96 protein-coding genes, 1 tRNA gene, 1 riboswitch and 1 other annotated feature (2 of these 99 running past the window's edge) are annotated in these 115343 nt (G+C 44.1%); of the genes, 39 read left to right on the top strand and 58 right to left on the bottom strand.

Features of this window, described 5'->3' with window-relative positions; genetic code table 11:
• Positions 1–25, top strand: the end of a protein-coding gene (locus L3V33_RS08225) for an HI1450 family dsDNA-mimic protein (protein ID WP_004729782.1). It extends 305 nt beyond the left edge of the window; only the last 25 of its 330 coding nucleotides appear in the window; the start codon falls outside the window, past its left edge; the stop codon is at positions 23–25.
• An 89-nt stretch (positions 26–114) separates the two neighbouring features.
• Positions 115–606, top strand: coding sequence for an RNA methyltransferase (locus L3V33_RS08230; RefSeq protein WP_004729783.1), 492 nt, complete (start codon positions 115–117; stop codon positions 604–606).
• Between the two features lie 204 nt (positions 607–810).
• Here the strand turns inward: L3V33_RS08230 and rluB are convergent, their stop codons facing one another.
• The 3 genes from rluB to L3V33_RS08245 form a co-directional block, all read right to left on the bottom strand.
• A complete protein-coding gene (gene rluB, locus L3V33_RS08235; RefSeq protein ID WP_004729784.1) occupies positions 811–1839 on the bottom strand; it encodes a 23S rRNA pseudouridine(2605) synthase RluB in 1029 nt (342 codons plus the stop codon).
• A gap of 159 nt (positions 1840–1998) precedes the next feature.
• Positions 1999–2619 (bottom strand): L-threonylcarbamoyladenylate synthase, encoded by a 621-nt coding sequence (locus tag L3V33_RS08240; protein WP_017076369.1) that lies wholly within the window; start codon positions 2617–2619, stop codon positions 1999–2001.
• Positions 2620–2674: 55 nt separating this feature from the next.
• The gene (locus L3V33_RS08245) at positions 2675–3544 is read right to left on the bottom strand and encodes a PHP domain-containing protein (protein WP_237290220.1); all 870 of its coding nucleotides are present in this window, start codon (positions 3542–3544) and stop codon (positions 2675–2677) included.
• 120 nt (positions 3545–3664) lie between these two features.
• On the opposite strand from L3V33_RS08245, the gene L3V33_RS08250 reads away from it, so the two are divergent.
• From L3V33_RS08250 to trpA, 7 genes are all read left to right on the top strand, one after another.
• Entirely contained in the window at positions 3665–3790 is a 126-nt protein-coding gene (locus L3V33_RS08250; RefSeq protein WP_009848753.1) for a trp operon leader peptide, read from the top strand.
• Positions 3737–3851 (top strand) — a sequence feature (Trp leader region). Its footprint overlaps the gene before it by 54 nt.
• 125 nt (positions 3852–3976) lie before the next feature.
• The gene (locus L3V33_RS08255; RefSeq protein ID WP_237290221.1) at positions 3977–5566 is read left to right on the top strand and encodes an anthranilate synthase component 1; all 1590 of its coding nucleotides are present in this window, start codon (positions 3977–3979) and stop codon (positions 5564–5566) included.
• A 2-nt stretch (positions 5567–5568) separates the two neighbouring features.
• On the top strand, positions 5569–6195 hold the full coding sequence (locus L3V33_RS08260) for an aminodeoxychorismate/anthranilate synthase component II (RefSeq protein ID WP_017076372.1): 627 nt from the start codon (positions 5569–5571) through the stop codon (positions 6193–6195).
• A gap of 9 nt (positions 6196–6204) precedes the next feature.
• Positions 6205–7200 (top strand): anthranilate phosphoribosyltransferase, encoded by a 996-nt coding sequence (gene trpD / locus L3V33_RS08265; protein ID WP_237290222.1) that lies wholly within the window; start codon positions 6205–6207, stop codon positions 7198–7200.
• Positions 7201–7220: 20 nt separating this feature from the next.
• Positions 7221–8672 (top strand): bifunctional indole-3-glycerol-phosphate synthase TrpC/phosphoribosylanthranilate isomerase TrpF, encoded by a 1452-nt coding sequence (gene trpCF / locus L3V33_RS08270; protein ID WP_237290223.1) that lies wholly within the window; start codon positions 7221–7223, stop codon positions 8670–8672.
• Positions 8673–8860: 188 nt separating this feature from the next.
• The gene (gene trpB, locus L3V33_RS08275) at positions 8861–10051 is read left to right on the top strand and encodes a tryptophan synthase subunit beta (protein ID WP_004729801.1); all 1191 of its coding nucleotides are present in this window, start codon (positions 8861–8863) and stop codon (positions 10049–10051) included.
• Positions 10051–10857, top strand: a complete 807-nt coding sequence (gene trpA / locus L3V33_RS08280; protein WP_004729802.1) for a tryptophan synthase subunit alpha — start codon at positions 10051–10053, stop codon at positions 10855–10857. Before trpB ends, trpA begins: the two co-directional genes overlap by 1 nt.
• A 116-nt stretch (positions 10858–10973) precedes the next feature.
• On the opposite strand, the gene L3V33_RS08285 is transcribed toward trpA, so the two are convergent.
• Positions 10974–11771: a slipin family protein gene (locus tag L3V33_RS08285; protein WP_065204854.1), complete on the bottom strand. Its 798-nt coding sequence runs from the start codon at positions 11769–11771 to the stop codon at positions 10974–10976.
• Between the two features lie 69 nt (positions 11772–11840).
• Positions 11841–13247 carry a nodulation protein NfeD gene (locus L3V33_RS08290; protein ID WP_171309104.1) on the bottom strand — a complete coding sequence of 469 codons (1407 nt, stop codon included), beginning with the start codon at positions 13245–13247 and terminating at the stop codon, positions 11841–11843.
• Between the two features lie 470 nt (positions 13248–13717).
• On the opposite strand from L3V33_RS08290, the gene L3V33_RS08295 reads away from it, so the two are divergent.
• A complete protein-coding gene (locus tag L3V33_RS08295; RefSeq protein WP_237290224.1) occupies positions 13718–14977 on the top strand; it encodes a dicarboxylate/amino acid:cation symporter in 1260 nt (419 codons plus the stop codon).
• 101 nt (positions 14978–15078) lie between these two features.
• Here the strand turns inward: L3V33_RS08295 and L3V33_RS08300 are convergent, their stop codons facing one another.
• The 5 genes from L3V33_RS08300 to hisC form a co-directional block, all read right to left on the bottom strand.
• Positions 15079–16386: a TRAP transporter large permease gene (locus L3V33_RS08300; protein ID WP_114633739.1), complete on the bottom strand. Its 1308-nt coding sequence runs from the start codon at positions 16384–16386 to the stop codon at positions 15079–15081.
• Between the two features lie 21 nt (positions 16387–16407).
• On the bottom strand, positions 16408–16887 hold the full coding sequence (locus L3V33_RS08305; RefSeq protein WP_237290225.1) for a TRAP transporter small permease: 480 nt from the start codon (positions 16885–16887) through the stop codon (positions 16408–16410).
• Positions 16888–16954: 67 nt separating this feature from the next.
• The gene (locus L3V33_RS08310; RefSeq protein ID WP_017076380.1) at positions 16955–17914 is read right to left on the bottom strand and encodes a TRAP transporter substrate-binding protein; all 960 of its coding nucleotides are present in this window, start codon (positions 17912–17914) and stop codon (positions 16955–16957) included.
• 586 nt (positions 17915–18500) lie between these two features.
• On the bottom strand, positions 18501–19274 hold the full coding sequence (locus L3V33_RS08315; protein WP_171330535.1) for an ABC transporter substrate-binding protein: 774 nt from the start codon (positions 19272–19274) through the stop codon (positions 18501–18503).
• 10 nt (positions 19275–19284) lie between these two features.
• Complete coding sequence (gene hisC, locus L3V33_RS08320; protein ID WP_237290226.1) at positions 19285–20427, bottom strand: histidinol-phosphate transaminase; 1143 nt, start codon at positions 20425–20427, stop codon at positions 19285–19287.
• A gap of 181 nt (positions 20428–20608) precedes the next feature.
• Between hisC and L3V33_RS08325 the strand changes: the two genes are divergently transcribed.
• The 6 genes from L3V33_RS08325 (at position 20609) to gspS2 (ending at position 24247) form a co-directional block, all read left to right on the top strand.
• Positions 20609–21496, top strand: a complete 888-nt coding sequence (locus L3V33_RS08325; protein WP_237290227.1) for a LysR substrate-binding domain-containing protein — start codon at positions 20609–20611, stop codon at positions 21494–21496.
• 286 nt (positions 21497–21782) lie between these two features.
• Positions 21783–22031 carry a hypothetical protein gene (locus L3V33_RS08330; RefSeq protein WP_004736516.1) on the top strand — a complete coding sequence of 83 codons (249 nt, stop codon included), beginning with the start codon at positions 21783–21785 and terminating at the stop codon, positions 22029–22031.
• Positions 22032–22177: 146 nt separating this feature from the next.
• Positions 22178–22762 carry a septation protein A gene (locus tag L3V33_RS08335; protein WP_065605468.1) on the top strand — a complete coding sequence of 195 codons (585 nt, stop codon included), beginning with the start codon at positions 22178–22180 and terminating at the stop codon, positions 22760–22762.
• 195 nt (positions 22763–22957) lie between these two features.
• Positions 22958–23356, top strand: a complete 399-nt coding sequence (gene yciA, locus L3V33_RS08340) for an acyl-CoA thioester hydrolase YciA (protein WP_017061510.1) — start codon at positions 22958–22960, stop codon at positions 23354–23356.
• A gap of 194 nt (positions 23357–23550) precedes the next feature.
• Complete coding sequence (locus L3V33_RS08345) at positions 23551–23847, top strand: YciI family protein (protein WP_004741234.1); 297 nt, start codon at positions 23551–23553, stop codon at positions 23845–23847.
• 1 nt (position 23848) lies between these two features.
• Positions 23849–24247: a GspS/AspS pilotin family protein gene (gene gspS2 / locus L3V33_RS08350; protein ID WP_029225239.1), complete on the top strand. Its 399-nt coding sequence runs from the start codon at positions 23849–23851 to the stop codon at positions 24245–24247.
• 112 nt (positions 24248–24359) lie between these two features.
• Here the strand turns inward: gspS2 and metE are convergent, their stop codons facing one another.
• Positions 24360–26708: a 5-methyltetrahydropteroyltriglutamate--homocysteine S-methyltransferase gene (metE, locus tag L3V33_RS08355; protein WP_237290228.1), complete on the bottom strand. Its 2349-nt coding sequence runs from the start codon at positions 26706–26708 to the stop codon at positions 24360–24362.
• Positions 26709–26987: 279 nt separating this feature from the next.
• Between metE and L3V33_RS08360 the strand changes: the two genes are divergently transcribed.
• Complete coding sequence (locus L3V33_RS08360) at positions 26988–27899, top strand: LysR substrate-binding domain-containing protein (protein WP_017094462.1); 912 nt, start codon at positions 26988–26990, stop codon at positions 27897–27899.
• Positions 27900–28111: 212 nt separating this feature from the next.
• Here L3V33_RS08360 and L3V33_RS08365 read toward each other — a convergent pair whose 3' ends face one another.
• Positions 28112–28312 carry a DUF4250 domain-containing protein gene (locus L3V33_RS08365; protein WP_004736508.1) on the bottom strand — a complete coding sequence of 67 codons (201 nt, stop codon included), beginning with the start codon at positions 28310–28312 and terminating at the stop codon, positions 28112–28114.
• Positions 28313–28433: 121 nt separating this feature from the next.
• Entirely contained in the window at positions 28434–29114 is a 681-nt protein-coding gene (locus L3V33_RS08370) for a hypothetical protein (RefSeq protein WP_146455839.1), read from the bottom strand.
• A gap of 237 nt (positions 29115–29351) precedes the next feature.
• Here L3V33_RS08370 and L3V33_RS08375 point away from each other — a divergent pair, with 237 nt between their 5' ends.
• Positions 29352–31751, top strand: a complete 2400-nt coding sequence (locus tag L3V33_RS08375; protein WP_267136847.1) for a YgiQ family radical SAM protein — start codon at positions 29352–29354, stop codon at positions 31749–31751.
• Between the two features lie 125 nt (positions 31752–31876).
• On the opposite strand, the gene L3V33_RS08380 is transcribed toward L3V33_RS08375, so the two are convergent.
• The 3 genes from L3V33_RS08380 to L3V33_RS08390 are packed head-to-tail and all read right to left on the bottom strand — an operon-like array spanning position 31877 to position 34831.
• Complete coding sequence (locus L3V33_RS08380) at positions 31877–32341, bottom strand: GtrA family protein (RefSeq protein WP_237290229.1); 465 nt, start codon at positions 32339–32341, stop codon at positions 31877–31879.
• Complete coding sequence (locus tag L3V33_RS08385) at positions 32334–33815, bottom strand: glycosyltransferase family 39 protein (protein ID WP_237290230.1); 1482 nt, start codon at positions 33813–33815, stop codon at positions 32334–32336. The genes L3V33_RS08380 and L3V33_RS08385 overlap by 8 nt, the downstream gene beginning before the upstream one ends.
• Positions 33812–34831: a glycosyltransferase family 2 protein gene (locus tag L3V33_RS08390; protein ID WP_237290231.1), complete on the bottom strand. Its 1020-nt coding sequence runs from the start codon at positions 34829–34831 to the stop codon at positions 33812–33814. The genes L3V33_RS08385 and L3V33_RS08390 overlap by 4 nt, the downstream gene beginning before the upstream one ends.
• Before the next feature lie 125 nt (positions 34832–34956).
• On the opposite strand from L3V33_RS08390, the gene L3V33_RS08395 reads away from it, so the two are divergent.
• From L3V33_RS08395 to L3V33_RS08415, 5 genes are all read left to right on the top strand, one after another.
• Positions 34957–35634 (top strand): response regulator transcription factor, encoded by a 678-nt coding sequence (locus tag L3V33_RS08395; RefSeq protein ID WP_237290232.1) that lies wholly within the window; start codon positions 34957–34959, stop codon positions 35632–35634.
• Positions 35631–36929, top strand: coding sequence for a HAMP domain-containing sensor histidine kinase (locus L3V33_RS08400; protein WP_237290233.1), 1299 nt, complete (start codon positions 35631–35633; stop codon positions 36927–36929). The genes L3V33_RS08395 and L3V33_RS08400 overlap by 4 nt, the downstream gene beginning before the upstream one ends.
• 127 nt (positions 36930–37056) lie before the next feature.
• Positions 37057–37986: a pyridoxal-phosphate dependent enzyme gene (locus L3V33_RS08405; RefSeq protein ID WP_171330512.1), complete on the top strand. Its 930-nt coding sequence runs from the start codon at positions 37057–37059 to the stop codon at positions 37984–37986.
• Positions 37987–38200: 214 nt separating this feature from the next.
• Positions 38201–38938, top strand: a complete 738-nt coding sequence (locus L3V33_RS08410; RefSeq protein ID WP_146455849.1) for a dienelactone hydrolase family protein — start codon at positions 38201–38203, stop codon at positions 38936–38938.
• Positions 38939–39114: 176 nt separating this feature from the next.
• Positions 39115–40020, top strand: coding sequence for a MalM family protein (locus tag L3V33_RS08415; protein ID WP_146455851.1), 906 nt, complete (start codon positions 39115–39117; stop codon positions 40018–40020).
• Between the two features lie 89 nt (positions 40021–40109).
• On the opposite strand, the gene L3V33_RS08420 is transcribed toward L3V33_RS08415, so the two are convergent.
• The gene (locus tag L3V33_RS08420; protein WP_237290234.1) at positions 40110–42923 is read right to left on the bottom strand and encodes a glycoside hydrolase family 3 protein; all 2814 of its coding nucleotides are present in this window, start codon (positions 42921–42923) and stop codon (positions 40110–40112) included.
• Positions 42924–43065: 142 nt separating this feature from the next.
• On the opposite strand from L3V33_RS08420, the gene L3V33_RS08425 reads away from it, so the two are divergent.
• Positions 43066–43944: a helix-turn-helix domain-containing protein gene (locus L3V33_RS08425; RefSeq protein WP_237290235.1), complete on the top strand. Its 879-nt coding sequence runs from the start codon at positions 43066–43068 to the stop codon at positions 43942–43944.
• A 288-nt stretch (positions 43945–44232) separates the two neighbouring features.
• Here L3V33_RS08425 and L3V33_RS08430 read toward each other — a convergent pair whose 3' ends face one another.
• Positions 44233–45564 carry a carbohydrate porin gene (locus L3V33_RS08430; RefSeq protein ID WP_054547316.1) on the bottom strand — a complete coding sequence of 444 codons (1332 nt, stop codon included), beginning with the start codon at positions 45562–45564 and terminating at the stop codon, positions 44233–44235.
• A gap of 454 nt (positions 45565–46018) precedes the next feature.
• Entirely contained in the window at positions 46019–47617 is a 1599-nt protein-coding gene (locus L3V33_RS08435; protein WP_237290236.1) for a glycoside hydrolase family 16 protein, read from the bottom strand.
• 548 nt (positions 47618–48165) lie between these two features.
• Here L3V33_RS08435 and L3V33_RS08440 point away from each other — a divergent pair.
• Positions 48166–49161, top strand: coding sequence for a LacI family DNA-binding transcriptional regulator (locus L3V33_RS08440; protein WP_146455857.1), 996 nt, complete (start codon positions 48166–48168; stop codon positions 49159–49161).
• Between the two features lie 89 nt (positions 49162–49250).
• Here the strand turns inward: L3V33_RS08440 and L3V33_RS08445 are convergent, their stop codons facing one another.
• The 6 genes from L3V33_RS08445 to L3V33_RS08470 form a co-directional block, all read right to left on the bottom strand.
• A complete protein-coding gene (locus tag L3V33_RS08445) occupies positions 49251–52694 on the bottom strand; it encodes a hypothetical protein (RefSeq protein ID WP_237290237.1) in 3444 nt (1147 codons plus the stop codon).
• Between the two features lie 77 nt (positions 52695–52771).
• Positions 52772–53761, bottom strand: a complete 990-nt coding sequence (locus L3V33_RS08450; RefSeq protein WP_054547312.1) for an ABC transporter ATP-binding protein — start codon at positions 53759–53761, stop codon at positions 52772–52774.
• 10 nt (positions 53762–53771) lie between these two features.
• Positions 53772–54725 (bottom strand): ABC transporter ATP-binding protein, encoded by a 954-nt coding sequence (locus L3V33_RS08455; protein ID WP_054547311.1) that lies wholly within the window; start codon positions 54723–54725, stop codon positions 53772–53774.
• Positions 54725–55714, bottom strand: coding sequence for an ABC transporter permease (locus L3V33_RS08460; protein WP_054547310.1), 990 nt, complete (start codon positions 55712–55714; stop codon positions 54725–54727). The genes L3V33_RS08455 and L3V33_RS08460 overlap by 1 nt, the downstream gene beginning before the upstream one ends.
• An 8-nt stretch (positions 55715–55722) precedes the next feature.
• The gene (locus L3V33_RS08465; RefSeq protein WP_048659636.1) at positions 55723–56697 is read right to left on the bottom strand and encodes an ABC transporter permease; all 975 of its coding nucleotides are present in this window, start codon (positions 56695–56697) and stop codon (positions 55723–55725) included.
• A gap of 55 nt (positions 56698–56752) precedes the next feature.
• Entirely contained in the window at positions 56753–58387 is a 1635-nt protein-coding gene (locus L3V33_RS08470; RefSeq protein ID WP_054547309.1) for an ABC transporter substrate-binding protein, read from the bottom strand.
• A 499-nt stretch (positions 58388–58886) separates the two neighbouring features.
• Between L3V33_RS08470 and L3V33_RS08475 the strand changes: the two genes are divergently transcribed.
• The gene (locus tag L3V33_RS08475) at positions 58887–59666 is read left to right on the top strand and encodes a transporter substrate-binding domain-containing protein (protein WP_171309088.1); all 780 of its coding nucleotides are present in this window, start codon (positions 58887–58889) and stop codon (positions 59664–59666) included.
• Positions 59667–59806: 140 nt separating this feature from the next.
• On the opposite strand, the gene L3V33_RS08480 is transcribed toward L3V33_RS08475, so the two are convergent.
• From L3V33_RS08480 to L3V33_RS08505, 6 genes are all read right to left on the bottom strand, one after another.
• Positions 59807–61060, bottom strand: coding sequence for a D-amino acid dehydrogenase (locus L3V33_RS08480; RefSeq protein WP_237290238.1), 1254 nt, complete (start codon positions 61058–61060; stop codon positions 59807–59809).
• Positions 61061–61309: 249 nt separating this feature from the next.
• Complete coding sequence (locus L3V33_RS08485) at positions 61310–62236, bottom strand: LysR family transcriptional regulator (protein WP_065204878.1); 927 nt, start codon at positions 62234–62236, stop codon at positions 61310–61312.
• Positions 62237–62488: 252 nt separating this feature from the next.
• Positions 62489–63703: a sodium/glutamate symporter gene (gene gltS, locus L3V33_RS08490; protein WP_237290239.1), complete on the bottom strand. Its 1215-nt coding sequence runs from the start codon at positions 63701–63703 to the stop codon at positions 62489–62491.
• A gap of 254 nt (positions 63704–63957) precedes the next feature.
• Positions 63958–64048 (bottom strand) — tRNA-Ser (locus L3V33_RS08495).
• A 162-nt stretch (positions 64049–64210) separates the two neighbouring features.
• Entirely contained in the window at positions 64211–64660 is a 450-nt protein-coding gene (locus L3V33_RS08500) for an L-alanine exporter AlaE (RefSeq protein ID WP_017105736.1), read from the bottom strand.
• A 247-nt stretch (positions 64661–64907) separates the two neighbouring features.
• Positions 64908–67361 carry a hybrid sensor histidine kinase/response regulator gene (locus tag L3V33_RS08505; RefSeq protein WP_237290240.1) on the bottom strand — a complete coding sequence of 818 codons (2454 nt, stop codon included), beginning with the start codon at positions 67359–67361 and terminating at the stop codon, positions 64908–64910.
• Between the two features lie 171 nt (positions 67362–67532).
• Between L3V33_RS08505 and L3V33_RS08510 the strand changes: the two genes are divergently transcribed.
• Positions 67533–68102 carry a UPF0149 family protein gene (locus tag L3V33_RS08510; RefSeq protein WP_102541105.1) on the top strand — a complete coding sequence of 190 codons (570 nt, stop codon included), beginning with the start codon at positions 67533–67535 and terminating at the stop codon, positions 68100–68102.
• A 77-nt stretch (positions 68103–68179) separates the two neighbouring features.
• Here L3V33_RS08510 and L3V33_RS08515 read toward each other — a convergent pair whose 3' ends face one another.
• From L3V33_RS08515 to aspS, 18 genes are all read right to left on the bottom strand, one after another.
• A complete protein-coding gene (locus tag L3V33_RS08515) occupies positions 68180–69211 on the bottom strand; it encodes a potassium channel family protein (protein WP_054547305.1) in 1032 nt (343 codons plus the stop codon).
• A 211-nt stretch (positions 69212–69422) separates the two neighbouring features.
• Positions 69423–70484 carry a quinolinate synthase NadA gene (gene nadA, locus L3V33_RS08520; protein WP_146455881.1) on the bottom strand — a complete coding sequence of 354 codons (1062 nt, stop codon included), beginning with the start codon at positions 70482–70484 and terminating at the stop codon, positions 69423–69425.
• Between the two features lie 210 nt (positions 70485–70694).
• Positions 70695–71483, bottom strand: coding sequence for a tol-pal system protein YbgF (ybgF, locus tag L3V33_RS08525; protein WP_061021792.1), 789 nt, complete (start codon positions 71481–71483; stop codon positions 70695–70697).
• Positions 71484–71516: 33 nt separating this feature from the next.
• Entirely contained in the window at positions 71517–72059 is a 543-nt protein-coding gene (pal, locus tag L3V33_RS08530) for a peptidoglycan-associated lipoprotein Pal (protein ID WP_004736484.1), read from the bottom strand.
• A 111-nt stretch (positions 72060–72170) separates the two neighbouring features.
• Complete coding sequence (gene tolB / locus L3V33_RS08535) at positions 72171–73523, bottom strand: Tol-Pal system beta propeller repeat protein TolB (protein ID WP_237290241.1); 1353 nt, start codon at positions 73521–73523, stop codon at positions 72171–72173.
• 12 nt (positions 73524–73535) lie between these two features.
• Entirely contained in the window at positions 73536–74603 is a 1068-nt protein-coding gene (tolA, locus tag L3V33_RS08540) for a cell envelope integrity protein TolA (RefSeq protein WP_237290242.1), read from the bottom strand.
• A gap of 13 nt (positions 74604–74616) precedes the next feature.
• The gene (gene tolR / locus L3V33_RS08545) at positions 74617–75060 is read right to left on the bottom strand and encodes a protein TolR (RefSeq protein WP_004736481.1); all 444 of its coding nucleotides are present in this window, start codon (positions 75058–75060) and stop codon (positions 74617–74619) included.
• 3 nt (positions 75061–75063) lie between these two features.
• On the bottom strand, positions 75064–75747 hold the full coding sequence (gene tolQ / locus L3V33_RS08550) for a protein TolQ (RefSeq protein WP_171310808.1): 684 nt from the start codon (positions 75745–75747) through the stop codon (positions 75064–75066).
• Positions 75737–76174 carry a tol-pal system-associated acyl-CoA thioesterase gene (ybgC, locus tag L3V33_RS08555; RefSeq protein ID WP_017078182.1) on the bottom strand — a complete coding sequence of 146 codons (438 nt, stop codon included), beginning with the start codon at positions 76172–76174 and terminating at the stop codon, positions 75737–75739. Before ybgC ends, tolQ begins: the two co-directional genes overlap by 11 nt.
• 172 nt (positions 76175–76346) lie before the next feature.
• Complete coding sequence (gene ybgE, locus L3V33_RS08560) at positions 76347–76649, bottom strand: cyd operon protein YbgE (protein ID WP_017055065.1); 303 nt, start codon at positions 76647–76649, stop codon at positions 76347–76349.
• Positions 76642–76749 (bottom strand): cytochrome bd-I oxidase subunit CydX, encoded by a 108-nt coding sequence (gene cydX / locus L3V33_RS08565; RefSeq protein WP_000270284.1) that lies wholly within the window; start codon positions 76747–76749, stop codon positions 76642–76644. The genes ybgE and cydX overlap by 8 nt, the downstream gene beginning before the upstream one ends.
• 31 nt (positions 76750–76780) lie before the next feature.
• A complete protein-coding gene (gene cydB / locus L3V33_RS08570; RefSeq protein ID WP_054547301.1) occupies positions 76781–77917 on the bottom strand; it encodes a cytochrome d ubiquinol oxidase subunit II in 1137 nt (378 codons plus the stop codon).
• Positions 77918–77930: 13 nt separating this feature from the next.
• Positions 77931–79517, bottom strand: a complete 1587-nt coding sequence (cydA, locus tag L3V33_RS08575) for a cytochrome ubiquinol oxidase subunit I (protein WP_004736475.1) — start codon at positions 79515–79517, stop codon at positions 77931–77933.
• A gap of 552 nt (positions 79518–80069) precedes the next feature.
• Positions 80070–81086, bottom strand: coding sequence for a Holliday junction branch migration DNA helicase RuvB (gene ruvB, locus L3V33_RS08580; RefSeq protein ID WP_017083931.1), 1017 nt, complete (start codon positions 81084–81086; stop codon positions 80070–80072).
• 73 nt (positions 81087–81159) lie between these two features.
• A complete protein-coding gene (ruvA, locus tag L3V33_RS08585) occupies positions 81160–81771 on the bottom strand; it encodes a Holliday junction branch migration protein RuvA (protein WP_017111036.1) in 612 nt (203 codons plus the stop codon).
• 92 nt (positions 81772–81863) lie between these two features.
• Positions 81864–83324, bottom strand: a complete 1461-nt coding sequence (locus tag L3V33_RS08590) for a methyl-accepting chemotaxis protein (RefSeq protein WP_237290243.1) — start codon at positions 83322–83324, stop codon at positions 81864–81866.
• Between the two features lie 215 nt (positions 83325–83539).
• A complete protein-coding gene (gene ruvC / locus L3V33_RS08595; protein ID WP_237290244.1) occupies positions 83540–84061 on the bottom strand; it encodes a crossover junction endodeoxyribonuclease RuvC in 522 nt (173 codons plus the stop codon).
• A gap of 169 nt (positions 84062–84230) precedes the next feature.
• Positions 84231–86009 carry an aspartate--tRNA ligase gene (gene aspS / locus L3V33_RS08600; RefSeq protein WP_237290245.1) on the bottom strand — a complete coding sequence of 593 codons (1779 nt, stop codon included), beginning with the start codon at positions 86007–86009 and terminating at the stop codon, positions 84231–84233.
• Between the two features lie 580 nt (positions 86010–86589).
• Between aspS and L3V33_RS08605 the strand changes: the two genes are divergently transcribed.
• From L3V33_RS08605 to L3V33_RS08630, 6 genes are all read left to right on the top strand, one after another.
• Positions 86590–87492 (top strand): DUF72 domain-containing protein, encoded by a 903-nt coding sequence (locus tag L3V33_RS08605; RefSeq protein ID WP_237290246.1) that lies wholly within the window; start codon positions 86590–86592, stop codon positions 87490–87492.
• 139 nt (positions 87493–87631) lie between these two features.
• Entirely contained in the window at positions 87632–88360 is a 729-nt protein-coding gene (gene cmoA, locus L3V33_RS08610) for a carboxy-S-adenosyl-L-methionine synthase CmoA (protein WP_237290247.1), read from the top strand.
• A 113-nt stretch (positions 88361–88473) separates the two neighbouring features.
• Positions 88474–89445 (top strand): tRNA 5-methoxyuridine(34)/uridine 5-oxyacetic acid(34) synthase CmoB, encoded by a 972-nt coding sequence (cmoB, locus tag L3V33_RS08615; protein ID WP_237290248.1) that lies wholly within the window; start codon positions 88474–88476, stop codon positions 89443–89445.
• 267 nt (positions 89446–89712) lie between these two features.
• Positions 89713–90453: an ATP-dependent zinc protease gene (locus tag L3V33_RS08620; protein WP_102455586.1), complete on the top strand. Its 741-nt coding sequence runs from the start codon at positions 89713–89715 to the stop codon at positions 90451–90453.
• Between the two features lie 17 nt (positions 90454–90470).
• A complete protein-coding gene (locus L3V33_RS08625) occupies positions 90471–91976 on the top strand; it encodes an inactive transglutaminase family protein (RefSeq protein WP_004736464.1) in 1506 nt (501 codons plus the stop codon).
• A gap of 3 nt (positions 91977–91979) precedes the next feature.
• On the top strand, positions 91980–92960 hold the full coding sequence (locus L3V33_RS08630; RefSeq protein ID WP_004736463.1) for an alpha-L-glutamate ligase-like protein: 981 nt from the start codon (positions 91980–91982) through the stop codon (positions 92958–92960).
• Positions 92961–93071: 111 nt separating this feature from the next.
• On the opposite strand, the gene fdhF is transcribed toward L3V33_RS08630, so the two are convergent.
• The 5 genes from fdhF to cmoM all read right to left on the bottom strand — a co-directional run bounded on the left by fdhF (position 93072) and on the right by cmoM (position 105162).
• A complete protein-coding gene (gene fdhF / locus L3V33_RS08635; RefSeq protein WP_237290249.1) occupies positions 93072–97301 on the bottom strand; it encodes a formate dehydrogenase subunit alpha in 4230 nt (1409 codons plus the stop codon).
• A 368-nt stretch (positions 97302–97669) separates the two neighbouring features.
• Positions 97670–102130, bottom strand: coding sequence for a chromosome partition protein MukB (gene mukB / locus L3V33_RS08640; RefSeq protein WP_237290250.1), 4461 nt, complete (start codon positions 102128–102130; stop codon positions 97670–97672).
• Positions 102127–102933, bottom strand: coding sequence for a chromosome partition protein MukE (gene mukE / locus L3V33_RS08645; RefSeq protein ID WP_065204897.1), 807 nt, complete (start codon positions 102931–102933; stop codon positions 102127–102129). The genes mukB and mukE overlap by 4 nt, the downstream gene beginning before the upstream one ends.
• Positions 102914–104251, bottom strand: coding sequence for a chromosome partition protein MukF (gene mukF / locus L3V33_RS08650; protein ID WP_017083938.1), 1338 nt, complete (start codon positions 104249–104251; stop codon positions 102914–102916). Before mukF ends, mukE begins: the two co-directional genes overlap by 20 nt.
• A gap of 125 nt (positions 104252–104376) precedes the next feature.
• Positions 104377–105162, bottom strand: a complete 786-nt coding sequence (cmoM, locus tag L3V33_RS08655; protein ID WP_017083939.1) for a tRNA uridine 5-oxyacetic acid(34) methyltransferase CmoM — start codon at positions 105160–105162, stop codon at positions 104377–104379.
• 115 nt (positions 105163–105277) lie between these two features.
• Here cmoM and elyC point away from each other — a divergent pair, with 115 nt between their 5' ends.
• Entirely contained in the window at positions 105278–106132 is an 855-nt protein-coding gene (elyC, locus tag L3V33_RS08660) for an envelope biogenesis factor ElyC (RefSeq protein ID WP_171310799.1), read from the top strand.
• 226 nt (positions 106133–106358) lie between these two features.
• Here the strand turns inward: elyC and torR are convergent, their stop codons facing one another.
• On the bottom strand, positions 106359–107072 hold the full coding sequence (torR, locus tag L3V33_RS08665) for a two-component system response regulator TorR (protein WP_054547289.1): 714 nt from the start codon (positions 107070–107072) through the stop codon (positions 106359–106361).
• Between the two features lie 284 nt (positions 107073–107356).
• On the opposite strand from torR, the gene torD reads away from it, so the two are divergent.
• From torD to L3V33_RS08690, 5 genes are all read left to right on the top strand, one after another.
• A complete protein-coding gene (torD, locus tag L3V33_RS08670; RefSeq protein ID WP_108149821.1) occupies positions 107357–108004 on the top strand; it encodes a molecular chaperone TorD in 648 nt (215 codons plus the stop codon).
• A gap of 316 nt (positions 108005–108320) precedes the next feature.
• A complete protein-coding gene (gene purR / locus L3V33_RS08675; protein WP_065204902.1) occupies positions 108321–109325 on the top strand; it encodes an HTH-type transcriptional repressor PurR in 1005 nt (334 codons plus the stop codon).
• A 170-nt stretch (positions 109326–109495) separates the two neighbouring features.
• Positions 109496–109581: riboswitch (cyclic di-GMP riboswitch) on the top strand.
• A gap of 127 nt (positions 109582–109708) precedes the next feature.
• The gene (locus L3V33_RS08680) at positions 109709–110299 is read left to right on the top strand and encodes a TfoX/Sxy family DNA transformation protein (RefSeq protein ID WP_004736448.1); all 591 of its coding nucleotides are present in this window, start codon (positions 109709–109711) and stop codon (positions 110297–110299) included.
• Between the two features lie 134 nt (positions 110300–110433).
• The gene (locus L3V33_RS08685; protein WP_237290251.1) at positions 110434–111114 is read left to right on the top strand and encodes a TVP38/TMEM64 family protein; all 681 of its coding nucleotides are present in this window, start codon (positions 110434–110436) and stop codon (positions 111112–111114) included.
• A 70-nt stretch (positions 111115–111184) separates the two neighbouring features.
• Positions 111185–111502, top strand: a complete 318-nt coding sequence (locus L3V33_RS08690) for a DUF2007 domain-containing protein (protein ID WP_237290252.1) — start codon at positions 111185–111187, stop codon at positions 111500–111502.
• 148 nt (positions 111503–111650) lie between these two features.
• On the opposite strand, the gene L3V33_RS08695 is transcribed toward L3V33_RS08690, so the two are convergent.
• From L3V33_RS08695 to glgC, 3 genes are all read right to left on the bottom strand, one after another.
• Complete coding sequence (locus tag L3V33_RS08695) at positions 111651–112448, bottom strand: alpha/beta hydrolase (protein ID WP_237290253.1); 798 nt, start codon at positions 112446–112448, stop codon at positions 111651–111653.
• A 285-nt stretch (positions 112449–112733) separates the two neighbouring features.
• Complete coding sequence (gene glgA / locus L3V33_RS08700) at positions 112734–114188, bottom strand: glycogen synthase GlgA (protein ID WP_017078164.1); 1455 nt, start codon at positions 114186–114188, stop codon at positions 112734–112736.
• Positions 114178–115343 carry the 3' portion of a glucose-1-phosphate adenylyltransferase gene (glgC, locus tag L3V33_RS08705; RefSeq protein ID WP_076648142.1) on the bottom strand. Its footprint extends 64 nt past the window's final position, so only the last 1166 of its 1230 coding nucleotides appear in the window; the start codon falls outside the window, past its right edge; the stop codon is at positions 114178–114180. Before glgC ends, glgA begins: the two co-directional genes overlap by 11 nt.

Below are 115343 nucleotides of genomic sequence, written 5' to 3' on the forward strand. Positions count from 1 at the left end.
TCACATCTTGTGGAAACGCGACTAGGCTCTTCTTAAATCAGCTCAGAGTACTGAGCTGATTTTCTTATGATTTCATAGCCTCATCACTTTACCAAACTGCAACTCTACAAAATTATGACCAAAGCAAAGACAGATACCCTATCCAAAGGCTACGCCTGTGTTGGATTAGTAAATCCCAAAACCCCTGAAAATGTTGGCTCAGTAATGCGAGCAGCTGGTTGCTACGGAGCAAACTCTGTATTTTATACTGGCACCCGTTATGACCATGCTCGACAGTTTCATACCGACACCAAAGAAAAGCACCTTGAGTTGCCATTGATTGGTGTTGAAGACCTGAAAGACATTATTCCCGTTGGCTGCGTGCCCATCGCGGTTGATTTGATAGAAGGCGCTAAGCCTCTGCCTGATTATAAGCACCCACCTCGTGCTTTTTATATCTTCGGCCCTGAAGATGGGACTCTGAAAAAAGAGATCACGGATTTCTGTCGTGAAACCATCTACGTTCCGACCAATGGCTGCATGAACCTTGCTGCCGCGGTCAATGTTATTTTGTATGACCGCATGGCGAAGGGTGATAATTTTTCTAATCATTTGAAAGTGACCTAATACCAATCGTAGTCCATAGCTAGTCACCCTAGCTAGTGAAGCACTTCTACCTGGTTAATCGTTTCTACTTGGTAAGCACTTCCACATGATTTGAACTGCGCCATATTCAAGACGAAAAAAAACCTGCTAAGTTAGCAGGTTTTTTAGTATTCGAAACATTGGATTAAGCTTTAAGCTTAAGAACTGTAGCAACTACTGGTGTAATTACTTACGTGATCTTGGCTTAGCCGGTTTAGCCGGGCGTCCGTTGTTCAATTTAGGCTTTTTGGTAGCCTGAGGTTTGCCATTGGTCGCTGGAGCACTACGACCTGAATCAGGTGTTGTAGTACCGCGAGTAGCAGGCTTCTTACGCTTAGTCTGGTTACTACGGCCTTTAGGAGCATTTGCACGCTCTTCGTGACGCTTAACAGCACGACGAATTTTCTGGCTACGAGAACGCTCACGCTTACGAGAAGTGTTTGCAGGATCAAGATCCAACAGTGTCTCTTTTTCTGGCTGAAGTTCAACAAGCTCACGCAAGTAGTTTACTTCTTGAAGATCTAGCTCTTTCCAACCGCCACGAGGCAGTTTCTTATCAAGGTAGATATCACCGTAACGTACACGTTTTAGACGGCTTACTGTTGTTTCTTGTGATTCCCAAAGACGACGAACCTCACGGTTACGACCTTCGTTAATCGCTACGTAGAAAGTATGGTTCATACCTTCACCGCCAGCGTAAACCACGTCTTCGAAACGAGCCATACCATCTTCAAGTTGAACGCCACGAGTCACGTTCTTAACTTTTTGCTCAGTCACTTCACCAAACACACGTACTAGGTACTCACGCTCAACCTGGCGGCTTGGGTGCATTAGGCGGTTTGCAAGTTCACCATCAGTAGTGAAAAGCAAAAGACCCGATGTGTTTGCATCAAGACGGCCAACTGAAATCCAACGAGAACCACGGATCTTAGGTAGACGATCGAAAACAGTACGGCGACCTTCAGGATCGTGACGAGTACAAAGCTCACCTTCAGGTTTGTAGTAAGCAAGTACACGACAAACCACTTCTTCAGAGGCTTTGCCTGTAATTGTGTGGCCATCGATACGAATCACTGAGTTCTCGTCTTCAAGACGCTCACCCAATTTCGCAACTTGACCGTTAACACTTACACGACCAGATTTGATTAAACCTTCTAGTTCACGACGAGAACCGTGACCAGCTCGTGCTAAAACCTTCTGTAATTTTTCGCTCATTTACTCTTTTCTACCTAATTGTCGTCTTCACAGACGTCGAATGAATTTTTCGCGACCAAATCGCGGTCGCGTATTATCGCAAATAACCTGCCAAAAAGCACTTGTTATTTACTCTGGCAGGTTTGCTGTTTCGTTACAGACTGTTAATCAGTAACGCTACTATTCAAACGGCGCTGGATCGCCGGCACCACGACGTAAAACAACGGCATCATCGTCACTGAAGTCAATAACCGTAGTCGGTTGCTCACCTAAGTAGCCGCCATTCAAAATGACATCAACCGCATGCTCTAGGCTGTCGCGAATTTCTTCTGGATCCGATTCAGTTGTCTCGTTACCCGGAAGAATCAGAGACGTCGACATCAATGGCTCACCCATTGCTTCCAACAGGTCAAGTGCAATCTTGTTGTCTGGGACACGAATACCAATCGTTTTACGTTTCGCGTTCATCAAACGCTTCGGCACTTCTTTGGTTGCTTTGAAGATAAACGTGTAAGCACCGGGCGTGTGCGCCTTAAGTAAACGGAAAGCAACGTTATCAACTCGTGCATACAGTGACAACTCAGAAAGATCACGGCATAACAAGGTGAAATTGTGCTTATCATCGATTCGACGAATTTTACAGATGCGTTCAAGTGCTTGTTTATTTTCAAGCTGACAGCCCAGCGCATAACCGGAATCTGTTGGATAAACCACCACACCACCACTACGAATAATCGCAACAGCTTGAGTAATTAAGCGCGCTTGTGGGTTATCTGGGTGTACATAAAAAAACTGGCTCATTGTTGATCCTCGTTATCGAATCTCTCGACTCTATCATCAGAAGGAGCTGGTTCACCTAAATACTGTCATCAGTATCAGTTGGTGAAACCGTTTGAAACTCCCAATCTTTCCATACTTCTTCGACCCCAGAAGGTAGCCAGAGATTACGTCCAAGTTCCATCCACGGAGATGGATAATGGAAGTCACTGCCTTGGGAGGCTAATAGTTTGTATTGTATAGCATAATCCGCAAGTGTGCGTCTTTCTTGTTGTGCTTGCTGAGGTTGAGCCACTTCCATAGCGTCACCATTTGCTTCAACAAATGCAGCGAGAAGACGTTTAATCCACTTAGCGGTGAAGCCATATCGCGCAGGGTGTGCAAGCACCGCTTGGCCACCAGCCGCATGAATAACCGTTACAGCATCACTCATTGAGCACCACGTTGGCGGTACGTAACCTGGGTTATTACGAGTAAGAAACTTTTTGAACACCTGTTGCATGGTTTTTGCGTAACCATTATCGACTAGCCACTTAGCAAAGTGAGCACGAGTGATAGGCGCATCACCAGCAATCAATTTAACTTCTTCTAACAACCCTTCACGCGTCGCTTTCTCAAGACGTTGAGCAATCATCTCTGCACGCCCAATACGGTGAAGCTTTTGTTGTTCAATTAACGCTTTCAATTCTGGTGATTCAGGATCGACGTTTAACCCAACAATATGGATATCTTTGTTTTGCCAAACGGTTGAGATCTCGATGCCGTTAATCAACTGAATCGGAAGGTTGTTATCAACAATATAGTTGCGTGCTTCAGCAAGCCCATCAGTCGTATCATGATCTGTAATCGCTAACGCTTCGATGTTAAAGCCTAACGCTCGGTCAATCAGTTCAGGTGGAGTAAGTCGGCCATCTGAGGCTGTTGTATGACTATGTAGATCAATTCTCATATATTCTTTTTCATTGTTTTTAATTTTTATCGTTATATTTGTGCCAACGCACTTGACCTGCAAGCGCAAAACTAGTTAACTAGTACACAAATACGAAGTATCACATTTGATAGGTTTACCATGTTACAAGAATTTAACCAAAACCATAAAGATAAAGTTTTAGAACTTTCTTCAGTAGAAGCAAGCTCTGAACTTAATTGGTGGCGCACTTGGACAAGTTCTTGGTGGGCTAACGTGTACTTCTAGTTAAACAGTTTGTTTATAAAAAAGTTATCACTAAGCCCGCTTTAATAGCGGGCTTTTTAATTTGTCGAACATCTCACATTCAACTGACTAACAAATCAACGAATTGACCATATTCTAGATTGGGTGAACGGTATCTTTATGCGACTATGTACGGCAGGAAATTTAAAGAATCATAAAGGAGGTCTTGTGAACAAGGCCATTGAAATCAAAAAGCTGGGAACCATTGAGGTCATCAATTCTTCGGTTCCTTACTCACAAGATCCAACCAGTGTTTTTCATACTTTGTGTGAAAACAAAACAGACAGTCTATTGCTGGAATCTGCTGAGATTGAATCTAAACAAAACCTGACAAGCTTACTCCTTATCGACTCTGCTGTTCGCATCGTATGTCGCGGACATGAAGTAACCTTTCAAGCATTGACCCAAAACGGTCAAGCGCTTATCGAACACCTAGCTCAAAACGTTAAAACAGATATCAAATCTGACCTTACCGATAACGTATTGACGCTCACTTTTGTCGAGCCTAGTAACGAATTAGACGAAGACTCACGTTTAAGAGAAGCGTCTTCTTTTGATGCATTGCGTTTAGTTCAGCACAGCTTTGAACAAGACCCAAGCAACAAACATGCATTATTTATGGCTGGCCTATTCGCTTACGACATCGTGGCGAACTTTGAACCGCTAGGTGATGCTGAAGCGACTAACAACTGCCCTGACTTTGTTTTCTACGTTGCTGAAACACTATTGCGTTTCGACCACCAAGAAAACGAAGGCCTACTTCACGCGAGCTTATTCACTCAAGATGAAAGTATTAAAGCGCAATTAACTGAACGCCTAGCCGACATTCAGACTCAATGTCAGTCATTGAAAGCCATCACAGAAGTAACGCCGCTCGACAATGTTGACGCTGTACCAAGCGTTTCAGATGAAGACTTCTGCCAAACGGTTCGTGATTTAAAAGAGTACGTAGTTAAAGGCGATGTATTCCAAGTGGTACCTTCACGCCGCTTCACGCTGCCTTGCCCTGCTCCGCTGGCGGCTTATAAAGAACTCAAGCAAAGTAATCCAAGCCCTTACATGTTCTACATGCAAGACGAGCTGTTTACTCTGTTTGGTGCTTCTCCAGAAAGCGCACTGAAGTACGAAACTGAAACCAACCAAATTGAGATCTACCCAATTGCTGGTACTCGTCGTCGCGGTAAACGCCCAGACGGTCAAATCGATTTCGACCTAGATAGCCGTATCGAACTTGAACTGCGTACCGACAAGAAAGAAAACGCTGAACACATGATGCTTGTCGATCTAGCGCGTAACGACGTGGCACGTATTGCGGAAGCCGGCACTCGCCACGTAGCAGACTTATTGAAAGTTGATCGCTACAGCCATGTGATGCACTTGGTTTCTCGCGTTGTTGGTCAGCTACGTGAAGACTTAGATGCCCTGCACGCTTACCAAGCTTGTATGAACATGGGTACGCTAACGGGCGCGCCAAAAATCCGCGCAATGCAACTTATCCGTGACGTAGAAAAAACGCGTCGTGGTAGCTACGGTGGCGCAGTGGGTTACTTAACGGGTGAAGGCACATTAGATACTTGTATCGTAATTCGCTCTGCTTACGTTGAAGATGGCGTAGCACAGGTTCAAGCGGGTGCAGGTGTGGTGTTCGATTCAGATCCACAAGCAGAAGCAGATGAAACTCGCGGTAAAGCACAAGCGGTTATCTCAGCGATTCAAGCAGCTCATACTAAAAACCTAACAAATAAGAAGGAGTCGTAATCATGGCTGATATTGTATTCATCGATAACTTCGACTCGTTCACTTATAACCTTGTAGACCAGTTTCGTTCATTGGGACACAGCGTAAAGATTTACCGTAACAACATCTCGGCAAAAGTAGTGGAAGCGGCTATCAACGAGCTAGACAACCCTGTTGCGCTACTTTCACCAGGCCCTGGCGCTCCTGCTGATGCGGGCTGCATGCCAGAGCTAATTCAGCTTTTAAAAGGCAAAGTGCCAATGATTGGTATTTGCTTGGGCCACCAAGCGATTGTTGAAGCCTACGGCGGCACCGTTGCAGGCGCTGGCGAAATCATTCATGGTAAAGTGTCTATGATGGAACACCAAAACCATGCGACTTACCAAGGCTTACCTTCGCCGCTGGCTATCGCTCGCTACCACTCTTTAGTGGCAACGCATGTATCCGATAGCCTAACGGTGACCGCTGAAGTCGATGATTTGGTGATGTCTGTAGTTCAAGAACAAGACAAGGTTTGTGGATTCCAATTCCACCCTGAATCGATTATGACGACCTACGGTGCAACGCTTCTAGCGAACGCTATCGAATGGGCTCTTGAGAAACCTCTTCATCTAGAGAAAAGCTCTACTCTTGATAAAAAGACTAACTAGGAAACGATCATGGAACAGATTAATAAACTTTACGAACAACAGTCTCTTACTCAAGAAGAAAGCCAACAACTGTTTGATGTGATCATCAAGGGCGAACTAGACCCAATTTTGATGGCTTCTGCGCTTACTGCACTGAAAATCAAAGGCGAAACGCCGGATGAAATCGCTGGCGCAGCGAAAGCACTGCTTGCCAATGCAAACCCGTTCCCACGTCCTGATTACGATTTTGCAGACATCGTAGGTACAGGTGGCGACGGTCATGACACCATCAACATTTCTACAACTTCTGCATTTGTAGCAGCCGCGTGTGGTTTAAAAATAGCTAAGCACGGCAACCGCAGCGTATCAAGTAAGTCAGGCTCTTCTGATCTGCTAGATTCGTTTGGTATCAACTTAGCGATGACCGCTGAAGATACACGTAAAGCCGTTGACGAACTTGGCGTAGCATTCTTATTTGCTCCGCAATATCACGTTGGTGTACGTCACGCGATGCCCGTTCGTCAAACAATGAAAACACGCACGATCTTCAATATCCTTGGTCCACTGATTAACCCTGCTCGCCCTAACATCGAGTTAATGGGTGTTTACAGCAAAGAGCTAGTACGCCCTATAGCGGAAACCATGCTGCAAATGGGCATGAAGCGTGCTGCTGTTGTTCACGGTAGCGGCCTTGATGAAGTGGCTATTCACGGCGAGACCATCGTTGCTGAAATCAAAGATGGCAAAATTCACGAATACACAGTGGCACCGGCTGACTTTGGTTTGAACACTCACCCTCTTGAAGCAATCAAGGGCGGCGAGCCAGAAGAGAACAAAGCCATCACAACCGATATCCTGACAGGTAAAGGCACTGATGCTCAAGTTGGCGCTGTGGCAGTCAACGTTGCTCTGCTGATGCGTCTATTTGGTCACGAAGATCTAAAAGCCAACACACAGCAAGCGATTGACGCGATGAAATCTGGCAAAGCGTACGAGCTTGTACAAAAGCTTGCTGCACACGCCTAACGAACGACGAGACAAAGAACATGACACAGACTACCGATAAACTGTCGACCCACGTTTCAGTCAAAGAAGCTGAAATGGCGGAAGTATTAGCAAAAATCGTTCGTGACAAATACCAATGGGTTGAAGCGCGTAAGCAGACTCAACCATTGGACGAGTTTAAAGCAGCGTTAACCGCAACAGACCGCAGCTTTTATGATGCACTGAGCGGCGAACAAACGGTTTTCATCACTGAATGTAAGAAAGCATCTCCGTCAAAAGGTTTAATTCGTGACGAGTTTGATTTGGACTACATCGCATCGGTGTACAACAACCACGCCAACGCAATTTCAGTACTGACAGACGAGAAATACTTTCAAGGTGACTTTGAGTTTTTACCAAAGGTTCGCAGCATTGCTAAGCAACCTATTCTTTGTAAAGACTTCATGGTTGATACCTACCAAGTTTACCTAGCCCGTCACTACTCAGCTGACGCAATCTTGCTGATGCTATCGGTATTGGATGACGAAGAGTACAAAGCGCTTGCTGAAGTCGCTCACTCACTCAACATGGGTGTACTTACCGAAGTCAGCAACGAAGAAGAGCTTCACCGCGCAGTCGCTCTAGAAGCAAAAGTAATCGGCATTAATAACCGTAACCTGCGTGACCTTTCGACTGATTTGAACCGTACCAAGGAGTTGGCTCCGCTGATTCGCGAACTGGCTCCAAACGCAGTCGTGATTTCAGAGTCAGGCATTTATAACCACCAACAAGTTCGTGACCTTTCAACATTTGCAGACGGCTTCCTAATCGGCAGCTCTCTGATGGCTGAAAAGAACCTAGAGCTTGCGGTACGTAAAGTGACGCTCGGTGAAAACAAGGTGTGTGGTTTAACTCACTCTGACGATGCAGCAAAGGCTTATCAAGCCGGTGCGGTATTCGGTGGTCTGATTTTCGTTGAAGCATCTAAGCGTCATGTTGATATCGAAGCAGCTCGTTTAACCATGAGCGGCGCACCTTTGAACTACGTGGGTGTGTTCCAAAATCATAGCGTTACTGACGTTGCGAAAACGGTTTCTGAGCTAGGTTTATTTGCGGTGCAACTGCACGGTGATGAGTCTCAAGCATTTGTCGATGAACTAAAACAATCTCTACCTGAAAACGTTGAGATTTGGAAAGCTTACGGTGTTGCTTGTAGTACTGAAGACGGCGCTGAAAGTGCGTTGCCAGAATTACTGACAAGCAACGTGACTCGTCACCTGCTAGATACTAAAGTGGGTTCTCAAACTGGCGGTACAGGCCAAGCGTTTGATTGGAGCCTAATCAACAACCAAAGCGCAATCATGTTGGCGGGTGGCCTAAACCCAGACAATGCTAACCAAGCAGCGAAACTAGGCTGTTTAGGGCTCGACCTAAACTCAGGTGTGGAATCAGCTCCAGGTAAAAAAGACGCAGACAAACTGCAACGCGCTTTTGCAGCGATTCGTAATTACTAGTTCGGTTTCTAGAATTTAAAACCTAGAACTTGAAATCTAGAGCCCAGAGCTTAGAAACTAGAAAGCAGAAAGCAGAAAGCAGAAAGCAGAATCTCAAAACTAATTAGTAAGCTTTGCCTTTGCGAAGCTTAAACAAGATTAAATGACTTGGTGTGAATACACATCGATAGAATTGAAGGAATAACACAATGGCTAAACTCGATGCCTACTTTGGTGAATACGGTGGTCAATACGTACCGCAGATCCTAGTGCCAGCACTAGACCAACTGGAACAAGCATTTATCGATGCACAAGCAGATCCTGAGTTCCGCAGTGAATTCATGACACTTCTACAAGAGTATGCTGGTCGTCCAACGGCACTAACGCTAACGCGTAACCTGACTAAAGGTACAAAAACCAAACTGTACCTAAAGCGTGAAGATCTACTGCACGGCGGTGCTCACAAGACAAACCAAGTTCTTGGCCAAGCATTGCTAGCAAAACGTATGGGTAAACAGGAAATAATCGCTGAAACTGGCGCAGGCCAACATGGTGTTGCAACGGCTCTAGCTTGTGCTCTATTGGGCCTTAAGTGTCGTGTTTACATGGGTGCAAAAGACGTTGAGCGTCAAAGCCCGAACGTATTCCGCATGAAGCTAATGGGCGCAGAGGTTATCCCTGTTCATTCTGGCTCTTCAACGCTAAAAGATGCATGTAACGAAGCACTACGTGACTGGTCTGCAACTTATGAAGACGCGCACTACCTATTGGGTACTGCGGCTGGCCCTCACCCATTCCCAACGATTGTTCGTGATTTCCAACGCATGATTGGTGAAGAAACGAAGCACCAAATTCTAGCGCGTGAAGGTCGCCTTCCTGATGCGGTTATTGCTTGTGTTGGCGGTGGTTCAAACGCTATCGGCATGTTCGCTGATTTCATTGAAGAAGAGTCTGTTCGCCTAATCGGTGTAGAGCCTGCTGGTAAAGGTATTGATACCGACCAACACGGCGCGCCGCTTAAGCACGGTAAAACCGGTATTTTCTTCGGCATGAAAGCGCCACTGATGCAAGATGAGAATGGCCAAGTAGAAGAGTCTTACTCTGTTTCTGCGGGTCTAGATTTCCCATCAGTTGGTCCTCAACACGCGCACCTAAATGCTATTGGCCGTGCTGAATACGACAACGTAACCGATGATGAAGCGCTTGAAGCGTTCCAATTGATTGCACGTAAAGAAGGTATTATCGCAGCACTAGAGTCATCTCATGCTGTGGCTCACGCTGTAAAAATGGCTCACGACGACCCAGAGAAAGAACAGCTATTAGTGGTTAACTTATCTGGTCGTGGTGACAAAGACATTTTCTCTGTACACGACATTCTTAAAGAGAAAGGAGCATTATAATGGATCGCTATCAATCACTCTTCACTCGCTTAGCTGAAAAGAATCAGGGCGCATTTGTACCATTTGTAACGGTTGGCGATCCTAACCCAGAGCAATCATTGAAGATCATGGAAACACTAGTGGAAGCCGGTGCTGACGCACTTGAACTTGGTATTCCATTCTCTGACCCACTGGCTGATGGTCCAACTATCCAAGGCGCAAACATTCGTGCTTTAGATTCTAAAGTAACGCCAGATGTGTGCTTCGATCTTATTGGTCAAATCCGTGCTAAATACCCAGAGCTACCAATCGGCCTACTGATGTACGCAAACCTGGTTTACGCACGTGGTATAGAAAATTTTTACGAACGCTGCGCAAAAGCAGGTATCGATTCAGTATTGATTGCTGATGTACCAACCAATGAAAGCGGTGAATTTGTTGCTGCAGCTGAAAAGTTTGGCGTTCACCCAATCTTTATTGCTCCACCAACTGCAAGCGATGAAACGCTTCAATCAGTTTCTGAGCTAGGTGGTGGCTACACTTACCTACTTTCTCGCTCAGGCGTAACAGGTGCTGAAACAAAAGCAAACATGCCAGTAACGGCACTGCTTGACCGCTTGAACAAGTTCGACGCGCCACCAGCACTGCTTGGTTTCGGCATCTCGGCTCCTGAACAAGTGAAAGAAGCGATTGTAGCTGGCGCTGCCGGTGCGATTTCTGGCTCAGCCGTTGTGAAAATCATTGAAAACAACGTTGAACAACCAGAAGCAATGCTTAAAGCACTTGCGGAGTTTGTTACGCCAATGAAAGCGGCTACGCAGAAATAATCACTGGTCATTAAATAGAAGCCAGTAATCATTGGTCATTAAATAGAACCTATGATTCAAAATATAAAAAGGCTCCACAACTGTGGAGCCTTTTTATTGCTCTTCATTTAAGCGAATTAGTCATCGGCTTTCATCGCTTTCTTAATTGCAGCCTCATTGAGCGTCGCTTTGATCGGATCGGTTATCTTCTCGACCAGATCGATGGGCATTGGGAATATGATTGTAGAAGTTCGCTCATTCGCTACTTCTGTTAGTGTTTGCATGTAACGCAGCTGAATCGCATTTGGCGCTTGATTAAGAACCTCTGCAGCCTCTTTCAGCTTGGTTGATGCTTCTAGTTCCCCTGTTGCATGGATCACCTTAGCTCGACGTGAACGTTCGGCTTCCGCTTGTTTAGCAAGGGCTCGCACCATACTGTCATCCAGATCAACATGCTTGATCTCGACATTGGCAATCTTGATCCCCCAGTTATCCGTGTGTTGATCCAGTATCGCTTGTAAGTCTCTATTTAACTCTTCTCGTTCAGACAGCAATTCATCCAACTCATGCTGTCCTAATACTGAACGCAGCGTTGTTTGTGACAGTTGACTGGTCGCTTCGAGGTAATTCTCTACGTTATTGATCGCCATCTTCGGATCGAGCACTCGAAAATAGACCACGGCATTCACCTTCACCGACACATTGTCCCGAGTGATCAAATCTTGTGTTGGAACATCCAACACGATAGTTCGTAGATCCACTCGCACAATTTGTTGGATGAAAGGAATGATGATAATTAACCCCGGCCCTTTAACACCGTAAAAGCGCCCAAGGAAAAACACGACTGCACGTTCATATTCGCGCAGTACTCTGAACATGCTGGCTATCAACAAGATAACGAGCACAATAACAATACCGATAGTGTGTATAAACATAACCGCCCCCTAATGGTAACGATGGATAAGCAATTAATAATTCAATAACGTTTGTACTAGCATGTCGCGCTAGCTAGGTTTCGATGATGTATCATCGGTCAGCGCCTCAACATCCAAAGATAGCCCCGTCAGCTTAGTCACTCTGATGATCTGCCCCACTTGCAATTCACTCGCACATTTAGCTTGCCAGATCTCACCTTCGACTAGCACACGCCCCGCACCGGGGAAGCCGCTTACAACTTTGCCCGTGTCACCGACTACCGCTTCCATCCCCGTAGTCACTGGTTTGTTTCTCACTCGGACTAGCATTGATATTGTTACGACGATAAAGGCAACAGAGAACAAACTGATCCCGATAATTAGCGGCAATGCGATTTGATAACCAGGCACTTCGGTGTCCATCAGCATGATTGAACCCAACGTAAACGCAGCGACGCCGCCCAAACCGAAGATGCCAAAACTGGGGCTAAAGGCCTCTGCGACCATCAAAGCAATTCCCAATAGAATTAAAGCAAGGCCTGCGTAACTCACAGGCAGCATTTGTAAGGAGTACATCGCTAGTAACAGACAGATTCCGCCCAAAACACCCGGTAGCCCGACGCCAGGATTATAAAACTCCAGCAACAAACCGTAGATACCAATCAGCATCAAAATATATGCAACGTTTGGGTTCGTGATCACCGAAAGCAAACTAAAGCGCCAGTCTTGTTCTCGCTCGACAAAAGCAACATCACTAAGTTGGACTTCCTGACTGACACCGTTGATGGTGATGATGCGCCCGTTACTCAGTTCAACCAATTGCTGAAGGTCGCTGGCAATAAAATCAATCACGTTAAGAGTCAGTGCATTCTCAGAATCCAAACTCGCCGCTTCTCTTACCGCTTTTTCTGCCCATTCTTCATTGCGATTGTGTAGCTTAGCCAAACTGACAATGTAGGCTGCAGCATCATTGATGACTTTCTTCTCCATCGCAGTGGTGGCTTTTACTTGATCTGAATTCTCCTGTTTCGTTTCGTCTTGCTCACTCGCTGACGTGTTGTCATCTTTATTAGCATCGTCTTGAGGAGATAACGGATTAGCAGGCGCTTTGCCACCACCGAGCGACACAGGAGTTGCTGCACCTAGATTAGTTCCGGGCGCCATGGAAGCAACGTGGCTGGCAAGTAAAATATAGGTTCCGGCGCTCGCTGCTCGTGAACCCGCAGGCCCAACCCAAGTTGCTATCGGAATCGGTGATGTGGTGATGGATCGAATAATGTCACGCATCGACGAATCTAACCCGCCAGGCGTGTTCATTTTCAAAATGATGAGCTTTGCTTGCTCATCGTGAGCTTGTTCTATTTCTCTAGTGAGGTAATCACTGGTCGCCGGACCTATCCCCCCGTTCACCTCAACCACCCAGACATCATCGGCCTGAGCGAACACAGAGCTGAACAACAGAAGAAACGCAAACAAGTACTTTAATATAAAAGTCATAGCCCCTCTCCTTACAACTGAGATGCTAGATAGACGTTTTATTTAAAGCGCAGAGGTAACATCTTGGTAATAAATAGATACCTTAAGCATAGTTCAGGCTAAATTTCACACAACACGTACCTGTGGATTCACCCCAACATAAGCGTTCAAAAAACACTCGCAAATGAAATCAAAATGTTAACAAGACGTTTTCAATACCACCGCTTGTAAATCATTCACAAAATCTCCAGCGAAAAGGCTTTTATAAATTCAACAAATAACATCGCAATAAAAAACCAAGGCAAACGATTGCATTGTTGTGCAAAATCAACAAATGACATTAGACCACCAGTTTTTCAGAGACTTTCACCTCTGCTCATATTGATAAATGTAAAGGATACGTGTAAAACTCGTCGCGAAATATTAATCCAATGGTACATCGTACATTGGTGAGTAGTTCTGGGATTTTTATATTTAGTAGCACAGAGGTTATGGAAGTGTTAAAAGAAAAGAGTTTACTAAGCAACATCGGCGTTCAAGTCGTTCTTGCAATGATCATAGGTACCGCTGTCGGTGCAATGATGGGTGACAGCGCAACAATGTTCGCTCCACTGGGCGCAATCTTCATCAATTTAATCAAGATGCTGGTTATTCCTCTAGTCGCAGTTGCCCTAATTTCAGGAGCTGCAGGTCTAGGTAATAGCTCATCGGCAGGTAAAGTTGGTGTGGTTACACTGGGTTACTTTGCACTAACGTCTGCACTTGCTGTAGCACTAGCGCTTGTAATGGGTGAAGTATTCGAACCGGGTCGTGGTATCGATGTTTCTGGCGTTGAAGGTATGTTCTCTTCTGAATACGCTGCGAAAGGCGAACTTCCAACGTTCTGGGCAACCATCACGGGCATGATCCCTACCAACGTTTTCCAATCACTTAACGAAGCTAACATTCTGCAAATTCTCGTTTTCTGCTTATTCTTCGGTATTGCGATTTCTAAACAAGCGAAAGAAAAACGTGACCCAATCATCAATGGCGTAAACGCGATTGTTGACGCTATGGTTTGGATGATCAACAAGGTTATGATCATTGCACCACTTGGCGTATTCGGCCTAATGGCAGAAGCAGTCGGTACATTCGGTTTTGGCGCACTTATGGTCGTGTTCAAGCTGTTCATTGTCTACATTGCTGCGATTCTTATCTTCGGCTTTGTGGCATACCCACTGATGATTCAAATTTTCACTAAGACTTCAGCTAAGAAGTTCCTAGTGGCAATGAAGAAACCTCAAGCGGTTGCACTATCAACAGCCTCTTCAATGGCGACACTGCCAGTAACAATGGAAACGGTAGAGAAAGAACTTGGTGTTCGCAACTCTACGGCTTCATTCGTTCTGCCACTTGGTGCGACGATCAACATGTCTGGTAATGCAATTTACTATGGCCTAGTTGCTATCTTCTTCGCACAGCTGTTCAACATCGACCTGTCTATGGGCGCTTACGTTGCTATCATCGTAACGTCGACTCTAGGCGCAGTTGGTCAAGCAGGTGTTCCAGGTCCTTCTTTCCTAGTGGTTGCGGTTCTTCTAGCAGCAGGTATCCCTATCGAAGGTCTACCTCTGTTGTTCGCTCTAGACCGTATCTTCGACATGATCCGCACTGCTCTGAACATCACTGGTGATGCAGCATGTGCAGTAATCGTTGATTCTCTAATTGAAGACGAAGCGAAAGAAACTGAGCTACAAAAACAGCAAGCGTAATATTAAGCTTCAGTTTGATTGATAAATAAAACCGCCTTCATGAGGCGGTTTTTTATTAGGTAATGATCGATATTGATTCGGTAAATCTTACCCTTGTAAGGCTAATTGATTAGTCCAAACGCACGAGGCAGAGCCAAACTAATTTCAGGAATAAAAGTAATGGCCAACAGTGTTACGATCAATACGGCACAAAACGGCATGATACTTCTTATAACATTCTCAATCTTGGAGCCACTGACACTACAACCGACAAATAGCGCCGTACCAACGGGTGGCGTTGCAATGCCAATACATAAGTTGAAAATAATCATCATCGCAAAGTGAATTGGATGCATGCCCAAATGCTCAGCAATCGGCATAAAGATAGGGGTAAAAATTAATACGGCAGGCGTAAGATCCATAAACATACCCACAATCAGTAGGATCAGATTCATCAGAATAAAGATGATAATCGGATTATCTGAAATAGAGAGCATCCAATCGCTGATCATGGTTGGCAGACCGGTAAACGCCATTGCCCATGACATGATGGTTGAAGCACCAATCAAGAACAGCATAATGCCAGTAACCTGAACCGTTTCTCTACAAATTATCGAAAAGTGTGCCCATTTGAGGGTTCGGTAACAGAGTGACAGTATAAAAGAGTAAAGAACCGCTATACATGCTCCTTCTGTTGCAGTGAATATACCACCAATAATACCGCCAATAACAACAACAATAAGCCCTAAGCTTGGCGTTGCTTGCCAAACAATATTCAGCACATCTTTTGCTGTGAAGCCGTCATTCGCACTTGTTTTGTAGCCCTTCTTTTTAGCGATAAAATAGGCGACGACCATACAACTTAAACCCATTAAAATACCTGGGACATAACCTGCGATAAACAGCGCCGCTACGGATGTTCCACCCGATACCACTGAAAATACGATCAATGAATTACTCGGCGGTATTAGTAAGCCTGCCGGGCAAGATGCAACGTTTACTGCTGTTGCTAAGTTTTTATCATAACCATCTTTTTCTAATTCAGGGCCTAAGGTTTTACCAACCGCAGCTGCTGCTGCAACGGCTGATCCTGAAACGGCGCCAAACATCATATTGGCGAAGATGTTGACGTGAAAAAGTGAGCCCGGGATCCAACCAACCAAGAGCTTTGCAAGGTTGATAAGCCGACTCGCGATGCCACCCACATTCATTATATTCCCAGCAAGGATAAAGAAAGGGATGGCTAATAAACTGAAACTATCAATACCGGTAATGATTTTTTGACCCGCAGTAATACTGGCGACTTCAAACGGTAAGATGAAATACATGATCGTTAAAGATGACATGGCAATTGCAATCGCAATGGGCATACTAATCGCGATCATGAATAAGAATAGGCCTAGCAGCCAAACACCAATGGACAAATCCATAATATAGAGTCCTTTTAAAACTTACTTTTTGTTGGGTTCACAAAAAAGATCAAACGTATTAATGACCAAATAGATGAGGATAATAACGGCTGAAATCGGCAATATTGAATAAACCGTCGACATCGGCAATTGCAGTGCTGGAGAGAGTTGTTGTGTGGTTCTTCCCATTAGGGCGATGCCACCTTGAAGCATTGCTAGAAATACAAATGCGCCAGAAATGATATTGATGAGTACATGTAATGCGATATGTGCTTTACCCTTAAGATAACCATCCAATAACGTTATTGCTAAGTGTCCTTTGATACCGAATAAGTAGCTTGCTCCTAATAAGCCAAGCCATACCATCGCATAACGAGCAAGTTCATCAGTCCAGTTACTTGGATCATTCAAAACATAACGACTAAAGACCTGCCAAGTGACAGTAACGACAAGTAACATTAGTGCAAAAGAAGAGACAAAAAGAATCAGCCTATCAAGTAGGTTTCTGAAAGTTGCTAACATGGTGTGATACCTCAAAAAATTTTGCCTTAGCAAAGCCAAGGCAAAATTATATTTTCACTAAGACTGATTAAAGAGCTTCAATTTTTTCAATGAATGGAGCTAGTTTTGGATCTTTTTTCGCCTCATCAATCATAGGTTTAACAGCTGCACGGAAAGGGGCTTTATCAACTTCAACAAACGTTACGCCTTCTTTCATTCCTTTCTCTTTGTTCATGTCATCTGTTGCGTCCCAGATTTTGATCTGCTCTTCAAGAGACTCAGCAGCAGCTTCTTTTAAGATTTTTTGCTCTTCTGCCGTTAATGAGCCCCATTTGTATTCTGAAATGATAATCACGTCAGGTGTCATCATGTGCTGATCCATAGAGTAAAATTTGGCAACTTCACTGTGTTTCATTTCAACTAAGCTAGAAATATTATTTTCAGCACCGTCAATTACGCCTTGTTGCAGTGCCGTGTATACCTCATTGAAAGGTACAGGTGTTGCTTTACCACCTAATAGGTTAACCATTTCCATCATGGTTGGAGAACCAGGAACTCGAACTTTCATACCTGCTAGATCAGCCGGTGAGTTAATGGCTTTTTTAGCGTAGAAGCTACGTGTGCCTGAATCATAGAATGTAAGACCAATGAAGCCTTTACCTTCACTTGAAAGCAACATCTCTTGTGCGGCTTCACTTCGCATGAACGTTCTCATGTGTGGAACATCACGGAATAAGAAAGGCAGTGCATTAACCTTAAACGTTGGTTCAAAAGATTCGGCTAGCCCACCGTTGATTTTAGCCATATCAATCGCGCCGGTAACAACTTGCTCAGCTTGATCACGTTCAGAGCCTAATTGACCGTTTGGAAAGATCTTAATCGTAAGGTCACCATTCGATTTTTCTTTCACTTTATCAGCCATGATCACCATGCCTTGGTGAGCTGCGCTTTCTAATGACATTGCATGCCCTAAGGTCAAAGTTTTTGCTTGAGCGCCAAATGCCATAAGAATTGAAGCCGCTGCAATCGTCAGTAGGTGTTTTTTCATGTTCTTCTCCAGAATCCATTTTGTAAGAGGTACAGTTTTTATATGCAACGCTACAGCTAAGTTTGAAATCTAACGTTCAATTGCATACCGCTCATAGCAGTAACGTTTCATTACAATATTCTCACCTTATGAATTTTGTATTACAATAATATGCGTGTATTTTGTGAGCTAAGGTTTATCTATTGGCTTGTGAACCGAATTGATTGTGATACCAATCATATTTGGCATCAATTGGACCATTAAGTAGTCTAACTTCGGGTTTTTGGGAATTTCGATCACTTCCAACTGCTTTTAGAACAATCTGTTGGCAAAAAATATACTTGCATATTTGTGTTATTTTAAAACCTTGGAGCCATTTATAGAGCACGAGCAAAGAAGGTCTTATCGATTAAAAAGCGAGTCGTGAACTGCGATTTCTGAGGTGGTAGAGGTGAGGTTTTAGGCTGAGCGTATGGAACAAGAGTGGATAAGCAGGGATAAAGACAACGGTGGGAATCTTACTAGGACGCATTGTTTGTAACAAAAATCCGAGAGCCTCACAGCCCTCGGATATTTTTGGTGGTCTAGTTTTTAGGCTTTAGACGAATTACAAATCAGCGCCATAAATATCAAACGTGAAGTACTTAGCGGCTATCTTGTCGTAAGTACCGTTCGCTCTGATCTCTTCAATCGCGGCATTGAATTGTTTCGCCAGTTTTGAATCCTGCTTTCTTAACGCTAGTGCCGTGCCTTCGCCAATGTAGGCTTTGTCGGTCACTGCTTTGCCTTTGAACTCAAAGCCCTCGCCTTCTTTCTTATCTAAGAAAGCTAATGACAGTTGATCTGAGTTGCCGAAGGTTAGATCTAGACGGCCGTTTTGCAGATCCAGATAAACTTCATCTTGGCCGGTATAACGCTTAATGTTTGCTACATCGCCAAACTTGTCGGTTACGTAGCGATCGTGAATCGTACCTTGCTGAACACCGATAGTTTTGCCCGCTAAGCCAGCCTCATCGACGCTGAGCTCCGCGCTTTTAGCAGCAACAAATACGGCTGGTGTTTGGTAATACTTATCGGTGAACAAAATCTTGCGCTTACGCTCTTCGGTAATACGCATCGACGCCATGATCACATCTGACTTTCTTGCCAATAAGCTTGGAATTAACGAATCCCAACTCTGTGAAACCCAAGTACAATCGAGTTTGGCTTGCTCACACAAGGCATCAGCTATCTCAATATCAAACCCGACAGGCACACCATCACTGTTTTTGTAGTTGAATGGCGGATAGGTAAAGTCTGACGCCAAACGGATTTCTTTCGCCTGTACCGTTGTACCAAGTAAAGCGGCCGCACAAGCGAGTCCTAGTATTATCTTTTTCATCATTGCCATCCTAGATATGATTTTTATCGAGTTGAGATTGAGTTTCTTTATGTTGAGATTGTTTAACTTGTTTGCTTTGTTGATTCTTTTCTAATTCGGTTTGGTAACGTGTAAGTGACGTTATCACTTCTAGCATGCTCTCTTGGCTACCAATACTGATTCGTACACAGTTACGCAAAGCAGGTTCGTGGTTTTGATTCCTTGTCACAATGCCATCCTTCGCCAACACACTGAACACTTGATGCCCAGGTTTTTGACGCAGCAAAATAAAGTTCGTCGATGAAGGGTAAACAGACTCGATGAAATCAAACTGCGTTAACTCACAAGCAAACCAGTTACGTAGTTCGACCAGCTTTTGTGTGGCGTCTTGCATCACTGAGACTCGTTCATCAGACAAAGCGTCTAACACGATTTGCGATGAGCAATCCGGCATCGGATAAGGTGGAATCAGCTTCGCAACATACTGCATCACATTTTGACTCGCTAAGATAAAACCACAACGAACCGCAGCCAGTCCAAACGCCTTAGACAAGGTGCGAATCACTACCAAATGCGGATAACGCTCAATAAGGCTCACCGCTGACGTTTGTGGTTCAAACTCGATATACGCTTCATCGACTACCACTAGAGATTTTCCAATCGTGCCCTCCAGTACCTGAATCAAATCCGATTTAGGAATCACATTACCCGTTGGGTTGTTTGGCGAGCAAAGAAACACGATATTAGTCAACTTCGCTTTGTTCACGATATCAGCGACGTTAAGGCTGAAGTCTTGCTGCAATGGAGAATCCAAGGTATTAATCGCCAATGCATCGGCGCAAAACTCATACATTGCATACGTGGGTGAACAAATAAGTATATTGTCACTCGCTGGCTTACAGAATGTTCTGATCAGCAAATCAATCGCTTCATCGGCGCCACGAACGGCAACAGTCGCGGCATCAGTGCTGCAGTAATCTTGGTAAGCCTTAGCAATATCTTGCGGTAAAAAATCCGGGTATCGATTGTGGCTTGCTTCTCCTGGAAACAGCGAGCTTTCCAATTCATTGGCGTTTAGCCAGACACGTCCATCACCACCAATTCTTCTTGCTGATTGATAAGGTATTAATTTTTTTACAGCCTGAGGTACTAAACTATCGATAAAAAATGTCAAGAAGCTATCCCTTTCACAAAATCACAATGTCTTCACCACTGCCTTCATATTCAAAAAATGTAACTTATACACATATTGAAGCACAAATGATGATTAAGTATTTACATTCAAACAGAACACTATTGATAAATGAATCGAAATAATCACATAATAGCCATGATAAAAAGTCATAGGTAAAGATATGAATCGCACACTTCCTTCAACTAAAACCTTGCTCGCGTTCTTGTCGACGGCAAGGCATCTCAACTTTACGCGAGCGGCACATGAGCTCAATGTTACGCAAGGTGCAGTAAGTCGTCAGATATTGTCGTTTGAAGAAAGCCTTGGCTGTGATCTCTTCTATCGTCATGCTCGAGGATTGTCTTTAACGCCGAAAGGAGAAGAACTGGTTCCCCTGATACAAGGAACGATTCATCAACTGCAATCAGCTCTCAATCAAGTCGCAAGTTCTCCCTCTAAGATCAAACTCAACGCCCCCAGCTGTATTACCTCTTGGCTGCTACCCAAGTTGATGTCTTTTCAGCAAGCCTACCCTGAAATTGATGTCGAGCTCACGTCGACCATCAAGCACGTTTTTGAACCAAGCTTTGACCCGTTTGACGCCGTAATCACCTATGGAAAGAAGCCAAACCAACAATCGATTGTGAGCCAGTTATTATTCAACGAACAGCTGGCTCCGGTCTGCCAGGCGCAAAGCATTACTCAGAGCCATCTTGTAAGTAGCTCTTCTACTATCATCAAGCCACACAAGCTCGCTCAATACACTTGGTTACACGCCAACAATGAGCAAAGTGATTGGCGACTATGGCTAGAACACATAGGAAGCCACGACCTTTCAAGTAAGAACAACCAACAATTCGCGACACTTGATCAAGCAATGAATGCAGCCATTCAAGGGTTTGGTATTGCCATAGGCGATATCACGCTGGCCAAGCAAGATATCGATTTGGGCAGGTTGGTGAAAGTGAGTGAAGGCAGTGTCTTTTCTGGAAATGGTTACTTCTTGCTGCAGCCTAAGAATCGACAAAATACATCTTTATCTACGCTTGTTGATTGGCTTGTCGATTAGCGGCGATCACCGTAGATAGAACCACACTATAAACGGCAGTAGAGCGTCATAATGAGAATTTCATCGTTCTCAAAATGAAACTATTTTATGTCTGTTACGTATTGGTTGTCAGAGAATAGAACGTACCTCGTCTTAACTATTTGAAAAGAAGTTCAATTCTATCTAGTAGGGAAAATGTTCCGTTCAATTAGAGAAAATGGCATTCGAATTGCTTTGTCATAGATAACCCAACCAATATACAGCAGGTTGCAACAGTTTCACTGCAGCTTGTCACGGAGGATAGGCTATGACCTTACAAAGACATACGTATTACGGCTTGATTCACCATGGAATTAAAACCTTATTAATGGACAGAATTGGCCACTTCACAGAGCGTGAATATCACGAATATCTCGACCTAACGACAGGCAAATCGACGTGTTTTGCCATGAGTGAGCAAGAGCTCGAAAACACCTTAGACAGCTTAAAAAGTGAAGGTTACCTTGAAGACATCAAGAAGCTGATACCTCGCTACCAAACCACATCAATGCGATAACGTTATCCAACTCGATGATGAAAAGATCCGACTAGATAAACCAACTAGATGGAATTAATTAGCACCCAATTGTCTCGGGCTATTTAGCATCGAGACAGTTTTCGTTAGACTGTCTGCAACTCAACTAACTGGACAGTCAGTGCCACATGAAGCAAATCCTTGATTTCATTCCTCTCATTATTTTCTTTGCGCTGTATAAGATGTATGACATCTACACGGCTACAGGTGCATTGATTGTTGCTTCCGCAGTACAAATCGTTTTGACATACGTCATCTACAAGAAAGTAGAGAAAATGCAGATCATCACATTTCTGATGGTTGCCGTATTTGGTGGCATGACCATTTTCTTGCACGACGATAATTTCATAAAATGGAAAGTAACCATCGTTTACGCCCTGTTTGCTATTGGCTTAACGGTAAGTCACATCATGGGTAAGTCTGCAATTAAAGGCATGCTGGGTAAAGAGATCACACTTCCTGAAGCGGTATGGAGCAAGATCAACTGGGCTTGGACTTTATTCTTTACTCTATGTGCCATTCTCAACGTTTACGTTGCTTTCAGCCTACCCTTGGATGTTTGGGTAAACTTCAAAGTGTTTGGCTTACTGATCGCTACTTTTGCATTTACCTTGCTAACGGGTGTCTACATCTACAAGCATCTACCAAAAGATCAGCATCTACAAAAAGACCAGCAGAAAGAGTTAACGGATAAAAATACCGACGAGAAGTAACCCTAAGGGATGAGTCCTCATCCCCTTTTTGATACAATTATTATCAATATGCTATTTAACAGTGGCCAATGATACTCGTGATCATTGGCCACTGATTGTTTGTGTTCTGTGAATACGTTAAAAATACGACCACCGCGAGCGCCGCAAACACATCTATTTAAATTTAAAACAATCAATACCATTAAGAGTACAACAATGACTATTCAATCAACTTTGAACCCGATTGGTTCTTTACTTCTTCGCACTTTGGCGATGCCTTCTGATACCAATGCAGCAGGCCAGATTTTCGGTGGTTGGATAATGTCTCAGCTCGACCTTGCTGGCGGGATACTGGCGAAAGAGATCTCTAACGGCAAGATAGTCACGGTTTCAGTATCGAGTATCGAGTTCAAACAACCAGTTTCAGTGGGTGATGTGGTATGTGTTTATGGTGACTGCACCAAGATTGGTCGTAGCTCGATGAATATCGACCTAGAAGTATGGGTTAAGCCGGTACTTGATCACGGTATAGGCGATCGCTACAAGGTATGTGGTGCGACATTCAACTACGTTGCTGTAGATGAAAGCGGTAAACCTCGCCCAATCAACAAATAACCCTTCGACGACCCTATCGCACTTTAAGGTCTTTAGTCGTTTCGATTAAAAATGCTAAAGACCTTCTCACTCTGCCGCACCATTTCACAATTTCTTATCATTAGCTCTTCCAATACCAATTAGTTCGCGTAAATTAGCAAGATAGCGAATTTAAACGCCCTCAATTTAGTGAAGTAAAATAAGGATATCTCAATATGTGGTACGTGATTTTTTCTCAAGACGTCGAAAATTCATTAGAAAAACGCCTAAGTGTTCGCCCACAACATCTAGAACGCCTACAAACACTTCACGATGAAGGCCGCCTTTTGACAGCAGGTCCAATGCCAGCGATTGATTCAGATAACCCTGGTGAAGCGGGTTTCACAGGTTCTACTGTAATTGCTGAGTTCAACTCTTTAGAAGACGCGCAGGCATGGGCAGACGCAGACCCGTACATTGATGCTGGTGTGTACCAAAATGTGATTGTTAAACCATTCAAGAAAGTATTTTAACGTGAAAAAATGGATTATCGGTTCACTGGCCGCTGTTCTGCTTGCAGGCTGTAGCTCATCAAGTGAACAAGACAAACAAAGACAGCTAGAAATGATGGCGCAACATCGCGCTGGCGTTTTATCCGCAGGCTTGCCGATTGAGTATGGCCCGCTGTCGGTCATGCGCGTGCTAGCAAAAAACACGGTTATCGAAATCATGATGATCTACAACCAAGATGCAAAAGGTGCTAAACCTTTAAACCAAGTTGTAGACATGAGTGTGAATAGCTACTGCACCAACTCTGAAGTAAGAGCAAACCTCGACATGGGCTTGGCTTACAACATCAAGATTCGCAACACTCGCGGACAATTGATCGTTGAGAAGCTGATCAGTAAAGAGACCTGTCAAAGTAGCAGCTAGTTTCTAGCTCGAGATTCGAACACGCACAGAACCAAAAGGCCTCGCACTTGCGAGGCCTTTTTTGTGGTTCATCGTGGATTAGCGGGTAATCAAACTCTAGTGTTCGTTATGCTTAAACTTCTGCCTCTTCCCACTCTTTACGCAGTGTCTTAGTCGCCGACACAAGGTTTGTCAGTGCCGCTTCTGTTTCTGCCCAGTTACGCGTCTTCAGACCACAATCAGGGTTTGCCCACAAACGTTCTGCTGGGATTTTTTCTGCCGCTTTCTTAAGTAAATCAACAATCCACTCTTCTGAAGGAATGTTTGGTGAGTGAATGTCATAAACACCCGGTCCAATCGCATTCGGATAGTTAAACTCTTCAAACGCTTTCAGTAGCTCCATGTTCGAACGAGAAGTCTCTATGGTAATCACATCGGCGTCTAGCGCAGCGACTGAATCAATGATCTCATTGAACTCGCTATAACACATATGGGTATGGATCTGAGTTTCTGGTTTGGCACTCGCCGCTGAGATCTTAAAGGCATCAACCGCCCACTCTAGATATTCTGCGTGGTCGCGCTTTTTCAGTGGCAAACCTTCACGAATGGCAGGTTCATCAATTTGAATGATGTTGATGCCAGCGTCTTGTAAATCCGACACCTCATCACGCAGTGCAAACGCCAGTTGGTTAGTGATCTCTTTGCGTGAGATGTCTTCACGTGGGAATGTCCAACACAAGATAGTAACAGGCCCTGTAAGCATGCCTTTCATCTGCTTTGAAGTCAGAGATTGGGCATAGGTCGACCATTCTACCGTCATTGGTTTTTCACGTTCGATATCCGCAACCACAATCGCAGGTTTTACGCAGCGAGAACCATAGCTTTGTACCCAACCAAATTTGGTGGTTTGGAAGCCGGCTAGGTTTTCTGCAAAGTATTCCACCATGTCGTTGCGCTCGGCTTCACCGTGCACAAGTACATCCAAATCGAGTGCTTCTTGACGTTTGACTGCATCCGCGATGTGACCTTTTAGTGCGGTGGTGTATTCCGCTTCACTCAATTGACCGGTTCGGTAGGCGCTACGTTGAACACGAATTTCACCGGTCTGTGGGAATGAACCAATGGTTGTGGTTGGTAACAGCGGTAAGCCGAGAACTTCAGACTGATGCGCCGCACGTTCTGCGTAAGGCGCACTTCGCTCAGCTAACGCTTTAGTGATGGTATTGATGCGAGCTTGAACTTGCGGCTTGTTGACATGAGTTGCGCTCTTACGAGCAACAATTGGTTGGCTGTAAGTCTCACACGCTAAAATGGCATTTTGATCGCCATCTAACGCAGCCCCCAATAAACTCACCTCGGTGACTTTCTGTTTCGCGAAAGCAAACCAACTCTTCACTTCTTCGCTGAGCGAATCTTCTAACTCCAAATCTACTGGGCTATGCAGCAGCGAACATGAACTTGCGACCCATAGTTTATCGCCTAGCTTTTCTTTCGCAGGTTGCAGTAACTCAAGCTGAGAAGCTAAGTCTGCTCGCCAAACATTGCGTCCATTGATTGCACCCGCAGAAAGCACCCAATTTTGTGGCAATTTGTTCACCACCTCATTAAGTTGCTGCGGTGCGGCAGCTAAGTCGATGTGTAAACCGTTGACGGGTAATTCCACGATCTTGTCTAACGTGTCAGTCACCGAATCAAAGTACGTAGTGAGCAGTAGCTTTACGTCGCCTTGAATCACTTGATAAGCCAGTTTGAATGAATCAGCCCACTGCTTTTCAAGTTCCAGAGAAAGGATAGGTTCATCGATTTGAACCCACTCAACACCCAGCTTGGCAAGTTTAGCCAAAATCGCTTGATAGGCAGTAAGAAGGCGAGGCAACAGAGTTAAGCGATCAAAGCCCTCTTCCACTTCTTTGCCTAAGTACAAGTATGACAGTGGACCGAGAAGTACAGGCTTAACTTTGTGTCCTGCTTTTATCGCTTCGTTCACTTCGTCAAACAGCTGCGGCCAGCTCACTTCGAATGAGTCGTCTTTACTGAATTCAGGAACAATATAGTGGTAGTTGGTGTTGAACCACTTAGTCATGTCAGAAGCCGCCGAACTGTCTTTAGTGCCATCATTAGACGTATGCGTACCACCGCAACAGGTAGGCTGAACTTGAGACTGCCCACGACCAACGCGGAACAAGGTATCCAAATCTGGAAAGGCTTTTTCATCTTCAGAACCACCATCATGACGCTGCGGAACGTGGCCTAGAAGTAGAGTCGTTGTTAGAACATGGTCGTACCATGCGAAGTCACCCGCAGTTGCAAAGCTTAGATTCGCGTCGGCTTGTACATTCCAGTTACGATTTCTCAATTCACTGCCAAGCTGCTTGAGCTCAGATTGATCAATCTCACCGCGCCAATACTTCTCTAGTGTGAATTTGAGTTCGCGTTTTTCGCCGATACGTGGATAGCCTAAAATATGCGTTGTTGTCGTCATGAGTCTGTTCCTTATTCGATAATTTTAATTTCCGGTCAGACTGCCTTTGATGATTTCACTTTTCCAAAAAGGCGTCTGGATGGCTAAACTATCGCCTTAATCCGATCTATGGACAACGTCCAAATATTCATCTTGTTTATTAATAATATTCATCTTGAATCATCCAAAGATGAACAGTTTAAATCCATCTGGACATCTAGACGTTTACAAAAGATCAAAAACACCGTAGGGTGATTATTAAGAAATATTGAATTGGCTTAGGGAATATGAGGAATACTCATGATAGAGCTTAAACACCTTCGAACATTGACCACCTTGAGAGACAGCGGATCGTTAACAGCAACTGCGACCTCTCTTCACCTGACTCAGTCGGCGCTTTCGCATCAATTGAAAGACCTTGAAGCGCGTATTGGCGGTCAGCTTTTCCTACGAAAAACTAGGCCAGTGAAATTTACCTCTGAGGGTGAAATCTTGCTTAAGCTCGCGGATGAGATACAGCCAAGAATCGCTAAAGCAGAGAATGAGTTAGCGAGCCTAAAAGAGGATGTGAATGGTCGTTTGCACATGGCGATCGAGTGTCACTCATGCTTCCAATGGCTAATGCCCGCTTTGAAAGAGTACCAAGTTGCTTGGCCAAGCGTGACGCTCGATTTCTCGTCGGGGTTCGGGTTCGAGCCTCTACCGGCATTGATGGCTGGAGAACTCGATTTGGTGATCACCTCTGATATACAGCCTCGTTCTGAAGTTCACTACGAACCGCTTTTCGATTTTGAGATGCGCTTGATCACTGCCATCAACTCTCCTTTAGCCGAAAAGCCGAGTATTGAACCGCAAGATCTTAGTGATATTACGATGCTCTCTTATCCGGTTCAAAAGCAGCGTCTCGATGTAGTGAAGCACTTTTTACAACCTGCAGGCGTTGAACCAAAGAAATGGAAACAAGCAGACAACACATTGATGCTGGTACAAATGGTGTCGGCAGGACTCGGGGTTGCTGCGTTACCAAACTGGGCGATCAGTGAATTTTCAAGACAAGGACTCATTGCCAGCAAACCATTAGGCAAAGGGCTTTCAAGAAGGTTGTTCGCAGCGGTAAGAAACTCAGAAAAAGACAAACGTTACCTGCAAGCTTTCTTTAGCACGGCAAGACAGCAAAGTAAGAGTCACCTAGATGGCATTGAGGTCGTTTAAGAGACTCGTTGTTGGGTTAGTTTATGCCTGCGTTGAACCTGATAGGCATGCGCCAGAAACAAAAAAGTCACAGATTATCTGTGACTTTTTTCTTTTAGCTTTAGTACCGACGATGGCGGTACTTGTTCATTCACGATACTAGCTCACTCTCGATAACTGGCTCACAATCGATAACTAACTCGCTATCAATAGAACATGCGCCAGTTTGCTGCTTATCTTGGATAAGACTTAAACTGGTTAGTTAATGGATCGTATTGATAGCCAAGCATATCAAGCTTACCTACAACACTTTCTATATCCATTTCATACATACTGATCAGCTCTTCAAAGCTATCGCATTCTAAGCGAAGTTTTTCATTCACGATTCCCAGCAAAATAATGCTATCGAAACCTTTGACGTTGCTTAAATCCATCCCGTACTCCTAACGAACACACCGACTAGATTTAAGTTTAGAACGCTTACCAACACCACGCTAAAAAACAGATCACACTTTTTCGATTCAACACCGAAAGGCTTGTGAGATCAGTAACCTTCTACATAGCCCAAACTGGCGTTAAACCAACAGCCGCCGCCAATAACATCAACAATGAAAGAGTCAGCTGAAGCTTTTCAGGGGTTTTGACAAACAGCAAATGCCAACACCAAACCACGATAGAAGAGATAAGCAAAGCAAAGCTAAACAACAAAGTTGAAATAACAGGTTCTAGTTGCGCTTCAGACAGTGAATAAACGTTAATCACGGTCGCCAACACCACCAACATGCCACTTAATACGCCCACAACAGGCAGAACACGGTGAAATGCTTGTAAGCGCGTTCTTGCGATAGTCAGGAGTAAATGTCCGAAAGAAGCACCCAGTAAAGCCACCAGCAACACAGTCGCAATAATACCGACTGGATTTACCTGTTCGCTTGCTTGGATAGCAACGTATGACAGCGCCAAACCACACGCAAGATACATCACCCAGATAGGGCCTGAGTCACGTGTCTTCTTAGTTTGAACTTGAGAATAGAAATAGAAGATAGCGAATACAATCAGAAACGCTTCAATTCTTAATGAAGCAACAGCAAGCCAAAGCACGCCAATCGCAGGTAACATCTTGTGAATACGGCCACGTTGACCAGGGCAAATGTCACCCTTCACTAAGATTAAAGTTAAGATCAGTTGGGCTCCTAATAGCATGGGAGCAAATTGTACTAATAATGATTCGACCATTGTGGATCTACTTATTCAGACTTATTTTCGCGAATAATATCAAAAACTGCTCCGAACACTAATCAAAATCACAAATTAACGACGTTATTCAAGGCTTCAACTATGCTGTTGTATGGTTATTTTGTCAGCATTATCTGCAAAATGGCGAAAGACATCAGAACTAACAGGGGCATGTTCTACTGGCTAGTCTAGGCTCATGCCGCTATAATTCCCGCCTCAAAAATCAGAGGTTGAAATATGTACAGCGATATCACTCCTATTCACGAACACAAAAAATACTGGGCCGAGTGCTACGGAACAGCACCCTTTTTGCCTACCAGTAGAAAGGAGATGGATGCTCTTGGATGGGATAGCTGTGACATTATTATTGTAACTGGTGACGCTTATGTCGATCACCCGAGCTTTGGTATGGCTATCATTGGCCGTTTGCTTGAAGCTCAAGGCTTCCGCGTGGGCATCATTGCCCAACCAAAGTGGGACAGTAAAGATGCCTTCATGGAACTGGGTCGACCTAACCTATTCTTCGGCATCACTGCGGGTAACATGGATTCCATGATCAACCGCTACACCTCTGATCGCAAACTTCGTCATGACGATGCCTACACACCAAACAATGAAGGTGGTAAGCGTCCTGACCGTGCAACTCTGATTTATTCTCAACGTTGTCGTGAAGCCTACAAAGGCACGCCAATCGTTCTTGGTGGTATTGAAGCGAGCTTACGTCGCGTTGCGCACTACGACTACTGGTCTGATAAAGTTCGTCGCTCTGTATTGTTTGATGCAAAAGCAGACATCCTTCTTTTCGGTAACGCCGAGCGTGCACTGGTTGAAGTGGCACACCGCATTGCTGACGGCGAAGACATGTCAACGCTGACAAACATTCGTGGTACAGCAATCAACCTGCCTGCAGCACCTGAAGGTTACAAAATTATCGATTCTTCTCGTATCGAAAAACCGAACAAAGCCTATGTTCCGGTTAACCCGTACGAAGTAGAAACGCAGTGTGATACCAAGAAAGACGAAAAAGAAGAAGTAAAAGCACAGCCGATTACGATTCGTCCTTCTCGTCACGATGCAAAAACAACTGCGGTTCGTATCCCTGGTTTCGAAAAACTGAATAACGACCGTATTCTTTACGCTCACGCTAGCCGAATTCTGCACCTAGAGACCAACCCGTATTCAGGTCGTGCTCTTATTCAACGTCACGGTGACCGCGAACTATGGGTAAACCAAGCGCCAATCCCTCTTGCAACTGAAGAGATGGATTACGTGTTTGGCCTTGCGTACAAGCGTGTTCCTCACCCTATGTATGGCAAAGCAAAGATTCCTGCATACGACATGATCAAAACTTCGGTTAACATCATGCGTGGTTGTTTTGGTGGTTGTTCTTTCTGTTCAATCACAGAGCACGAAGGTCGTATCATTCAGAACCGTTCGAAAGAATCGATCTTGGATGAAATCGAAGACATTAAAGATAAAGTACCTGGCTTTACCGGTACCATTTCTGACTTGGGTGGCCCAACGGCGAACATGTATCGCCTAGGTTGTTCTGATCCTAAAGCTGAAATTAACTGTCGTCGCCCATCATGTGTGTTCCCTAAAATCTGTGAAAAACTGAACACAGACCACCAGCACACCATTGACCTTTACCGCTCAGCGAGAAAGGTTCCGGGCATCAAGAAAGTAATGATCGCATCAGGCGTTCGTTATGACCTTGCGATTGAGTCTCCAGAATACGTACGTGAGCTTGTGACTCACCACGTTGGTGGTTACTTGAAGATTGCTCCAGAGCACACTGAAAAAGGCCCTCTGGATCTGATGATGAAACCGGGTATGGGTACTTACGATCGTTTCAAAGAGATGTTCGAGAAGTACAGCGCTGAAGCCGGTAAGAAACAGTACCTAATTCCTTACTTCATCTCAGCTCATCCGGGCACGGAAGATGAAGACATGCTTAACCTTGCGTTGTGGCTGAAAAAGCATAACTACGAGTGTGACCAAGTACAGAACTTCTACCCATCGCCAATGTGTAATGCAACGTCGATGTACTACTCAGAGACCAACCCTCTGAAACGCGTGAAATACAAAAAACGTGAAGATGTTCCAGTACCTAAAGGTGATCGTCAACGTCGTCTGCATAAAGCATTGCTTCGTTATCACGATCCAGAAAACTGGAAGATCATCCGTGAAGCACTGATCAGCATGGGCAAAAAGCACCTGATTGGTGACAAAGCGAACTGCTTAGTACCAGAAGAAGACTTTGAAGCTCAAACACCGGCACAGCGTCGTAAGTCTGGTCGTCATGGTTCACAACGTTTTGCAACTAAGCACAGTAAAGCTCAACCGGGTCTTGGCGGCGAAAGCCCACGTAACCATTCTAAGCCTAGTGGCAATAAGCCTAAACCGGGTGGTAAGAAGCCAACAGGTAGCCAAGGTAACGGCAATCAGGGCAACGGGAAGCAGAACGGTAATGGTAATAAACCAGCGACTGGCTTCATCAAAAAAGCCCCTGCTAGCCAACAATCGCAAGGCAATGGCGGCGGAAATGGCAAGCCAAACCGCAACAAAGCGGGCAATGGTCAAGGTGGTAAACCTGCAAGTAACGGAAAGAATCGCCAGCGCGCAACACAGCGTTAATATAGCGACCCCATTTACTTGGTTATCATAAAAATACAAAGCGCAGCTATTTAGCTGCGCTTTTTTGTGTCTGTTACTAATGAACGACCCGAAGGTTTCACTTGGTTATGTGATTACAAGGGATTCTAACGGGTGAAGACCCAATACTGGCTAAACAAATAGTTAGTGACCATGCCCACCAAGATACCTACGGCCATTGCGATAAATACAGCCCCAGTAAATGCAGGCAGTAATTCCGTCATCAGCTTAAAACACAGCAAATTAGGTATCGCCGATATCGATGCGGAAAACATGAATTTTTGCCACTGAATCAACTTCTCTGACCAACTACCCTGCCCTTTGAAGTCAAAAGTTAGCACTCGATTACCAAACCACGTTGCCGTGGCTGCTGCAATGAAAGATCCTATCCTTGCACTCATCAAAGGCAGCCCAACGGCATAATGCAGTAATGCAAAAACTAAGCAATCAACAACAAATCCGCTAACACCAACCACAGCAAATCGAACCACCTTGTGGTGAGACTGTAACCTCTGACTGTGCGTTTGAAGCTTGTTGTTGAACATTCGTAACCCCGAGTTAACGCTAAACATCGCTGCCACTTTGAATATGACTCAACGATAGATTTGGCTTGATGCTTGAGCTATGACAGCTGAATAAAGCACGCTTTATTTTCACCGTTGGCTCTAGAATACACGTTAATGCGTTCTCTTTAATCTTGGTTTCCACTTCAGATCTTTTGCCAATCAGATAGAACTTATCAATGCCATCTAGCGGCTCGATATCGAGAAGTTCTTTCGCTTGACCATGACTGTAAAATTGCCCAGAGAATGGTCGTTTACCCACGTAAAAGCTTGGCGCAGAATCCGTAATCTGTTCGAAAATAATACGGTCACTTTTCTCGTTCGCCTTGCCGAGATTCAGGTAGACCATCGCAATCATTAGCAACACAGGTAGAACCAAAGCCACGCTCGAGAACCACTTCTTATCTTTTTCCACTACGAGTATAGCAATCAACAAGCCAAGGGCCGGAATACCTGGTAGGACGTAAGCTGGGAGAATATTGCCCGCCATAGTGAAAAGAATCAGAGGTGAAATCAACCAACAAACAAGAAATGAAAACAAGCCGCGATTTTCAGTATTAATTTCTGCAATTTTCTTACGTCGAGCAAATGCCAATATAGGTAATACAATCGACCACGGCGCAGCCGCTTGAAGCCAAAACAGCCAGATCATACCTCTTGCTTGGTCATGGGCAGAACCATATAAATCGCCCTCCCAGCCACTCACAACAAAACGCTTAAAGTGCTCGCCAACAATAAAATAATCAATAAAGCCCGGTGTTGCCATTTCAGCCATGATGTACCAAGGCAAAGCAATCGCTAGCATCACACCCAAGCCAGACAACAATGGAAAGCGTTGCCAAAGCACTTTGAAAGCGCCAAAGAAGCCATGTTGTAATACTAACCAAGGGAAAACTGCGATACCCATAATGACAATCGCTACTGGCCCTTTTGCAAGCAAGCCTAACGCTAAACCAATGAAACCGACATAACCCCAAGATCGATTAGTCTTCGCACTACCTTCGCCTTTCCAACCCTCTCCTCCTAACCAACACAAGTAGAAGCCTAACATGGCAATGGTCATCGCTAAGGTTAACGCGATGTCTGTCATCACAGCGCCCGCGGCAATAGAGAAAATACCGCATGTCGCCAACACTACCGCGGCAACCAACGCACTTTGCCCAGTTCGCTTCGCCATGTAAGCGGTTAACAAAATCGTCGCTACTCCCGCTAACCAGTGAGGTGCACGAACAGCAAACTCACTCAAACCAAACAGCTCAATACCAGCAGCACTCATCCATGTGAACAACGGTGGCTTGCCCCAAAAAGGAATGCCGTAATCAAACTGAGGTGTTAACCAATTACCGGTTTCTACCATCAAGCGAGCCATTTCTCCGTAGCGCGCCTCCGTAGTATCCATTAACGGATAAGTCGCCAAAGATAGGAGTCTTAAAACCAGTGCAAAAGCCAACAAATACCATAGGTGCGTTCTGTTCAGGCTCATGCTGACTCCTCTAATTTGAAATGTGTTTTTAATGCAGGTGTATCGACCACCGATTGGATCAGATACAAAGGACGATTCTTGGTTTCAATGAAAATACGACCTATGTACTCTCCCATTAAACCAATACTCAGGAGTTGAATACCGCCAAGGGCAAGTTGCACGACCATCATTGACGGATAGCCCGTGATCGGCTCGCCAAACATAATGGTTTTGAAAACGATGACCATCCCATACACAAAAGCCGTTAGCGCGACTAGGCCACCTAATGCGGTAGCAATGCGCAGTGGTCTGATAGAGAACGAGGTAATCCCATCCATCGCCAAACCGATTAACTTGAGGTAGTTCCACTTGGTCTCACCACAGAAGCGAGCATCACGCTTAAATTGGAGCGTCGCTTGTCGGAAACCCGGCCATGAAAAAATGCCTTTCATGTAGCGGTTACGTTCTGGAAGCTGATTGATATGGTCGACAACCTCTCGGCTTAACAGTCGAAAGTCACCCACGTTCTCAGGCACATCAATCTTCGCAGCCACGTTCATTACTTTGTAAAAGCTCGCTGCTGAAAACTTCTTAAACCATGTTTCACCGTCGCGCTGGCTACGCTGCATATTGACGACGTCATAACCTTCGCGCCACTTGGCAATCATTTGCGGGATAAGCTCAGGTGGATCTTGTAAGTCAGCGTCTAGCAAAATCACCGCTTGTCCACGACAGTGCTCAAGGCCTGCGCTCATCGCTGACTCTTTGCCGAAATTACGGCTTAAACCGATAACAGAAATTGAGCTATTGATTGAAGTGAATGAACTCACCAACTCCAAGCTGCTGTCTTTGCTACCGTCATCGACATAAACGATTTCACTCTTGATGGGCAAGCTATCAAGCACCTTGGTAAGGCGAGAGTGGAACTCTTCCAATACCTCTTGTTCATCGTAAAAAGGCACAATGATAGACAGAGAAACCGCAGGGTTGATCTGCGATGTAGATATCTTAGGGCGGCTTATATGAAGTTCAGACATAATACGTTCTTCTATTTTTTAATCTGAATCCAATCTACCCTCCCATAAGTGAAAGTTATGTTATTGACATATTTTTCACGCTCACTCAGGATAATGTTACCGTCTATTTCTGTATGAGAATCAAAATGAAACGAGTTCTATTAGTCGAAGATAACCGTGAAATCGCAGGTGTCTTGTTTGATTATTTTGAGTGTATTGGCATGGAACTCGATTATGCGGACAACGGCGAACTCGGCTTGCAACTCGCGTTGGAAAACTCATTTGATATCATCATATTGGATCTGATGTTGCCAAGAATGGACGGCCTCACGGTTTGTAATAAACTGCGAGACCAAGGCAACGCAACACCTATTTTGATGTTGACCGCGCTAGATAGCCGCGATGATATGTTGAAAGGGTTTGAGCATGGTGCCGATGACTATCTAACCAAACCTTTTGATTTGGATATTTTGGAAGCCAGAATGAAAGCGCTTGTTCGTCGTTACCGAGGAAAAGTGGCTTCTTCTAAGCTTCAATTTGATGAACTCACCATTGATCAAAAAACCCGAAAAGCCTACCGTAAAGACAAACTGCTCGCGCTTAACCCAACCACTTACACCATCCTTGAGATGCTGTGCCAAAAAGCACCTGAAGTAGTGACTCGTGAAGATATTTCCTACAAGCTATGGCAGGAAGACGAACCCAACAACGATGTGTTACGTAGCCATATTTATCAGCTGCGTAATCAACTCGACAAGCCTTTTGACACCCCAATGTTGATTACTATTCCTAAAGTTGGATTCCGTCTGGAGCCATCGAATTGATTTCAAATGTTCTGACAAGCACCAAAACCCTCACAGGCCGCCTAGCAGTTTTCTTTGGGTTGATGGCCGTGATTGTGTCTGCATTCGTCTATGTCGTTTTTGTTGCCGGGTTGTATATGTCAGAAGACCGGGTTGGCGAAAGACGCATCCTGATTGACCGAAACTATGCTGTCGAACTATTTCAAGCTGGCGAGAACGGCGCAATACGTATTGACGGTCTCACCATGGCGTACAATGACCTGTCATTTGTACCCAAAGAGTACATACCTTATATAGAAGGTAAGGATAACTTCCTTGGTGAAGTCGGCGACGAGCCGGAATCACGAATGATCTATGTGGGAGAGTACTCTCATGAAGGTAAAACTTACCCGATCATCCTTATGTCTGAGATAGATCGCGTCGAATTTGATACCTATGAATTGGTATACGCCATCTCGTTCGTATTGGTGCTACTATCCATTTTGATATTTAGCTTTGGTACCTTACTCTCTCGTCTTTCCAAACGACTTATTGAGCCTTTCAATTCCCTATCTGAGCAACTCAATTCGAACAAACTCGACCTAGGGGAGGAGTTTGATGTCAGTGAAGGTGCAGCTGTTGAGTTTCGTCAGTTAACAGACCAACTCAATCAATACCGTAGAGAAATCAATTCCTTGATCAAACGTGAACAGGCGTTTGCTCGTTATTCAAGTCATGAGTTAAGAACCCCACTAACGGTCGCTCGTGGTGCGAATAAATTGCTATTAAGAAGCGAAACAACGGAATTTCAATCTCGTCAGGTTGAGCGCATTGATGAAGCCATTATCCAAATGTCAGAAATGGTCGATGCCCTACTCGGTTTAGTTCGTTATGAAAGAAACAGTGACGATGTACCACTGCGCTTGTTTAGTCAGCAAGAGTTAGAAGCTATCGTTTCCAAGAATTCATTACAGGCGGATGAAAAGCAAGTCGAGATATCCCTACACATTCAATCAGAGCCGACTATTCAAGCCACCAGCGCGATCATGAATATGTTGGTCGGCAACTTATTGAGGAATGCCATTGCAGCGACCAATAGTGGCACTGTCACTGTTACCCTGTCCGAGCAGAGTATTGTGATTGAAGACCAAGGTGAAGGCCTTCAGGAACAATACAATCCGAATGGTCATGGATTAGGTTTATTGATTGTCGACGACTTGTGCCAACGCTTCCATTGGGACTTTGATTTGGTCAATCGTAACTCTGGAGGGTGCACTGCCAGAATCGCCTTTCAGACAGATTCACCCTCGCCCATACCAGAGCAAATAAACTCGTAGTACTAAGTTCAATATCCAACGAAAACTTGATTTAGTTGGTTTACAGCGCTGACTAGCTACTAGATACTCGTTAGTCCAATTTGATTTTAAAATGCTGGCTTTTTAGTCAGCATTTTTACTAAGTGCGATGAAACTAAATAATAGCCCTGTAACTCAACATCAATTTAACGATCACACCTTTTTCTTAAAGCGTGACGATCAGCTGCACTCCCACTTTTGCGGCAATAAAGCCCGCAAATTCATGAAGCTGCTGGAAGACGATCACCCAGAAACTACAACATTGATCAGCTATGGTTCTGCGCAGGCTAACTCTCTGTTCTCACTCGCGGCACTGGCAAAGATCAAAGGTTGGACGCTTGAGTTCTACGTCGACCACCTTCCCCAGTGGCTACTAGAACGCCCAATAGGTAATTACCGTGGTGCAGTAGACCTTGGCGCGAAGGTAATTTCAGTCAAAGAGACAGGCTCTGAGCTTCATCCACAGGAGTATATTGAGCAAATAAGGCAGGCAGATTCTCAGTGCATTGTATTGCCTGAAGGTGGACGATCTCAGCTTTCTGAATACGGCGTGAAGCAACTGGCGATGGAAATACTTAGCTGGACGCGTTTCGAAAACAAACACGATTTTGTAGTTGCACTGCCCGCAGGTACAGGTAGCACATCGCTGTATCTGCATAAGCACTTAAAGTTACACAACATCCCAGTAATCACCTGCGCTTGTGTTGGCGGCAGTGACTACCTTACACAACAATTTAATGAGCTTGGTGAGTCCGATCATCCACAAATACTACCGCTCAAAACCAAGCACCACTTTGGTAAGCTGTATCAACAGGACTATCAAACCTGGTTGGATCTACAAGAACAAACGGATATTGAATTCGACCTGCTCTACGACCCATTGATGTGGCAATGTTTAGAACAATGGCAAGATAACAACCCAACCAAAACCATTATCTATATCCATCAAGGTGGCATCTTGGGCAATGAGTCGATGTTGCCGCGCTATCAGCGAAAATACCCGGAGATGAGCATTAGCAAAACCAACGCATCTTGGTAGTTTTTTCTTTATTCCCCTGTTTAGCTATTCAAGTTTTGGTAAGCTGAGAACATCACAAAGCAGCCATCGCACTCCCTCTCGATGGCTATTCATCAGCAATAGCCACCTGCTCTCCCTGCCATACATTTCAAGTTAGAAACAGAAATCTGGCGAGAATCATCGCGTTATCTATACTTTCGATTGGAACATCAATTGTCATCGAAAGGAATCACGCATGCGAACAATCACTACGCTCGGCCTGTTTTCAGTTTTACTGCCCTTCTCTGCGATTTCAGGAGAAAACATCACTTACCAAGTCGATGGTATGGATTACGAAGGTTATTGGAGTGAGGCCAGTGACCAAGCGCCTTTGGTGCTGCTAATTCACGATTGGGATGGCTTAACTGATTACGAAAAGAAACGTTCTGAGATGCTCAACGAACTCGGTTACAACGTGTTCGCCATCGACCTATTTGGTAAAGGTATTCGCCCGACCGAAGTGAAAGACAAAAAACAACACACAGGCGAGTTGTATAAAGACAGAGAAAAAATGCGTGCACTACTTAATGCGGGAGCGATGGAAGCGAAAAGGCTTGGTGGTAACTTAGATAACAACGTGATGATGGGTTACTGTTTTGGTGGCGCAGCCGTTTTAGAAGCCGCTCGTGCGGGCATCCCATCGAAAGCTTATGTCACCTTCCATGGTGGTTTATCGACACCAAAAGGACAAGACTACTCTCAGACTAAAGCTCCGGTTGTCGTATTCCATGGCACAGCAGATTCTATGATTACAATGGAAGATTTTGGCAGCCTTGCCGCTCAACTGGAAACAACCAAGGTTCCGCATGAGATGATCACTTATAGTGGAGCGCCACATGCCTTTACCGTGTTCGGCTCAAACAACTACCAACAAGAAGCTGACCAAAAATCGTGGGAACGCTTTACTCAGTTGTTAAGTTCAGTATCTCGTTAACTTTCAATCTAAATAACAGATCAACGGCAGCCTGTTACCTAATTCGTACTAATTATTAGCGACTATTTCTTTAAATTTGGCTTTCGTCACTCAAAAAGAAAGCGCTTTCTTGTAGTGTATCTCTATTATCAATTAGGCACTCTGAATCAGATATGCTTTTTTAACTGTGAGAAATTATGAAATATTTAGCAATACTACCAGCGGTATTCGCACTCAGCGCCTGTTCAACAGTGACAGAGTCACCGGTTAGCTACCACAAAACTTCTCCGGGGCTAGAGTCACTACAAAATAACGAAAACTGCTGCGAAAACCTGAATACCATTCAATATCAAAGCATTACGAACCCAGAAGAGACATCTGTTTCGATCACCACAGCAAGCCCTAAAATCGAGTTCAAATCTGGCCGGTCCTTTGCTGGAGGGCTAAAGCTTCCTACAACACTAGATGCTATTCGTTTTTCATTGACTTCAAATGCTAATTATTCTGCATTTGTTCCGTCACTTTTGGTCTTAGACAAAAATTACCAGCCGCTAGATGTCATTGGCAATGAAAGCATTAAGTACCAGCCACTTAGCCTGCTTGATGGTGCTCGATATGGCGCACAAATAGAACTGCAAGAACGTTACTTAAACGGCGAGGCTCCTGCTTACTTGGTCGTATTCACAACCAGCGAAGCACTCGCGGAAACAACTCCTGTCGAAAAACCAAGTGATATGGCGATACGTTCTGGCGATATCCAGGCAAACATCGCCCATAACACGGACTACGCCATCCCCCACTCTGCAATCGGGAAAGTCTCCTTTGATTTTAAATTCACAGCGGTAACCACCGTTGTTGAAGAACAGAACCGTCAAAAGCGAGTTCAACAAATTATTCCAGAATCAACCGTAGCCCAATCAGATTTATTAACGGGAAATACACTGAATAAGAAAGAGGTTTATCAAACTCTTATAGAAAACTCGGTTTCATCTGGAGATTTTAGTGCAGCACTGACTTACGTTGAAGAATCTGAGCGATTAGGAATCGAAGGGATGCGAAACTCCTTTGTTGACGCGATGAAGCAATATCAAAAAGCACAATAACTCAGCCTCAAAGTAGTCGTTTATTTTCTCTCACTTTACCTCTTTTTTGAGCAAACGAGAGTTAAATAAACGACTGTTATCCCTCAGCCCTATTCAGGCATAAACGAGAATTCTAATTGCTCTAATTCTAAGCCTAATTTGATGAATTCAATATCCAACGAATAAAAGCCTTTATCCAGCTTAACAGGAAGCCCCTCAACTGAAACTGTCTCGCCATTAGTACCATTCACTGATAGAGACATCGCATACACGTTATTGAGACTCAAACTACACGCAGATTGAGCCAAGGTACCGCTATCGTAATGAACAATACCCGTACATCGAAACACGCCTGCATGCTTAACGTACAAGACAATGCTCCGGTTTTCTTGGGTATTAAGTGGTAGTACTGTTACACGTTGCTCGGTAGTAAGCTGACAAAAATCACCATCAGTCTTGTCCTGATAACTGTCTGAGTTTTTCGTCGCCTCAAAGCCCTTAACTGGATCAAAAGCGACCAATGGGCGACCCATCGCAGGGGATTCCATAATAAAACGACAGATATTTATCGCGCTTCGTTGCAACTCTCCCAAACTCAACATCCCATTTTCAAGCGCCTGTAATGTATCGTCGTTTGATGCGTTACTTTCAGCGCCATCGTGCTCAACGACCATATACAGATCATTTTGAGAGCGAAGCATAAAGGATGTGTAACTTCGGCTTTCAGAACCTCCTTTGATTGGGTCATTCATTTTTGCCCACCAATCCGTCATCACTATCCCTTTATAGCCCCACTCCTTTCGAAGAATAGTAGTATTGAGGTCGTAATTAGATGCAGCCCAGTGACCATTGATGGGGTTGTAAGCGGTCATAATGCTTGAAGCTCGCCCTTGCCTTACCGCTATTTCAAAAGGCCTTAGATGAATCTCACGGAGCGCTCGCTGAGAAACCACACTATCAACATCAAATCGTCCAGTTTCTTGGTCGTTCGCAACCAAATGTTTGATAGTACCGGACACGCCTGCAGATCTAAGCCCAGCAACCTGAGACGCCGCCATAGCTCCGGTCAAAAGAGGATCCTCAGAAAAATACTCGAAGTTTCGCCCGTTCAAAGGATGACGATGAATGTTAATCCCAGGCCCAAGCAATGTATCAATATGATTGGCTTGCATCTCTTTCCCTACTAAATAAAACAGTTGTTCATTCAGTTCTGTATTCCATGTGCAGCCCAATAGCGTGCCAATCGGGACTTGTGATGCTTTGTGTCCACTATCCATTCGGATACCCGATGGGCCATCAGCAGCCGCAACAATAGGGATACCTAAATCAAACAAGCTTGGTGATACACCACCAAAAGCCGCAGCCGTGCCAGGGGTTACCTTGGGGCTGCACATGCCTTCACCACGAACAATTGTCGCCAGCTGTTGTACCGTCATTTGCGATACAAACGCCTCAATATTCGCCTGTCCCTGCTTCACATCAAGCAACTTGATTCCCTTATCTTCACTAAAAGGAATCGAAGTTGGGAGTTCAGTTAGGATACGTTTGCTCAAATCTACACTTCGTAGTGGCACAGATTCATAGTCGCAACTGTAAACCCCATTTTGCCCTATCTCTTTTGGAACGAGCCTTTTAAAAGCGGTGACGGGTGCCAGAGCTTCCGTTAGTTGCTCAACAACTATTAGTTCATCAACTTTTATGCTTTCGTCAACCAGCCTTGCTTGTCGAACGCTGCCTCCCAAATAGAACTGATATTCCCCTGCTTCAAGTACATAGCTATTAGGGTGGCCCGTCTTACCACTATCATCAAATGACGCTAACGAAGATAGAAGAAATGAAACCTTCACACGTGCTGTTTCGTTTGGATCCAAAGTGGGTGTTTTTGCAAATCCTGTAAGTGCTCTAGATGGCTTCCCCAGCTGGCCTTGAGGCGATTCAACATACAGTTGAACAACATCCTTACCACTGTATTTCTCGCCTATGTTTTTAACTTCAATATCGAAGACCAACTCTTGTTCAGAGCCGGATCCAAGAATCGTTAATGCATTTAATTTATTTGAAAATTTGGTGTAGGAAAGCCCGAAACCAAATTCAAATTGAACGGATTTTGGGTTAAAGGTTTCAAAGTATCGGTACCCAACATAGATATCTTCTTGGTACAGATTACGCTCTTTATTTCCGAAGCTAGCGCTGGAAGGGTAATCAGATAAAGAGTGCGCAATAGTGTCGGTCAAACGTCCACTCGGGCTAACATCACCTGATAAAACATCAGCTAATGCATGCCCACCTTCCATCCCTGCAGCCCAGCTATACAAAATCGCCTTGAGCGACCTTGCATCTTTGAGTGAGCTTACCCATGACATATCAATAATGTTGGTCACGTTCAGTATCACAATGACATCATCAAAATGTCCCGTCACTTTCTCCAACATTTGCATTTCGAGCGCGGTTAAATTGTAACTGCCTTGCTGCTGTGCATTGTCTTGATCCTCACCCGCCGTTCGACCGATAAAGATAATGGCTTTGTTAGATTTGGCGGCAGCATCCATCACAGCTGAAGTTGAAAGAGGCATTTCATCTTGAAACCAAGGTTCTACTGCCCAACCACCACCGCCGTCATTGAACGGGTTGTCCTTGACCCAACGTTGGTATACCTCCACCAAACTGAGATTAAGATTGATGTTTGGATTTTCATGCAAGCCATGTAATGCATTTACGGAATAAGGCACATTCACCGCTCCACCAGATCCAGTGCCACTTCGGTAGGTATCAATCTGACATCGACCAAAAAGAGACACCGTATCACTAGTCTGCAATGGCAATATTGAATCACTATTTTTTAGTAGCACAATGCCCTCAGTAGCCGCTTGTCGACTTATTGGTGCAAGCTGCTTCTGTGCTTCGAGAATTTCCACAGTATTCATTTTGAGTCCTACCATTTTTTTACTTAGAGCAAAAATTTGACCTCTCGCTCTAAAAGTTAATATTGTCTTTGTTCAAAAAATAGTAATCTTAACTACGGCGTGTAACTACCAAATAAGCGACAGTTATGGGTAAAATAGCGACATGAAAACCAAATTTAGACTCCAAAGTCATCAGAGATATCCCCAGATAAAATTTGCCTATGTCGATGGTCATCACGATTTCGACTTTGACGTACATAGCCATGACTTTTCTGAACTTTTCTTAGTTGTGAGTGGTAGCGGGAAGCATACGGTAGCTAGCCACACTTACCCTTTAAGTACAGGAGATGTATTTGTTATTAATGGGGATATTGAGCATGGATTTTGTGAAGTAAATAAACTGAAGATTGTAAACTTGATGTTTGATACGGCATTGCCTTTTTTTGAGGTTCCTTCAATGCGTCAAATGCCGGGCTATCAAGCACTTTTCAAGGTAGAACCGATTGCTCGACAAGCGTCGGAATATCAAGCAAAGCTTACGTTATCAGTTTCTCAGTTGAAACGAATCAATGAACTTCTACAACAAATCAAATCGGAATACGACAATGCAGAACAGGGGTTTGAAATCATATTGACGAGCACAATGCAGCAACTTGCGATAGAACTTGCTCGGCGATATCAAGAACAGACCCATAGCTTACCAAAAACAACCCTAGCATTGAGCCGTGCTCTCGCACATATTGACCGTCATTACAAAGAAGTAGGATTAGATACAGAAGCCATTGCACAAGCGGCGTATATCAGCAAAAGGCAACTAGAAAGGTTATTCAGGCAGTTTTTAAATACATCCCCGAACCAATACATCAAAGGCCTTCAAATTAGACACTCGGCAACCTTATTGTTAAACGACAACAAAAGCATCCAACACATTGCTGAGTCTTGCGGCTTTTCTGACAGCAATTATTTCTCCAAGTGTTTTAAGACCCAAAATGGATACAGCCCTCGAGAATTTAGAAAGCAACATTCTTCCCATAACTCATAATCCTTTGCCCCTTAAACCTTAAAAGATTAAAAGATTAGATATGTCACACATAAAAAAACCGCTTCTTTCGAAGCGGTCAATGAGTATCTTTGGCAAGAACACATTTGAAAAGAAATTCAAATATGGAAGACTCATAGCAATAAAAATGAAACTCTTTGTGCTGCTAGGAAAGAGATCAACTATTGCAATAAATAGGGATATCGAGAACCTTACCCGCCCTAAAGGCAAGGCCGTCATACCACTCCCCCGGTATGCTCGATATCACTTAAGACCCGAAGGTAAAAAATTCTACCACCACATGTCAGCTTGAATACCTACAACAAAGTCGCCCTCTTTACCCGTGCCGTCTTGCATTTCACCATCAAGGTAAGATGCCATAAAGCGAATTTCTGGAGATGGACCGAAGCCAGAGTGCACAACTAGAGTCGGTGCTACTGTTAGCTTGTAATCATAAGAATTCTTTGACTCACCATTACGGTCTTCGTAGTTGTACATGTAACCAGCTTCGGTAGCGATAAAGAAGTTTTCTGAAATTGGGAACGTTGGTCGCACCATTGCTGATACCCAGCCGTCTGTGTCGCCATTGTCAAAATCGTTGTACTGGGTTTGAAGAGAGTGGAAAATATTCACACCATTGTCAAAAAAGTACCCACCCCATGCTAAAGCACGTAGTGATACATCGTTTTCATCAACAGCCTTCAAACAAGACGTCCCACAGCCCGTGCCTGTCGTTAACCAACTTTGATAGTCGCTACCAGGCTTGTACGTGTTGTAAGTTGTAAGAGTACCACCTAAAAGGTTACCCGAACCTAAGCCTTTACCAGCCTGCGCGATGTATTTTGTAAAGCCTTTATCTGACAACCCAAAGACAGACTCAGTGTGAACAATTGCCGTCATTTCATAGCCATTCTCAGCGAATGCTTCTGGGCCATTACCAAAACCTAAATCGACCATATTGTCTGGCATATACTTAGCCATAGCGTGAAGTTCAACACTGCCAAAGTTCACGCCAGCATGAAGTGCATGCATGATATTGTTGCTGTCACCCCAGAAACTTGTATCGCCAGAATCATCGCTGGCAATGTAAGCAAAGTCCCACTTATTACCACCTAGCTCAACACCTTCAATACCAACACCAGTACCCGACATATCCGTGTAGAAAAAGTCGGTCATAAAGATGTAATTATCTTTACCATAAAAGCGCTTCCCCCCCCATACAACACCGGTTTCAGATACACCTTCAAACTCGACAAAAGTTTCTGCCATACCAATTTCGCTGTTGGTTGCATCGGCATTGGCACCAAGCTGGTTGGTTGCATATTCCGCATTGTTGGCTGCAGCTCGTGTTTTGATTCGAATTTTCTGACCACCGTCATTCTCAAAATTTTTCTGCAGTGCAACTTCAAAGTGACTATCCGACTCAACACCCAATCGACCTAAACGCTCTTTAGATGCAGGGAACTTTGCACGTTTAAAATCATCATTTTCACTGAATAGAACACCAGCACGGAAATAACCGTGAAATTCAAATCCATCCGATTTTTCGGCATGTACAGCAGGTGCAGTAGACAAGCCAGCTGTAGCGACTAAACAAGCAAGGGTAAGCTTAGAAAGTTTCATAATAACTCCATGTTCTAAATTATACTTTCACAAAGAAAGCGCTTTCTTTATTTTTCTTAAAAAAACCAATCGAACAGATTTAAAGAAGATCAAATCTAAGCCCACATTTACTATGCACTCTTAATCTTATTGGCTTTAACCGCTCAGTTGGTATGGAAAGAGTATAAATCGATCCTGTGAATATAAACCGTGATCAAACCCAACAAAGAAAGCGCTTTCTTATGCGTGAGTCACAAAAACCCAAGATGTTAAGTATTTTGTTTGAACAATTATGGAACTAAGTAAAATATCACTGACCACATAATAAGAACGTATCGATCCGTTCAATCACGCAGAATTTGCCTCGAGCACATAAACGATTTCCTCCCGCAAAAATCATCGCAAAAAAAAGGGAACATACATAGTATGCTCCCTTTCTATTCAAGCTTTGATTAAAAGTAACTAGTTAAAAGGCTTACTTTTCAAATCGAATATTGTCTAATTTAAAACTCATTTCTCCTTGAGGCTCAAACACTAAAAGATTAGTGATCACTGTAGGATCAGCTTGATTCCCACCAGCAAAACGGTTGTCTCTCTTTAAAATGTCAGCTATTGGAATACGTACCGTCTTCCATTCATTCATTACTGATAGCGGCACGGTATAGTCACTTGTTTTCGGCCAGCCACTGTCCATCTTAACCAGTAGTTCAACCCCATCAGCCATACTCTCAACTTTCAAATCAAAGACCAGTTCACCCGTTTCTTGCCAATGTGTCACATCCGTTACAGGAGAACGAAAATAGATATTTCCTGCTCCTTGACTCTTATTCACTTGTAGTACTGTTCCACGATTTGGTTCGGTCAGTTCTTGATAGTCAACAATATCCAATGGGTCATAACTTGCATAAGCCAAGCTTGCGTTAAGAGTTTCGGTAAAAATCTCCAACGTTGGTCCATCGGCATAACTATCATCGGTTGCTAAGATCTCTGGAGCTTCGTGCCCGATTACTTGTATTGCGTGTTCAGAACGACTTGCACACCCTTTTCCTTTCCAACGATCAACCTTACAACGGTAAACCTTTACTGAATCAACTAGCATTGTTTTCGGAAACAAACCTTCGTCGATTCCTTTATCATTTGCGTTTGCTGACCACGCCCCACCGACAGCCAAGTTCAATAACAAATGAAACTTTTCATCAAACGGAGCTGCTCCACTCGCATTAATGAGTTTCCCTTCTTCCGCTTCATATTGGCTGTACCAACCCTCTTGAGTTTGAGTCGCGTAATGAATATTGTCTACATACCAACGAATTTCACCTTCTTCCCACTCAATCGCGTATGTATGGAAGCCATCAGTAGGGTTCACACCATTTGGCAATATCGCGGCCTGCCCTTTATAAACATTGTCTGGCCAATTTCGTCCGTAATGTAACGTCCCATAGACTCGGCTCTCTAGATCATCATTTTTCGCTCCCGCCGCATCTGAAAGTGTGTTTAGGTTAACCGCTTCCATAATATCGATTTCGCCAGAAGCTGCCCATGAGCCATATTTATTATCGGTTGGCAGCATCCAGATTGCGGGCCATGAACCTTGTCCACCAGGTAACTTTGCTCTGATTTCATAACGGCCATATTTATTGTCACGCTTGTCTTTGCTGCTCAATCTCGCAGAGGTATAAGGAAGAGTCTTCGTTGCTCCACCAAGCGAGCCTTCAGCATTATCAGGCCCTGTATGACTTTTCTTCAGCGCGACAATGTGTAAAAGGCCATCTTTAACAAACGCGTTATTCGGATCATCCGTATAGCACTGTTGTTCATTGTTCCCTCCTCCCCAGCAGTTCGCTTCTAATGACCAATTGCGTTTATTTATTTGCTCACCGTTAAACTGGTCTTCCCACACCAATTGCCAATCAGAGCTTGAAACAACCGGTAAATGGGATAGCACAATCGGCTTTTCGGTTTGAGCTAAGTCGGCACTGCCAGAAGCCGGTAGTTCTACCGTCGTACAACCGGACATCAATGCCGCGGTAGTCAAAGACGCTAATATTTTTACCTGAGTGTTGAGATGTTGCATTACAGCTCCTTGTATCACGACCTTCCAAACAGGCGACACGTAATATGGGTGCCCCATAAAGATAAAATCGATTAATGAGTGACTTACGAACATGACACGGAGATACCATGCTCGCCTTTATGAAAATGAGTATATAAAAGTGCCTAGCGTTAAAAAGAGACCAAGATCACCCAAAGAAAGCGCTTTCTTGTTTGATTTCACATTTTGTTAAAATTGATTGTAATTCGAGCAGAACCCCAATTAAATTTCATTGCGGATCGATGAATTAATTTCCTAAGAGGCTTATATTTACTGGTGTCTTTTTAAAAAATATCTGTTCAATACTCAAAAAGTACGTTTTCTTTGATAACAGCACCAAAGAAAACGCTTTCTTGATATTTTATGGTGTCTATGAAAATATCCGTTATCTTACTTTGTATGCTTAAGAATTAAATTAAGCGTTAAGCAGTTCAGAGTTTTCAAATATTAATCATTGGATTACTAGGCTCGTGCAAACCACAAAGGTAATATAGCTTAGTTAACTCCTAATAGAGATAAGGCCACTACCATTGATCACCATTAAAGAAGTATCTGAACTTGCTCAAGTTTCTCAATCAACCGTCTCAAGAGCATTGAATGGTCACCCTACGGTAAAAGAGGCCAATCGCGAAAAAGTATTCAAAGCGATTGAGCAGTTAGGTTACAAACCGAATGCATTTGCCCAAGCTCTAGCATCTAGCCGTTCAAATAGTATCGGCATGTTAGTCGGCTCACTTGATGGCCCTTTCTATGGCCCATTAATGCACACGGCTGAAGATACTGTTCGCCAGAGCAATATCCACTTGATCGTTACCAGTGGCCAAGAATCACGCACCAAAGAGCTAGACTCCATCCAGTTTTTGCAATCTAAACTTGTGGATGGCCTCATTGTTCACTCAGACAAGCTCAGTGATGACGAACTGATCAAAATAGCGAAAGGCAGTGAAACAATGATTGTTCTCAACCGTTTTATTCCTGAGATTTCTGATCGCTGTATTTACATTGATAATGAGCTTGGTGGCTACCTTGCAACGAAGCTCTTACTTGAAAACGGGCATAAAAAAGTCGCTTGTATCACAGGCCAGTTGAGTAAAGTTGATAGTAGAGATCGCTTTCAAGGGTATCGAAATGCATTGTTAGAGTTCGGAATCGAATACAATGCAGGGCTGTTTGTAGAGGGGCGCTTTGATCATCAAGGCAACCACGACGCTGCACGACGCTTGTTAGATCGAGACCCGGAGATCACCGCAATTTTCTGTCAAAACGATAACATTGCACTTGCGGTATATGACGTAGCAGCAGAGCGAAACCTCATTATTGGGCGAGACCTTTCGGTCGTAGGCTTCGATAACGATACTCATAGCCAGCATATTCGTCCTCGCTTATCGACGGTCGACTTTCCTGTCCATGAAATGGGAGAAGAAGCTGCAAAAGGTGTTTTATCGTTAATTAATAAACGCGACTACCCATTGAAGCACAAATTAACCCCGACATTGATTGTAAGAGAGTCCGTGGCCAAGCTTTGATTTTCGTAAATTAAACACCCTATTTTTACAATTATAAGAAAGGCTCTAAGTATTCACTTAGAGCCTTTTTATTTCACTTTAAACTAGAATTAGCGTAACTGGTGCTTTGACAATACGACAACAACTTTCTCAATGAGGCCACTACGAGAAAAGAGCTGTGAAGCCATTTCACGATTTAGCGTTAACGATGCAAATACCTCACTTGATCCGTCTTTAAACTGAACTTCAATACCCTGTGTTGGCTCATCATTGAGTTGGTAAATAAATGGTACCTGACAGTAAGTAAACGCCAGTTGCCCAGCCTGAACAATAAAGCTCTGCATTTGTCCTTCAATATTTTGGCAGTCAAAAGTCGCCGCTTTTTGCAAGAACTCTTTAGGACTAAGAAGTGATGGGTTGATTACAATTGTGCCATCAACGACCTCTAGACCTAGCTCTCCAAAACGGGTAATCACTTCCTCCTTAACTTGCCCTGTCATCCCTGGCTGCTGTGCTCCAGAGTGCTTTGGCGTATGAGAATACGGATCCGTCGGAAACGCACCGTAGTTTTCCGGCGTTTTGTTGAAGCCAATACCAGCTCTCACTTTGTAATAGTAATCCGCTAATTTCAGAGTTTCCTTACTATTAGAATCCATACTCCAAGCATGCTGATAATTTTCTTGCACAGCTAGCAGCAACTTAGAAACCATATGCCAATAGATACAACCTAAACCCTCATAACCAAACATGGTGCCCGAACGCCCAGTAAAAGCTTTATGGTTGAATACACGCTCATACAAACTAGATACATGACAAAATTCATCATCACTAATTGACGGGTAATCGGCTTTAATTTCATCAATCGCAGTCTGAAGGAAACCTTTGTTTTCAAAACTTGAATTGAAATGGTAAGAACCTTTGCTGTCTTGGTTTACTAATCTGTTATCTTTGGCAACAACCATCATGCTTAACAATTTGCTCTGATCAATGTCTTTAGCGTCTAAACAGTTTTTGTCCATAAAAGAAGCCAGCTCGCGGTCAGGGTAAAGCATGAAGCTATTTTGATCAGCACGATACATATCACTGGCAAACAATTTATCCAACAACTCAACCGCTTGTTTAGGTGATAATAGACCCGAACTTAATACTGCAACCTGTCCTTCTAGCATCGGGTAAAGCTCTTCAACCATTAAGCTCTCACCAGAACAACTCAAGATGTTATACGCATTATACAAACCGTCTTCACGCAAGTTGTTTGTAATCGTAGAATCCAGGATTTTTAAGCTCGCGCCCATCAATTGAACAATCGCTTCTTTCTCAACTTTCGTTTTCCCTGAAAATCCATTTACTCGGTAAACACGCTCACGATAGTTAGCAGCAGATTTAGCCAGCTTAGTCAGCATTGCTTTGCGAGTTTGACGAGTTACCGTATCTTGACGAATCTCTGTATTTGCCTCTGAAACAATCTGTGTAACAGAAGACATCCACTCAAACACTTCTTTGGAAATACTGTATGAAGATGGTGACTTCTCTAACAGGCGCTGCATAAAGGCAACATAGCGACGCATGTAGTACAAGGTTACCATTGACAGACCGTTGCCAACGATAGCGTTGTTTGCATCATTCCATTCTGGACGTTGTGTATTGAGCCAAATACCACCATCAAGCACTAAGTTACTCAATTTCGCCAACAAAGGTACGAGTATCTTCTCCATTAAGTTGACCATATAAACTTCTTGGTCACCCGTCATCAACAAGCGACCGTCACTGCCTAAACTCTTGACACGTTGCTCTGTCAGTTCCTGCAGGTCTTGGTTGAACTCTACGGTATCTTTAGGGTTATCAAAGAGACCTTGCACTCCACAAAGCTCATAAGGCACATTGGCATAACTAAAAATGTCACTTTCTAGTAATTCGATAAGATCGCTTTGCTCAAATTTGTCTGCCAGCTCAAGGAATTTTAATAGATAGATGATTTGATGATCGCCCCAGTAACCAATGTTACTCCAAGGATCATCCGCCTCTAACAGCTCCCAATCTACACCATCTTTAGTGATTCGATACGGATTGTAGCCGTCCACCGTTGAAGCATTAACAAACTTAGAGATGAATGATTTGATGAACCCAGGATAACTAAGAGCCATCGCTTCCCAGTTTTGGAAAATATCACGCCAGTTGCCTTGATAAGAAAGTAAGCGTTCGCCATTTTCATCTTTGAGCTTAATCTCATAGTGGTTCCAAGGGCGACTAGGGTCACCATGACGACGTCCAAAAGTAAGCGGTAGATACTCGTAGCTCAATCGAACTAATTGAGAATCTCCTGTCGCTTTAGCGCGCGAAACTAATTCGGAATGGCTGAAAACCTCCCCTAACTGTTCAAAAAAGTCTTGATGGCGGCCAACTACCTGAGAGTTGGCCTTTTCCATAGTTTTAACTACGTCAGCCTTTTCTAACATATAGCCGTTTTCAAACACGCCACCACGCATGTTATTGAACAACACATTGGCATAATGGTGAACGCTTGTATTTTCTTCAGCTGTTATTTGCCACGCATCCGCGCCAGACATCAATGTGATCAATTCATTTTGATTATCTGCAATGCTCTTTTCTAAAGCTAATACTAGGTTAGCAGGAGCAGAGAGCTCAGATTGAAGCTGACAGATATCGGAATGAGTCTTGTCTATATCAGCGACAATCGACCAAACTTTGGTTTGATGTGCTCGCAGTGTCAGAGACTTATGAACTAAATAGCTTCCTCTAATCCCTTTAGTCAAAGGCTCACTTTCAATCGGTCGCCCTTTTCTAAATGCATTCACCTGAGTGCTAGTCAGTAAAATTTGGCTAGTTTCTGTTTCTAAACTAAAGACTGTCGTCGCCAGCAAAGATTCAGCAGGGTCCGCTCTATCGCTCAATTTGGCATACATGCTGAATAGTGCTAATGAACTACCATCAACTTGCTCATTCCACTTGTACGCATCAACTAATGCGCTTCTTGTTTGGAGTGCTGATAGTGGAGCGCCTGAAGGTAGTATATTTTGTAAGCCATCTAGCGCTTCAACTTTACGCTCGAAGCTCGCTAAATTGGTCAGCTTTGAACGACGAATAAAGCCGTATTTCTCGCTCGTATTCCAGCTGTATTGGAATTTCAGTTGCAAAGTATGGTTTGTTTCTTCAAATACGATCTTGTCTCCAATCGTATTTTTGTAAAGGTTACGTTCAACCTGGAAAATCCCATCATGAAACGTGTTGAACGGTTCCCAAAGTACAACCTTGTCACCGTGTTCAATGCGAAACATGGATTTCGACCCGGTATTTTCAGCGTTTTCATGAATATGGTCGACAGACTTATAAGGGAAAAGCGCATTTTCCGGACGAATGCGTCCTGCTGAAAGGCTGCCTGTCGATGAAATAAATAACCAGTGATCGCTCGACGATACAACGCTAATAAAAAACGGCGTCATTTGGTCAACATTAGAGATTTGGTAGTAACGCTCACCATCTAAATCAACGAACTTACCATCGACTTCAGATGTGAAATTATTGTCTTTTTTCATATCAAAATTCCAAAAAAATTCTTACTCTTAAATTTTTGAAAGCGCTTTCTTTTGCGTTTCAAAAAAGGATTAAAGGTTTATAGGTGATGACAGCGAGCAAAATGCTCTTCTGCAATTTGAGTCGGTTCTGGGATCGATTGCGTGCAAAGCTTATCGGCTTTCATACAACGGCTTGCGAACGGGCAACCGACACTACTTGGCTTCCAAGAAGGGATATCGCCCTTTTTCACATTCATATCGCGCTTACCTGATTTACCGACTTCAGGTACCGCTGAAAGCAACAGCTGAGAATATGGGTGTTGTGGATTCTGCGTTACATTGTCGCTATTGCCCCACTCCACCATATGTCCAACGTACATAACTGCCGTTTTCTCAGCAAAATAACGCGCCGTCGCGATGTCATGAGTAATGTACATAAACGAAATACCATGCTTATCTTTCAAGTCAGCCATTAGGTTTAAGATGCCTAATCGAACGGACACATCAAGCATTGAGATAGGCTCGTCCGCCAATATAACTTCAGGACTCACTGCAATTGCACGTGCGATAGCCACACGTTGTCGTTGTCCACCACTCAATTCATGGGGGTACTTCTCTGCTGTCTCTTTTACTGGCGTCAACCCAACCATTTCAAGGAGTTCATAAACAAGGCTAGGAACCGCATCTTTTTCTGCTCGCTTATGAATAAGTAATGGCCGCGCAATATGGTGGTAAATCGTGTGTACAGGATTCAACGAACCAAACGGGTCTTGAAAAATCATTTGCACTTGGCGTGCATATTCAAGCTCACCATGTTTTTCAATATAGTCAGATAATGGCTCGCCCTTAAATTCAATATCCCCAGCAGTTTTATCGTAAATGCGAGTAAGAATTCGAGCACCAGTACTTTTTCCAGAACCAGATTCGCCAACAATCGCTAATGCTTCTCCTTTTCGAAGATCAAATGAAACATCATTAACCGCTCGCATCATGTTGCTTTTCACTGACTGGCCAAGTGGAAAATCTTTTACCAAGTTCTTAACTGATAAGATAACTTCGCTTTTATCAACGTTATTTAAAGTATTCATAATCTTTCGCTCAAACTAGATGACAAGATACGTGATGCCCAGTCGCAACTGTGCCTAAACGAGGTTCACTTTTGATGCACATTGAAATGCATTCGCCACATCGCTCTTGGAAGTTACATCCCTGAGGAGTGTCGAGTAGGTTGACGGGATTTCCAGGGATCCCATACAAGCGTTCTTTTGGCCCATGAATAGTCGGGAATGAAGAGATAAGCCCTTTGGTATAAGGATGCTTGGGGTCACTAAATACCGTTTTAGCATCGCCTAACTCAATAAGGTTACCCGCATACATCACGCCAATTCGATCAGCAATCTCACCCATCAAACTTAAGTCATGGCTAATAAATAGAATGGAGAAACCAAACTTACTCTTAAGCTCATACAGTTCATTCAATATTTCACGTTCAACAACCACATCGAGTGCCGTCGTTGGCTCGTCCATGATGATCAGTTTAGGCTCCAACGCCAATGCAATTGCGATAACAACACGCTGGCGCATTCCCCCACTCAGTTGATGGGGAAAGCTCGACATTCTATCGCCGTGCATCCCGACCGTTTCTAATAAATCAACCGCACGCTCATGAGCTTGCTTATAAGGTGTCTTTTTATGCGCGAGAATAACGTCCGTTAACTGCTCACCAATAGTAATGACAGGGTTAAGTGAGTTCATTGCGCTTTGAAAAACAATAGAAACGTCATTCCAGCGGAAGTCACGTAACTGCTTGTTATTCATTTTTAAAACATCTTGCCCTTTGTAAAGTATCTCGCCTTCAGAGATAAGGGCTGGTGCTTTATGGAGCCTTGATATTGCAAAAGCCAATGTACTTTTACCGCAACCAGACTCACCAGCAATACCGAGCGTTTCTCCGGGCGCAATGGAAATACTTACGTCGTTTACGGCTCTCGCTACACCATTAGGAGAAACGTAATCAACACACAGATTATTAATTTCTAGTAGCTTGCTCATTATAAACCTCGGCGTTTGTCTGCTTCTTTTTTAAGTTTGTGCCACAATTTGATGTGTGGGCCCGTACGTAATTTAGGGTTGCTCACTTGGTCAATGGACATGTTAATCAGTGCTAATCCACCACCAGTAATCGCTAACGCTAATGCAGGAACCATCATTTCCCACCATGCTCCGGTATATAGCGACGAAGATGTCTGTGCCCAATACAACATTGAACCCCAACTCACTTCCGTTGCATCACCTAAACCTAAAATACCAAGACCAGCTTCAGACCCCATTGCGTAGATAACCGTGCCAAGGAAGCCACCAAAAACAATCGAAACTAAGTTAGGTAAAATCTCGACTAAAATAATACGAATTTTTGATTCACCCATAACCTCTGCAGAAATGATAAATTCTTTGCTTCTAATTGCCATGGTCTGTGCACGAATTACCCTCGCCCCCCAAGGCCAGGAGGTTATTCCTAACAACATAGTGATAACCAACGAACCGACTTGCCCTAAGAATGCAGCGAGAACAATCAGCAAGGGTAGCTGCGGAAACACGAGAAATACGTTAGTAATAAAGTTCAAGCGCTCATCAATTTTTCCGCCAAAGTAGCCAGAAGAAACGCCGACTAAAACTGCGATAGTCATTGCGATTACGCCCGCAGAAATCGCGACAGTCAGTGACTTTCTCGCCCCAAAAAGAACTTGGCTATACACGTCTCGTCCACTACGAGTTGTGCCCATAATATGTTCAGCACTTGGTGCTTCATGCGGGCGCGCAACACGCTTTTCGGGATTGTGCGTTGATAAAACAGGGGCAAATAGTGCACCAGCTAAAACTATCGTAAGTAAAAAAGTACCGATGATTGCTGGTGGGTTACCGTAAAAAAAAGCATAGGCTTTACCTAATGTTTTCTTTACATTTTTCCACGACCATTTCGGCTCTCGTGCCGGTATATTTGTTCGCTTCGAAATTTTTTGAGTGTCAATTAAATTATCCATGATGTGCCTCAATTCGAAATTCGTGGATCAAGCCAGACATACAGTAAGTCGGCGATAAAGTTAGCAACAAGCACTGCGGTCACTAAAATAAGAAGAATGGCTTGAATCAAAGGATAATCTCGCGCCACAATTCCCTTAAGAAGAATGTTGCCCAAGCCTTGGTAGTTAAAGACCACTTCGGTCATGATTGAGCCAGCGAATGAGAAGCCGATTGCCATAGCAATAGCGGTCGCGACAGGAAGAATGGCATTTCGACCAGCGTATCGAGACATCACACGATAGCTGCTCAAGCCTTTGGCCTCAGCCATCGTCACGTAATCCTCTCCCAAGACATTGATCATCGCATTACGCATATTGAAGACCCATGTTGCGATTCCAACCAAGACCATAGAGCCCATTGGAAGCACAGCGTGTTTAGCCACACTAGAAACAAATTCCCACGTAAAACCGGGCTCAAGTGACGGGTCATAAGTGTAAGCCAAAGGTAGTAAATCTAACTTTAGACCGAAGAAATAGAACAACAGTAACGCGGTTACGATATACGGAAAGTTGCTAATAAAAGCCAAGACTGGAGGAACAATTTGCCCAAACAGCCCTTCACGTCGATATGACGCATAAGTTCCAATACTGACACCGATGATGAGAGCGACAATGAGCGAACCAAGCGCCAGAAACATAGTCCACGGCAGTGCCATAGCAAGCACATCAGAAACACTAATAGGAAACATCAAAATAGACGGCCCCAAATCAAGCGTAAATACACTCTTCATATATGCAAAGTATTGTTCGAAAACATTACCATCAACAAAACCATACATCTCACGAACCGCATCCATCTGAGCAGGATCCATACGACCTTGAGCAGCAGCAAACAGAGCATCTACTGGGTCACCAGGCATTAAACGAGGCAACATAAAGTTAAACGAGATAGCAATCAGAAAGGCTGTGAAATAAAAACCGAATCGACGAAACAGAAATGACATAAATATCTTTTAACCTAAGAGCCGCAACTTACGTTACGGCCAAATTAGAAATAACTTACTTAAGGTGTAGGTTGTTGAGAATGATTACTCGCTTACCACCGTCGTACCATACTGGTTGTACGTATGGGTTCTCAGCGCTAGGCCAACCGACAATGTTCTTAGTGCTGTACTGGAACCAAGTCGGGTTAGAGAACAGAGGAATAAACGGAAGATTTTTAGCCGTAAATTCTTGAAGCTCACTCAACACTTCTTCTTGCTGTTCAGCGTCACCAATTTTGCCGAAGCTATCGATCAATGCATCGATCTCTGGTGAATTAACGCCATGACCAGCATGCCAAGTTTTCCCGATACGTGATGTCGAGAAGTACTCTTGATAAGCCAAGATTGGGTTAGTCGCAACCATTGACCAGTTGATAGACATTGTGTATTTACTGTCTTTCAAGTTGCTATCATAGACAGACCAGTCAACCGTTTTAATATTCGCTTTTACACCAACCTCTTCGTAGTACTCAGATACCATCTGAACAACTTGAATCCAGTCAGTCCAACCCGCAACGACTTCAATGTCGAACTCAAATGCTTCGCCATTTTTCTTTTCACGGAATCCATCCCCGTCTTTATCGACTAGACCAACTTCGTCAAGTAAGGCTTTCGCCTTTTCAGCGTCGTATTGTGTCAGATCCGCGTATTTAGCAGATACAGCTTTGTCGATATGCGTTTCGTAAAGCTCAGCAATACCACCAGCATTGTAGTTAGGCGTTGGGTAGCCGTAAGCTGCAATATCGACGATAGTTTCACGGTCAAGTGCCATAGATAATGCTTGGCGAACGCGAAGATCATCAAAAGGCGCTTCTTTAGTATTTACGTAAAGATGAATCGCATCGTTAGCGGGGTACCAGAAATGATGGTTTTCTTTATCAACACCAACAAACGTTGACTCAACGTCAGCGATAAAGTTTGAACCCCAATCAATTTCACCTTTAATTAAGGCCGGTTGGATTTGAGAGTTATCATTGTAAGAACGGAAGTTCACACAATCTAGGTACGGGCGGTTCTCTAGGTAGTAATTAGGGTTTCGGCATAGCTCCATCTGTTGCGGCTTGATGTATTTAACTGTGGTCATTGGGCCACTGCCTACTGGGTTCAAGTTGGTGAACGTTGTCAGCTCTTCAACTTTCGACCAAATATGCTTCGGTACAACGTGGTAGCGCTCTAGGTTCCAAGCGAAAGTAGAATCAGCTTCCGCCAGTGAGAAGACAACGGTTCTCTCATCAGAAGCAGTAACTTCTTGCAGGTTACCCGCTGACCAAATACCTTTTTGGTCAAATGCTGGAGCGTCTTTAGTTAGCATAAAGCTAAACACAACGTCTTCTGCTGTTAGTTTAGTACCATCAGACCACTTCAGGTTTTCACGAAGTTTAAGAGTTAGTGTCTTAAGATCTTCTGAAAATTCAACTGATTCAGCTAATCGGTAATCAACATCACCCGTCATATTGTTAAATACAACTAGAGGTTCAAACATCACACCGTGAAGTAGGTCTTTAGTTGTGTACGGGTTGAAGTTTTCAACAAAGCCAGTATTGATAATTGGCACCGTTAGCGTACCGCCCTGCTTTACTTCATCTGCTTGTACAGATGCTCCAAATAAAGCTCCAATAGCGAGCGAAGCAATCAATGTCTTTTTGTGCATCACGTTGTCCTTTTTAATGATAATAACCAGAAAGAAAGCGCTTTCTTTTAACTTTAAAAAAAGGGGGTGCTTTAGTATTTACTATCGGTTACTCATCTCAAGAAACCGCTTTCTTTAGGTGGATAATAAGCTGATTCTATGATTCTTCAACTTACAATTGAATGAAACGAACCATAGATCACAAATTTAAAACAGACAGAGAGCGGATATATATAACAGTGCCATTCATCACATTAATTACCAACATAACAATAAAAACCTTATAAAACAGTAAATTAAATAAAAACCAAAGTGACCTCATCATGAATACTGATCATCTATTTTCTTTGTCATTTATCAGCTTGTACGCTTTCTCAAATAGTCTTTTCATCACCGTTCTCCATTTTCATAATCTCCAACTATCTATGCTCCTCTCAAAAATTCAAGAAAGCGCTTTCTTGATTGTTAAACCTATGACAGCATATCAAGATTAAAATATGAGTTAGCCCTTAGGACAGATATGTTTAACTTTTGGAATGGCAATAAATCAAATAAAAGACAGCACTACGAATTCGAACTGATCCGCAGCTTATTGAATTGGAATTCAAATGAATCTGTTGTCGTTCACGACGACAAGACCGATTTTCCGAGAGCAGAGGATGAGGGGAATATATTCAACAAGGATTATGACGTACTCGTTACAGTCGCAGGGAACAAAAAATTTGCAAACAAACCTTTAATCAAGCTCAACTCTCCAATTTGCAAAGGATTGCTTGGGCACCGTATTTTAGTCGTTCGGGAACAAGATCAACCTACATTCCATCATATCCATAGTGATCAATTGAAATCACTGACAGCTGGAGTTCCGGCGACATGGGCTGACGCTGAGCTGTTTAGAGCAAATGGATATCGAGTACTAGAGCAAGGAACGTTACCAGAGGTTCTTAAACTTCTCTCAGATAAAAAATGTGATTATGTGTCACTCGGCGCCAATGAAGTAAAAAGTATATACCAAGAACACGCAAGCTTGCTGGAAGAGCTAACGATAGAAGAAAGCATCTTGCTTTATTACCCTCTTCCCTTGGTCTTTTATGTACACCCAGACAAAGTGCAATTTGCACAATTATTGGATGATAAGCTTCAAGACTTCATGTTAAGTGGTGAGTTTGATTCACTGTTTAACCAGCATTTTGGAAATGTGGTGAGCTCAACTGGACTAGAAAGCCGCAAGATCATTAACCTCACCAATCCAGAGTTGCCTGACGAGTTTGGATCATTTCAGTCTCAATTCGCCTCATAAACATAAATGGTCAAGACAATAGAGCCCTAACTTGTCCCAAATCCATCGAAAAGTTACGAAAACAACACAATGACCCTCGAAACGATCTTAATCTAGGGTCATTGAGCCAGAGTAGAGGCTACATTATTAACTACGTACATTTATAGATAACGATGAATACTCAAGTCATCAGTTTTGATATCACTACTTGAGCCGCTGACCACGCCTGCCAAGATCTTTCCTGATCCACACGCCATCGTCCAACCCAAGGTTCCGTGCCCCGTATTAGTAAACAAATTCTTGATTGGAGTTTTTCCGATAATAGGTGTGCCATCTGGCGTCATTGGTCTTAGTCCTGTCCAATACTCTGCCTTAGAAAAATCCCCGGCTTGAGGAAAGAGGTCTTTGATCACCATATCAATCGTGGCTTTACGTTTTTCAGGAATGAGATAATCAAAACCAGCAAGCTCTGCCGTACCCGCAATGCGAATGCGGTCATCAAAACGCGTCATCGCCACTTTGTAGGTTTCATCCATCACGGTAGAGGTCGGTGATTTATCAGCATTCACGATAGGCAATGTCAGCGAATACCCTTTGACTGGATAGACAGGAATAGACAGGTCTACTTGCTTCAACAGATCACGAGAATAACTGCCAGACGCGACTACGTAAGCGTCCGCTTTGAAGTCACCTTGAGTCGTGGTAATACTTACAATGGTTTGATTCTGATGATTGAGCTTGACCACTTCAGTATCAAACACGAACCTAACACCGAGTTGCTTGGCTTTCTCAGTTAAGGTTAAACAGAATTGATGGCAATCACCGGTTTCATCATGTGGTAAATACAGGCCACCTACGAGCTTATCTTTCACGTCTGATAAACCAGGTTCGATGGATAGGCACTGCTCAACATCAAACAACGAGTGCTCAATTCCACTTTCTTTAAGCAGCTTCATATCTTGCTGAATGAAATCCAATTGCTTCTCGCTTCGAAACACTTGCAACGTCCCTTTCTGTCTGCCCTCATAAGCCAGTTCTTCACTGGTTCTTAGCTCAGTCAGACAATCACGACTGTAATTTGCGATTCTCAGCATGCGCGATTTATTCTGTGCGTATTTGGCTTCATTGCAGTTGGCGAGCATCTTAGACGCCCAAGAAACCAATTCAGGAGAAAGTGACGGTTTCACTTTTAATGGCGCATGTTCTTGGGTGAGCCACTTCATCGCTTTTAAAGGGATACCGGGGGCGGCCCATGGGGAGGAGTAGCCGTAAGAGATTTGGCCAGCATTCGCAAAACTGGTTTCCTTACCACTGCTATCTTGACGATCGATAACCGTCACCGAGTGACCTTCTTTCGCCAGGTACCAAGCACTGGTCAACCCAATAACACCGCTGCCAATTACAATAACTTCCATTCTCTTCCCCTAATACCTGACAAAGCTAAAACCTGTCGAACACAGCTGTCAGTCTAAAACTCGTTTCGTTAATGCTTTGTAACTTATTCCGCATATGTTGACTTAACAATAGAGATAGCGTTGACAAAAACTCAATTCTACTTAAAAACGAATTCGGCAGCTTGGAACTGTGACATTGGCGGTATTTGGGAGCTTGGGAGCTTGGGAGCTTGGGAGCTTGGGAGGGATCGTTACATAAATCTACTATGCCTAGATATTGTAAGCGTCATGACTCAAGAAAGTGGCGTTTTCAAGTAAGAAATCTAACAAGGTTTCGGCCTGTAGCGTGAGTGCGCGGCCTTTCAAAGATTGAACCTTAACGGTTGCCTTCGATAAGATATCCAACTCGGTCGCAACCACTTCAATCTGTCCGGACTTTATCTCATCGATCACGGTGAGTTTGGGCATAAAGGTTACACCCAAACCTGCTGAAACAAAGTTAGTCAGTGCGGTCACCGAGTTAGTTTGAAGCTTTGGCTGCAAGGTAAGATGGGAAATTTGTTCGGCCTGCTTTACCAGCCTCCCCATGCCTGTCGAGTTATCGATCAAGGCGAGAGAAGCATCTTTAATATCTCGTAGTGTCACAGGTGCACTTTTCAGCGTAAGGAAGTGTCCTTTCGGAGCAATCAATTCGAGTGGATGGCTGCGTTCAACGTGGGAGTGCAGTTTAGGATGTGGAGCAGAAGCATAGGTTATCGCAAAATCTATCTGTTGATCTTCCAACATCTTGACAGCGTCCAATGCCCCAGCAATCTCAATAGAAAGGTTGATATCAGGATAACGAGTCATGAAGGTTTGCATCGGCTTTGACACCAAGTTGGTAATAAATCCTTCACCGATGGCAATGCTGACATTGCCTCCTTTGAGGTTTTTAAGCTTGGTTAGTCGAGCAAGCACTGCAGCCTCTCCACGAACAATGGAACGGTAGTAATTCAGCAGTTCATTACCCGCTTCGGTTAACAGTGATTGGCGGTTATTGCGCTCCCATACTTTCATTTCCGCTTGCGCTTCTAACTGTGTCAGCATTCTACTCATCGCGGCAGGGTCAACGTTCATCATCTTAGATGCCTTACGTAACGACCCATATTTCGATAAAGCATTAAGGTATTCCAGCGCGCGGATATTAAAGTGGTGCATTCAACTTCCTTTTGATTCAACTGACACTTAATTAAGCGTCTCACAAATTTGCTGCGAACATGTATCCCAATTTATCAAGATCGTGTTTGCACTTACTAACTTGTGCACCGAGTCACTGCCAAGCCAAAGGTTGAAGGAATATTCATATTATTTAGTTTGCTGTAAATAATACAAAGGCGACAACTTTCGTTATCGCCTTTGTAGTCATTATCTCGATGTTAATCTCAAGCTGTCAATAACCAGTCACGTCACCTACAGACCAACAAAGAAACTGATCACTAGCGCGTTGATCAAATCAACAAAGAAACCACACACTAATGGCACCACAATGAACGCTTGTGGGCTTGCGCCATAGCGGTGAGTTACCGCGGTCATGTTAACAATCGCAGTTGCGGTCGAGCCTAGAGTGATACCACCGAAGCCTGAACATATCACCACAGAATCGTAGTTTCTTCCCATCAAGTAATAAACGACAAAGATGGTAAACAACAGCGAAAGCAGGATCTGGATACTCATGACAACAGAGATATAGCCAAACAGTCCATCGAGATCCCAGATACGCAGCCCCATCAAGGCCATGGTCAAGAACATGCCTAAACAGATGTCAGAGATCATCGCTAAGCCTTTGCGGCCTTGGGCTATTTTCTCTTGTGTACGGCGCTTCTTGAACAATGCTCGACCAATATTTCCAATGAGGATACCGGCAATTAAGCAGCTTACGAATAACGGGAGTTTTAAGCCCATCGAGTCGATAACTTCGCTCAGGCTGTAACCGAGCATCAATGTTAAGTTGAGAATCAACCACGCCCACAAGACACCGTAATGGCTCAATTCAGTGCGAGTTTCACTTTCTTGGTACGCACCAACTGTCACTTCTTCTTCATTGGATGGACTCACTTTGTGCTTGTTTAGTAGGTAGTTGGCAATTGGGCCACCAATCACACACGCCGCTATCAAACCAACCGTATTTGACGCAACACCTAGCTCTAGCGCGTTAGCAATACCAAACTCTTCCACAAACATTGGCGCCCACGCTAACGTTGTACCTACGCCACCGATTAAGCTAACAGAGCCCGATAACAAACCAGCTTTAGGATCCATTCCAAAGCCAGAAGCTACAGCCATCCCGACCACGTTTTGCAGAACGATAAAGACGGCAGCAAGAAACAATAGAATGAACAACGGTCGCCCACCCTTAATCAGTGTCTTAATATCCGCTTGGAGTCCGATACCAGCAAAAAAGTAGAGAAGTAAAAAGTCTCTGACATCTAGGCTAAAGGTGATTTGGATTTCAAAAATATAGTAAAGCGCCGCTACGGTCGCAGCACAAACCAAGCCACCAATCACAGGCTCTGGTAATGAATACTTTCTTAATACTTCAGATCGTTCAATCAAACCTTTACCGATAAACAGTAATGAAATCGCGATAGTAAAAGAGAGCATTGGAGAAACTAGGGTTTCTGTCATGGGGGAATGAATTCCTAATAGTTAGATTATTAATAATATTTCGTACTATTAATAATCTAGATTCATGCCAAAAGATCAAGCGTTTATCGATGACAAAAACACCAAATATGGTTCAATCTGCGACAGCATTAATAGAGGAAATAACTATAAAGGAATGATTAAAGGAACTGATACTAGGGATGAATGTAGATGAAGTGAAATATAGGGGCTCTAAAACGAGAAAACCCCAGCATTTCTGCTAGGGTTTTGAATAGTGGTGGAAGGATGGGGATTTGAACCCCAGATACGCTATAAACGTATACTCGCTTTCCAGGCGAGCGCCTTAAGCCACTCAGCCATCCTTCCACAAATTGTGTGTTGAGCTTGTGACTCAACGAGGCGCTACTTTATTGATTCTGCTTGCTTTGGTCAAGGGGCATTGTCAAAAAAAGTGCCTTTTTCAGTTTGTTCGATTACAAATTAACTCATTAGATCAAAAACAAACCAAATTTCATTCTTTCGCTGCACTTACGCTTGTTGGTAGTAGCCCGGAACTCGAAACCATTTACGGCACATATCTAAGAAGTAACCGTACAGCACGCCCATACCGCATGAGATCACAGCGTTACTGGTTACAGCCGTAACGATCTGGTCGCTTGAAGCACCAACCGCCAATAAAATACCAGCATACACAGGTGACTGGAACAACACGTAAGCTAAAAGGTCAGAAATATTCTTCATCAACGAACTTTGTGAAAGCTTTGCACCATTACGCAAGAACCAATCACGAAAAACACCATAAGGCCAAGCGATAGCAATGTTTACTGGGATAGATAACGTTCGAGAAGCGAGAGACTGCTCAAATGTCATACCAGAAATAAACACTTCTACGATCATGCCTGAAATAAAACAGAAAACGACCATAGCAAATGTATCCGCAGCTGCGTTTCGAATACAGAATGGACCACGAGACTTCATTGACGTTAACCTAAAATATATCACTGCCTATTGAGTGAATTAGCAACATATAAACAAGGTGTATTTACACCCTACCAGATAATGTCGCTATTAAACCATAAGACTAGCAGTCATACATTTCAAATTAGAAATCAAGTTGTAAATTAACAACCAAAAACCACTTAAAAAGCAGTCACTTTCACCAAAAAACCACACCAAGGTCAAATAATAGACAATTCGTTATTTACTTTCTGTAATTAAACAACATCTAGGCCATAGGTAAATTTACAGTAATGATATTGATGACATCTTGTGTAGGTGGTACTCCTAAAGAAACCTGCTCTAGCGCTTTATCGACTTGTTCAGTAAGTTCAGCGTTGTTCATAGGTTCAACGTGGACACGTAGGCTCTCTAGTGCAAATTGAATCAGTTCTAGGTTGTTGTCTTCTAGCGCCACATACAGCGTCACTAACAGCTCTTCGGTGTTATCTTTATTTCGCAGATCAGGTTTAGGCAGTGACTCACTTTTACTTTTCGAGTTGTGTTTTTTTTCATCCTGGCTTTCGAGAGCATCCGCTTTTACTTCATGGTATTGGTAAAGCTTATTTGAATAGCGGAACAACGCGTCATCCAGTTCACGCTCATCAATCGGCTTAGCGATAATGTAGTCCACACCCGCCCCGAGCATACGTTCGCGAGTCTCTTTAAAGACATCAGCCGTACAACCAAATACCAGTACCGATGACACATCACCTATCAAAGCACGAATCGCAGTGGTTGATTCAACGCCATCCATCACAGGCATATGGTTATCCATGAGTACCAAATCAAAGCGCTCGGCAACCACTGCTTGTATTGCAAGTTCGCCATTTTCGACGCTCTTACAAGTGAAACCTTTGCTGCTCATGAAGGTTTCAATGATCACCGTATTCGTTCGGTTATCCTCGACAATCAATACTTTTAAGCCTGAGTAGTCCAACTTCTTATGTGGCAAACTCTCTATCTCACCAGGCTGACATGGTTGAATCTTCAATCGAACATCAAAGCTCGTGCCTATCCCTTCTTCACTGGTAACGGTAATACTGCCATCCATCAATTGGGCAATTTTCTTCACTATCGCTAAGCCAAGGCCTGTACCGCCAAAACGTCTTGTGGTCGAAGACTCCGCTTGTTCAAATGGTTTAAAAATACGCTTTTGAGCTTCTTTAGAGATACCAATTCCGGTGTCGCGAACTCGAATACTAAGATAGGTGTCACTCCCCTCTACGACTTCTTTCAGGTACACCTCGACAAATCCTCTGGAAGTAAACTTCACCGCGTTGTTCAATAGATTAAACAAGATTTGTCGTAGACGTGCTTTATCTGAGAAGTACCAACGACCAGAAGGCACCTCAGAGTACACTTTGAATTGCAGCCCTTTCTCGGAAGAGAGTGTGTAGTAGACACTGTTGATACTGCCGATGATCGAATCGAGTGGGAAGCGAGTCTCATCAAGATCCAGCCTTCCCTGCTCGATCTTCGAAAAGTCTAAGATCTCGTTGAGTAAGGTCATCATGTGATCACCGGACTCATACAAACTCTTAAGATGCTTCTCTTGTTCAGAATTTAGAGGCGTTTTAAGCAGGATCTGAGCAGTACCTAATACCCCATTCATAGGGGTGCGAATTTCATGTGACAGGGTCGCAAGAAAAGCAGTTTTAGCATTAGTGGATGCCTGAGCTTTAACCTTTTCCGCTTCAAGATAAATGGTCTTTTCGTTGAAGGTTTTAATCAAATGACCGATTTCGTCATCACTTGAGTAGTCAACATCGATGATTTCGCCTGCTTTCGAACTATCTACCTGTGCGGCAATCGTTGTAATTGGGCTAATCAAATAGCGGTTCAATAAGTAGTAACCCGCCATCACACAAAGTAGTAATAGCGGAACAATACCGCCCTCAATACTCATCACCTGACGAAATACTTCGTCTGCTACACGTGACTTAGAATTAACCACATCCACTTGCCAACCGAAATCACCAAATTGATTGCTACTGATATAGATCCCTTCAACGAGATTGAAGTTATGCGAAACCAACACTTGATTGAGTTTATCTCTGAGCATAATGCCAAGATTGTATTCTTCGGCGTGGTTCTTGATAAAGCCTAGCAACTCTTCAAGCGAGAGATCCACCGTCGCAACGCCAGCAAAAATGCCGTCGTAATAATAAGGCGATGAAGCAGTAATCATTCGAACGTGTGTGTATGGGTCGATATACACATCGCTCCAAGAGATGGTTCCTTGTTTTTTGTTGACTACAGAGGTGTACCAATACTCTTCTTGATAAGGAACATTTTTAGGATTGTTGTAAGAAAACAGCTGATCAATTTTTCCATCGTCGGCTTTATTGAAAAAGTGGCTGTTAAGACGCTTTTTAGAGTCAAGCGCATAAGGTTCAGGCCAAATTCCGGCACTGACGATCGTATCGTCACTCGCCGCCAACATCGACTTAAAGAGCGGAATAACATCATCAGTGTTGTGATGTGCTTGAGCAAAGCCAACTAGACTATCTACAAAGCCTTGAGAGCTGCTGAGTGGCTCTGTAATCAATGCGGATAAAAGTTGTGTACGCAAGTCGAGGTTTTGTTGTAATTTGGCGCGCACAGGGGATTCTACGACGTAATACGTCACACTACCGACAATGGCAATAAACATCGCAAGGTATAACCCAAGCGCTACCATACTTTTTTTCTTTAAAGACGACCGTATCTGCATAATTCTTTTATTGTTTTCTTTTCTGTTAAACCTAGTGTTTATCATCCATGACATCAAGCCTTTTTAGATTGAAGCTTGATTGGCACAAGTTCATTGGTACTATAAGCGCAAATATGTTCCCTTTTACGGTACCTCACTTTGACTTTACAAGATATTCTTGCGCTTCCAGAGTTGGAAGGAAAGCTAATCACAGAACACAAAACAATGGGCTTTGTCACTGCAATGGCAGCGGCACCTAATGTGTTAACCCCTCATGAGTGGCTGCCGTTCTTATGGGGTGGTGAAGAAGTCGCACCTTTTACGGATGGTGAGCAACTAGAGAGCTACATTGAAGTTATCATCACGCTTTGGAATAAAACACGTCCTGAGCTAATTGAAGGAACGTGGGGGTGGCCTGAAGCTTGCCAATTGGATGATGCAGAAGTGGTGAATACCGCTGCTCGCGATTTCTGTGAAGGCTTGCTTCAAGGATGGCAGATCGCCCGTGATGACTGGGAAACATTGATGCCTGAAGAGAGCGAAGACAACGCACTCGTGGGCGGCGTGTTACTTTCACTGAGCATGCTTTACGATCCAGAAACGTCAATTGCAACACTTGCAGAGCAAGGCATCGAAGGCCTAGAGCAATTTGAAGAGATCTTTAACGCTGTTCCTGTAATGCTTTGCGGATTAACGCAGCGTGGTATTGCACTGGCTGAAGCTCAATAAAAGTTAGCTTTATACTGATCCAAAAGGCCTCACAATGAGGCCTTTTTTCGTTTTTGGACGAGATTAAAATAGTAGCTCTAGAAGCCTTTCCAATCGAAGTCATCAATTCGCTCGTCGGCGATATAAAATAGTTTAGTGCCGCTGCTGACAACTTGGTCTAGTTCTGGGTTAAGTTCAATACCACTCCCAGTATCAATCGCAATCAGCGTTGCTTTGTACTTCTCTTTAAACACAGAGAAAATAGGCGCGACGGTGACAGGCTCAGCATCTTCAGGGAAATACGTTGAATATTGTGTCATACCTCTTGTTGAGCTCAATAGCTCTTGATGAAGCGCACTTGAACCTGGGTCTACCGCAGCCTTTGCTAGCATCTCTGCACCCACAGCCGGAATACATTCAGAGTTTGGACAATGTTTGTGTAGCAGGTCGCTCAACGCTTCATCTTTAAAATAAACCAGTAAGTGAGCTTTCGGATTTCGGTTAGCACAGTAAAGTGCCGCAGACAGGGTAATGTCGTCTTCCGGGTTATCAATCAGGATGCAACTCGCAGACTCAATACCCGTTTTCTCCATCTCTTTGCCATCTGTGTAGCTGTTTACTTTGACGAAATTGATTTCGCCGGGTAACGGGTTTTCGATATCTGAACGAGTACATAATACGATTGGTCGCTTACCCGTTTCTTCGTGTTGCAGCATGCGGATGAGGTGAATAGTTCTTTGTTCATTCCATCCCAGCATCAAAATGTGGTTGTCCACTCTAACTCTCCTTTTCCCTAGCAAGCCCGCTCGCCAATATTCAACACCTTCTGTTGCCACTTTACCGAGTAATGCGGCAAAAAGGCTGAGTCCACCCGGAATCACAAATAGAATGACTATCCACTGCCCCGCAGCCGTGGTCGGTGACAAATCACCATAACCTACTGTAGAAGCCGTCACCACCAAGTAGTAAGCAAATACGGTAACCGAACTGGTTAAATCTGTTTCACCCGCCAAATACAACATCAACCACGATAGAGCTATGTAGCCAAGAAAAGTGAACAGTAAGTTTTTGCCATTCAAAACAAAGATGTTTGCTTTGATCCAGCGTTTGAGTTGTAACCAGATTATCATTCGAGCCCCAATCTTAATCTCTTACTTACATGCTAGAAAAAATACGCGATATCAACAAGATATATCATCAGAAAAAGATACATAAGAACAACATTGATATCGATAGCCAATATTCAGATACAAAAAAACCAGCACTCGGCTGGTTTTTCTCTTGATGGTAAAGCAAAACAGTGATTAAGCTGGACTGCTATATATCATCACGGCAACGAAATTAAGCGTTGCCTTTAACCTGTAGGTTAAGCTGTTCGGCAAAATCTAGCATGCGGTTCAATGGGATAAGAGACTTCACACGTAGTTCGTCAGAAACGAAAATTTCGTGTTGCTTACCACCATGCTCAAGTGCGTTTTCAATCGCTTCAAGGCCATTCATAGCCATCCAAGGACAGTGTGCACAGCTGCGACAAGTTGCACCAGCACCCGCAGTCGGCGCTTCAATCAGCTCTTTTTCAGGAACCAATTGCTGCATCTTAAAGAAGATACCTTTGTCTGTCGCGACAATCATCTGTGGATGAGGAAGCTCTTTCGCCTTCTTGATCAGTTGGCTTGTTGAGCCTACAGCATCAGCCAGTTCAACCACGCTTGCTGGTGATTCTGGGTGAACCAAAATAGCCGCTTCTGGGTAGACCGATTTCATTTTCTTCAAAGCATCAGCTGAGAATTCATCATGAACGATACACTCACCTTGCCAAAGCAACATGTCAGCGCCAGTTTGATTTGCAATGTAAGAACCTAGGTGGCGGTCTGGCCCCCAAATAATGGGTTTGCCTTCAGCGTCCAGGCTTTCAACGATTTCTAAAGCGATGCTCGACGTAACCACCCAGTCTGCACGAGCTTTAACCGCTGCAGAGGTGTTCGCGTATACAACCACGGTATGGTCGGGGTGAGCATCACAAAATTCTGCAAATTTGTCAGCAGGACAACCCAGATCAAGTGAACATTCAGCTTCAAGCGTTGGCATTAAAATGCGTTTTTCAGGGGTAAGGATCTTTGCAGATTCACCCATAAAACGAACACCAGCGATAATCAAAGTGCTTGCTGAATGACGGTTACCAAACTTAGCCATTTCTAATGAATCGCCAACGAAACCACCAGTTTCTTCTGCCAGAGCCTGAATTTCAGGATCGGTGTAGTAGTGTGCAATTAGAACTGCATCTTTTTCTTGAAGTAGTTTTTTGATGTTTGCGATGTGGGCCTGTTTCTGAGCGTCGCTCAATGGAACTGGCTTAGGCGGAAACGGGTAAACTGTATCGATTTTATCTAGTATATGACTCATTGCTCTTGCTCTACGCAACTTCTTCCGAGGATTAGAGTATTCTACACAGGACAGCGATGAGGATCAAAAAGGATTGGTTGCAAGTAGTGACTAGCTAATACTTAAAACGCATAAACAAGGCGATGTGTTGGCAGCATAAAGAAGATAAGTAGACACTAAACGGGAGTGCTCAGGTATAAAAAAGAGGTACCTGAGCACCCCTATTTTGTTTTACAAGTGGGTTTTAGCCACTTTAGCCGAAGCACTGTTTGGGTACTCGGTAACGACTTGTTGGTAATATTTCTTAGCTTGCGTCGCGTTATTGTTGCGCGCAGCTATGTCACCAAGCTTAACCAGCGCATCTGCTCGCTTGTTGGAGTCTTTGTACGACACAACAGCGGCAAAGCTCTTCACGGCTTCTTTATCTTGCTTCTTAGCGAAATAAAGCTGACCTAACCAGTAATGTGAGTTAGGTGTGAAGGTTGAATCTGGGAAGTCTTTTTGAAACTTTTGGAATGCTGCGATAGCGCCCGTGTAGTCTCGTTGCTTTAGAATCATATCTACAGCATTTTGATAAGCGGTTTGCTCATCGACATCAGTACTGAACGTACCAGAAGCGTCTTTAGAGCCTTCGCTCGCCGCTACTGCTACCGTTGCCGTTCCTGCTGCTTTCACCTCGCCTCTCACACGATCCAGTTCAATGAACAGTTCGCGTTGGCGCTCTAGCATTTGCTTCATATCGTAGCTGTTTCGTTCCAGCTCACCACGAAGTTCACTGATCTCCAGTGCCATGTCGTCGATTTGCTGTTGCATTTGAAGCTGAACGAGATTGCGATTTTGAAGCAGGCGCTCTAAACGCTCAATATCTGATTCGTTAGATGCAGACGCTGCTCGAGAGGAAGATGATGAATTGGTTGCGGTGCTATTGAGATCGGATACTGGAGCTGGTGCAGCGAACGTAGTGTTCGCTGCACTTGCCAGTAACGAAAGCAAAATGACTCGCTTTGTGTTACTGAACATGAGGCAATTCCTCAATTATATAGTCTACTAAAATTAGTAAACTAGTACTGCGCGACGGTTTTTAGCGTACACATCTTCAGATTGACCTAGAAGAAGTGGCTTCTCTTCACCGTAGCTTACGATAGAGATTTGGTCTGCTTGAACACCTAGAGCTTGTAGGTATTTCGCTACAGCTTGTGCACGACGCTCGCCAAGTGCGATGTTGTACTCAGGAGTACCGCGTTCGTCAGCGTGACCTTCGATAGTAACGTTCATGTCAACGTTGTTGCTTAGGTAAGCTGCGTGAGCTGCTAGAATTTCTTCGTAGTCGCCAGCGATAGTAGAGTTATCGAATGCAAAGTAGATTGTTTGAGTTTCGCGTAGCGCTTGCTCTTTAAGCTCTTGCTCAGACAGTTGAGCGTTAGCATCAATTGGCGTTACAACAGTTGTGTCTACGTTGCCTTCTGAACCTGAAGTTGTTTGGTTGCTTTCAGTACCTGAAGTTGCAGATGTTGCTTCATCAGTTGAGCTACATGCCGTTACTGCCATCACTGGTAGTGCAATCATCAAGCCTTTAAGAACTTTGTTAAGTTGCATCTTTTTTTCCTTACGTTATCAAACTTAGTTTCTACAGCGACTAAGTGCTATAGATAGTTAATTGCCACAATAGTTAACACTATCAATAGCTAAAAGAATGTATCACTTTAACTAGAGGAACGGTGACCATGCAGGCGCTCTTACACGTCCGTTGGTTGCCGGTAATCTAGCTTTGAAACGGCCATCGATAGAAACCATCGATAATACGTTTGTTTTGTTGTAAATAGAGCTATAGATAACCATACCTCCATTTGGCGCAATACTTGGAGATTCATCTAACAATGTCTTTGTTAGCACCTGAACCGCACCGGTTTCCAAATCTTGCTTAGCCAAGTTGAAGCCTGAATTACTGCGATTGACCATGATTAGGAATCGACCATCAGGGGTGATCTGGCCACCTAAGTTTTGGCTACCTTGCCAAGTAATACGAGAAGTCGAATTATTGGACAAATTTACATTATAAATCTGTGGTTTACCACCACGATCCGATGTGAAAATAAGAGACTTGCCATCTGGGTGCCAGAATGGTTCCGTGTTATTAGAACGGCCACGAGTAATTTGAGTCAGCTTACGGCTAGCAAGGTCAAGTGTGTACACCTGAAGGCTGCCTGTTTTAGACAATACCAATGCCAATGTTTTACCATCTGGCGAGAATCTTGGCGCACCATTATGACGAGGGTATGACGTTACTTTCTCACGCTCACCCGTGTAAATATTCATGATGAATATTTCAGCTTGGCCATTTTGGAAACTCACATAAGCAAGCTTTTTGCCGTCTGGTGACCATGCCGGTGACATTAGAGGTTGCTTAGAACGAAGTACCAAGCGCTCGTTAAAACCATCGTAGTCAGCAACACGAAGTTGGTATGGGTATTTATCTTTGTCGTTCACTACCACATAAGAAATACGAGTTAAGAACGCACCTTTCTCGCCAGTCAGTTCTTCATAAACTAAATCAGAAATACGGTGTGCATACTCTCTCAAGCGTTTACCAGGAACTGTCGCTTTCTTATTGAACAACACGTGGTCTTTAGAAAGTACCAGTTGGCCCTCATCACTTAACGCACGGCTTTGTCCTTTGGTCAGTTGACCACGAACAATGTCAATCAACTGGTAGTTGACTACATATTGCCCTTCGGCATTTTTAGTGATGCTACCTGTTAGCAATGAATCAACGCCTAAGTTAGTCCAAGCATCAAAATCCACCTCACTTTCGCTGTAAGGCGTCTGTGGCATCTTGCTTGTTGCAACTGGGCTGAATTTACCACTGCGTTGTAAATCAGAAGCAATAACTGCTGATACATCGTGTGGCAATTGTTCTGCACCTTCCCAACGGAAAGGGACAATAGCGATAGGTCTTGCGGAGTTAATACCGTCTGTAATAACCAGCTCCAGTGCCGCGTGTGCAAACTGGCTGCTTGTAGCTATTAAGAAAACAAAACTCAGTAATAGTTTCTTTAACACAAGTTCGTCCTTTTACTCTGGTGATACAGTTAAGTTAATGTCTTTCAGTGATTTCACAATGTCTGGGTCTTTCGGCAACGGGTACGATTGCACTTGTGCCACAGCACGCTTGGTTGCTGCACATAAACGGCTGTCGCCATCTAAGATACTTAAGCTACCCAATATCGCGTTAGAGCCCGTTGGAATCAGCTTAAGGTTCACTCGACATGACCGTCCTCTATAGCTGTCTTCTAGCAACAGGTTCTGCTGAATCAGTTGGGTATAAATAGCGCCATAACGCTGTGCTTCATCACTAATAAACTGTTGTCTTGCTGAAGAGTTTTGAGTCGATTCAGTCTCCAGTCCAGCAAAGATGTCGTTCAATGCTGCTTCTTGCTGTTTACGCTCTTTTTCAGCTTTTGCTGCAGCTTCTTTTGCTTTGCGCGCTTTCTCCGCTGCGGCTGCCGCTTCTTTCTCTTTCGCTATACGTTGCTTTTCAGCACGTTCAGCGGCTTCTTTTTCTTTACGAGCTTTATCTGCAGCATCTTTCGCGGCCTTTTCTTTTGCCACGCGTTCTTGTTCAGCTTTAGCTATCGCCACTTCTTTGGCTTTGCGCTCTTTTTCCGCTTTCACAACCGCTGCTTCTTTCAATTTACGATCAGCTTCTGCTTTAGCGGCTTTCTTTTGTTCTTGCTTTAAACGAGCCTCTTCAACTTTACGTTGTTTTTCATTCTCAACTCGACGCTTTTCGGCTTCGCGAGCGGCTTTCGCTTCTTTAGCCTGCTTTTCTTTCAGCTTTCGAATGTTCTCTTCTTCAGCTTTACGATTTTTTTCAAGTCGTTCGCTTTCACGTCTTAGTTTGTCTAGACGCTCTTGCTCTTTCTTACTCGCTGCTTCTCTTTGTTGGCGAATCTGTTGAGCTTGTTGGCGAACCAACTGCGGATCAATCACCACGGCTTGAACCATCTGCCCAGTAGGCTTTGGTTCCGACATTGTGAAATCCGCCCCCCAAATAAGCGCAACGAATAAGATGACGTGCAGCCCAAGAGAGATAAGAAGCGGTGATCTAAAATTATTGGATTTCTTATTATTCGCTTTCATGAATGCTACGGAGCTATTCCCTTATATCCGTTAATAGGCCAACCTTTGGCACACCTGCACGGCTTAATTCATCAAGTAATAAAACCACTTCAGCGTAAGGCGTTGCGGCATCACCACCAACTGCCACTGGAGAGTTTGGCTTAAGAGACAGCTCGGCTTTCACTCGGACGATAATGTCTTCCATTGATAAACCACGCTGTACTTCTTCGTTGTTCACACTCAAGCCAAGCTCACCGTCTTTGTTCACTTCAACGATAATAAAGCTCGCATTGTCGTCACCCAATAGATCTTGTGCAGACTGAGCCGTTGAAGCCTTAGGCAATTCAACGTCTACGCCTTGAGTAACGAATGGCGAAGTCACCATAAAAATAATCAGCAAAACAAGCATAACGTCGATGTAAGGTACAACGTTAATCTCTGCTGTCATTTTGCGTTTTTTAGGTTGGTATCCGGCCATCTATTATTCCCTGCCAGCCATCGCTTGACGGTGAAGAATACTGTGGAACTCTTCAGAGAAAGTCGCATAGTTATGTTCGAGTTTACCTACACGGCTACTGAAGCGGTTGTAAGCCATAACAGCCGGAATCGCAGCGAATAGACCCATTGCTGTTGCAATCAGTGCTTCTGCAATACCAGGCGCAACCATTGCGAGTGTCGCTTGCTTCACTTCACCTAATGCGATGAATGAGTGCATGATGCCCCACACCGTACCAAACAGGCCGATATAAGGACTGATAGAACCCACTGTCGCTAAGAAAGGTAAGTTAGTTTCTAGCTCATCCACTTCACGGGCAACCGCAACACGCATTGCACGACCTGTGCCTTCCATAATGAAGTCAGGAGAAGTGGCATTAGATTTACGAAGGCGAGCAAATTCAGTGAAGCCTGCGTAGAAGATTTCTTCAGTACCAGAAAGATCGTCTTTGCGCTTATTGCTCTCTTGGTACAGCTTTGCGAGATCAACGCCGGACCAGAACTTATCTTCAAATACGTCAGTTTGTTTAGAAGCTTGAGATAATACTTTACTTCTTTTTATGATCATTGCCCAAGAAACAACAGACATGCCCATAAGAATCAGCATGACCATCTTAACTAGTAAGCTAGCTTCTAAAATTAGGCCTAAGATTGAGATTTCAGCAGTCACTATTCGTTAGCTCCGTGAGAATAAATGTTGGCATTGCTTTGGGTTTCATTTTTTGATTATCGATACATGCTACCTTAACCATTGCTTTACACAATGCCTTGCCATCAGGATTTACGATCTCTTGACAGAAGACCAAGGTAGCTCGCTTCAACTCGTAAATATTTGTAATGACTTGTAAAGAATCATCAAGTCGCGCACCTTGAATAAAATCAATGTCCATATGTCGGACTACAAAACCGATATTTTGTTCTAACAAGACTTGCTGAGAGACGCCAATTGAGCGCAACATCTCAGTTCGAGCGCGTTCGAAAAACTTAAGATAGTTTGAATGGTATACAACACCACCTGCATCGGTGTCTTCGTAATACACTGTCACTGGCCACGTAAATGGCTTAGATATTCCCTGCAATTTGATACCACAATCCAAAACGATAAAGATCTCACTATAACCTAACTCCTTATCATTAATAGTATATCGCTGTGAATTTTTTGATTTAATAGACGAAAAAAAAGGCCATCTGTATAAGATGACCTCTTTTTGACTAAAAACCCAACAAGTATAAAGGTTCACGTCGTTATGAACCTAAATCTTCTGCCTTTTATAAAAGGCGCAACACCGTTAGGTAGAGCAAAATTGTGAGTGAAACGTATGGGCTAAACAGTAGCTGCCACATCCAAGCTCTAGGCTTAAACCCGATACCGTAAACCATGCTTGAGCACACTGCCCAAATAAACATTGGCCCGATGATCGCGTTAAAGCCACCGATGCTTGTCGCATACGCTTCAGGATCCCACATCACTAAACCAACATGCATGAAACCCAATACGAGGGATAAAGCTCTTAACAGAGTCTTATCCATTGGTTGATGCAGTTTAGCGATTTGCTCCGCGAGATTACTCACTGTCTTTATCCATCATTTCTGAATGCTCTAACCATAGAGCATTGATGATGCCGAATGCACATGCTAGAAGTACACCCAAAATCCATGCGAAATACCACATAAAATTTCTCCTAAGTTATTTAACTTCTAGCTTAGTAAGCTGAAACGTCGTTATCTTCGATATGTTTCTTATCTAGACGACCGAACATTTTGTAGTATGTCCAAGTTGTGTAGCCAAGAATCACAGGAACCATTACCGCCGCAACTCCGGTCATAAGACCAAGCGTTAACTCACTCGCTGTTGAATCCCACATAGTCAAACTATGGCTAGGGTTCAGGCTTGATGGCATTACGAATGGGAACATTGCAAAACCAGCCGTTAAAATAACACCAGCGTTAGATAGGCTTGAGAACAAGAATGCGAAACCACCACGCTCAAAGCGAGATGCAATCACAGCAAGCAGTGGCATTGCTACACCAAGGATCGGCGCAGCCCACATTGCTGGATACGTTTCGAAGTTTGTCATCCAAGCACCAACTTGAAGTGATACTTCTTTGTTTAGTGGGTTTGAATCAGCAAACGTGTCCATCGTGCTAGTGATTACATAGCCTTCAATAGACTGAACCCAGAAGCCACCGATAACGAACAGAGCGATAGCGATTAGGCCCGTGATCTGAGCAACGTTACGAGCGCGGCTGTGCAGTTCTTCTGTTGTCTTCATTTGAAGCCATGTTGCACCTTGCATCACGAACAACATCAGAGCCAACACACCACAAAGCAATGCAAATGGGTTAAGCAGAGCAAAGAACGTACCATGGTACTTAGACATCATAAATTCGTTCAGATCAAATGGTACACCTTGTAGTAGGTTACCAAATGCCACACCGAAAATGATTGGTGGTACTGTGCCACTAAAGCAAAGTGCGTAGTCCCAAGTTTTACGCCATTTTGGATCTTCAATCTTAGAGCGGTAATCAAGAGCAAGTGGACGTAGCCAAAGCGCTGCTAACGTCGCGTACATTGCGAAGTAGAAACCAGAGAAAGACGTCGCGTAAACCAGTGGCCATGCAGCAAACAATGCACCACCAGCAGTGATAAGCCAAACTTGGTTGCCATCCCAGTGAGGGGCAATCGTGTTTAGCATAATACGACGTTCAGTGTCGCTCTTACCGATAACAGGAGAAAGGGCTGCAACACCCATATCGAAGCCATCAGTTACGGCGAAACCAACCAGTAGAACACCGATCAATACCCACCAAATAAGTCGTAAGCTTTCGTAATCAAACATAATATTCCCTCACTTATACTTCGACTGAACGGCTAACTTTGTCTTCAACAGAGTTATCGTTTTGTTCGAAGTGGTAACGGCCTGTCTTTAAGCTACTTGGACCTTTACGTGCGAATTTCAGCATTAGGTAAACTTCAGCAATCAAGAACACTGTGTACAGTGCCAGAATCGCGAATAGAGAAGTCCAAAGCTGTTCAATAGTCAGTGCTGATGCAGCCACATTAACCGGTAGGATTTCACCAACCGCCCATGGCTGACGACCAAACTCAGCAACGAACCAACCTGCTTCAATCGCAATCCAAGGTAGTGGGATTGAGAATAGCGCCGCTTTAAGTACCCATGGTTTCTGTTCGATCTTCTGACGACACGTTTGAACAAACGCCGCACCGAATACAAACAGCATGATGAAGCCACAAGCAACCATCAGACGGAATGACCAGAATAGAGGCCAAACTGTTGGGATAGAATCATCCGCAGCCATTTGGATTTGATCTTCTGTTGCATCAACAACGTCATCTGTGTAGCGCTTAAGAAGCAGACCGTAACCTAGGTCACCTTTCACTTCGTCGAACGCTGCGATGTTTTCTTCAGACTTGTCGCCTGAACGTAGCTTTTCAAGCAGCTCGTATGCGTACATACCAGTGCGGATACGATCAACGTGATCATCACGTAGGTCACGTAGGCCCGTTACTTCAGTATCAAGCGAACGCGTTGCAATGATGCCCATTACGTATGGGATTTTAATTGCGTAGTCAGTATTCATTGTTTCTTGGTTTGGAATACCAAAAACAGTAAATGCGGCTGGTGCTTCTTCAGTATGCCACTCTGCTTCTACCGCAGCGAGCTTCACTTTTTGAACTTCACCAAGCTCGTAGCCAGATTCATCACCTAGTACGATTACTGACAGGATCGCCGCCATACCGAAAGATGCTGCAATCGCAAAAGAACGACGAGCAAAGGCAAGGTCACGACCTTTAAGAATGTAGTATGAGCTGATACCAAGGATGAACATTGCACCCGTTGTGTAACCAGACGCCACTGTGTGTACGAATTTAACTTGCGCTACTGGATTTAGTACAACTTCAGCGAAGCTCACCATTTCCATACGCATGGTTTCAAAGTTAAATTCCGCACCCACTGGGTTTTGCATCCAGCCGTTCGCTACCAAGATCCAAAGCGCTGAGAAGTTAGAGCCAAGTGCTACTAACCACGTTACCGCTAAGTGCTGACGCTTCGACAATCTGTCCCAACCGAAGAAGAAAAGACCAACAAAAGTAGACTCTAGGAAGAATGCAACAAGCGCTTCAATAGCTAGCGGAGCACCGAAGATGTCTCCAACGTAGTGAGAATAGTAAGACCAGTTTGTACCAAACTGAAACTCCATGGTTAAGCCTGTCGCTACACCAAGAGCAAAGTTAATACCAAACAATTTACCCCAGAACTTGGTCATGTCCTTGTAAATTTGTTTGCCCGTCATTACATATACTGACTCCATAATGGCAAGAAGAAATGCCATACCTAAGGTCAGTGGAACAAATAGGAAGTGATACATCGCTGTAAATGCAAACTGCAATCGCGACAGATCAACAACATCAATCATGGTAACTCCTTTGTGTCGGCTGAATGACACTTGTGTGATTATTCACCGCAAAAATCCATGTTAAAACAATTTATGTAATTGTTATTACAAATTGAAATTTGTAGCAAAAACGTACCGTTATAGTTAGATTATTGTTAAGCATGAGCTAATATAGCTGGCGCTAATATTACTGGTAAAATCAGTATGTTTCAAAAGGTTTATAGGAGAACCTTGCGTTGATTTGTATCAATTTTATTCGAGCAAATTAGAGTTATTTTTGTACAATCATGATTAAAATCACACCAATTTAGCCTCTGTTAATAACAGCGCATGATATCTGTGACAAAAGCTCAGCACCACTTCAACATACGAATTACAACTACCTATAAAGTATTAACAAAAAATATGACAACTTATTTCATTTTTTGCTAGCCAAATCAAACCTGCAATCAAAGTTTTCATTTTTGACAGAGGCTATTCAGCCTTTTTATCGAATCGCTCAAAGAGTTGTTATTCAGTAAAAAGCAAAAAATCCCAGCGCTTATGCAACTGGGATCTTTAGAAATGAATAAGTTAACGATTAGAAGGTTTATCTATTCCGAAGTGTAAATACGCTCTGTCGGTCGCGATTCGACCTCTTGGCGTTCTTTGTAAGTAACCTTGCTGAATCAAGTAAGGCTCCAACACATCTTCAATGGTGTCTCTCTCTTCACCAATCGCAGCTGCCATGTTGTCGATACCAACCGGACCACCACCAAACTTCTCCATGATCGCAAGCAGAAGCTTTCTATCCATGTAGTCGAAACCTTTAGCATCGACATCCAGCATGTTGAGTGCTTTATCTGCAACGTCTGGGCAAATATGTCCATCGCCTTTCACTTCCGCATAGTCACGAACACGACGTAGTAGACGGTTAGCAATACGTGGTGTACCACGCGCACGGCGAGCAATTTCTAATGCACCTTCAGACTCCAGAGATAGGCCAAGGCAATCCGCGCTGCGTTGAACGATATTTTGAAGATCTTCTACTTTGTAGTACTCAAGACGCTGGGTAATGCCGAAACGGTCACGTAACGGAGACGTCAGTGAGCCAGCGCGAGTGGTTGCGCCAATCAAAGTGAAAGGAGGAAGATCAATCTTGATAGAACGTGCCGCAGGGCCTTCACCAATCATGATATCCAATTGGTAATCTTCCATTGCGGGATACAACACCTCTTCAACCACTGGGCTCAGACGGTGGATCTCATCAATGAACAGCACATCATTTTCTTCAAGGTTAGTCAGTAGCGCCGCAAGGTCACCGGCTTTCTCTAGAACAGGGCCTGAAGTGGTACGGATGCTCACATCCATTTCATTGGCAACAATGTTTGCCAACGTGGTTTTACCTAAACCGGGAGGGCCAAAAATCAACAGATGATCCAGAGCTTCATTTCGCATTTGAGCGGCTTGAATGAAAATCTCCATCTGGTTACGAACGTGGTCCTGACCTTGATAGTCGGCTAGCGCCTTTGGACGTATTGCACGGTCGATAACATCTTCATCTTTAAAGACCGGATTATCCGGTGCAATCAGGCGATCGGCTTCAATCATAAATTCTGTTATTCCTAACTCTGCGCACAGGCAAAGTGAATGAGTCTATTTTGTAGAACAAGTATATGAGGTATTAAACCATCGACTTCAGTGCTTCGCGAATCAATTGTTCGCTGGTCATGCCATCTTTAGCCACTTGAGCAACAACTTTAGAGGCTTGAGTCGGTTTATAACCCAACGCAAGTAGTGCGCTTACCGCTTCTTCTTCAGCATCGTGAACCGCTGGCATCGAGTCCATTGGCGCAGCATCCGTTGCAGGCGTAAACAGATCACCTGCGCCCCACCCTTTCAGGCGGTCTTTCATTTCAACAACCAGACGTTCTGCGGTTTTCTTACCCACACCAGGAAGTTTAACCAGCGTAGAGATATCTTCACGTTCAACACTCTGAACAAACTGGCTAGCGGTCATGCCTGAAAGTATGCCAAGACCTAGCTTAGGACCTACACCATTTGCTTTGATGACTTCACGGAACAGAGCACGCTCTTTTACCGTATTGAAACCATAAAGTAGCTGCGCATCTTCACGTACGACAAAGTGAGTGTAGATAATTGCCTCTTCGCCAACGTTTGGTAATTCATAAAAACAGCTCATTGGCATTTGTACTTCATAACCAACACCACTGACTTCGATTAGCAACTCTGGTGGCTGTTTTTCTATTAATGTACCGCGTAGGCGTCCGATCACAATTCACTCTCTTGATGGAATATTATTTGAGGGACAGAATATAAAAGAACTGGATGCTTATCCAGTTCTTTGTGTTTATTAAGGTGATTTATTTAAGCTTGCTTAGCTTGGGAAACCACACTATTCAGGCTTTCAACCAGTTCTTTTACCGAAGTAACATGGCCTGTTAATTCAGAACCATAATTGGCTACTAAACCCGATACAGATTTAGTTTCTGCCACACTCTGCGCCACCTCTGAACTCGCGAGATCGAGTTCTTTCAGAGAGCTCATCTGCATAGCCATGATATTGGTGAGCTGATTAACATCAGTAGAAATGGTTTGCACCTCTGAGATGATGCCGTTCATTTCATTCGCCGTAGTTTCAATAATGGCTCGACCGTTTTCTACTTCTTCTTTACTGCGATCTAACAAGGTTCGAATTTCTATTGCTGAATGACTGCTTTTCGCCGATAGCTCTCTCACTTGATCGGCCACAACAGCAAAGCCTCGTCCTTGTTCACCGGCTCGAGCGGCTTCTATTGCTGCGTTGAGTGCTAATAGGTTGGTTTGTTCGGCTACGGAAGTAATCAAATCGGCGACTTTCATGATCTCTTGATTACTTTGAATGATCTGGCTGATTGCACTGGTTGAGGCTTCTAGTGACTCAGAGCTCTTTTGCGCTTTGGTTCCAACCGCTTCACTGCGCTCTTTCAGTTCACCCACAAATGAATTGGATTCTTCGATACCTTGAGTCATTTGATGCAGTTGTTGGCTCATCTGTTCTGCTGCACTCGCCTGAGATTCACAATTGATGTTCAACACCTCAACTTGAGCATGCAGATCTTGCGACTGCTGGTCTAAATGAATAGATACGCCCTGTAAACTTTCAGAGTTTGAGTTAGCTTGGTCAAGGACAATGGAAAGTCGACCTTCACTTTGCGTAGCTTGGTTGGCAACGTGTTGGCTTTCTGAAATCGCATCCTCTGCCATTTCGATCGCCACCTCTTTCTGTTTCGCAGTAAATGCTTGGGCAATGCAGATCACCACCAGCGGCATAATCACACCAGACCAAGTTTCTACCACTACCGCATCAGGGGTTAGCTCAAGCTGGGGAAATACAAATCCATTGAGATGTGCTGAGGTCATCACTAATGAAACACCGATAACCAGTCCACTCCACACCAAAGCCACAATTCGTGTTCCAGATAAGAAGAAAGCGACCACTAACAAAGGCACCCAATAAGCTTGAGTGGAAGCCACAACCCCACCGCTTTGGTAAATGATGTTCAACGCGTGGACAGCCATGCCGACAAAACCAAAGTTAAGTGCAAGGCTCGGCTTACTCGTCACACGAAGTAGCAGTGCAGAGATCAGTTCGAATACGATAAGAAATACAGATGTGGCGATCAGAAGTTGCTCTTCGTGCTTAGTCCACTTGATTAAGCTATAGACGCCCACGAAGAATGCGATAAAAGTGAAGAGTAATAAGATATCGGCTTGTCTGACTTCATTGTTACTCCACCCATTGCTTTTGAGTAGAAACAGCGCGCGCCACAGCTTGATTGGGTTCATCAGTGATCATCCTTGATTAACTTGTAAGACCTCCGACCAATGTTAATAACATGTTAAATGATACGCAATGTTATTATCTGGGTTATGTCCGAAAGATCTCATTTCATCAAGGATTTAGCGGCGTATTGTGTTGATATGAGCCAAACCGGCTGTAAGGCTCATCAATAGAATAAGTTTAAAAGGCAGAATATTAGGAACTAACAATAGAATGAGATTTAACGGTAACGCCCTTTTCGAGCGCCTGTTGCCTTACCAGCCAATGCGATTAAGGTTTTGTTGGTGTTAGCATGAGTAATAGCCACACCGAGAGCATCTGCAGCATCGGCTTGTGGTCTCGCTGGCAGTTTAAGCATACTCATTACCATGTTTTGAACCATTAACTTATCTGCACCGCCGTTTCCTGTTACCGCTTGCTTGATTAACCTTGCCGCATATTCATGTACGGGTAAATCCGCATTCACGGCTGCCACTATCGCGCTACCACGAGCTTGTCCAAGCTTAAGTGCTGAATCGGCATTCTTAGACATAAATACTTGTTCAATGGCGAATACGTCAGGCTGAAACTGAGTAATGATCTCACTCACGCCCGCATAGATTTGCTTTAAACGACCTGGCAGTTCTTTCTCGGAAGTACGAATACAACCACTACCTAAGTAATATAGATGACGACCATTTTGACGAATCACGCCATAGCCGGTAATGCGAGAGCCAGGGTCAATCCCTAAGATAATAGACATAACTTCAATACTGATTATTTATACATGCTTTTCAGCTTAGTATATCGAACGCAAAAAAAAATGCCCGTCAAATTAACGGGCATTTTCTAATTTACTCACAAATCTTGGCTAATTAATTAAGAGCTCTCTATCAACTAGGATCTCTTCATCAACGAGAAAGATAACAGGCTTACGCTTGCTCTTTCTTCTCAGCCAATTTAACAGCGATTGCTAGCTCTTCCAGTGATGCTGGGTTTGCTAGGCTTGGCGCGTCTGTTAATAGACATGCTGCAGCTGTTGTTTTCGGGAATGCGATAACGTCACGGATGTTCTCTGTACCACAAAGAAGCATTGCTAAACGGTCAAGACCGAATGCTAGACCTGCGTGCGGTGGCGTACCGTACTTAAGCGCTTCAAGTAGGAAACCGAACTTCTCTTGTTGTTCTTTAGCTTCGATACCTAGGATACCGAATACAGCCGTTTGCATTTCTGCGCTGTGAATACGTACAGAACCGCCGCCTACTTCGTAGCCGTTGATTACCATATCGTATGCATCAGAGTTAGCTGCAGCTGGATTTGCTTTTAGCTCTTCCGCGTTCACACCAAGTGGTGATGTGAATGGGTGGTGCATTGCGTGAAGGTTGCCTTCGCCATCTTCTTCGAACATTGGGAAATCAATAACCCAAAGAGGTGCCCACGCTTTCTTATCGGTTAGCTCTAAGTCATCACCTAGCTTGATACGAAGTGCGCCCATTGCTTCAGCAACGATGTTCGCTTTATCTGCACCAAATAGGATGATATCGCCAGATTCAGCTTGAGTACGCTCAAGAAGACCGTTGATTACGTCTTCGTTTAGGAACTTAGCAACTGGAGATTGGATACCTTCCATGCCAGCAGCACGGTCGTTAACCTTCATCCACGCTAGACCTTTCGCGCCGTAGATGTTTACGTGCTCTGCGTAACCGTCGATTTGCTTACGAGTTAGCTTAGCACCACCTGGTACACGGATAACCGCTACGCGACCTTTTTCGTCGTTCGCAGGGCCAGAGAATACTTTGAACTCAACGTCTTTAACCAAGTCAGCAACATCTACTAATTCTAGTGGGTTACGTAGGTCTGGCTTATCAGAACCGAAACGACGAATCGCTTCAGAGAAAGGCATTACTGGGAATTGGCCCAGTTCAACATCTAGAAGCTCTTTCCACATATCGTGAACTAGCTTCTCAGTGATGTTACGCACTTCTTGAGAAGACAGGAACGATGTTTCGATATCGATTTGAGTAAATTCAGGCTGACGGTCAGCACGTAAATCTTCATCACGGAAACATTTAACGATTTGGTAGTAACGGTCAAAACCAGACATCATCAGCAATTGCTTAAACAGTTGAGGAGACTGAGGAAGTGCGTAGAAGCTACCTTTGTGAACACGGCTTGGTACTAGGTAATCACGAGCGCCTTCAGGTGTCGCTTTCGTTAGTACTGGTGTTTCGATGTCTAAGAATAGATTCTCGTCTAGGAAACGACGAACGAAGCTAGAAGCACGTGCACGAAGCTTAATACGATCGCTCATTTCTGGGCGACGAAGATCGATGTAACGGTACTTAAGACGCTGTTCTTCAGAGTTCGTTTGGTTGAAATCCAGTGGAAGCGCTTCTGAACGGTTGATGATCTCAAGGCCAGTTGCGTAAAGCTCAACTTCACCCGTCGCCATATCTTTATTTACTTGGCTGTCAGGACGAACACGTACTTCACCAGTAAATTTGATACAGAATTCATTACGCAGTTGGTTAGCGATCGGGAAGATATCTTTCATATCTGGATCGACAACAACCTGAACGACGCCTTCACGATCTCGCATATCGATAAAGATAAGACCGCCTAAATCACGGCGACGGTTTACCCAGCCGCACAATTCTACAGTTTGTCCCGCCAGGGACTTGTTCAGGTTACCACAGTAATGGGTACGCATAATGAATTTCCCAATCTCTTAATTATTTACTAGTTTCCAAGCTGTCAGTGGTCATTCCACACAACAGAGCAAAGGAACATTTATACGCGGAAACTCGCTTAAAATCGACCTTCCACATTCGAATTTATTGTGTTTTATCTGGCTTTGCTGCTTTTTAGCCCATCAAGTGCGCAAAGATTCATCAAAACCGAAAAAATTGCGCTAATTATATCTCGAAAGTACCTTAATCAGCAAAACTCTCGTAAAGTAGATTTTAGGGCGCGTTGACCTTTCGTGGTTAAATTTTGTTCGAGATAAAAGCGTTTTAATCGCGGCGAGGGAAAAGTAGCCTAGTCATTCTAAGCAAATCTCCCTCAACAAAGAGTAAAACGCTTTTAGCCGAACCCTTCGGGCAGCGTTTGCTGGGTATTTCTACTACGTTATCGGCTTCTCATGTAGGCTAGCTACACATCAAAGCCTCTGCCTTGTATAAATACCCAGCAACTCGCTGCAAAAACCAGCTCGAAAGATCAACACGCCCTAATTTCAAACCAAAAACTTTTTGTAATGACTGATAGCGTGATGAATAACGGTGTAATAGATGGATGATCGTGTAATAACAGAAACTTTACCTCTAAGACTTGGATTAACCATGTGGTCTCATTCCGAGTGGCAAAGTCAGTTCTATGGTAAGGGAACAAAACCTACTGAACGCTTAGAGAAGTACACACAAGTTTTTCATACGGTTGAAGGCAACACGACCTTCTACGCCACACCGAGTATGTCGACCGTTCACAACTGGAAAGCCGCCAGTCACGGTGATTTTAGGTTTACCTTCAAGCTGCCAAAGTTCATCACCCACCAGCAACAACTTAGGCACTGCCAAGCCGAGCTCAAAGAGTTTTTAATGACCATGTCGCCACTCCACGACCGTATTGGCCAATGGACGATTCAGCTACCACACAGTTTTGAACCTAGCATGCTCCCTGCCCTGCAAAAGTTTTGTACCTTGTTCCCCAAAAATATGCAGCTCGGTGTAGAGGTTCGTCACCTTGGTTTTTTTGATAAGGGTGATGCGGAAAAGCGCTTCAATCATTGGTTAATAGAAGAAGGGATCAATCGCATTATTATGGATAGCCGTCCCGTTTTCTCCGCACCACCAACAACGGAAGCGGTGATCGATGCTCATCAGAAAAAGCCGCGCGTTCCCGTGCATGCGATTGCGACCGCCAATAATCCGATGGTTCGTTTTATTGGTCATCCAGATCAGGAACCCAATCTGGCTTTCTTTAAACCTTGGTTTGCGAAATTACCGACTTGGTTAAATGAAGGTAAGCAGCCTTATTTAATGATTCACACACCAGACAACAATCACGCCCCTGAGTTGGCGATTGCTATTTATAAACAGCTGCAAAAGCAAGTATCTGAAAATACATCACTTATCTTGCCTGATCTCGCTCAATTTCCAGCACAGAAAGGCAATCACCAAATCTCGATGTTTTAACCCCTCACCTATCAGTAACTTCGAACCTTGAGCTAAATCTCAGTTTTCGTGACAGCCGCGCTTTTTTTACGTAAAATACGTCCCCTTTTATTTGGTATGAATTTTGTGCCAATTACGCTGACTGTCGAGAGAAAATGCCATGAGCAACACAGACAATATCTTTTCCGCTCCTATTGATAAAATTGGTGATTTCACCTTTGATGCAAGGGTTGCTGAAGTATTTCCGGATATGATTCAACGCTCGGTGCCTGGTTATAGCAACATTATCTCCGCAATCGGCATGCTGGCTGAGCGCTTTGTAAAGCCACATTCAAATATTTACGACCTTGGCTGCTCTCTTGGCGCGGCGACACTTTCGATGCGTCGCCATATTCAGCAAGAAGGCTGCACCATTTTCGCTGTTGATAATTCACAAGCGATGGTTGAACGCTGCAAGTTGCACGTTAATGCTTATCGCAGTGACACGCCAGTTAAAGTCATTGAAGCCGACATCCGTGAAGTAGAAATTAAAGACGCCTCTGTTGTGGTTCTTAACTTTACGCTGCAATTTCTGTCTCCAGACGACCGATACGCTCTGCTTGAGAGAATTTATGCAGGCTTGCGCCCGGGCGGGATCTTAATTCTGTCAGAAAAATACGTATTCGAAGATGAAAGTTCAAATGAACTGCTTATCGACCTGCACCATGATTTCAAACGTGCCAATGGATACAGCGAACTTGAAGTAAGCCAAAAACGCAGTGCAATCGAAAACGTGATGCGTCCAGACTCGATCCCTGTCCACAAGGAACGCTTTGATAAGATTGGCTTCTCAAGCAGCGAAGTGTGGTTCCAATGCTTCAACTTTGGTTCAATGTTCGCGATTAAATAGCGCTGAACCACAATTGGCTAAAGTCTGAAACTCTCATACTTTAGCCCTTAATTTCCTGTGTTATGGCTATAAGGCTGTACACATTATGAATTCCACAACGGTTAATATTATTCATGTTTAATTTTGCTAACTTTTATCAACTCATTGCCCAAGACACTCGCCTACAGCCATGGCTCAATGTTCTTCCTCAACAGCTGACGGATTGGCAAAATTCAGAGCACGGTGACTTCGACCGTTGGTTACGTGCACTGAATAAAATCCCCCAAGGCGTGCCTGACCAAGTTGATCTGAAAAACTCAGTAACCATTGGTAGCTCGACACCATTTCACACAGGTGAACTTAAGAAGTTAGAAAGCTTACTAAAGACCTTCCACCCGTGGAGGAAGGGTCCTTACACCGTTCACGATATCCATATCGATACGGAGTGGCGCAGTGACTGGAAATGGGACCGTGTCCTTCCTCATATTTCTCCATTGAAAAACCGCTCTGTGCTCGATGTGGGTTGTGGCAATGGTTACCACATGTGGCGCATGCTAGGTGAAGGCGCACGCCTAACGGTGGGTATCGACCCTTCTCACCTATTCTTGGTTCAGTTTGAAGCGATTCGTAAGTTAATGGGCGATGACCAACGTGCTCATCTATTACCTTTAGGTATTGAGCAACTGCCAAAACTAGAAGCCTACGATACTGTATTTAGCATGGGTGTGTTGTATCACCGTCGTTCACCACTGGATCACTTGATTCAGCTGAAAGACCAATTGGCTTCTGGCGGTGAGTTGGTTCTTGAAACCTTGGTGATTGAAGGTGACGAGAATGCGGTATTAGTCCCTGTTGACCGTTACGCGCAAATGAGAAATGTGTACTTCTTCCCTTCTGCTCGCGCACTGAAACGCTGGCTAGAACAGGTTGGCTTTGAAGACGTGCGTATCGTTGACGAAAATGTCACGACGATTGGCGAACAACGCACAACAGAATGGATGACACACAACTCCCTTCCAGATTACCTCGATCCGAATGATCCAAGTAAAACGGTTGAGGGTCACCCGGCACCGAGACGTGCTGTTCTTGTTGCGACGAAACCGTAATTTCTATAAGACCAAAGCCATGAAGTCTGTGGTCACTAAGTCTTAGTTATTTATATGTGTAAGTTTTGATTAGCAAGAGCATGAATTGTATAAAATCCGTGCTCATGCTTAACAAATGAACGAACTCAGATCACAATAATTTTCGTAGCGCTCACATAGCGATTCAATATGACCAGACTCTTACAATAGGATGCTTCACGCGTCCTTTTTTGTGGGATAAACTACTAAATAGTCTGAACTATTCTCTAATTCTCAAAGGTTTTTTATATGTTTAAGCGATTATCGCCTATCGTGGCGGTTGGTTTGCTCTCTGGTTGTACCCTCACGAACGGTGCTACCTACCACCAAGAAACTCTCGACGCTATTGCCCGCTCAGAGACAAACATCGCAAATAAGGTTCAAATTCTTGAACTGCAATTAAGTAATCAAAGTGATTATATTGAAAGCTTAGAAGACGAAATCACCACTCTTTCTAGTCAATTAGATGTTCATCTGACCAGCATGGAACATAAGGTTATTGAAGAGCTAGAGGAAGAAGAACCAGTCGTCGTTACCGCTACTCCTGTCACTACTACGTTACAACCGACCATCCTTGGCGGAATCGAAAAAGTGTCTATCGACTCGATCAAACAGAGCTTTGATGCGCGTGTTGATACTGGCGCAACCACCTCTTCTTTAAATGCTGTCGACATCAAAGAATTCGAACGTAACGGTAAAGACTGGGTGAGATTCCATTTGGCCGATAAAGCACAAGCCGTAGAAGACCAAAAATGGATTGAAGCGCCCGTTGTGCGGTATGTAAAAATCCGTCAGTCAACGAATGACCAGACAGAACGTCGAGCTGTGATCGAATTATGGGTAAAAGTTGGAAATATCCATGAAAAAGCGCAATTTACATTGGCGGATCGCTCTCAAATGAGTCACCCTGTATTACTAGGGCGCGAATTTATCAAAGACATAGCGCTAGTAGATGTAAGTAAAAAGTACGTACAAACGGAAGTTAAATAACAATAGTAGGGTAAGCTATGACGTCAAGAATTCCATTTTATATCTCTATTTTCCTGCTCATCGTGGCAGGTATAACACTGAGTATGTTCAGACATACCACCTACGGCGTACCTTGGACTCCAGGGGAAACCAGGCAGGTTTGGGACGTTGAAGCTCGTATCGAGTTCAATGCGGTTGGTAAAGAAGCAAAAGTTTCATTAGCTGCTCCTCACACTCAATCTAATTATACACTTATTGGTGAGTCAGCTTCATCTCCAGGTTACGGCATCTCTTACTTGAACACCGAGTCAGGTCGTCGTGCAGAATGGTCTATTCGCCACGCTGATGGCCCGCAAACTATCTACTACAAGACTCAATTCCTAGTTGATAACCAAGCAAAAATTGATGCGATACCACCAGAAGGTGAAATTACGCAACCAAGCTTTGATGGTCCAGAAGAAGCGGCAGCGTTGGCACTGATTGACCGAGCAACCAAGCGCTCAGCAGACAACATCACCTTCACTCGTGAACTTATCAAAACGCTTAATGATCCAGACAGCCAAAACTCTGCGCTGATTCTGAATAACATGAGCAAAGTTGAAGCAACACACAAGCTACTTTCAGCAGCAAACATTCACAATAAAGTGGTTGGTGTTATCGAGCTAGAAGATGGACGTCGTCGTCAATCTATCCAGCAAATGAACCAGATCTGGGATAACGACCAATGGGTTTTATTCTCTCCTGAATCAAGCGAACAGCAAGTTCAGCCAAACCTGCTAATTTGGGATGAATCAAATGTATCTCTATTAGACGTGGTTGGCGGTCAGAACAGTAAAGTTCACTTCTCAATGATTGCTCAGGAGGTGACTCCCACTGAAGCAACCAACAGTAAAGTCTCTGCGGATCAACTGTTAAACCTTTCCATTCATAGTCTGCCGCTAGAAGAGCAAGCGATGTTTAAAACCATCATGCTGATTCCTATCGGTGCTCTGATTGTTGTGTTCCTACGTGTCATCATCGGCCTGAAAACGTCTGGTACGTTCATGCCTGTACTGATTGCAGTAGCCTTTGTACAAACACAATTGGTAACGGGTATTGTCGGCTTCCTACTTATCGTAGGTACAGGTCTTATTATTCGAAGTTACTTATCCAAGCTCAACTTGCTACTGGTCGCCAGGATATCCGCCGTAATCATTACGGTAATCATGATTATCTCTGTGTTTACTGTAGTGGCGTTTAAAGTCGGTCTGACCGAAGGTCTATCGATTACGTTCTTCCCAATGATTATCCTATCTTGGACTATCGAACGTATGTCTATCCTTTGGGAAGAAGAAGGGGCGAAAGAGGTAGTGCTACAAGGTGGTGGTTCTCTATTTACCGCTGTTCTTGTTTACTTAGGCATGACTAACCCGTTCATCCAGCATTTAACGTTTAACTTTATTGGTTTACAGCTTGTTATTCTAGCGACCATCTTGCTACTAGGTAACTACACAGGCTACCGTCTAACCGAGCTTCGTCGCTTTAAACCGCTAGCGGAGGACTAAGTTATGTTTGATCAATTTACTTCACCGTTTAAGTTGAAAGACAAAGGCATAATGGGAATGAACAAGCGTAACCATAGCTATATTGGTCGCTACAATGATCGTTCCAAGTATCCACTCGTTGATGACAAGCTTAAGACTAAGATTATTGCTGAACAAGCTGGTGCAACCGTACCAACACTGATTGGCGTTATTGGTCACCAAGCTGAAGTAAAAACAATCCACAAGATGGTTAAAGAGTGGCCGGGGTTTGTAATCAAGCCCGCTCAAGGTAGTGGTGGTAAAGGTATCCTTGTTGTTATTTCTCACAAGGATGGTGTTTATACCAAGCCATCGGGTTCGACTATCAATGAAGAAGACGTAGAGCGTCACATCAGTAACGCTCTCGCGGGTCTTTTCTCACTGGGTGGTAAGAACGACGTAGCCGTGGTTGAAAACCTCATCAAGTTTGACGAGTGTTTTGATGGCTTCAGTTATGAAGGTGTGCCCGATGTACGAATTATCGTATTCAAAGGCTACCCTGTGATGGCGATGATGCGTCTTTCTACTTCAGCTTCTGACGGCAAGGCAAACTTGCACCAAGGCGCTGTGGGTGTGGGCATCTGTATCGCGACGGGTAAAGCCGTTCGTGCGGTTCAATTTGACCACCCTGTGACTCACCACCCGGACACGGACAAAGAGTTGGCACAACTTCAAGTACCGCATTGGGAAAAACTGCTTACGCTAGCATCAAGCGCGTGGGAAATGACAGGCCTTGGTTACATGGGCACTGACATGGTTTTAGACCAAGAAGAAGGTCCAATGGTACTAGAGCTAAACGCTCGTCCAGGATTAGCAATACAGATTGCAAACGGCGCGGGTTTATTGCCTCGCTTGCATCATATTGAAAACCTAGGCACGCCAGCTGAATATCCAAAACCTGCAGAGCGCGTGGCATACGCCGCAAAGCAATTTGGTGTTCACGGTAACGAACTCGCTTCAAACTAAGCGACTAACTCGGTCATTTGACACCGAATCTAGCTCAATAAATAAAGCCGCATAACTCTGAGAGTTACGCGGCTTTTTAATGCCTATCGTTAATTAGCTTAACGCTCGGAACTAAGCTTCTGTTGTTTCGGCTTCAGGCTCACGAATTGGGTCAATGCGGACTGCCGCCACCTTAAACTCTGGGATCTTAGCGTGCGGATCGGTTGCAGTCGTAGTTAAGCGGTTAACTGGAGATTCGACAAAATGGAATGGAATAAATACCACCCCCTTTTGCATTCGCTTAGTGACAAATGCCGCGATTTCAATTTCTCCACGACGGGTTGATACTTTGAGCATCTGGCCATTCGAGATCCCTAACGCTTCGGCATCATGAACACTCACCATAGCACGTGGTCCTGCCAAGTTATCAAGCCCTTTGGTTTTACGTGTCATGGTCCCGGTGTGGAACTGTTCTAGGATGCGACCTGTCGTTAATACTAGCGGGTATTCCGCATCAGGAAGTTCTGCTGCGTATCTAAACGGAATCGCTTCCATTTGACCACGCCCGCGAGTAAATTGAGTCTGGTGCATGATGCGTGTACCGTCAGGGTTATTCTTATTACTTGGCCATTGGACGCCGTTCACCGTAATATTCTCCCAACGTAAACCACCATACTGCGGCGTTACACGTGCTATCTCATTGGTGATATCAGCAACGGTTTTATAGTCCCAACCGCCGTCCATTGCATTGGCTAGCATTTGAATAATCACCCAATCTTCTTTCGCGTCACCGGGCGGATTAACAGCAGGATTAATACGTTGGACTCGGCGCTCTGTATTAGTGAAGTGGCCAGACTTTTCAGCAAACGAACAAGACGGCAGAACCACATCGGCATACTGAGCGGTTTCGGTTAAGAAAATATCTTGAACCACTAGGAAATCTAACGCTTCAAGGCCTTCAATCACATGCGCTTGATTTGGGTCACTCAACACTGGGTTCTCACCCATGACATACAGACCGCGAACATCTCGATGGCACGCTCCATCAATAATTTCGGTGAGCGTTAACCCCGCTTCCGCTGGTAAGTCAGAAACACCCCACTCCATCGCGAATTTTTGACGAACTATCGGGTTATACACTTTCTGATAACCTGGAAGGTTGTTCGGCAATGCCCCCATATCACACGCGCCCTGAACATTGGATTGACCACGTAATGGGTTTATACCACCGCCTTCGATACCAATGTTGCCACACAAGAGTTGTAGATTAGCGATTGAACGTACGTTGTCGTGACCAGTAGTGTGTTGCGTAATACCCATCGAATAATACACTGCGGTGCGTTCTGCAGTACCAATCAAGCGAGCCATCGCGAAGATATCTTCCGCTTTCACGCCAGTCACTAATTCAACTTTATCAAGTGAATAGCTTGGTGACATGACTTCCTGCAATAAGGTATCAAAGCCGTCAACACGATCATCAATATAATCTTGATCGTACCAACCGTGTTTGATGATCTGCTGCATCACACCATTAATCAGCATCACATCAGTGCCCGGTCGGTGCGCTAAGTAAAGCTCAGCATGGTCAGCAATATCGATTCGTTTTGGATCAGCAACGATCAATCGTGCGCCACCATGCCTCACCGCTTGCTTGATGTGCGAGCCAATAATTGGGTGTGCTGAAGTAGTATCTGAACCGATAATAAAGATCACATCTGAATGCTTGATACTTGGAATATCATTGGTCATCGCCCCGCTACCCAGCGAAGCCTCTAAACCGGTAACAGTAGAAGCATGACAAAGACGTGCACAGTGATCGACGTTATTAGTGCCTAATTCACGGCGTATGAATTTTTGGAAGGCATAGTTGTCTTCATTGGTGGTTTTCGCCGATGAGAAGCCCGCCAAAGCATTGCTACCAAAGCCCTGTTTAATCGCGGTAAATTTATCAGCAATGAGCTTAATCGCTTCTTCCCAACTTGCAGGTTGCAACCAGCCATCTTTACGAATTAATGGTGTGGTTAAACGCGCATCACTGCCCACAAAATCGAAGCCGAATCGCCCCTTAACACACAACATGCCTTCATTAACCGGAGAGTCACCGCCTTCGATATAACGGATTTTGTTTGTCTGCTCATCGATATGCATGGTTAGCTTACAGCCCACACCACAATAGGTGCAGATGGTATCGACTTTCTTGAGTAGGTCTGTGTCTCCCTGCTTTCTATCACGAGCATCCACCATTGCACCGGTTGGACACGCCTGAATACACGATCCACATTGAACGCAGTTTGAGTCGCCCATTAAGGTCTTGTCTGCCCCAAAATTAGGACGACATTCAGGTCTTGATGCAGGCTTGCCATCAGATTGATTCATGAAGCTTAAAACGCCATGAACATTCTGTTCGCGACACGCTTGGATACACTGGCCGCAACTGATACAGCGGTTGGCATCAAAGATAATAAATTCTGAACTGTCATCAACTGCAAATTTTTGTCTTGTTAAACCGACCTTCGCTTCTTCTGCACGAATCGCCTGCCAACTCTCATTCGAAGCCATATCGATTTTGTACTCTGGATGTGTTTGCGTTACCTTGTATTCGGTCGAGTAGTCTCGTAGGTCGCAATCGGTATTGGCTTGGCAACCACATTCTAGACATCTTGCTGCTTCCGCAATTGCATCGGCATTATCAAACCCTGTTTCTACTTCGTCGAAACTTTGTTCACGCTGCTCGGGGGTTAGCTCTGGCATGATCTTACGCGCCATACGCTGTATGGATTTGTATTGCTCAGGATCCACCGCTTTGAGCTGCTTGTGCTTTCTTGAATTAAACGGTTTAACCGGAATATTATCCATGTCGCCATGAAAGAACCGATCAATCGCCTGTGCAGCAATGCGCCCATCCCCCACCGCTTCCACTGCGGTTGCAGGGCCGCGTCGGAAATCACCGATACTAAAGATATTGCCGGTACCTGTATGCATGGTTTGCGGATCGGCATCAGCGGTATTCCAACGAGTAAGAGGAATATCAATCGCTTCATTGTCCATAAAGCTCAGATCCGGCTTTTGCGACACGGCAGCAATAACCGTATCAAACGCTTCAACAAAGAATTCGCCCGTTGGTTTAGGGCTACGACGACCAGAGGCATCTGCTGGTCCCAAAGCCATACGCTCTAATCGTATTTCTGATACATGACCATTTTCATCGGCTATGTTTTCTGCCGGGTTGGTTAAGAAGTGGAATTTCACGCCTTCATGCTCAGCTTCTTCGATTTCGTAATCTTCTGCCGGCATCTCGTCTCGAGTGCGACGATAAATCAGCGTGGTATCAGCGCCATCACGAACCGCTGTTCGAGCACAGTCAATCGCGGTATTACCGCCACCGATCACTGCAACCTTTTTACCAGTGACATACTGCTGATCGGTCACGTAATCTTTCAGATAATCGACGCCTAGGTAACAACCGCCAAGCTCGCTGCCCGGATAATTCATTTCAACCGCTTTCGACGCGCCAACGGCTAAACAAACCGCATCAAAATCGTTACTCAAATCAGACAATGTAAAATCAACACCGAGCTTTTTATCACACTCTACCGACATCCCATTACGACACATCAGTTCGATTTCTTTATCTAGAATCGACTTAGGTAAGCGATATTCAGGGATACCGTAACGCAGCCAACCTCCCGCTTTGGGCATCGACTCATAAACACTGACATCGTAGCCTTCGTTAGATAGGTAATAACCTGCTGTAAGACCACCGGGGCCACTACCAACAATCGCAATACTTTTGCCTTTAATTGGTTTCTTAGTTGGCATGTAGCTCTCTTGAGCGGCTAAATCTGCGTCGGCAGCGTGTCGTTTGAGTTGACGAATCGCGATGGATTCATCGACCAAGTTGCGACGACATTCCGTTTCACAGAAAGCAGGACATACTCGACCAATTGAAAGTGGCATTGGTAGTGTCTTTTTGATCACCTCAATCGCTTTAATGTGATCATTTTGAGCAATATGATGGAGGTAAGACTGGATATCAACGCCAGCAGGACAAGCCGTTTGGCATGGCGCCTCACAGTCAGCGTAGTGATCTGTCATGATACGATTTAGTGCTTCTTGTCGATGAATCGTTAACTGTTTTGACTGAGTGGTAATATTCAGCCCATTAGACACTTCAAGCTCACAAGAACGAGTGACACCAACGCCATCAACTTCAACAACACACAAGTCACACGGTACTTTATCCGCTGTTTTGTTCAAACCACATAAAGATGGGATCTCTAAACCACATGTTTTTGCCGCTTCAAGAACGGTTTGCCCTTGATCGACGATTCGATATTTCCCATCAATAACGATTTGAATCATACCTAAGTCCTACCTTTACCTTTCGCACACGCGAGTTATCAACAATCAAAATTTAAGTAATACAATATTATTAATATTATTAAACCTATGTCATTACCATACATTATTTGTGGTTTTGTGCGTGTGACCTCAAACAAGTTCCATTGATAATAACCATAAGGCATGAGAGGTCTTATCAGTATCGACGAGAGGATTAGGCGGGAGGGGTTCTGCTGTAGAAGTAAGAAGTAAGAAGTAAGAAGTAAGAAGTAAGGAATTAGATTCAAGGTACAAAAAAGCCCCTAATGATTAGGGGCTTTGAACAAATATCATTGAGTCACTTTCGAGCTTATAGGTGCGCTATCAAGGTTATAACTCGGCTATCAAAGTTATTGCTCAGTTTCTTCGATAAGCTCTTGAACTGGTGATGCTGGCTTGTTTTGAGCAAAACCACGCAAGCCAACAACATGTACGTGTTCGTGATCTTTGAAGACCTTACGAACCAGTTTGTAGGTTGTACCTTTCTCTGGGCTAATGTTTTCAGGTGCTGCAATCAGAAGTTGCATACCCAAGCGGTCACACAGTTCAAACAGCGTAGAGATCGATTTAGAATCCAGACGTGCTGCTTCATCAAGGAACAACAAACGACATGGAACGATGTCTTTACTGCGAAGTCGACGAGATTCCTCTTCCCAGCTCTGAATAACCATCAATAGAATTGACTGACCCGTACCGATCGCCTCACCCGTAGACAGTGCGCCCGATTCCGCTTGTAACCAACCGTCTGAACCACGGTTAACTTCAACACTTAGCTCTAGGTAGTTACGGTAATCCAGTAGCTCTTCACCCAGAACTTGCGGAGAACGTTGACCCATATCGATATGCGGGTTCACTCGTTGGAACAACTTCGCCATCGCTTCTGAGAAGGTAAAGCGCGTTGATTCAAACAAGTCTTTGTGTTGCTCTTGTTGAGTCGCTAGCCCTGATAGCAAGATCTCGTGGCTTTCACGGATCTTAACGTTCAGACGTACGCCTTTAACCTGACCAAAGTAAATGTTAGACAAACCTTGGTTCAGCATTCGAATACGGTTCTGCTCGCGCTGAATCGTTTTCTTGATGATACTTGCTACGGACTCAGAGCTGATTGCCAGGCGATTTTCACGCTGCGTCAATTCTTCTGTTAGTCGAGCTAGCTCAACTTCCATCTCTTCGATAGCTTCAACCGGATCATCCGTACGAATAATATCCTGACGAATACGCTCGCGAAGGTGTTGGTAAACTGCAATGTAGAACAAAACCTTACGTTCTGGATGCGCGTTGTCTTCAGAGAGACGCAGCGAATCGCGTAGGTCGTCATTGTCAGCGACAGCCAGACGTAGCGCACCCAATGACTTGTCTGACATTGAGCGAAGTTCGCCCGCCGTTAGGTAAGCCAGTTCACGCTTGTGTAAACGACGTTCAACGTCATTCTCACGAGCTAAACGAAGTACTGAACACCAGCCTGCTTTTGCTGCAACTACGAAGGTACGAAGCTCTGTGTACTCTTTCTGAACTTTCTTAAGACGCTTGGCCAGTGCTTTCATCTCAAGTTCAGTTGATGTAATCGTACGCTCGTATTCGCTCTTACGCCCACGAGAAGTATGCAGACGTTCGTGCAGTTCATCGCGACGACGTACAGCACGTTCTTCAGCGCCTTCATCAGCATTGACACCAAACTCTTGTAGCTCTTGTTTGAACTCTTGAACCGTTTCTTGTTTCGCTTGATGTGAGCTCTTCAGTGCTGCCAATACTTGGTTGTACTGGTTCATCTGTTCACGAGCTTGTTTCAAGCCATCACGGCCTTTCGTTCGAGCTTGTTCAGCTTGAACCAATTTCGCTTTCAGTTGTTCGCTTAGTTCGCTGCTCTTGTTTAGAAGATCAACAGAATCCGCATAGGCAAAGTAGTGACGACGTTCAATCAAGTCAGACAGAGCAAACACTTTACCTTTCAGGCTTTGTAGAGCTTGGTCAGCTTGTTGGTATTGTGCTTCTAGTGTCTCGAACTGTTCAGGGTCTGCGTCTAGTGCAGAAACGATCTGCTCTAAAGACGCCAGTGCCTTGCCATGGTTGTTCAAGTACGACTTAGCTTCGCTCAAGCGCTCTAGTTGCGCTTCTAATTCAGCTAGGCGTTCAGCCAATGTTTCGTCTTCTAAAATACGAACCATTGGTGCTAATTTGTCTAGAGCACCCAACGCTTGTTTACTCTGTTGTAGCTGACTACGTTGCTGTTGCTCTTTAGAATTTAATTCAGCCAAAGAGCGTACAATCTGGTTACGCTTGTCACGAATAGACACTAGTGCCTGTTCAGGGTCAGCGTTAAACGCAACGTGTAGGTGCTTAGCAACAAAGCTATTGAATGCTTGGTATAGGCGATTCAGCTTTTGTGCATCAAACGCCGCTTTCGCGTGGTTTTCCACAACAACATCACGCTCTTCACGCAATTTCTCTAATCGTTGTTCACGAGCCGCACGGCCAAACAGAGGGATCTCAGGGAAACGAGAGTAACGCATTTGGCGATCGTTCAGCTGAACACACACCGCGCCCTCTAACTCATCAGCATTGAATGAGCTGTCATCAAACGCATCAACATCGCCTTCAAGGATGTAAAGGTCATCTGGACAATCATCAAGATCCACCAGCTTCTCTTTAATACCATCAAGATCAGAGACCACAATCGCATGACGAGCAGGACCGTACATCGCACTGAAATACGGTGCATCACCAATGGTAATGTCGTCATATATTTCAGAAAGCAGAACGCCACCAAGCGTATCCGCTAAACCTTTCAAACGAGGATCGTTAGAGCCACCCGGAGAAGCTAAGCGTTCAATCTCTTGCTCAAGTTCAGCTCGGCGCGTCGCCAATTGATCTTTCGCTACCGCTTGAGATTTCTCGTCTTCAAGCACTTGCTGCATGTGAGTCATTACTGCTTGGCTATCTTCTAGCTCAGCGTCTGTTTGATCTCTTAGGGCTTCAAGTGCGTCGTTCGCCGTGATCCACGCTGGAGCAATAGACTCAAGTTTTTGAATCTCTTGGTCGTGGTTTTGTTGCACACGACGTTGCTCACTCTTCGCTTCACGCAGCTCTTCTTGAGCGTACTCAAGAGACTCGATCTGCATTGCATGGCGTTCACGTTCTTCATCGAAAACCGCTTCGTCAGTCAGTGAGATGTTGTGTTGCTTTTGATATTCAGTCGCAAGCTCTTTTGCTTGACGCTGCTGCGCCACATCACGAGCCATGTCACGGTGCTGAGCACGCCACTGTTGTTCGTTTTCAACAACGTGTTTTGCGTTACGGCCTTTTTCTAAAGCTTGCTTAGCACTGTTAGACGCTTCTTTACGCTCAACTTCACCAACGATGCTTTTAACAAGAGCGAGCGCTTTGTCGAACTGCGCAGAGGCAGCAGAAGACATGTCGAGCTTATGTTTAGTAGACAGTAGCGTTTGAGTGCTTGATTCTTCTTGTGCTTTTAGCTCAGAAACCAGAGTTAATGCGCTCTCTGCGGTAATAGATTCATCACCGAGTAGCTGCTTAGTTTTCTCTAATGCTTGAACCGCTTGCTGATATTGAAGCGCACGAGTCTGCTGAACATCCAACGCTTGTTGGTAGTCAGCAAGCTGAGTTTTCAGGCTATCCACTTCTTCTTCAGTAATGGTTGCCTGTTCTTCAGCAAGAAGCACTCGCTCTTGAGCTTCTTCAACCACCATCATCTGCTCTTCTAGACGCTCATTAAGCTCTTCTAGATCTTCGCTGTAGCGAGCAATTTTCTCTTGCTGACGAAGTGCAGTTTGAACTAATTGAAGATGATCCGAAGCCGCTTGGTAATCTTGCTCTAGCGCTGACTCTTGATCGACCAACAGCTCAAGCTCTTCTTGAACGCGGTTCAACAAGTTGTTTTGATCAAGCAAGGTTTCACGAGAACCAAACAGTTCGCCACGGAACTTCATGGTTTGATCAAGCTTGTTACGACGATCGTTGGCATGGCGCATGTAATCTGCTGCCACGTAATTCGTAGATTCAGTGATCAAGTGCTTGAACAGGTCACGATCCGACTGAGTCGTTTTGATCGCTTCTAGCGTCATGCGGTTTTCACGCAGTGCTGATTCCATATCTTGGAATGCTTTCTTCACACCGCCATTTTGCGGCAGAAGGTAATCACGCAGAGAACGTGTAATCGCACTTGAGATACCGCCGTAAAGTGATGCTTCAATCAAACGGTAGAACTTAGAACGGTCACTGCTGTTACGCAGTTTCTTTGGAACCACACCGTATTCAAACATCTGTGAGTGGTAATCAACAATCGAAGAAAATGCTTTAAAATGCGCGCCTTCGTATTGTGCTACCGCTGCTTTCACGTCATTCAACTGACATACGCGGGCATGGCTGTCTGAAACGTTTTGAATCAATACATCCGTTGGTTTCACATGGCTAGGAAGGCCTTGGATAACGAACGGCTTGATGTCTACTTTCTTGTCACGACCCGCTACTTGCTGCAGCTTTACTGCAAACAGTAGGCGTTGATTACGAGAGTTCACAACATCCAGCGCTGCATAACATGCGCCTGGCTGAAGCTTACCGTAAAGGCCTTTATCACGAGATGACTGTGAGCTACCCGCTTCCGTTGTGTTACGGAAATGCAGAAGGCTTTGGTCAGGAATCAGCGCTGTGATGAATGCCGCCATAGTGGTCGACTTACCTGCACCGTTACCGCCAGAAAGCGTTGTAACCAATCCATCAATATCAAAAGTACGCGCAAAGAAACCGTTCCAGTTGATCATGGTTAATGATTGATACTTACCTCTTTCAATCATGCTTCACCTTCTACTTTTGTTTGTTCGCCGTCGTTCGACTCTAGATCGAAGTCAGCTTGATCGTTAAAAATGTCTTGTTGACCGTTTTCGTCTACGCCTGCATCTACTTCTGATGCGGCTTCCGCTTGTTCTTCATTCAACAAGCTACCTTGGTTAGGCTCTTGGGTATGAACAACAGCTTCACCATCACGGATAAGACGTAATTGCGCTTCTTTCATATCGTCGCCAACACGAACGTCAGCGCCAAAACGGAATACCGCTTCACTGATGCGGAACTTGCCGGTTTCGCCAATCGCAATCAACATGCCAATACGGCGTAAGCGACGTAGAGAAGTACGCACTTTTTCAAACAACTTTTCTTTGTCTAAGTCAGAACCAGACGCACGGTTGGTTGCTAGCTTCATGAGTTTTTTCTCATCCGCTAACGACATCAATTCATCAAACAGTTCTTGGTTGGTGAAGATACCTTCATGAGCCAGACGTTCTGGGCTTAGATATAAGAAGCACAACACCTTGCCAACCAACATGTCTAGCTCAGACAACACACTACGACCAATCAGAGACGTAGAGCGCGGACGCAAGTAGAAGAAACCTTCCGGTGCTTTTACCAGCTCCGTATTGTAGCGTTGATAGAAATGCTGAAGCTCAACTTCAAAATCAGACAGTAACGCGTGGTTATCTAGGTCTTCTGTTGAAACATGCTTACCTGAACGCAGCATGCTATCTAGCGCAGGGAACAGTGGGTTCGCTATCGCTTTTACCAGTTTCTCTGGCATGTAATCATCAGTACTTGTTAATGACATTTGCTTGTACCTTTGCACCGAAATCGTTGATTGCCTGCCAATCCGGCTGAATAGCCTGATAGTCAGACGCTGAGTAACCTAAGCGCACGGCTTGGTCGACAACAATTCTGGCTAAATCAAAATGGTGTGTGCGAGGGTGTGCTGCGAGGTAATCGCGTAACACAAGGCCAAGGTCAATTGGCGCGCCTTGCTGTTTATGAGCTTTTAACATCTCTGCAATTCGTTCTGAAAGCAGATCATTCACTTGCTCAAATTCTTCGTACTCAACGTCGATTGGCGCTTGTCCCATCACTTCATCATCACGAAGCACGAGCGCTTCATCACGAAGATCTGTCAGCTTCTCAGCATCGGCGTAGGTCAATAACCAAGGCGCATCAAAGTAGTCGGTGACTGACTGACGCAACCGCTGGCTAAAGGCACGGTTTTTATCCATATCGATAGCGGTACGGATAAATTTGTGAACGTGGCGGTCGTAGCCGATCCACAAGTCGATTGCTTGCTGACCCCAACTGGTGATTCGGTCAAGCTTCATTTGCAAACCGAACAGGGTTTCGCCAACGAACTCGAGTTCATCGTCACCGTAAACAATTTCTTGAATATCGAGGATCTGTGTTTGCAGTTCATCACCCGCCGCTTGCAAGGTATCTTGCAATTCTTTTAGCGTCGCAGAAGTTTCTGATAGCAAAGCTTCACAGTTATTAATCGCTTCTCGCCAGTCCTTATTTAAAAGGTCGGCAATTTGCTGCTTAACGGTTTGTTGCTGCTCATCCATAACACGTTGGTTAAGATCAATCTGATCGAAAATTTCACCAACTGAATATTTGAGCACGCCGTAAACGTTCTTTTTCCAATGCCCCGGAGTTCCGCCCTTCTGCGCAGCTTCAATGGCTTTTGCCATCTCATCGGCAACCATAGAAAGCTGAATAGACAGTTTTAATTTAGAGAACTGACGGTGACGTAAGTAATAATCAGAGATACCAACGGCCAACGGTGATAAGCGGTAGATGCTCGCACCATCGGTGATTTCACTGGTAAAGCGGCTGATCAACTTCTGTTTAACTAGCTCATTGATGGCATTGTTGGCACGAAACGCAGACGCTTCGCCAGTATCTTCAAACAGTCGAGTGACAATGGTAAATGCATCGTGCAGTTCACCTTCGCCCAACTCTTCATCGAACCTTTCATTGCTTAGTACTGCGATAGCAATCAAAAATGCTAAGCGCTCTGGTGGCAAGTTTAATGAAAAATCATGCTGCTTGACCCAGCCCACCAACTCATCAATTGGCTGCTCTTCGGCAGTTTGAGTCATTTCACTCATTGTGGTTCCTGTTACTGTTCTTCGTCATATCGAACGTATTAGATATGACGCCTATTTCTTTATGACGCGGGCTTGTTACGATTGCATAGCGCATGTTGTGGCTTCTTTTACCACATTCACCGCTGCTATTGCGCAGGTTTTTGAGCCCAAACGTGAATATAACGGCCTAGTGACAGATATGGCTCTTGGCGGCATAGCTGTTTTTCTAGTTCCAATACATCTTCAAATTGGTAATCGCCCATGTACTCCATATTACCTATGTAGTCACTGAAAGAACGAATGCCTGATTTACCACAGATTTCTAGACCGGCGTCTTCTATCCATTGGTAAACCTCTTCTGGCTTCAAGCCTTTTTGTGGTTGCAGCTTAAACCGTTTTCGATGTGGCATCCCATTCAATACATGAGGAATGTTGCCACAAATCACATTTTTCAGGACTAATCCGTGGTGGTTGTAAAACATTATCGAAGCAACGCCACCGGGTTTTACTTGCTCCAACAATAAATCAAGCGCCTCTTTAGGATCGGCTAACCATTCCATTACCGCATGAAACATCACAAAATCGACTTTTTCATCGAGATGTTCTGCGACTTTTTGTACCGGAGAATGGATGAATCGATACTGATCTAACAAACCCGCCTCGCTGATACTTTCTTCTGCTAGCTTCAGCATTTCAGAAGAGAGGTCACAAAGAGAAACGTTATGCCCAAGCGATGCAATTTTTTGCGACATCTGCGCAAGGCCGCCTCCAGCATCAAGCACATGCAGCGGCGAAGCTGATTGCTCAAATTTGCTCAAAGCTTGTTCTAAATCTTCCCATACGATGATCTGACGGATCTCTCCTTTGTCAGAGCCGTAAATATTTTTTGCAAATTTGTGGGCAATATCGTCGAAATTACGGTCTTCAGTCACGGCTACTTGAGTTATTATGTCCTATCGTGCCTGCTATTCTGTCACAGGAATTTCAGGAATAAAGAGGCGATGTCTCTTTTTACTACTAAGTGATGTTTTTTCGGACTATTCGGATATGTTTGAGCTGAAAAAAGTAGTGTCTTCGTTACTGATGCCACTGCCAGCAATGTTAATTCTCGCTTTTCTGGGTTTAGCCCTAGTGATGTTTACTACCAAAAGGAAGACGGGTTGCCTAATCACCCTTTCAGCCCTCTGTGGTATTTTCCTCATCGCTTTCCAGCCAGTTTCTAATCAACTTTTAATGCCAATGGAAAGGCAACACACCGCTTTTTTACCTGTCGATGAAACCATCGATTACGTGATGGTTCTCGGAAGTGGTCACGTCGTAGACGACCAAATCCCACCAACATCAGAGCTTAGTCGCACCGGTCTAATGCGTTTAAGTGAAGGGATTCGTATTCTACGCCTTTACCCTGGTGCAAAACTCATTTTGTCGGGCTATGGCGCAGGCACTGAAGTGAGCAATGCTAGAATGATGGCCAAAGTTGCGTTGGCACTAGGTGTCTCAAAGCCCGATATCATTCTGCTTGAAACAGCAAAAGACACTTGGGAAGAAGCCCGCCAAGCCGCTGCGTTCGTTAAAAATAAAAGAATGGTACTGGTAACTTCCGCTAGCCATATGACTCGCGCATTGAATGAATTCCATGCTGCCGGCATGAGGCCATTACCAGCACCAACCAACTACCTTGCACAAGAAGGGATTGTTGAACCTTGGAATAAGTACATGCCCAAAGCTCTTTACCTTGAGCAAACTGAGCGTTACTGGCACGAAACAATGGGGTTGATGTGGCAAAGCCTGCGTGATTGGCTTGATACAAGTAATGACACCGTTGAAGAACCCATTGTTGTTCCTGAAACATCTCGCTTAGTTGAAGATGACGGTGGTATTTCTGCGGCGCAGCCTCAATAAACTCAACCGAATAAGTAAACTGGATCTTATCAGTAGACATAATCTTACCTGTAAACATAGTTTTATCTGTAGACTCGACCAGATAGGCAAAACTGATTAACCAAGTAATTTGCAGGTTTCCAGTTCGTAAACAGTAAAAGCTAAGCAATAAAAAAGCCGAGACATCAATGATGTCTCGGCTTTTTACGTTTAAATATCGTTGTTGATTAGTCATTCCTAAAGGAAATCAATCACCAGCGAACATGTAACCTTCACCGTGAACCGTTACAAAAATTTGTGGATTCTTAGGGTCAAACTCCATCTTCGCACGCATACGACGGATTAACACGTCGATAGTTCGATCGTTTGGAGCATCCACTCGGTGGCTGATCATATTCAGAATGCGTTCACGACTTAATACCTGGTTAGGGTAAGAAGAGAGCGCAACCAACAGTTCATATTCAGCTTTAGTCAGTTTTACCGGTTCGCCGTTTTTGCTTAGCGCACGACGAGGGATATCAAACGTCCACTCACCAAAACGAACCACAGATTCGTCTTCAGTCTCTTCAACCTTACCTGCTGCTGTTTTACGAGCGGCAGAAATGCGCCAAAGTAGGTTTTTAACTCGAACCAATAACTCGCGAAGTTCGAAGGGTTTAGTAACGTAATCGTCAGCGCCCATTTCAAGGCCAACGATTTTGTCGATGCTATCCGTGCGTCCAGTAACTAAAATAATTCCAATGTCTGATTGACTGCGTAATTCGCGAGTTAGCATCAATCCATCTTCGCCTGGTAAGTTGATGTCCAGCATAATGAGGTCAACGTTATTATCTTCTAACACGTTTCTCATTTGAGCGCCGCTTTCCGCTTCGCTTACTGTGTAACCTTCGTTCTGGAAGTATCCGACCAGTTTACTGCGGGTTACCACATCATCTTCTACGACTAATACGTGATAGCTCATCTACACCACTTTTCTTATTTAATAGTTTCAGTGACTATTCTATTCATAACTCGTAACAATTCTAGTGGTACACAAGATAAAAGCCAGAAACATGGATCTTTTTTGATACAAGACAATCTTAAACCTTGCTATTTATCGTCCATCGCAATTCAATATAGGCATTACTACTAACGAGTAACTTTGCGTTTCGCAAATAACCTTGTTATTCAGCCTTGGTGTGCTTTGCACAAGTAACTTCAAGATGCATATAAGTAACACCACAAGACTAAATCAGGATCTAAGAAATGAAAGATACGAAAGCGTTCAACGAGCAAAGAGCAGAAATATACTGGTGGCTATCAAGCTTATTCGCTAAAGAGCTCACTCAAGAAGAACTCGATCACTACCACTCTGTTGAAATTCGTTCTTTCCTAACTGGTTTAGGCGAAAATGAAACACTAAAGCCGGCGATCGATAGCCTAGTGGATGCGCTAAACCGCCTACAAACGCGTGAGGATGCTCAACTAGAATTGTCTGCTGACTTCTGTGACTTATTCTTAAAAACAGATAAGCATGGCGCACTTCCTTACGCTTCTATGTATATCGGTGAGACTGGCCTTTTGAATGATAAGCCAGCAAAAGATATGGAAGAGATCATGGCCAAGCACAACTTAGTGGTGAACCAAGACCTAAAAGAACCAGCTGACCACATCGCTATCGCACTCGACTTCCTTGGCAACTTGATCATCCGTTCTAATGAAACGGAACTTGAAGAAGAGCTAGAGAAATCGTTCATTGTTCAACAGCAATTTATCGAGCAACAACTTCTTACTTGGGTACCAAAGTTCAACGTTAAATGTCATGACGTTGACGAATTCGGTTTCTACGCATCAGTCTCATCTCTGCTACTTGCATTCTGTAAATTGGACACCCAATACCTCGCTGGTGAATAAGCTTATTGGATGACTCGTTAAATAAATTCAGAAGAATGTGACAATTCACCCGGATTTCCGGGTGAATTTTATTGCGAGTAATTTCTAGTCAGTCTAAAATTGTGACCGCAAACGATAAAATATGAAACATTCACGAAATGCTATGCTTATTATAGTTTTGAGCATTTCGGTGTTAAGACAAGCCGCTCAATAGCGGTTTTTTGTTTTTTAGCACTTTAGTACCCAAAGAGCCCTACAAATTTAAGCTCTTAGTTAGGTAGCTTAACGGCTACTTCATTCCGTACTTTGGGAAAGTAGCTTCTAATAGGATAAAACCATGGCCACTATAAAAGATGTCGCTCGCTTAGCAGGCGTATCAACAACAACCGTTTCTCACGTAATCAACAAAACTCGCTTTGTTGCAGAAGCGACGCAAGAAAAAGTAAATAAAGCCGTAGACGAACTGAACTATGCACCAAGTGCCGTTGCTCGTAGTTTGAAGTGCAATACAACCCGCACTATCGGCATGCTAGTTACTCAATCAACTAACCTATTCTTCTCTGAAGTTATCGATGGTGTTGAAAGCTACTGCTACCGTCAAGGTTACACTTTGATTCTGTGTAATACGGGCGGTATCTATGAGAAGCAACGTGACTACATTCGAATGCTTGCAGAGAAACGTGTAGATGGCATCTTAGTTATGTGTTCTGACCTAACTGAAGAGCTAAGAGGCATGTTAGACCGTCACGCTGACATTCCTAAAGTGATTATGGATTGGGGCCCTGAGAGTTCTCAAGCAGATAAGATCATCGACAACTCTGAGGAAGGTGGTTACCTAGCGACCAAATACCTCATTGAGCACGGTCACTCCAAGATTGCTTGTTTAAGTGGCCACTTAGACAAAGCGGCATGTGTTGAACGCATCGCGGGTTACAAACGCGCACTCAACGAAGCTAAGATTGCTACCGATGATAACATGATCATTGAAGGTAACTTCGAGTGTGATACTGCGGTTCTTGCTGCAGAGAAAATCATTAAGATGGTAGATCGCCCAACGGCCGTATTCTGTTTTAACGACACGATGGCACTCGGCCTAATGAGCAGATTGCAAGAGAAAGGAATTCGTATCCCTGAAGATATTTCAGTGATCGGCTATGACAACATCGAGTTGGCTGAATACTTCTCTCCGCCGTTAACAACGGTTCACCAACCCAAACGTCGTGTTGGTAAGAACGCTTTCGAAATTTTGTTAGAACGCATCAAAGATAAAGACCATGAAAAGCGTGTGTTCGAAATGCACCCTGAAATTGTTGAGCGAAGCACAGTTAAAACGTTAAATTAATTGATAAATTCAGTTTAATATAATTAAGCGCACCTTTAGGTGCGCTTTTTTTATCAACAACATGAATGAACCTGGTATCATACTGGAAAGATCATTAATTGAAGCAATATCACATTTTGAAATAACAAGTGTGAGCCTCATTCAACAAAAACTTTATTCTATTCAATCAGTCACGCACAGGGCAAATCACTTGAAAGAGTGAGACGCAAAGCTTCCGGCCTAAACCACTCGTTGGTATGGTAGCGGGGTTACCGATGGCAAAATGCAGTAACTACTAATAATTTAGTAATTTACGGCTAATTGACAATTTAATTGCAACATTTTGCTAATCTCTCGGACCTGCTTATTTGGTGGCGTAGTTCAAATACACCGAGATAAATAACATGGATAAACCGATACTAAAGGATTCAATGAAATTATTTGAATCCCTAGGAAAAATAAAATCACGCTCGATGTTTGGTGGCTTCGGTCTTTTTGCTGATGACACTATGTTTGCTCTGGTTGTAAATGACCAGCTGCACATACGAGCAGACAAATGCACAACGAAACAGTTCGAACAACAAGGGTTTCAACCGTACGTCTACAAAAAACGTGGTTTCCCTGTCGTTACTAAATATTTCGCTTTACCCGAAGGCCTGTGGCAAGACCAAGAGAAAATCTTGCAGCTTGCAACGACGTCTCTGGGTTTTGCTAAAGAAGAAAAAGCTGAGCAATCTTCAGCTAAGCCTACTCGACTCAAAGATCTGCCCAACCTTCGACTCGCCACTGAGCGTATGTTGAAAAAAGCAGGGATCGATTCCGTAGAACGTTTATATGAATCTGGCTCTGTAAACGCATTTAACGCCATCAAAGAATCACATGCGTCTTCTGTCAGTATTGAACTACTTTGGGCGTTAGAAGGCGCGATCAATGGCACACATTGGTCTGTTATACCGCAGCAGCGTCGTGAAGAGCTTATCAATCGCGTCAATTAACATTGTCAGTGCAAATTATCTATATAACTAAGCCGCATTTACTGCGGCTTTTTTTATATCTGCTGAAAGTTAATCTATGCTTTGCCTGTCTATCTATACTAATGGTATACATTGAAAATTTAGAGGAAGTATCAATGAGTAAGAAAATGATATTGGGTATTGTGTTGGTCGTAACCATCGTCTTGTTAGGCGTCAATTTCGGCCAATACCTAACGCTTGAAAATGCCAAGGCCCAACAAGCCGTTTTAAATGACTACATTGATAGCAACTTCATTGCTGCCGCTGCTATCTATTTTGTCGCATATGTAATGATTACTGCTTTCTCAATTCCTGGTGCTGCTGTTGTGACCCTGTTAGGAGCTGCGCTATTTGGTTTCTGGAATAGTTTGCTGCTGGTCTCTTTCGCCAGTGCCATTGGTGCAACCCTCGCATTTCTAAGTAGCCGCTACCTTTTACGTGACTGGATCCAAACCAAATTTGGTGACAAATTAGCAACGATTAACAAGGGCGTTGAAAAAGACGGAGCATTTTACTTGTTTTCTCTGCGTCTGATTCCTGTATTCCCATTTTTCCTTATCAATCTGTTGATGGGTCTAACACCGATATCCGTGAGTCGTTACTACATCACGAGTCAAATAGGGATGTTACCGGGTACCGCTGTTTTCTTGAATGCTGGTACTCAACTCGCGGAAATTGATTCACTTTCGGGTATCGTGTCCCCTTCAGTACTATTGTCATTTGCCTTACTGGGTGTATTCCCAATCATTGCTAAATGGTTGATGAATAAATTTCGCTCAGCACCTGTGGCTGAATAACGTATATAACTGAATAACGTGTACCTATAATAGCTAAATAACGCATATAGCCAGATAAGGTTCTATCTCAATGAAAATCTTCAGTGCATCGAATCCGACAGAAGCCCACATCATTTGTGGATTACTAGAAAGTGTGAATATTGCGTGTGAAGTTCGTGGTGAAGGGTTATTCGGTTTGAAAGGGGAAATCCCATTTACCGAAGAAACTGACCCTTACGTATGGTTATATGAGCCAGAGTTGGCGAGCAAAGCCCGGGCAGTTGTTAATGACTACCAGAAACAGCAAGATTCGATCATTTATGAAGAGTGGCGTTGCGCAGAATGTCATGAAGTCAACGAAGCACAATTCGGTTCTTGTTGGCAGTGCGGTGCTGCTTCACCTGAATAGCAGGTTTTGAAAGGTAAAGTGGCTCCAACGGCCTTTTATAACCACTCGGTCAGATACCTCCTCCAAATAAAAACGGGAAGCTAAAATTAGCTTCCCGTTTTTGTCTCAATTCTATTCGAGCGTCTGTTCTGATGAAGAATCGAGATAATCACTGAATTTGCTTTTGAATAAAAGCGATAGATCGTTGATTGAATTCTTCAGGGTTTTCTACGTTACATACGTGTCCACAATTCGGAATTTCTACTAGCTCGCTCGACTTATGCGCCTCTACCATTTCTTTTACTGGCTTGATGAACATGTAGTCGCGCTCGCCCATCAAATACAAAGTTGGAATCGGCAACTCTCGGTCTTTGAAGTACTTCATCAATGGGTTCACATCAGCCGTAAGGATAAACCAGCGTTTAAACTCTTTTTGGCACAGCTTTTTAGCTTCGCGGATAAACAGGTGACGTGATTCTTTTTGGCTTTTTTGTGGCATCACAACGTAAGCAAAAAGGCTGTATAACCACATATAAGGAATGATGTGCTTACTCAAGTTACCCAACTTGATTAAGACTTGAGAGCGAGTGTTGAGTTTGGTCACGGCACCACCTAGCACCATTGAACGTACTCGACCAGCCGCTAGCTCTGCGACATTACGGACAATAATCGTGCCCAAAGACATGCCTACAAAGTGTGCAGAACGGATTTTCAGATGGTCTAACACCTTAAGAATATCGAGCGTTACCGCTTTGAACGTATAACGATTCGAAATCAGCTCTTTGAGGATGTTGTCTGATTTACCATGCCCTCTCAAATCAATGAGAAGCAAGTTGAAGTGCTGTTTATACGCTTTGATCTGCTTAAACCAAATGGAGGAACTGCCTCCTGCGCCATGCACAAATACAACCCACTCATCGCTCGTAGGGTGAGTAAATGTTTTATGAAATAGTAAACTCTCAGACATACCTATCGCTTTAATTATTGGAATGGAGCTCTGCCTCATCACAAGGCGATGGCTAAGGATATCACGCAATCAAGAAATTTAAGTGATAATAGTGTCAAACCTAACATTAATCATGTGAATACCTACCCCACCTTTTCTACCTGACTAAAATGAGTTTGCAAGTTTTCTCTTCCTAAACGTGATGTGACCTGACCAGAAAACAAAAAGGCACTCTACTATCAGAGCGCCTTCTACTATTAAGTTCAGTTGTTATACATCAGCTTATTTTACAGCTAATTCAGCACGTTAAAATGCAGAATAGTACATCGTAAGATATTCTTTTGCCGCATCTTCCCAACTAAAGTCTTGTTGCATCGCGTAAAGCTGAACACGCTTAATTTCAGCGGGATTTTGTGCATAAAGTAGTAATGAACGATGCAATACTGCCAGTAACGCTTGCGGTGTTGGCTCTTCAAAAGCAAAGCCGGTCGCTATCTCGGGATTCTGATCGTAATCATTCACACTGTCTTTTAAACCGCCCACAGAGCGAACAATCGGTAACGTACCGTAAGCCATGCTGTAGATTTGGTTTAAGCCACAAGGTTCGAACTCCGAAGGCATCAAGAAGAAATCAGAACCCGCTTCAACTAAGTGCGCAAGCTCATTATTATACGCTTCTACAAACGAGAACTTATCTGAGTGAAGTGCCGACAGCTCTTTCAGCTGACTCGCTAAAACTGGATCACCAGTACCGACAATCACGATCTGAAGATCGTTTTTCAAAAACTGTTCGATGATAGGCAGTAAGTAATGAACACCTTTCTGATTAGTCAAACGACAAACCATGCCATAAACCGCACAATCGGTGACGGGGAGGCCAACATCTTGTTGCAATTTTTGCTTACAAGCTGACTTCCCACGAACCATGCTGTGCTTTGTCGCTTTGAATTTACGAGGAAGGAAAGCGTCCGTTTCCGGGTTCCAAGCTCCGTAATCACAACCATTCAAAATGCCAAAAAGATCCGCGGATCTGTACTGGAATTCTGCTGCCATACCGTGACTGCCTAATTCCGTTTTCAGCTCCTCGGCATACGTTGGACTGACTGCGTTCACCTTATCAGCACACATCACGCCGGCTCTCAGCATTGTGACATGCGTGTCACTCACTGAAGCTTCAGGCACATTGTAGCTATGCATTTCTGGTAGAAATTGCAGTTCATCGTATGCGAACACACCTTTGAAAACTGCGTTGTGAATTGAGATAACACTGCGCGTATTTTCAAAGAAATCATGTTGTTGATAACGTGACTTAAGCAAAAAAGGAACAAAGCCTGTATGCCAGTCATTTGCATGAATGATATCAGGTTGGAAGGCAAGCTTAGGAAGCATATCAAGGCAGGCTGCACTGAAGAACGAGAAACGCTCTCCGTTATCTGCGTAAGCTTGATTATTTTCTGCGTACATTTCTGGACGGTCGAAATATTTGGCACATTCGATACCAAAAACTTGAACACCTTCTACACTCAGTTTTTTGACTTGGTAAGCGGTATGAGGCCAATGATCGAGCTCGGTCGATAAAATGACTTCGGCTGCATCAATGTTTGGAATGTTTCTATACGCGGGGATAGTCACTCGAACGTCCTGTTCGAGTGTTTGTAACGCTTTCGGCAGTGCCTTGGCTACATCAGCCAAGCCACCACTTTTAATCAAGCCTTCAACTTCAGACGCTACAAAAAGTACCGAGAGAGTTTTAGTAACCAACTCGCGCTCCTTTAGAAATTACAACTACACCATCGTCAGATACGTGGTAATGCTTTTTGTCTTCTGTCAGGTTTACACCAATTTGAGTGCCCGGTGCGATGTCTGCATCTTTATCAATGATAACGCGACGAAGTATACAACCCTCGCCCACCTTCACATCACCTAATAAAATACTCTCACTAATATCACACGCTGATGCGATATTACTGCGGAAGCCTAATACACTCTTTTCAATACGCGAACCACGTACGTAACTACCGCTACACACAAGGCTATCAATGATCTGAATTCGACCATTAGCCGAGTCAGTAAACGTCGCTGGTGGTAGTGGCGGATAGTAAGTGTGTAGAGGCCATTTACGGTTGTATAGCGAGAATGGTGCATCTTTCTTAAGAAGGTCCATATGTGCTTGCCAGTACGCATCAATCGTACCTACATCGCGCCAGTAAACTTCTTCTTTCTCACCAGTAATACGGTTGGTGCTGAAATCATAAACAAACACATCACCGCGTGGGAACATGTTTGGAATAATGTCTTTCCCGAAGTCATGTGAAGATTCAGGTTTATCTGCATCTTCCGTTAGTTCAGCAAAAAGTTCTTTCGCTTCGAATACGTAGTTGCCCATTGAAACGAGCGCTGACTCTGGGTCTCCCGGAATCGACTTAGGGTTTGCAGGTTTCTCTTCAAAGCCAATCATACGGCCTTCAGCATCCACCTCGATAACACCGAACTCTGATGCTTCAGCAAGCGGCATACGCAGTGCAGAAACGGTTAACGCTGCTTTCTTTTCTTTATGGAAATCAAGCATTTGTTTGATGTCCATTTTATAGATATGGTCAGAACCAAAAATACAGACTTGATCAGGTTCTTCCAGCTCCATAAAACCCATATTTTGGTAGATAGCATCTGCTGTGCCTTCATACCAACGCTTTCCTTTACGCATTTGCGCAGGAATTGGGTCGATAAAACGATCTGTGATGCCACTGATATTCCAACCTTTTTTCATGTGGTGGAACAGAGATTGTGACTTAAATTGTGTTAATACGTAGATCTTCATAAGATCAGCATTAACGAAGTTGTTCAAAGCGAAATCAATTAAGCGGTAACTACCACCGAAAGGAACCGAGGGTTTGCTGCGAGATTCAGTCAAAGGTC

The organism is Vibrio sp. A2-1, from assembly GCF_021728355.1.
Taxonomy (GTDB): Bacteria; Pseudomonadota; Gammaproteobacteria; order Enterobacterales; family Vibrionaceae; genus Vibrio; species Vibrio splendidus_K.

Bases quoted from the DNA above. Each gene is read 5' to 3' on its own strand.
- L3V33_RS08230 (WP_004729783.1), top strand. From the start codon at position 115: ATGACCAAAGCAAAGACAGATACCCTATCCAAAGGCTACGCCTGTGTT.
- rluB (WP_004729784.1), bottom strand. From the start codon at position 1,839: ATGAGCGAAAAATTACAGAAGGTTTTAGCACGAGCTGGTCACGGTTCT.
- L3V33_RS08240 (WP_017076369.1), bottom strand. From the start codon at position 2,619: ATGAGCCAGTTTTTTTATGTACACCCAGATAACCCACAAGCGCGCTTA.
- L3V33_RS08245 (WP_237290220.1), bottom strand. From the start codon at position 3,544: ATGAGAATTGATCTACATAGTCATACAACAGCCTCAGATGGCCGACTT.
- L3V33_RS08250 (WP_009848753.1), top strand. From the start codon at position 3,665: ATGTTACAAGAATTTAACCAAAACCATAAAGATAAAGTTTTAGAACTT.
- L3V33_RS08260 (WP_017076372.1), top strand. From the start codon at position 5,569: ATGGCTGATATTGTATTCATCGATAACTTCGACTCGTTCACTTATAAC.
- trpD (WP_237290222.1), top strand. From the start codon at position 6,205: ATGGAACAGATTAATAAACTTTACGAACAACAGTCTCTTACTCAAGAA.
- trpCF (WP_237290223.1), top strand. From the start codon at position 7,221: ATGACACAGACTACCGATAAACTGTCGACCCACGTTTCAGTCAAAGAA.
- trpB (WP_004729801.1), top strand. From the start codon at position 8,861: ATGGCTAAACTCGATGCCTACTTTGGTGAATACGGTGGTCAATACGTA.
- trpA (WP_004729802.1), top strand. From the start codon at position 10,051: ATGGATCGCTATCAATCACTCTTCACTCGCTTAGCTGAAAAGAATCAG.
- L3V33_RS08285 (WP_065204854.1), bottom strand. From the start codon at position 11,771: ATGTTTATACACACTATCGGTATTGTTATTGTGCTCGTTATCTTGTTG.
- L3V33_RS08290 (WP_171309104.1), bottom strand. From the start codon at position 13,247: ATGACTTTTATATTAAAGTACTTGTTTGCGTTTCTTCTGTTGTTCAGC.
- L3V33_RS08295 (WP_237290224.1), top strand. From the start codon at position 13,718: ATGGAAGTGTTAAAAGAAAAGAGTTTACTAAGCAACATCGGCGTTCAA.
- L3V33_RS08300 (WP_114633739.1), bottom strand. From the start codon at position 16,386: ATGGATTTGTCCATTGGTGTTTGGCTGCTAGGCCTATTCTTATTCATG.
- L3V33_RS08305 (WP_237290225.1), bottom strand. From the start codon at position 16,887: ATGTTAGCAACTTTCAGAAACCTACTTGATAGGCTGATTCTTTTTGTC.
- L3V33_RS08310 (WP_017076380.1), bottom strand. From the start codon at position 17,914: ATGAAAAAACACCTACTGACGATTGCAGCGGCTTCAATTCTTATGGCA.
- L3V33_RS08315 (WP_171330535.1), bottom strand. From the start codon at position 19,274: ATGAAAAAGATAATACTAGGACTCGCTTGTGCGGCCGCTTTACTTGGT.
- L3V33_RS08325 (WP_237290227.1), top strand. From the start codon at position 20,609: ATGAATCGCACACTTCCTTCAACTAAAACCTTGCTCGCGTTCTTGTCG.
- L3V33_RS08330 (WP_004736516.1), top strand. From the start codon at position 21,783: ATGACCTTACAAAGACATACGTATTACGGCTTGATTCACCATGGAATT.
- L3V33_RS08335 (WP_065605468.1), top strand. From the start codon at position 22,178: ATGAAGCAAATCCTTGATTTCATTCCTCTCATTATTTTCTTTGCGCTG.
- yciA (WP_017061510.1), top strand. From the start codon at position 22,958: ATGACTATTCAATCAACTTTGAACCCGATTGGTTCTTTACTTCTTCGC.
- L3V33_RS08345 (WP_004741234.1), top strand. From the start codon at position 23,551: ATGTGGTACGTGATTTTTTCTCAAGACGTCGAAAATTCATTAGAAAAA.
- metE (WP_237290228.1), bottom strand. From the start codon at position 26,708: ATGACGACAACAACGCATATTTTAGGCTATCCACGTATCGGCGAAAAA.
- L3V33_RS08360 (WP_017094462.1), top strand. From the start codon at position 26,988: ATGATAGAGCTTAAACACCTTCGAACATTGACCACCTTGAGAGACAGC.
- L3V33_RS08365 (WP_004736508.1), bottom strand. From the start codon at position 28,312: ATGGATTTAAGCAACGTCAAAGGTTTCGATAGCATTATTTTGCTGGGA.
- L3V33_RS08370 (WP_146455839.1), bottom strand. From the start codon at position 29,114: ATGGTCGAATCATTATTAGTACAATTTGCTCCCATGCTATTAGGAGCC.
- L3V33_RS08375 (WP_267136847.1), top strand. From the start codon at position 29,352: ATGTACAGCGATATCACTCCTATTCACGAACACAAAAAATACTGGGCC.
- L3V33_RS08380 (WP_237290229.1), bottom strand. From the start codon at position 32,341: ATGTTTAGCGTTAACTCGGGGTTACGAATGTTCAACAACAAGCTTCAA.
- L3V33_RS08385 (WP_237290230.1), bottom strand. From the start codon at position 33,815: ATGAGCCTGAACAGAACGCACCTATGGTATTTGTTGGCTTTTGCACTG.
- L3V33_RS08390 (WP_237290231.1), bottom strand. From the start codon at position 34,831: ATGTCTGAACTTCATATAAGCCGCCCTAAGATATCTACATCGCAGATC.
- L3V33_RS08395 (WP_237290232.1), top strand. From the start codon at position 34,957: ATGAAACGAGTTCTATTAGTCGAAGATAACCGTGAAATCGCAGGTGTC.
- L3V33_RS08405 (WP_171330512.1), top strand. From the start codon at position 37,057: ATGAAACTAAATAATAGCCCTGTAACTCAACATCAATTTAACGATCAC.
- L3V33_RS08410 (WP_146455849.1), top strand. From the start codon at position 38,201: ATGCGAACAATCACTACGCTCGGCCTGTTTTCAGTTTTACTGCCCTTC.
- L3V33_RS08415 (WP_146455851.1), top strand. From the start codon at position 39,115: ATGAAATATTTAGCAATACTACCAGCGGTATTCGCACTCAGCGCCTGT.
- L3V33_RS08420 (WP_237290234.1), bottom strand. From the start codon at position 42,923: ATGAATACTGTGGAAATTCTCGAAGCACAGAAGCAGCTTGCACCAATA.
- L3V33_RS08425 (WP_237290235.1), top strand. From the start codon at position 43,066: ATGAAAACCAAATTTAGACTCCAAAGTCATCAGAGATATCCCCAGATA.
- L3V33_RS08430 (WP_054547316.1), bottom strand. From the start codon at position 45,564: ATGAAACTTTCTAAGCTTACCCTTGCTTGTTTAGTCGCTACAGCTGGC.
- L3V33_RS08435 (WP_237290236.1), bottom strand. From the start codon at position 47,617: ATGCAACATCTCAACACTCAGGTAAAAATATTAGCGTCTTTGACTACC.
- L3V33_RS08445 (WP_237290237.1), bottom strand. From the start codon at position 52,694: ATGAAAAAAGACAATAATTTCACATCTGAAGTCGATGGTAAGTTCGTT.
- L3V33_RS08450 (WP_054547312.1), bottom strand. From the start codon at position 53,761: ATGAATACTTTAAATAACGTTGATAAAAGCGAAGTTATCTTATCAGTT.
- L3V33_RS08455 (WP_054547311.1), bottom strand. From the start codon at position 54,725: ATGAGCAAGCTACTAGAAATTAATAATCTGTGTGTTGATTACGTTTCT.
- L3V33_RS08460 (WP_054547310.1), bottom strand. From the start codon at position 55,714: ATGGATAATTTAATTGACACTCAAAAAATTTCGAAGCGAACAAATATA.
- L3V33_RS08465 (WP_048659636.1), bottom strand. From the start codon at position 56,697: ATGTCATTTCTGTTTCGTCGATTCGGTTTTTATTTCACAGCCTTTCTG.
- L3V33_RS08470 (WP_054547309.1), bottom strand. From the start codon at position 58,387: ATGCACAAAAAGACATTGATTGCTTCGCTCGCTATTGGAGCTTTATTT.
- L3V33_RS08475 (WP_171309088.1), top strand. From the start codon at position 58,887: ATGTTTAACTTTTGGAATGGCAATAAATCAAATAAAAGACAGCACTAC.
- L3V33_RS08480 (WP_237290238.1), bottom strand. From the start codon at position 61,060: ATGGAAGTTATTGTAATTGGCAGCGGTGTTATTGGGTTGACCAGTGCT.
- L3V33_RS08485 (WP_065204878.1), bottom strand. From the start codon at position 62,236: ATGCACCACTTTAATATCCGCGCGCTGGAATACCTTAATGCTTTATCG.
- gltS (WP_237290239.1), bottom strand. From the start codon at position 63,703: ATGACAGAAACCCTAGTTTCTCCAATGCTCTCTTTTACTATCGCGATT.
- L3V33_RS08500 (WP_017105736.1), bottom strand. From the start codon at position 64,660: ATGAAGTCTCGTGGTCCATTCTGTATTCGAAACGCAGCTGCGGATACA.
- L3V33_RS08505 (WP_237290240.1), bottom strand. From the start codon at position 67,361: ATGGTAGCGCTTGGGTTATACCTTGCGATGTTTATTGCCATTGTCGGT.
- L3V33_RS08515 (WP_054547305.1), bottom strand. From the start codon at position 69,211: ATGATAATCTGGTTACAACTCAAACGCTGGATCAAAGCAAACATCTTT.
- nadA (WP_146455881.1), bottom strand. From the start codon at position 70,484: ATGAGTCATATACTAGATAAAATCGATACAGTTTACCCGTTTCCGCCT.
- ybgF (WP_061021792.1), bottom strand. From the start codon at position 71,483: ATGTTCAGTAACACAAAGCGAGTCATTTTGCTTTCGTTACTGGCAAGT.
- pal (WP_004736484.1), bottom strand. From the start codon at position 72,059: ATGCAACTTAACAAAGTTCTTAAAGGCTTGATGATTGCACTACCAGTG.
- tolA (WP_237290242.1), bottom strand. From the start codon at position 74,603: ATGAAAGCGAATAATAAGAAATCCAATAATTTTAGATCACCGCTTCTT.
- tolR (WP_004736481.1), bottom strand. From the start codon at position 75,060: ATGGCCGGATACCAACCTAAAAAACGCAAAATGACAGCAGAGATTAAC.
- cydX (WP_000270284.1), bottom strand. From the start codon at position 76,749: ATGTGGTATTTCGCATGGATTTTGGGTGTACTTCTAGCATGTGCATTC.
- cydB (WP_054547301.1), bottom strand. From the start codon at position 77,917: ATGTTTGATTACGAAAGCTTACGACTTATTTGGTGGGTATTGATCGGT.
- cydA (WP_004736475.1), bottom strand. From the start codon at position 79,517: ATGATTGATGTTGTTGATCTGTCGCGATTGCAGTTTGCATTTACAGCG.
- ruvB (WP_017083931.1), bottom strand. From the start codon at position 81,086: ATGATTGAAGCCGATCGCCTGATTGCACCGGATAATCCGGTCTTTAAA.
- L3V33_RS08590 (WP_237290243.1), bottom strand. From the start codon at position 83,324: ATGAACCCAATCAAGCTGTGGCGCGCGCTGTTTCTACTCAAAAGCAAT.
- ruvC (WP_237290244.1), bottom strand. From the start codon at position 84,061: ATGTCTATTATCTTAGGGATTGACCCTGGCTCTCGCATTACCGGCTAT.
- aspS (WP_237290245.1), bottom strand. From the start codon at position 86,009: ATGCGTACCCATTACTGTGGTAACCTGAACAAGTCCCTGGCGGGACAA.
- L3V33_RS08605 (WP_237290246.1), top strand. From the start codon at position 86,590: ATGGATGATCGTGTAATAACAGAAACTTTACCTCTAAGACTTGGATTA.
- cmoA (WP_237290247.1), top strand. From the start codon at position 87,632: ATGAGCAACACAGACAATATCTTTTCCGCTCCTATTGATAAAATTGGT.
- cmoB (WP_237290248.1), top strand. From the start codon at position 88,474: ATGTTTAATTTTGCTAACTTTTATCAACTCATTGCCCAAGACACTCGC.
- L3V33_RS08620 (WP_102455586.1), top strand. From the start codon at position 89,713: ATGTTTAAGCGATTATCGCCTATCGTGGCGGTTGGTTTGCTCTCTGGT.
- L3V33_RS08625 (WP_004736464.1), top strand. From the start codon at position 90,471: ATGACGTCAAGAATTCCATTTTATATCTCTATTTTCCTGCTCATCGTG.
- L3V33_RS08630 (WP_004736463.1), top strand. From the start codon at position 91,980: ATGTTTGATCAATTTACTTCACCGTTTAAGTTGAAAGACAAAGGCATA.
- fdhF (WP_237290249.1), bottom strand. From the start codon at position 97,301: ATGATTCAAATCGTTATTGATGGGAAATATCGAATCGTCGATCAAGGG.
- mukB (WP_237290250.1), bottom strand. From the start codon at position 102,130: ATGATTGAAAGAGGTAAGTATCAATCATTAACCATGATCAACTGGAAC.
- mukE (WP_065204897.1), bottom strand. From the start codon at position 102,933: ATGTCATTAACAAGTACTGATGATTACATGCCAGAGAAACTGGTAAAA.
- mukF (WP_017083938.1), bottom strand. From the start codon at position 104,251: ATGAGTGAAATGACTCAAACTGCCGAAGAGCAGCCAATTGATGAGTTG.
- elyC (WP_171310799.1), top strand. From the start codon at position 105,278: ATGTTTGAGCTGAAAAAAGTAGTGTCTTCGTTACTGATGCCACTGCCA.
- torR (WP_054547289.1), bottom strand. From the start codon at position 107,072: ATGAGCTATCACGTATTAGTCGTAGAAGATGATGTGGTAACCCGCAGT.
- torD (WP_108149821.1), top strand. From the start codon at position 107,357: ATGAAAGATACGAAAGCGTTCAACGAGCAAAGAGCAGAAATATACTGG.
- purR (WP_065204902.1), top strand. From the start codon at position 108,321: ATGGCCACTATAAAAGATGTCGCTCGCTTAGCAGGCGTATCAACAACA.
- L3V33_RS08680 (WP_004736448.1), top strand. From the start codon at position 109,709: ATGGATAAACCGATACTAAAGGATTCAATGAAATTATTTGAATCCCTA.
- L3V33_RS08685 (WP_237290251.1), top strand. From the start codon at position 110,434: ATGAGTAAGAAAATGATATTGGGTATTGTGTTGGTCGTAACCATCGTC.
- L3V33_RS08690 (WP_237290252.1), top strand. From the start codon at position 111,185: ATGAAAATCTTCAGTGCATCGAATCCGACAGAAGCCCACATCATTTGT.
- L3V33_RS08695 (WP_237290253.1), bottom strand. From the start codon at position 112,448: ATGTCTGAGAGTTTACTATTTCATAAAACATTTACTCACCCTACGAGC.